Genomic DNA, 95622 nt, shown 5'->3' on the forward strand with positions numbered 1-95622 from the left:
AAGCGGACATGGCTCAGTTGGTAGAGCACAACCTTGCCAAGGTTGGGGTCGCGGGTTCGAGCCCCGTTGTCCGCTCCATTGCATTTCCGGACCGTTTAGGCGGTCCTTTTTCGGCGAAGTGGCCAAGTGGTAAGGCAGAGGCCTGCAAAGCCTTTACCCCCGGTTCGAATCCGGGCTTCGCCTCCAGGCAACATCCGGGCGCTCCGGCGCCCGTTTTGTTTTACATATGCGGACATGGCTCAGTTGGTAGAGCACAACCTTGCCAAGGTTGGGGTCGCGGGTTCGAGCCCCGTTGTCCGCTCCAAACGCAGCAGCCCGACTACTACGGTAGCCGGGCTTTTTCGTACCCATCGCTTGGACTCGAACCCGAGAGGGAGCGAGCGTTAAGCAAACGCGGAGCGTTTGTAGCGAGCTGGCGAGGACGCCGGCAGGCGGCCGAAGCCGGTGCGGATCCGCGAAGCGAATACGCAGACGCCCCGTTGTCCGCTCCAACTATCTTACGCGGTTCTAACGAACCGCGTTTTTTGTTGACGCTGCGCGAGCCCCGGGCACCCCATCTTGCCCCTCAATCGTCGGTCGCGTACATAGAGTACGCTTCCCTCCTCTTTCGCGGCAACCTGGGGCACCCGGAGCCCGCTCGCTGTCGTGGCCGGGGAAGTGGGTTTTCCGTTCTTTTCACTAATCGATTGATTCGCCCCAGGAGGCTCGAGCCCGTGAGGGAGCGAGCGTTTTGGGACGTGGCCGTGGCGTTGTTTGCCGCGAATGTTCGCTTTGGGCGTATCATCGTGGGCATCTCGCAAAACCTCGTTGCAAGGGAGACTCGTCCCATGGCTACAGAAAAGTCTTCTTCGCGCTCATGGATGTCCGACGCCGCGATCTATCAGATCTACCCGCGCTCGTTTAAGGATTCGACTGGTTCGGGTCTGGGCGATATCGCGGGCATTACCCAGCAGATGGACTATCTTGAGCAGCTGGGTATCGAGGCCATCTGGCTGAGCCCGTTTTACCCATCGCCTCTTGTCGATGGTGGCTATGATGTGGCGGACTACTGCGATGTCGACCCACGTCTCGGCTCGCTTGACGACTTCGATGACATGATCGCTGCGGCTCATGCGCGCGGCATCAAGGTCATCGTCGACATCGTGCCTAACCATTCATCCAACCAGCACCCCTGGTTCAAAGCCGCTCTTGCCGCCGGCCCCGGATCGCCCGAGCGCGCCCGTTATATCTTCCGCGATGGTCGCGGCGAGCACGGCGAGCTGCCTCCCACCAATTGGAATGCCAACTTTGGCGGCCCCGCCTGGACGCGTGTTGCGGACGGTCAGTGGTATCTGCACATGTTTACGCCCGAGCAGCCGGACTTTGACTGGTCATGCCCCGAGGTTCACGCGTTCTTTTGCGACGTCCTGGCGTTTTGGAGCGATCGAGGCGTCGATGGCTTTCGCATTGATGTGGCGCACGGTCTCGCCAAGGACCTCGACCGCGATGACCTCGACCGGTGGCATCTCGCCGAGGGCGATGACATGGTTGACGACGGCACCCATCCGCTGTGGGACCGCAACGAGGTCCACGAGATCTATCGCGAGTGGCGCCGCGTGTTCGACCGCTATAATCCGCCGCGCAGCGCCGTTGCCGAGGCGTGGGTGCTGCCCGAGCGCCAGTATCTCTACGCGCGCCCCAGCGAGCTTGGCCAGACATTCAACTTTGAGTTCGCCAAGGCTACTTGGACCTATGATGACATGCACGCTGCAATCGAGGAGGGCTTGAAGGCGGCCATCGAATCCGATTCCGCCTCGACCTGGGTACTCTCCAACCACGACGTGCCGCGCGTGGCGACACGCTATGCCCTGCCGCAAATCAATGCGACGCGCTACCATCAGATTGCGCTCGACTGGCTCTTACGCGACGGGTCGTCTTATGACGAGGACCGTGAACTCGGTGAGCGCCGCGCGCGGGCGGCCCTTTTGCTTGAGTTGGCGCTTCCGGGCTCGGCATACGTGTATCAGGGTGAGGAGCTCGGCCTTTTTGAGGTGGCTGACATCCCATGGGCTGCACTCGAAGATCCCACTGCGACCAATACGCACGGACCGAAGCGCGAGAAGGGGCGCGACGGCTGTCGTGTGCCCCTGCCGTGGGTGGCAGCGGACGATCCCGCGCAAGGCGGATCGTTTGGGTTTTCGCCGGCGGACGCCGATGCGGCGCCCCATCTGCCGCAGCCTGCATGGTTTTCCGATTACGCTGCCGATGGGGAAGAAGCGGACCCGACATCGATGCTTGCGCTCTATCGTGACGCCCTCTGGCTGCGGCGCAAGCTGCGCGGGTGCGCCAACGATCTTGCGTGGCTCGATCTTGACGGGCGCACCGGCCTTGCGGATGGTGCCGAGGGCGCTGAGGGTGGCGTCATCGCCTATCGCCGCGATAACGGCTGGGCGTGTGTGACGAACTTCGGTGCAGCACCCGTGGAGCTGCCGGCGGGCAGGGTCCTGCTCACTTCATCACCGCTTGCAGACGGCAGGCTCGCGCAGGACAGCTCTGCCTGGATCATGCTCGGTGAGATGTAAAGACCTCTTGCGGCGAGTTTGAGTTTGCCTGCACCTTCCGTGGCGGCTGATGTCTTCGCGAGGTTCGCGAGGGCGTCGCAAAACTTTTCAAAAAAAGTTCTTGCATAGGATGCGGGCATCACGTAAGATTAATCCTCGTAAGCGGACATGGCTCAGTTGGTAGAGCACAACCTTGCCAAGGTTGGGGTCGCGGGTTCGAGCCCCGTTGTCCGCTCCATTTGGGCGTTTAGCTCAGGGGGAGAGCGCTTCCCTGACACGGAAGAGGTCAGAAGTTCAAATCTTCTAACGCCCACCAAATGTTCGCAGCTCAGAGGCATCGCCCCTGGGCTGTTTTGTTTTGGTCGCCAAATACGTCACCAAATTTCGAGTTTTTGATCTTCCGGGATGCCTCTCAGTAGTCATCCGAGGAAACTCTCATCTTCTCCGTTTGCATACACATATCTTTCAAGGATTCGTGCCGCGGTTGCATGAGGCTCGGCAAGGCATGACCGCAACATGTTGGTCAAGCATAATCTTTTGGATTCTTTTGGCGTGAGCGGCTTGGTTTTGGTAGGATTTGTTAGCGGCTTGACTAAGGGGGTTTTATAACTGCCATGCAGGTAGCCGTGTTGGTAACGTTTTACCGACTTGTCAAATACCCCTCATTTTTAATGCGTCTGCAAAATGACTAATTGCTTTGACCTGCTGAAACACTATATGTTGTGTTTGATCTAAAAAAAGAATACAGGATATAGATGCCTCTTTGTCGTATGATAGATGGCGGACAGAGAACGAAGACCTTAACTGCCTCTTTTGAACGTATCCTTGAGCCGCTTGATCGGCTCCTGGGAATGTCCGCATGGAGGCTTATGGTTTATCGAGAACACAGATTGCGCGACGGCGCCGCAAGACAGGGGCAAGCCCTGCCGGGCATCGTTTGGCTCTGAAGCGCAATGAGGCTACGATGCGAAAGAGGCAAGAGGATGAAGATCATCAAGCGCAGCGGCACCGAGGTTGTCTTTGACATCGATAAGATCGTCAATGCCATCCGCGCCGCCAACTTGGAGGTCGAGGAGAGCTCTCGTCTAACCGACCGCCAGGTGGTTTACGCGGCACAAAACGTCGCCGAGGCATGTGAGAACGCGGGCCACACCGTTTCGGTCGAGGAGATCCAGGATTTGGTCGAGGACGAGATCATGCGTCTCGACTGCTACGAGGTTGCCCGCCACTACATCATCTATCGCTATGTCCAGAGCCTGAAGCGCCAGAAGAACACGACCGACGACAAGATTCTGTCGCTGATCGAGTGCAATAACGAAGAGGTCAAGCAGGAGAACTCTAACAAGAACCCGACCGTCAATTCCGTCCAGCGCGACTACATGGCCGGCGAGATTTCCAAGGACCTGACTCAGCGTGTGCTGCTGCCCCAGGAGATCGTGGATGCCCACAATGAGGGCCTGATCCACTTCCACGATTCCGACTACTTTGCCCAGCACATGCATAACTGCGACCTGGTGAACCTGGAGGATATGCTCCAGAACGGTACTGTTATCTCGGGTACGCTGATTGAGAAGCCGCACAGCTTCTCGACGGCTTGCAACATCGCGACGCAGATTATCGCCCAAGTTGCTTCCTCCCAGTACGGTGGCCAGTCGATTTCGCTGACCCATCTTGCCCCGTTCGTCGAGGTGAGCCGTCAGAAGATTCGCGGCGAGGTCGCCCGCGAGCTCGAGGAGCTCGGCGTTTCCGCATCTCCCGAAAAGGTCCGCGAGGTTGTTGAGGACCGCCTGCGTGACGAGATCCGTCGCGGCGTCCAGACGATTCAGTATCAGGTCGTGACCCTTATGACCACGAATGGCCAGGCGCCGTTCGTGACGGTCTTTATGTATCTCAATGAGGCCCGTACGCCCCAGGAGAAGCACGACCTTGCCATGATTGTGGAGGAGACGCTTCGTCAGCGCTATGAGGGCGTTAAGAACGAAGCCGGCGTGTGGATCACCCCGGCGTTCCCCAAGCTCATCTACGTGCTCGAGGACGATAACATTCGCGAGGATTCGCCGTACTTCTATCTGACCAAGCTCGCCGCCAAGTGCACCGCCAAGCGCATGGTGCCCGACTACATCTCCGAGAAGAAGATGCGCGAGCTCAAGCTGTCTAAGGGCGAGACTGCCGGCAACGGCGATTGCTACACCTGCATGGGTTGCCGCAGTTTCCTGACGCCCGACCGTTCGGGCAACGGCTTTAACAATGTCGCCAACGCGCTGAACTATGACCCGACCAAGCCTAAGTACTACGGTCGCTTTAACCAGGGTGTTGTGACCATCAACCTGCCCGATGTCGCGCTGAGCTCGCATCAGGACATGGATAAGTTCTGGAAGATCTTCGACGAGCGCCTTGAGCTGTGCCATCGTGCCCTGCTTTGCCGTCATGAGCGCCTGATGGGCACGCTTTCGGATGCCGCGCCGATTCTTTGGCAGTACGGCGCCCTGGCGCGTCTGAAGAAGGGCGAGACGATCGACAAGCTGCTCGTGGGCGGCTATTCCACCATCAGCCTGGGCTATGCCGGCCTGTATGAGTGCGTCAAGTACATGACGGGTCACAGCCACACCGAGAAGGAGGGCACGCCGTTCGCCATGGCCGTCATGCAGCGCATGAACGACAAGTGCGCCGAGTGGAAGGCCGAAAGCGATATTGACTTCTCGCTGTACGGTACCCCGCTTGAGTCGACGACCTACAAGTTCGCCAAGTGCCTGCAGCGTCGTTTTGGCATCATCCCGGGCGTGACGGACAAGGGCTACATCACCAACAGCTACCACGTCCACGTGTCCGAGGAGATCGACGCATTCGACAAGCTCAAGTTCGAGGGCATGTTCCAGCAGCTTTCGCCGGGCGGTGCCATCTCCTACGTCGAGGTTCCCAACATGCAGGACAACCTCAAGGCTGTCATCCGCGTGATGCAGTACATCTACGACAACATCATGTACGCCGAGCTCAACACCAAGAGCGACTACTGCCAGGTGTGCGGCTACGATGGCGAGATCAAGATTGTCGAGGATGACGGCAAGCTGGTGTGGGAGTGCCCCAGCTGCGGCAACCGCGACCAGGAGAAGATGAATGTCGCCCGTCGCACGTGCGGCTACATCGGTACCCAGTTCTGGAACCAGGGTCGAACCGAGGAGATCCGCGACCGCGTGCTGCATCTCTAGTACCGCTTCGGGGCTGAACCGAGGGGGCCGCTTGGGCATTTGCTCGCTATTTCGGACAGTCCTGCGCAAGACGAAGGCCACATTAAGTGGCCTTCTTTGCGTGCGGAACTCATATCGAGCAAAAGCCCAAGCGGCCCCCTCGGTTCAGCCAAGTTGATGTAGCTGAGATGCAGTATGCGGTCTGCTCACTCCTCGAAGTTCTTAGCGGAAATAAGTTGACTTGCAACAACGCTTTGCTTGCGATGGCGGTTGAGCCGCAACCCAGTTTTTATTAGACCTCGAACCCTATACTCGATGTTCGCTTCGTTCATTGAGTTACCCTTTGCATGAGGCCGGGACATATCGTCCCGCCCGCAGTTTCGCAGGCCGAAGGCCGAGAATGTTTGAGGACGGGATGATATGTCCCGGCCTCCCGGGAGAGTTACCTATGAACTACGCGAACATTAAGTATTTCGACATTGCTGATGGAGAAGGCGTCCGCACTTCTCTGTTTGTGAGCGGGTGCCGTCGTGGCTGCAAGAATTGCTTTAACTCCGTCGCGTGGGACTTTGCCGCGGGCGAGCCGTTTGATCGTGCCGTCGAGGACAAGATTATCGAGAGCCTCGATCATCCCTTTATTGACGGCCTGACGATTCTGGGCGGCGAGCCTATGGAGCCCGAGAATCAGGCGGGACTCGTTGATTTTGTCGAGCGTGTTCGCGCGGCCTATCCAGCGGGGTCGGGGAAGACTATTTGGTGCTTCACCGGCGATGTGCTCGAGGAGCTTATGCCGGGAGGCCGCCACCATACCGAGGTCACGGACCGTATCCTTGCCTGCCTCGATATGTTGGTGGATGGCCCGTTTGTTCAGGATCTGTATGATATCTCATTGCGCTTTAGGGGCTCGAGCAACCAGCGCGTGATCGATATGAACGCTACGCGCGCCCGTGCTGAGCGCGAGGGCGTTGCGCTTTGTGATGCGGTTGAACTTTGGCGTGATGATCCGGTCTATTCGACCCATACTATGTAGCTTGTGGTCGATGCCGGAGGGCGTGGTACCATAGCGCGAACGTGAAATCGGAAAAGTGAGGCCCAGATGGTCGATCAGGAAAAAGTCGAGGCCGCCATTAAGCTGTTGCTTGAGGGCATAGGCGAGGACCCAACTCGTGAGGGCCTGTTGGAGACCCCGGCGCGCGTTGCCCGTATGTATGGTGAGATCGCCGGCGGCATGGGCCAGAGTGCCGAGGAGCACCTGTCCAAAACCTTTGCCGTCGCTTCGAACGATTTGGTTATCGAGCGCGACATCACGTTCTATTCGCTGTGTGAACATCATCTGCTACCGTTTTATGGCAAGGCCGCCATTGGTTATATCCCTAACGGTCGGGTGGCTGGGCTTTCCAAGCTCGCCCGCACGGTTGAGGTTTATGCCCGCCGTCTGCAGCTGCAGGAGCAACTGTGTGCACAGGTTGCCGATGCCCTCATGGACTATCTCGCTCCCCAGGGAGCGATTGTGTTGATGGAGGCCGAGCATATGTGCATGACGATGCGTGGCGTGCAAAAGCCCGGCACCAAGACCGTGACGCTCGCTCGCCGCGGCGTCTTTGAGACCGATCCCGCGCTCGAGGAGCGTTTCTTTAGGATGTTGGGCCGCTAACCATGAGAGTCGTCAACGACTTTACATCGAAGACCGATGAGGGGACGTCGCGTCGCGGCTTTATGGCTTCGGGCCTGACCCCCTTTGGTGCCATGCCTCGCATTGATTACATTTGTGCCAACGGGCTGTTCCGGCGGCACCTGGGCAACATTGCACAGTTGGAATCGGGGCGCATCTTCTGCCGCCACGGTATTGACCATCTGCTCGATGTCGCTCGCATTATGTGGATCAAGAATCTCGAGGAACAGCTCGAATTTGACCGCGAGGTCATCTACGCCACGGCACTTCTTCACGATATCGGCAAAGATGAACAGTATGAATCGGGTATATCCCATGATGTTGCAAGCGAACGCGTCGCTGATGCGATTCTCGGCGGCATGCCCGATGACGTGGCGTTTGAGCCGGCCGATGCCGCAGCCATTAAGACGGCCATTCTGGGCCATCGAAAGCTGCGCGTGAACAGCCAACCGCTTGAGCGTCTGCTCTATGCAGCCGACAAAGCGTCGCGCGCCTGCTTTGCATGCCCCGCGCGCAATGCTTGCAACTGGAGCGATGATAAAAAGAACCTGTCGATTCGCGTGTAGTTAGTTTGCGCGGTTGGGGTTCTAAACGAAGGAGACGATCGCGTTGAGTAACAAAAAACTGCCCGAGAATGCAACCAAGACTGAAGGTGCTGAGCTCGCCCGCCGTGGAAGGGGCGAAATATCCACCGCAACGGCGGTGCCTCACGTGAGCTATGATGATCTGCGCCATGCCGATCGTATTGTCATTGACGGCCTTGAGGTTTTTGCCAACCATGGCGTGTATCCCGAGGAGAACGCGCTGGGTCAGAAGTTCATCGTTTCTCTGGTGCTCTATGCCGACCTGCGCGCGGCGGGGGAGCACGATAACCTGGATGCCTCGATTGACTACGGCTCGGTGTGCCACGATGTCGATGGCTATCTGCGCGAGCATACGTTTAAGCTCATCGAGGCGGCAGCCGAGGGGACAGCCCAGATGCTGCTGCGCCGTTATCCCTCGCTGCTTGGTGTGCGCATAAAGCTCGATAAGCCGTGGGCTCCTGTTGGCCTGCCCCTGGCAAGCTGCGGCGTCGAGATCGAGCGCGTGCGCTAACCGGTTCTAATACGACTCTATGGGTGGCTGCTTGAGCCGCTGCGACAGAGCTTTATTGTTGGGACAGTACGTGTCGAGCAGGGCGTGGAATCGCTGATTGTGGCTTGGCTCGAGCAAGTGGACGAGCTCGTGGGCGACAACCATGTCGAGGCATTCGATGGGATAGGCGGCAAGTTCGAGTGCGATGCGAATGGCGCCGGTCTTGGGCGTGCATGATCCCCAGCGCGTTTTCATGCTGCGCACGGAGACGCGGGCCACGGTGACGCCCATTGCGATTTCGTACGCGTGCACCATATCGTACAGCGCCGTGGTGACCTCGGTTGCATAGAGCTGGTCGATACGGGCTTGGAGCTCATCGGACGTTAGGCCGTCGAGGATTGCGTGCCGCTTGGCCTGTGGGCCTTCGTCCGATTCATCGGTACCCATAAAACTTGCGAAGGTGGCCTGTTTGGGTCGCGGTGCGGGTGATGCAAAGTTGTGATCGAGTGCATCCTGTACCGTGATGGGCTTGCCCCAAAGTGCAATGATGGACGAGGGGCTGAGCGGCTCTCGTGCCGTCGCCTGACGTTGCTCGCGCTGGGCAAGTCGGCTGATAATCCAGGCGCTGTTGCACTTCACAAACGCTTCGATACGCTCGCGGCTGGCGCCGATCGGTGCGCTGGCGTGGACCTCGCCGCTCGATGTGACGCGTAGGTTGAAGTTCTTGACGCGCTTTTTGGTAACGACGACGGGGATGGTCGTCCCATCCGGTCGGGATGCGGAAATCGTAAACTGCTGCGTCAAAAGCGGTCCTTCAGATCGGGGACGGGCCGGCATGTCGACCGTTCGGCATGCCGGCCCGCTCAAGGGATGTGAAATTAATAACGCTCGAAGAAGGCAAGCGCGTTGTCGCTGCAGAGCTTTTGCATCACGGTCTTGCCAAAATGCTTGGAAAGCATGTTCTGGAACTCGGGCATCTTGCTGGCATCGGAGAGGAAAGCGGGCACCGTGGCGCCGTCCCAGTCGCCGCCGAGCGCGATGACGTCCTCGCCGCCCAGGTCGAGCCAGTGCTCGATATGCGCCGCCAGCTGGTCGAAGGTGACGTCTGCGGCGGTCTTGTCGGTTGCGTCGTTGGAAAGGAACTCGCTGCAGTAGTTGAGGCCGACGATGCCACCCATGTCGCGAATGGTGCGGAACTGGTCGTCGGTAAGGTTGCGTTTGGCGCCGCAAACCGCACGGGAGTTGGAGTGGCTGGCGACGAAGGGACGCGTGGCGCGGGCGGCGACCTCGTCAAAGCACTCATCGTTGAGGTGGGAGGCGTCGAGCACCATGCCGGCGTGCTCCATCTGCGTAAGCGCCTCGATGCCGGCGGCGGTGAGGCCGGCGTGGGTGTCGTGGCCGCTCGCGAGCGGTCCCTGCGCGTTCCAGCTGAGTGACGACATAAGCACGCCCAGGCTCTTGAGCACCTCGATCAGCGCGGGGTCCTCGGCAAAGAACGTGGCGTTTTCGATGGTGTGGATGCAAGCGACCTTGCCGTCCTTGAGCGCGGGGCGAATGTCTGCGGCGCTGCGCACGTTGACCATACGGTCGTGGTTGAGCATTGCCTGGCCGCTCATATGCGCCATGATCTGCGCCTGGAAGCGCGCGGCGTGGGCGGTGGGAATCTCGTCGGGGACAAACGTGGCGAAGCACTGTGCCCACGGCGTGTTGCCGATCTTTGCGAGCGAGATGGCACAGGCGTTACCCTCGATGAGGTCGAAATCTTGCGGATGCGTTTCGTCGCCGGGGAAATAACCGTCGGTGCCGGCGGTAAAGCGCAGGTCGAGATCGAGCGTGGCCCAGCCGATTCGGTCGGCAGTGTCGCAGTGTAGGTCAAATACGGGATATGCCATGGTTCCTCCGGTTGCAGCGTTTCTTTGCAAACTGTCATTGAATTGTATGACTAGGGTATAGTTAGCGCCATATGTTCACGGCGGCCCGCGTTGTGCGCCGCCCTTATCACGGAGGTTACCATGTCCAACCAGGGCAAGAAGGTCAAGACCCATTATCGCGGCACGCTCGATGACGGCACGCAGTTCGATAGCTCCTACGATCGCGGCGAGCCGCTGGAGTTCACCTGCGGCGCCGGTCAGATGATCAAGGGCTTCGACGCCGCTGTTGTCGACATGCAGGTGGGCGAGAAGAAGACCGTGCACATTCCTGCTGCCGATGCCTACGGCGAGCACAATCCCGAGATGGTTCTGACCTTCCCGGCCGAACAGGTTCCCAACATCGAGCAGATCGAGAAGGGCATGAAGCTTTTCCTGTCCACGCCGAGCGGTATGCCCGTTCCCGCCGTGGTCATCGACGTAACGCCCGAGGCTGTGACGCTCGACGCCAACCACGAGCTGGCCGGCAAGGACCTCAACTTTGATATCGAGCTCGTTGAGGTCGAGGGTTAGAGTATGCCTGAACGCTTGGTTTCGACGACATGCTTGGGAAATCTCAACGATCCGTCCTATGAACTCCTGCTTCGCCGGAAGTTGGGCGGCGTCTTTGAAGTTGACGAGCTACTGTTCGATTGGGACCGGGCTGATGTATGCGCGTTTGCGGGCGTGACGGAGCTGGGGCGCACGATCGATGTTCGGCTGGATGCTGCCGACGGCGGTCGTCTTGCCGATGGCGACGTGCTCGCCATCGACCGTTCGGGCATGGTGCCCGTGGCGGTTGTCGTGCGCCTGCGCAGCGCCGAGGTTTATTTGGTCGAAGTCGACCGCATGGATCCGATTGCGCTCGCGCATGCGTGCTGGGAGATCGGCAATATGCACGCGCCGCTTTTCCGAGGCGATTCGGACGAGCATACCGTGCGCATGTATACGCCGGTGCAGCCTGTTTTGGGCCGCATGCTCCGGGGCGTCGAGGGTGTTCGGCTCTCGGTGGTTACCCGTGAACTCGATGCGGACCGGCGCTTCGCATCGAGTGCGGCGGAGGCCGTCGTGAGCATGGCTCCCGACTTTACCATCGTAAAAAAGACGCGCGACTAAGCGCGCGTATGCGCAAGACGGGCTTTGAGGGGTGACCGATCAAGGTCCGTCTTGCTGTTGATAGGAGGCTTTGGGGAAGCATATGGGTCTTGAGGGAATCAAGCTGATTGCATGCGATTTGGACGGCACGTTGCTGCATCCGGGGGAGCGCGAGCCGCGTTCCGAGGCCTTTGAACTCATCGATGAACTGCATCGTCGCGGTATCGTGTTTATGCCGGCGAGCGGCCGTCAATATGCGAGCTTGCGCTACCTGTTTGCCCCGGTGGCCGATGAGCTCGCCTATGTATGCGAAAACGGAGCCCTGGTGATGAGCGAGGGGCGTGCCGTTGTCAAGCGCTCTATGGAGCGTGACCTGGCGATGGATATCGCGAATGCCGTGGTCGCCTACCCCCATGCCGACGTTACCCTTTCCTGCGAGGGGCACCTCTACACCATAAGCGGCAACGATGCGTTCGTCGACCATTTGCGCTATGAGGTCCACTGCGATGTGGCGGTGGTCGGCCGTCCCGAGGACATCGACGAGGACGTCATTAAGATTGCCTTCCAGATGCCCGAGGTGGATCAGCCGGCGGCCCTGGAGTATTTCGAGCGCCTCTTTAGCGACCGTGTTGACGTGATGACGTCGGGAACCGAATGGACGGACTTTATCGGTTTCGGTTCGGGCAAGGGCTCCGCGCTTGCCGATTACGGTCGTGCCCTGGGTATTTCGCCCGATGAGATGATGGCGTTTGGCGATAACGAAAACGACCGCGACATGCTCAACGTAGTGGGCCATCCTTATCTAATGGAGAGCTGCAATCCCTCTATGCGTGGCATCAACGACCACGTCCGCTACGTGCGCACGGTCGAAGAGGAGCTGCGCCGTCTGCTCGCCGAGTAGGTTTTCGGGACATACCTAGAAATCTATTTTTTGCTGCAAAGTGCGAAAAGGTGGATTTAAGGCATGTTCCAAACATTTACCGGCAGTCGGGGCAGAGACCCTCGAAGATGGTGTAGTGCGACGTGACGTGCCAGCCGATTTGCTCGGATGCCTTGGCGTCGAGCTGGGCATCGAAGGGGAGCGGTACGTCGATGACGCGACTGCACGAGGTGCAGATGATATGCGCATGCGGCTCGATCGTGCGATCGAAGCGGCTGCCGCCCGGCGTCTTGATGGAGAGGATCTCGCCGGCGTCGGCCAAGAGATTGAGATTGCGGTAGACCGTACCGCGGCTGATTTTGTCATCCTGCGCGCGCACGACGTTGTAGATTTCGTCGGCGGTGGGATGGTTATAGCTTTGGCGCACGGCGTCAAGAACCAGCTTTCGCTGCCTGGTATTCCTTCTTTGCACCGCCATGCGCCTCGCCTCTTTTCTATCAACGGTCGTAGGTAAATGATACCGTATTTAGCACACAATACTAATAACGAGGCGTGAAACCGTCTTCATTGGCAAGTGGGGCTCGGGCCTGGGCGTCTACGAGGCGAAAACGCGTTCCCATGCGCTCGTAGGAGGCATGAAGCGCCTCGAGATGAGATAGGACGTTTGCCGGAGCTCCCTGTATCTCCATCTCGACTGAGCCGTCTTCCATATTACGCACCCAGCCGGTGAGGGAGCGTGCCTGCGCGAGGTTGGTGTTGGTAAAGCGAAAACCAACGCCTTGGACTTGCCCCGCCCAGCGCAGGAAATAGCGCAGGGGAGTGTCTTGAGTGGCCTCGTCGCTTGCGAGCACGGTAAGCCTGCGGCGCAGCTCGAGCTCGACGTTTGATGGTTTTTGAGGCTCTCGACTGCCTCCGGTGACGCTGGAGAAGAACGTATCGAAGAAGCCCATCGCTATGCCTGCTTGCCTGCGTCGGACGGGAAGGTTATGCCGGCCTGCTGGCGCACGGCATCCATGATGCGCAGTGAGACGAGCGTGACATCGCGGTAGTGGCCAAGCTCGTGGCGTCCCGCCGGGGTCTCCCAAATCTCTTCCTTAACGTTATCGATGCCGCCGATGGCGGTGATAAAGTCTGTGAGTTCGTATTCCATAGTGTTGCTCGATTTGGGCAGGTCGAGCACGCGGCCGTTGTCGCCCTGCTCGCGCGGTGCCTCGGTCGCCGAGCCGCGTACGACATCGCCGCGATAGTCGATGCGGACGTTGCGGGGCGTGGACAGATGGTCGATCTGGATAGTGCCACGCTCGCCTTCGATCTGCGAGGGCAGCAGGTCATTCGTAATTTTGGAGTGCGCGAGCTCGACGGAGATGCTGCCTCCGCCATAGCTGGCGAGGATGGAACCGCAGCCGTCGATGGGGCCGTGCGTGAGCTGTCGCGTGGTGGGGTCGAGTAGAGTAGTCATGCTCGTAAGGCCGGAGGGCATGCCGAAAATCTCGACCATGGGCTCGACGGCGTAGACGCCAATGTCCATGAGGGAACCCGATGCCATATTGCAGTCGAAGATATTGGTGGCGCGTCCCGCGAGAATCTCGTTGTAGCGCGAGGAATACTTGCCAAAGCGCAATGAGGCGCGGCGGATGGGGGCGATCTCGCCCAGGGCGTCCTCGATGGCGTGGAAGGCGGGATCGTGGAGGGGACGCATGGCCTCGAGGGCCACGACACCTGCTGCCTCGGCAGCGCGGAAGACTTCCAGCGCCTGCGCTTCGGTGGCGCAGAAGGGTTTCTCGACGATGACGTGCTTGCCACCGGCGATGCAGGCAAGAGCCTGCTCGTAGTGAAGTGCGTTAGGGCTGCCGATATAGACGGCGTCGACGTCGGCGGCTGCCGCAAGCTCATCGAGCGACGTAAAGTTTCGCTCGCCACCGCGCTCGGCGGTAAAGGCAGTACCGCGATTGGCGTCGCGTGAAAGCGTGCCCACAAACGCGGCTTGGTCGTTGGCGTTGACGACTTGGATAAAGTCGTCGGTGATCATGGATGTACCGATGGTCGCGATGCGCAGCATACGTCTCCCTTGCGTTGTTTGGTCTACAGGATGAGTGTAGCGCGTGGGGATATAAAGCTGCGCGAAAACGCTATTACAGGTCGCTCTCGTTAAAGCCGGTGTCGATATCGAGGTTGCTGCCGTCGGCCGCCGTGGTGGCGAGCTCATCACAGCGCTCGTTGAGCTCGTGACCGGCGTGACCCTTAACCCAGATGAACTCAACCTTGTGCTTGCTTTTGGCGGTGAGTAGGCGCTCCCACAGGTCGCGGTTCTTGACGGGTTGCTTGTTGGCGGTTTTCCATCCGCGCTTTTTCCAGCCGTCGATCCAGTGCTTGTTAAAGGCGTTGACGACATACTGCGAATCGGAATGGACTTCGACCTCGCAAGGGCGGTTGAGCGCCTCGAGCGCCACGATGACCGCCATGAGTTCCATGCGGTTGTTGGTGGTCTTGGCGTAGCCGCGCGAAAGCTCGGAGGTGAAGGTCTTGCCGGCGGGGTTGGTGTATTTGAGCACGGCGCCGTAGCCGCCGCGTCCCGGATTTGATCGGGCCGAGCCGTCGGTATAGATGATGACCTTCACGGGCTTCCTTTCGTTGGGTACGTTTCGTGTGAGTGACCATTGTAGCGCCATGCCCGCCGGGGGCTAGCAATCTACGATTTCTACCCCGTCTTCCGACAGTTAGTTGGCACGGATGATGCGGTTGAGCTCGTCGAGGTATTGCTGCAAGAGGGGAGAGGGCTTGCGCTCGTCGTGCATGATATAGCCTACGTGCATCGTTGGGGCGTCTGCTAACGGGATCGATGCCATACCCCATTGCATTTCATTGGAGAGGACACCGGTCGACAGGGTGTAACCGTTCGACGTGATAAGTAAGTTAGTAAGTGTTCCGCGGTCCGAGATTCGTATGTTGCGGTCGCAAGGGATATAGCTAAAAGGTTCCTCGGCGTAATAGAAGGAGCTCGAGGTGCCTTGCTCAAAGCTGTAGCGCGTATAGGGTGTAAGGTCGGCAAGGGACAGCTGCGGGCGGCGTGCGAGCGGGTGGCGCTCGCTAACGAAGACGTGGACCGTCGCGTCGAAGAGGGGATGGAAGCTTGCACGGGCATCGGCGAAGGCCTTCTGCAGAACGCGGGCGTTAAAGTCGTCCAGATAGAGGATGCCGATGTCGCTGCGAAACGCGCGGACGTCATCGATGATCTGCGACGTGGTGGTCTCGCGCATGATGAATTCGAACTTGCTGTCCCGGCAGCGCTCGACGACGTTGACGAAGGCCTCGACCGAAAAAGCGTAATGCTGGGCCGAGATGGCAAGGCGCGCCTGGGGCGTGCCGCCGTCCTCGTAGCGGGCCTCGAGCATATCGGCCTGCTCTACGACTTGACGCGCATAGCCCAAAAGCTCGGTGCCGTCGTTGGTGAGCGTGACGCCGCGGCTGGAGCGCGTAAAGATCTCCAGATGGAGCTCCTGTTCCAGGCTTTTGACGGCGTTTGAGATGTTGGACTGAGCGGTATAGAGGCGCTGAGCTGCGGCGTTGATTGAGCCGGACTCTGCCACGGCGATCAGAAAACGAAGCTGCTGGAGGGTCATCGACGCAATCCTTCCGATTGTTATCTATAAAAACGATAACAGGTTAGCGCTTTTAAGTGATTGACCGAGGGAAACAATGCTCGTACTATTCAAAACACACAAAGGCGGTAGGTAATTAAGCCAACCACGGAACCGGGATGCGAAAGGAGGCCCGCATATGAATTGCTTACCAAGACGAATGCCGGGCTCCTGTTTGCGCCCGTCGGCGTGATCAGGAGGCAGCGACTTACTTCTCTCTTTTTATTTACTTTTGTTCGATCAAGGAGATCATCATGAGCCAGTTCATCAACAACCCCGAGCACACCTTTGGTTTCGATACCCTGCAGCTTCACGTTGGCCAGGAGAGCGCCGATCCCGCATCCGACTCCCGCGCCGTGCCTATCTACCAGACCACGAGCTATGTGTTCCGCAACTCCCAGCACGCCGCCGACCGCTTTGGTCTTGCCGATGCTGGTAACATCTACGGTCGTCTGACCAACTCCACCCAGGGCGTCTTCGAGGACCGTATCGCCGCACTCGAGGGTGGCGTGGCGGGTCTCGCCGTCGCCTCCGGTGCTGCTGCCATCACCTATACCCTGCAGGCTCTTGCCCAGGCCGGTGACCACGTGGTGGCTCAGAAGACCATCTACGGTGGCTCCTACAACCTGCTGGAGCATACGCTCTCCCAGTTTGGCGTCGAGACCACCTTCGTCGATGCCCATAACCTGAAAGAGGTCGAGGGGGCCATCAAGGACAACACCACGGTCATCTACCTCGAGACGCTCGGCAACCCCAACTCCGACATCCCCAACATCGACGCCATCTCCGAGATCGCCAAGAAGCACGGTCTGCCGGTTGTCGTCGACAACACCTTCGGCACCCCGTATCTGTTCCGTCCGCTGGAGCATGGTGCCAACATCGTCGTCCACTCCGCAACCAAGTTCATCGGCGGCCACGGCACCTCGCTGGGCGGTGTGATCGTCGACGGCGGTAACTTCGATTGGAAGGCGAGCGGAAAGTACGCCCAGATCGCCGAGCCCAACCCCTCCTACCACGGCGTTTCGTTTGCCGAGGCTGCCGGTCCCGCCGCCTTCGCGACCTATGTCCGCGCCATCTTGCTGCGCGACGAGGGTGCCTGCATCAGCCCGTTCAACGCCTGGGTCCTGCTCCAGGGCACCGAGACCCTGTCGCTGCGCGTCGACCGCCATGTCGAGAACACCAAGAAGGTCGTTGAGTTCCTGGCTGGTGACAGCCATGTCGCCAAGGTGAACCACCCGAGCCTGCCTGAGCACCCCGATCACGAGCTCTATCAGAAGTACTTCCCCAACGGCGGCGCTTCGATCTTCACCTTTGAGATTAAGGGTGGCCAGGAGGCTGCCTGGAAGTTCATCGATCATCTGCAGGTGTTCTCGCTGCTCGCCAACGTGGCCGACGTCAAGTCGCTCGTCGTGCACCCGGCTACCACCACGCACTCCCAGCTCTCTGCCGAGGAGCTCGCCGAGCAGAACATCACGCCCTCCACGATCCGTCTTTCCATCGGTACCGAGAACGCCGAGGACATCATTTGGGATCTGAAGCAGGCCTTCGCCGCGCTGGACGAGTAAGGCGACTTGTGCAAGGACCCCTTGCGACTCGATAGGTATAACTGCATAAAATGCCTGCTCAAGGCGCCTGTGCGAACAATGGTTGCACAGGCGCCTTTTTTGCATAGAGAGGGTGCAAAAACAGGGTTTTTGACATGCTTTATGCATTCGAGTTGTGGAAAACTCCTGTTGAGAGGATGTGAGTTTTACGCAATTGACGTGCGCCTTTTGAGTAAAACCGCAGGTCGCGATTTGCTCGGGGTACTATGCAGCGCGATTGAATCACACGCAGCTCACACGCAGCAAAAACGCACTACGGAGGTTTCCAGCTACATGAGGATCGATTCACGAAAACCGAAAGCCGCCGCCCTTTCCGCCGCTCTGACCGTGGCACTTTTGGCGGGCGCCGGCGCAACTGATGCCCATGCGGCAACACTATCCGATACGGTCGGATCTGCGCCGTCCGAGGCGACGCTGGTGCAGCCCGTCGACTACTGCGGCGACGGTTATGGCTCTATGCAGGAGTGGAACGCCTCGATGGGGGCAAAGCGCGATTCCCTGGAGATGCGCGCTCAGATCATTATGAATATGTATGGCGACTATGCTACCGATGACGAGCGCGCTGTGTTGCAGGGTTGCATCGACGGTGCGGGTAGCCTGTTGACGATGGGGGAAGTCGACGCCAAGTCGACCGAGCTCGACGAGCTTCGCTCCACGCTTGAGGATGCCAAGCGCGAGGCGCTCGAGGCTGCCGCAGCCGAAGCCGAGGCCGCTGAGGCCGTTCAGGCTTCGTATTACAACGCCGGCTTCGGCTCGTCTTATACGTCTGCTGCGTATTACGCGAACGGCTCGGGTCTGACGCGCTCGAGCGGCGTCAATAACTATAACGGCCGCCGCGAGACTTATTACAGCAGCAACGTGTTGTATCACCACCGCACGGGCGAGTGGACGCAGGATTCCGAGGGCTTTTGGCGCGATTCCGATGGTTACTATGTCGTTGCCGCGGGCGATAAGGCCCAAGGCTCCACGTTTACCGGTTCCAAGGGTGAGTGCAAGGTCTATGACTCCGGCTGCGCAGCCGGAACCACCGACTACTATACCGGTTGGTAATCTGCCATAAGCCAATTGGACATGACGGGCGAGCGTCTTTACCGAGCCTTTGGGCAACGTAAAGGCGTCCGTTTTTTGTGCATGCTTGAGTTAACAGAGCGCTTACCGTGGCCGTACGCCGCGCATATGGGCACGGGGCACACTAAGTCACGAGAAACAAAGTCTTTCTCGTGGAGGAAGTGGTCTTGTGAATGCTCGAGATATCGCCGTTGCCGCCGTTGCATTGACGCTTGGTTGCCTTGGTCCTACGGCCGCGCTCATTGCGGGCATGCAGGGGTCATGCGGGGCTGCTCCAATCGTGGTTGGCGCGCTGATTGCGGCCGCGCTGCTGGGAAGTGCGGGTGTAGTCCTTTGTCGCGACGATGAGGGCCAGGCCTCGGAGTCGCAGCTCTGACCGTCGGGACATCGACTACTGGTTATAGATGAAGATGAAAGCCGCCGTAAGGGGAGTGCCCTTGCGGCGGCTTTGCTGTTGAGTCTGTTGACGTGGTGAGTCGGGCGCTACCAGCTTGCCTCGATATCGCGAATGCGCTGATAGAGCCATTCGTTCTGCGGTGCCTGGATATCGTGCTTGGCCGCCAGACGGCAGATGGTGCCGGCGAACTCCTCGACCTCGGTTTTGCGCCGCGCGACGCGGTCTTGCGCCATCGAGGGCATGCCGGCGGGATCGATTCCTTCGATGAGGTGCACCATCTGCGTCAGGTCTGCCTCGGTCAGCTCAACGCCCTCGGCGTTGGCGACCGCAAGCGTTTCGCGCATGGCGGAAACAAGGCAGCGACGCTGCTCGGAGCCCGGCTCCGTGGCGCTTCCGTACGTGCCGCCGTAGGCCATGCAGGTCTGGTTGATGCCGTCGTTGAGCATGAGTTTGGCCCACATGCGGTGCGCAATGTCGCTCTCGACGGTGTGTGCGATGCCGCAGCGCGTGTAGAGCTCGTCGATTGCGGTGATGGCTGCGGGATCCGTACCGGCCGCCGCGCCAAAGCGGATTTCGCCCGTGTTGGTAAAGGTGAGCTCTCCGTTGAGAAACACAGCGTCCATGCCCTGGCAAATACCAAGAACGGTATGCTCCCAGCCAAAGCGCTCGGCAATCTTTTGCTCGCTCGTGATGCCGTTGCACAGCGAGGCGATGAGCGTATTGGGTCCCACGACGCGCTCCATAGTCTTGAGTGCTTGGTCGAGACCGGTGGTCTTGACCGTCAGGATGACCAGATCGGCGGGCGTTGCCTTGCTGGCGCGGACGGACTTGAGCGCACAGGGCTTGCCGTTGACGGTGAGCGCATCGTTTGCGTGACGCTCAAAACGGGCGTCATCCATAACGTATTCGACGGCGTCATTGCCGAGGGCCTTGGCAATCATGCTGCCGTAGAGTAGCCCGACACCGCCCTTGCCGATAAAGGCGACCTTGTTGATCTGCATGCGAATCATCTCCCCATATAAAAGGCACCCGCGTAAGGGGCGCCTGATGGATTGTATGCCGCCGGACCATGCTGCGTGCACCGGATGGCCGTATTTGTTTGTTGCTCCTTTCATCGGGCTTTTTGCTGATGTTAAAGCGGTGTCGTGACGGCTCGATTTCTGCTGCGTTACGATACGTTCTCGATTGCGATTCCACGATGTTTCGGCTGCGTGACCATTGTGTTTCGCCTTGCCGGGGCGCTGATGGCGAAGGGAGGGGCCGTGCAATACCGCGTTGACCCCAAAAGTGGTAACCGAATATCTGCTCTGGGTCTGGGCTGCATGAGGTTTCCCGGTTCGCCGGGACACCCCGATGCGAAGACAGCCGATGCCATCATTTCCCATGCGGTGGAGCAGGGGATTAATTATCTGGATACTGCGTATCTCTATTCCGGTAACGAGGCGTGCGTGGGCGCCTCACTTGAGCGCTTGGGGCTGCGCGACCGGGTGTTGCTGGCGACCAAGTTGCCGCACGCTTCGTGCAAGTGCGCGGAGGATTTCGACCGGTTCTTCGACGAGCAACTGCGTCGCCTGCGGACCGACCATATCGACTATTACCTTATGCACAACATCACTTCGCCCGCCCAGTGGGAGCGCGTGGTGGCGTTGGGCATCGAAGACTGGATTGCGCACCAAAAGGCTGCGGGGCGTATTCGCCAGATAGGTTTTTCGTATCACGGCAGTGCGGCGGACTTCCTCACGATGCTCGACGCGTATGACTGGGATTTTTGCCAGATTCAGTACAACTACGCTGGAGAGCGCTACCAAGCGGGAACGGCGGGACTTATAGCAGCCGCCGAGCGCGGGCTCGCGGTGTTTGTGATGGAACCGCTTTTGGGCGGACGCCTGGCGGGCAAGCTGCCTCCGCGGGCCCGCGCCGTGCTCGATGACGTACGCGATCCGTACCTGAAGACGCCGGCTGCTTGGGGCCTTTCGTGGGTGTGGAACCATCCTCAAGTCACGATGCTGCTTTCGGGTATGACCGATACCGCGCAGGTGGACGAGAACGCGGTGCTGGCCGATCGGGCCCTGCCGGATTCGATGACAGCCGCTCAGCTCGATACCATCGCACGCGTGCTGGCGGAGTTTGAAAAATCGAATCGCGTGCCCTGCACGGGATGCGGCTACTGCATGCCATGTCCCAAGGGTATTAACATTCCCGGCTGCTTTGCCGCTTACAACGCGAGCTATGCGCACAGCTGGTTTACGGGGCTGTCGCAATACTTTACGGCGAGCGCGGTGCGCACGAGCGAGCCCAAGCTCGTGAGCAATTGCGTCAAGTGCGGCAAATGTGCGCGTCACTGCCCGCAACACATCGATATCCCCGAGCGTCTCGACGACGCGCGCCGACGTTTCCAGCCTGGCCCCGTAACGGCCGCGCTTAAAGTCTTCAGCAAAACTCGCTCCTCATGACCCTTTTATATCTTGTGATGGAATAGTTCCTGTTTGCGGCAGAATAGGGCGATAGCAGGAACTATTTCGTCGCAACTGAAGGGGGCTGTCGTGGGCTATCGGGATTCATGTGATGATTTGCGTGAGGTTCGTTGGGGCGTTTTGGGCGCTGGGCACATTTCGCATCGATTTGCATCGTCGCTCAAGAAAGTCGACGGGGCACGGCTGGTGGCTGCGGCCGGCCGCACTCCTGCACATGTCGAGGAATTTTGTCGAGCGTTTTCGATCGATGCTGCGCACAGTTATGTCACGGCTGACGATGGCGGCGATGCGGCTTATGATGCGCTGATTGCCGACCCCGATGTCGACGCAATCTACTTGGCTCTTCCGCATGGTATGCATACGCGTTGGGCCTGTCGCGCGCTGCGCGCCGGAAAGGCCGTGCTGTGCGAAAAGCCGGCCGTTTTGAGTGAGGAAGAGGCTCTCTCGATTGCCTCCGCCTCTCGCGAGTGCGGCGTGCTGTTTATGGAGGCGATGAAGAATCGGTTTTGCCCGATGCGCACTCGCGTGGAGGACTTGCTTGCGTCGGGCGAGCTCGGCTTTATCGTCTCGATCGAAAGCGTGCAAAAACTCGATTATGGTGAGTTTCCTTCGAGTTATCTGCTCGATCCGTTGCAGGGCGGCTGTCTATATGACATGGGCTGCTATGCGGTCGGGTGGTTTGAGGATTTGCTTGCGGGTGCGTGCGATGTTTCGTCTCGTGAAGTTCGCTGGCGTGACGTATCGCGCGGCCGCGTGGATTGGGCCGATGAGATTCATATGAGTGTCGGCGGTATACCCATTCATATGGTGTGCGACGGCAAAGCAGCATATGAAAGCCGCTTAACGATTGCCTGCGAACGGGGTTCGTTGGAAATCGAGCGCCTCCATCGCCCCGAGCTCGCCCATGTGAAGTACTCCGACGGTCGAGTGCTCGAAATCGACGCCCCATTTGAGGTCGATGATTTTTACGGCGAAGCTTCGCATGCGACTCAGCTCATCCGGGCGGGGAAACTCGAGAGTCCCGTCATGCCCCTTGCCGCCACACAGCGCTGCGCGCAGATCATCGATGCGATTTGCTTGGCGCTCTAGGCTGCGGTGCTGCTGCTCAAGGGGGGGCTCGGCGGACCGTGCCCCTGATGCCCCTTTTATATCTTGCGGTGGAATACGGTCTGTTTGCGCCAAAATAAGGCACCAATAGACCGTATTTCACCGCAACTGATGAGGGGGAGTTGGAGATGCTGACGATCGGGTGTCATCTTTCGACGACGAAGGGCTATCGGGCGATGGGGGAGACGGCGTTGTCCATTGGCGCCAATACCTTTGCGTTCTTTACGCGCAACCCGCGCGGTGGCAAGGCAAAAGACTTTGACATGGATGACGTGGCGGCTCTGCGCGAGCTTATGGCACAAAACGACTTTGGACCGCTGGTGGCGCATGCCCCGTATACCTATAACCCCTGCTCGGCCAAAGAGCGGGCGCGCGAGTTTGCCCTGGAGGCCATGGCAGAGGACCTGCGGCGCATGGAAGCGCTGCCCGGCAACTACTACAATTTTCACCCCGGTGCGCATGTGGGACAGGGGGCGGACGCCGGCATTCAGATGATTGTCGACACACTGTGCCAGGTGATGTTTGAGGGGCAGCAGACGACGGTATTGCTCGAGACCATGGCAGGCAAGGGCACCGAGGTGGGCCGTAGCTTTGAAGAGCTGGCGTGCATTATCGAGGGCGTTGCCGCCAAGTGCCCAGAGCTGTCCGATAAGCTGGGCGTTTGTTTGGACACCTGCCATGTGAACGATGCCGGCTACGACATCATCCATGATCTGGACGGCGTACTCGACGAGTTCGATCGCGTGGTGGGTATCGATCGCTTGCATGCTGTACACATCAACGATTCGAAGAACCCTTGTGGCGCCCATAAAGATCGTCACGAGTGCATCGGCAAGGGATACCTTGGCAGCGAGGAATTTGGTGGCGGTATGCAGGTTATGCAGAATATTGTATCGAATGGCCGTTTGCGTTCACTGCCGTTTATTTTGGAGACTCCGAACGAACTTGCAGGTTATGCAGCTGAAATTAGACTATTAAGGTCATTGCAGCAGTAATGACTGTCATAAAGTAGAGTATTCCATTCACGTTATGGGTTTGTTTCAATCAGTTTTCTCATTGCAGATTCGTAATTCCGGGTGCATAATAGCCAACAGTTTTTGCAGACCTCTGAATCAAACGAGGTCACCGGAAGGAGACTGATTATGAAGCTCAAGAAGCTTGGCGCATTTGCCGCCACGGGTGCCATGGCGCTCGCCCTTGCTCTGACGGGCTGCGGCTCGTCCAACGCCACCTCTGGTTCTGATGCCGGTTCCAGCAGCTCTGACGACGCTAAGGTCGAGAAGGTCGACGGCTCCAAGGAGTACGCACTCGTCAAGGACGGCACGCTGACCGTCGGCACCTCTGCCGAGTACGCCCCGTTTGAGTACAAGGACGACAACGGCGATTATCAGGGCTTTGACCTTGAGCTTATCAAGGCTATCGGCGACAAGCTGGGCCTGGATGTCGAGTACGTCAACAATGACTTTGACACGCTGGTTCCGGGCGTCGCTTCGGGTGCCAAGTATGACGTCTCCATCGCGGCTATCACTGACACGCCCGAGCGTGAGAAGGAAGTCACTTTCTCCGATTCCTACTACATGGACGATCAGGCCATCGTGACCAAGGTCGATAACGCCGACATCACGGCCGACAACTACAGCGAGAAGCTCAACAACGCCGACGCTACCATCATCGTCCAGTCTGGCTCGACCGCCGAGGCCTTTGCCCAGGAGAACTTCCCCAAGGCCAAGATCGTCCCCTACAAGGATGCTACCGAGTGCTTCAGCGCCTTGCAGTCCGATAAGGGTGACGCCGTAGTCACCAACCGCTCCGTTGCCAGCCAGCTGACCGCCGAGCAGTTCAACACCTGCCAGACCATCAAGCAGATCAGCACCGGCGAGGAGTACGCCATCGCCATCAACCAGGGCAACACCAAGCTCAAGGACGACATCAACCAGGCCATCAAGGACCTGACCGATGACGGTACCGTTGACGCCCTCATGGCTAAGTACAACATCAAGTAAAATAGCTACTTGATTGTGCGCGGGCCCTTTCCGTTTTGCGGAGAGGGCCTTTGCGCTTCTCTTGACGGAGAGTGTTTCCGTCTCGTTTTGCCGGCAACTTCTACGATAGGAGCCACCTTGTCTCGACTGAACAAAGGGGCCGCGGAGCAGCGTTTTTCACTGCCCGCCTTGCTCCAAAAGCTAGCCTGCGTCATGGCCGTGGCGCTCGCGCTGGTGTGCGCGGGGGCATATGCGCCCACGACCGCCCAGGCGCTTGAGACCGCAAAGATTACCGCCCGACCCAACACCGGTTCGGGCAGCGCTGTGGTCGGCGGCACCGAGACGCGCATTACCTGGGAAGTTCAGGCCGATGCCGACGAGGAGCTGAGCGGTCTTTCTTTGACGTTTGTCGACGGCACGACGTTTGGTACCGATGACACGCGATTGACGATGCTCTCGGGCGAGGACCTCATGGATCGTACGCCCATGAAACCCACGTGCAAGGCTGACGGCCAGACGCTCAAGATCGATTTTGGCGAGACGGCGCCTGCCGGCGGCTTTTTCCGTGTCGAGGTTTACGGCGTGACCTTCCCCGTCGAGGGCGGCGATGAGGCCTTTAGCGGCACCTATACGCTCGCCGACGGGTCGACCAAGAAGATCTCCAAGATTCCGTCGGTGGAGATCAAGGGCGTGACGGCCTTCGATAACTTCTTGGCCGACCTTAAAGAGCAGCCGTGGGTCGAGGCCTGGAACTCCAATATGTTCCTGCGCCTGTTCCTGAGCCCGGTCATTTTGGTCCAGAGCCTGCCGATCGTCTTTAAGGGCTTCCTCATGTCGCTCTCGATCGTGCTCGTGGCGTTTCCGCTGGCAATTCCCTTCGGTTTTGCCCTGTCGCTCATGCGCATCTCCAAGTCGCGCATCCTGCGCTGCCTCGCCGGCATCTACGTGAATATCATTCGCGGTACGCCGGCGTTCCTGCAGATCTACATCGCGTTCTTCGGTCTGCCGTTGGCCGGCGTCAAGGTGGACGACTATGTCTTGGGCGTTATCGTCATGGCCATGAACTCGTCTGCGTACCTGTGCGAGATCTTCCGTGCCGGTATTCAATCAATCCCCAAGGGCCAAAACGAGGCTGCTCGCTCTCTGGGCATGAATGCCTTCCAGACGCTGCTCTACGTTATGATTCCGCAGACGTTCCGCAATGTTTTGCCTACGCTGACCAGCGAGTTTATCTTGCTTTACAAGGATACGTCGCTGCTTGCCGCCGTGGGTGTGGTCGAGATCGTCATGAACGCCCGTACCATCGTGGCCACGACGGGCTCCATTACACCGTACGTGGTTGCCGCTCTGTTCTATCTGGTCATCACCCTGCCGCTCGCTCGCTTGGTGAGCGGTCTTGAGGCAAGGCTTCTGGGCACGGCCGAGACCAAGAAGAAGCGTCCCGCCAAGAGCGCCGGACAGGTTGTCGCGACGCCCGCCGATCACATCGCCGGTCTGTAAGGAGGTCCTATCATGAGCGAAACCAATAACTCGAACGAGGTCGTCGTCAGTATCAAGAACCTCCAGAAGGCCTTTGGCGACAACGTGGTCCTGCGCGATATCGATCTGGATGTGCACAAGGGTGAGGTCGTTGTGGTCTTGGGCCCCTCGGGCTCGGGCAAGTCGACGATGCTTCGCTGCATCAACCGTCTGGAGCATCCCACGAGTGGCTCGATTGTCGTTGAGGGCGTGGACGTGTGCGCCAAGGGTGTCGACCTTAACAAGGTACGTACGCATCTGGGTATGGTGTTCCAGCAGTTCAATTTGTTCCCGCACCTCTCAGTCAAAAAGAACGTCATGCTCGCGCAGCAGAAGGTACTCAAGCGCAGCAAGGAAGAGGCCGAGAAGATTGCCGTCGAGGAGCTGACCAAGGTCGGTCTTGCCGAGCGTATCGACTTTATGCCGAGCCAGCTCTCGGGCGGCCAGCAGCAGCGCGTTGCCATCGCTCGCGCCCTGTCGATGAACCCGCACGTCATGCTCTTTGACGAGGCCACCTCGGCGCTCGACCCCGAGCTCGTGCGCGACGTCCTGGGCGTCATGCGCGACTTGGCGCGCGACGGCATGACCATGATCGTCGTGACGCACGAGATGGGCTTTGCCCGCGATGTCGCCGACCGCGTCGTCTTTATGGACGGCGGCGTCATTGTGGAAGAGGGTACGCCGAGTGAGGTCTTCGACCACCCCAAGAGCGAGCGCACCAAGGCGTTCTTGGGCAATATTTCGTAGCCGGCTGATGTAACTGCCGTTACAAAAGAGCGGGGCTGGACTTGAATCCAGCCCCGCTCTTTTGTAGGGATGGGGATGCGCTTTGATGCAGGCTCTCTTGGAGACCCCGGGCTCGTTACGCGAGCTCGGCTCCGAGGGCCTTGCAAGCGGTCTCGCCCTCGTCGTCGGGCGCGTCGTAGCAGATGGTGGAGTCCACGACGTTGACGCCGGTCTCGTCGGCGTCGGCCTTCCAGTTGTCCATCCACTCGCCTTCGGCCCACGAATAGGAGCCAAAGAGGACGACCTTCTTGTCGCCGAGAGTCTCCTTGACCTCGTCCCACATCGGCTGGAACTCATCGTACTCGAGTTCCTCGGAGCCCATGGCGGGACAGCCGAAGGCGAAGGCATCATATTCGGCGGCCTTGTCGGCAGAGAAGTCGGCGCAGGGGATGACCTCGGTCTCGGCACCCGCGGACGTGGCGCCTTCGGCGACGAGGTTTGCCATGGCCTCGGTGTTGCCCGTGCCGCTCCAGTAGACGACGGCGATCTTGCTCATGTTAAGTCCTTTCAGTTGTGCGGCAGTTGCCGCGGCTTCTATGTTCTATCGGGTTGCCTGGGCAAGTTGCGCCAAGCTGCAGCCCTGCTGATAGACAAAGGTGAGGTATTGAGTGCAGGCACGGTAGGCGTCAAACATCGCAAGCGCTTGCTCGACATTCGTGTAGACCTTCCAAGCTCCAAAGACCTTGTAGTTCTCGCCGCGCTGGACGATAAACTCGTGCACGTCGTCGTAGGGATATCCAAGGAAGTAGCCTATTTCGTGCGGAAACTCGCAGGTGCAGTCGTTGCTGCAGCTAGCTTGCTGGGGTAGTGCGCATCGAGTCTGGCTACAAGCGCATTCCGCGATGTTATTGCTCGCGAGCGTGATGCGTGATGCCAAATGTACAAGGCATGTCGAAAGGTCTCTCGTGTCGTAGCCTTCCGAGGCGAGCGCTGTTTGGGCGCGAGGGTCTGCGAAATAGGTGGCGAGGCTTTTGGCTCGGTACACGTACACGAGTGCTCCGCAGGGCCGCCAGACCAAAACACTCAGGTGGATGCCGAGCGGGTCAAGCTCGCGATTGCACTGGGCGATAACGTTGAGCAGGCGCGCGCGGCGTTCTGCGATGGTTTCGGTTGTGGTCGAGCCGTCCCCGTGGGCGTAGGTGCCTGGATAGGTAAAGAGCGATGCCGGCTTGATGCCCGCGAGCGTGGGAGAGCAGTTGCGCACGACTGCTGCCTGAAACGTTGGGATGTCTATGGTTCGAGTCACGGCGCTCCTTACGGATCTAAACTGTTAGCCTAGGAAAACTTATACACGAAAGTAAGCCATGGTCAACAAAAAAGTTTGAAGAGGGAAACTAATTGACCGAACAGACATGATTTTGGGTTAAGATGGGGACACCCCATGGGGGTATCTAGATAGTGCTACTTGAAAGGGGAGCGCATGAGTGACTTGCTCAACCCTGCGAATCTCATCGTGCTGGCCGTCATTGCCGTCGGCATGTTTTTTGGACTGCGTCGCATTGCCGCTTCGACACACGGGAAGAGTTGTTGCAGCGATGGTGCGAGCGGCAAGAAGGCCAAAAAGGTTGTTGTGGTGGATACCGATGCGTCACACTATCCCTATAGCGATGAGCTGCTCATCGGCGGCATGAGCTGTGACGGCTGCGCTCAGAACGTAGCCAATGCCCTCAATGCGCTGGATGGTGTGTGGGCTACGGTAACGTACGCGGACCACACAGCGCGTGTGCGCTCCAAGCGGCCGATCAATCGCGGTGTCCTTGAGACTGCCGTGAGAGATGCGGGTTACTACGTCATGACGCTGTAAGCGTCGCTCTGGGTGCGCTTCCTTGGCTAGGCTCGTCCGCGCAGCTCGATGTCTTGGATGTCGTCGAAGTCGATGGCGATGTCTCGGAGCTTGAGGAGCTTGAAGGCGGGGAGCGCCTCGTCGAGGATGCCGGTGCGGCTGCGATAGCCGTATGTATCGTAATAGGTGACACGAACCAAGTCGCTACGTTTGAGACCCTCGAGTTTTTTAGAGAGCACGAGGGCTTTTTCTTCCGTGAGCTCACGTCTTGGCTCGACGGTGATTTCCTGCTTGCGCACGAGTTCGTAGTATCCCGTGAGGGCGGCAAAGGGCATAAACTGCGCGGCACGGCCGGCACGGACGGCGCCGTTGGCGGTGAGCTTGGGGTCGGCGGATCGACGTCTTCCCTCGGGGTCCGCTAGACGTTCAAAAGGCGTCGGTGGCCGCATCGGCTGTTGTTGGGACTTAGGCACGATGTCCTCCTACCTGATCGTTGCGTTCGCGCGCGGTGGCGCCGGCGGTAAAGCTTAATCCCTTGACGAGCGCGTTCTTGCCGTACTTGTCTTTCACGGCCAGGACGGCGCGCGCCAGATCGCGCTCGCGCTCATCGGCCTCGATATCGCTGAACAGATCGATGGTGGCAAATTCCTCGGGCATGAGGTTGCCAAATCCCAGGTTGATGCGCTTGACCGGTCGTTTGGGATCGACCGTTTGTGCCCAAAGGTCATCGAAATACCCCATGATTTTCTTAAACGAATTAGTGCGCTCGGGCAGCTTTCGCGAGGCGTTGGAGTGCGCAAAGAGTGCGGCATAGCCACCACGCGGTTTGCCGCCATGCTCTCCCACAAAGATGCCATCGATTGCCTGCGCTTCGCGCACCAGGCGACGCCTTTCGTCATCGCGCTGGACGGGCTTGGGAGCACGGGGCGCGAGCTCGGAGCCGTCGGTCGCTGCGGGTTCGATGCCCGAGGTACTCGAGCGCAGGTGTCCGCAGCCGTCTATATACTGCGCCGTGCCGCTGGCGTTGAGCCGGCGTATGTCGGCGCGCTCGCTTGCATAGCCCACAAAGAGCGAGATGCTGTCGCACACCACGTGCTTGTCGATCAAATCCAGCACGGCGGCATCGACCATTTCGCGCAAGACGGTGTAGGCCTGCTCGTAGGCATAGCCCTTCGAGAGCACCTGCCCCGTGGTGGTCGAGGTCGCTTGCGGGCGATAGGCTTGGATATCGGCGATGGTCGTTGGCTCGCGCCCAAAGGCGTGGTCGATAAGATATTCGGCATTGACGCCGAGCTCATCGTAAAGCAGGTTTTCGTCGAGCGCGGCGACGCCCATCAGATCGTAGACGCCGTACTTTTCGAGGCGGGCTGCCACGCCGGGGCCGATGCCCCAGATATCGGTAATGGGGCGATGGGGCCAGATCTCCTTGCGGAAGGTCTCGTCGTCGAGTATGCCGATGCGGCTGGGTACGTGCTTGGCGGTAATGTCGAGCGCCACCTTGGCCTGAAATAGGTTGGGGCCGATCCCGACCGTTGCCGTGATGCCCGTGCGCGTGAGGACTTCGTCGCGTAACATGCAGGCGAACCCTTCCGCATCGGTGTGATAGAGGTCCAGATAGGGCGTCACGTCGATAAAGCATTCGTCGATGGAGTAGACGTGAATGTCTTGCGGACTCACGTATTCCAGATAGATACCGTAGATTTTCGCCGACACCTCCATGTAATGCTGCATGCGCGGTACGGCCGTGATGTAGTCGATGCCATCGGGAATTTCGAACAGACGGCAGCGATTACGTATCCCGAGGTCCTTCATGGCCTGTGTGATGGCGAGGCAGATGGTCGTGCGCCCGCGCGATTCGTCGGCAACGACCAGGTTGGTGGTGAGCGGATCGAGCCCACGGTCGACGCACTCGACGCTGGCATAAAACGTCTTGAGGTCGATGCAGATATAGGTGTGCTGCTCGTGCGCCATCCGTGTCCTTCCATCAAACACATGTTCTTATCGAATACATGTTCGATAATACCTGCTTGCGCGGACATCGTCAAAACCTGTCCCTCTTTGGCGGGTATGGTCGTGCGGTTGCATCGGGTTTTTTTTAACGCAGCTCTAAAGAGCGCGAAACAGCTCGGAAAACCTCGCTTCGTAGCATGAGTCTAACGATTGATACCGCCTATACGCACGGAAGGGTTGTGGGGATAATGGTCGACTATGGGTTTGGTATGCCGACGCGCTTGGTTGCGGATGGGGATGTGGCTCGCTGGTGCGGGCGATTGGTTGCCCACTATGGCGGCACCAAGGCACTGGTCGTGCTGGGAGGCGACAAGCACACGCGTGATGAGCTCGTTTCGGCGGCGCTGGGCTCGCTCGATCGCGCCCTGCTCGAGCGCGTGCTTTTCCGCTGCGGTTTGGTCGGGGGCGACGGGGGAGACGAGCTGATCGACGAAGCCGTGGCCCTGGCGACCGACGAAGGCGTGGACTTTGTCCTGGCGATCGGCGATGCCGATACGGCCGGCTTTGCGCGCGAGCTCGCCCGTCGTATGGCGGCGCTCGATGCCGGTGAGGACGGCTTTGTGCCTTATGGATGCATCGTCTCCGAGGGAAAAGTGCCCGCCGTTGTGGGTGTCGGCGAGGTTCCCGTTTTCGCCATTATCGCGCCCGAACTGCTGGAGGGCATTGGGTCTCCTCTGCGTGAGTTGCTCGGCAGCGTGTGCGCCGCGGCCTAATATTTACCATAAAGGGATAGGTTCTATTTGATTGGTAAAGCGTTTGACCTGCCAAAACAAACCTGTCCCTTTTTGGCCGGTCGCCGTTTGGGGGCCGATTGGCAACGCTCGCTGATTATGGTCTTGACCTGCGCTAGAATAGTGGCATCTGAATGTCCGGGCGCATGGAGGCGTGCGCCCGTATGCTGAGGAGGACTTTATGGCAACTGTTGCCGCACCCATCGACGCTACGTCGACTGCCGCTTGGAAGGCGCTCGAGGCCCATCAGGAGAAGCTCGAGGCCGAGGGCATCGACCTCAAGGCCTGGTTCGCCGCTGACGCCGACCGCGTGAATAAGTTGAGCTTTGACGCCGGCGACCTTCACTTCGACCTGTCCAAGAACCTGGTGACCGATGAGACCGTCAAGCTGCTGTGCGATCTTGCCCGCGAGGTGAAGCTCGAGGAGCGCCGCGACGCCATGTTCTCCGGCGAGCACATCAACACCACCGAGGACCGCGCCGTCCTGCATACCGCGCTGCGCCGTCCGGCAAGCGAGAAGGGCCAGCTTATCGTCGACGGCCAGGATGTCGTCGCCGACGTGCACGAGGTCCTCGATCGCATGTATGCCTTCGCCGAGCGCGTGCGCTCCGGTGAGTGGAAGGGCGTTACCGGCAAGAAGATCGAGCACCTGGTGTCTATCGGCATCGGCGGCTCCGATCTGGGCCCGGTCATGGCTTACGAGGCCCTGCGTCCCTATGCCGACGCTGGTATCGATTGCCGCTATATCTCCAACATCGACCCCAACGACCAGGCCGAGAAGCTCAAGGGGCTGGATCCCGAGACCACGCTCGTGATCATCGTCTCCAAGACCTTCACCACGCTCGAGACCCTCACCAACGCCCGCGAGGTCAAGACCTGGATGCTCGAGCAGCTCAAGGCTCAGGGCGCCATCGATGGCTCCGATGAGCAGAACGCCGAGGCCGTGGCCAAGCACTTTGTCGCCGTTTCCACCGCACTCGAGAAGGTCGAGGCCTTCGGCATCGACCCCGCTAACGCTTTTGGTTTCTGGAACTGGGTCGGCGGCCGCTACTCTGTCGACTCCGCCGTGGGCCTGTCGCTGATCGTCGTGCTCGGCCCCGAGCGCTTCCAGCAGTTCCTCGAGGGCTTCCACGCCATCGACGAGTACTTCTGCAACACGCCGCTCGAGAACAACGCCGTCGCGCTGATGGGCCTGCTCAACGTCTGGTACGTCAACTTCTTCGGTTCCAAGAGCCACGCCGTGCTGCCGTACTGCCAGTACCTGCACCGTTTCCCGGCCTACCTGCAGCAGCTCACCATGGAGTCCAACGGCAAGCACGTCCGCTGGGACGGCAGCGCTGTGACCTCCGATACCGGTGAGATCTTCTGGGGCGAGCCCGGCACCAACGGTCAGCACGCCTTCTACCAGCTGCTGCACCAGGGCACCGTGGTGGTTCCGGCCGACTTTATCGCTTTCGCCAACACCGCCAACCCCGCAACCGACAGCGGTCAGGACGTGCACGAGCTGTTCCTGGGCAACTTCTTGGCCCAGACCAAGGCGCTCGCCTTTGGTAAGACGGCCGATGAGGTTCGTGCCGAGGGCACGCCCGAGCAGATCGTCCCGGCCCGCTGCTTTGAGGGCAACCGTCCGACGACCTCGATCTTCGGCGACACGCTGACCCCGCTCGCACTCGGCGAGCTCATCGCCCTGTACGAGCACATCACGTTTGTCGAGGGCACGGTCTGGGGCATCGACTCCTACGACCAGTGGGGCGTCGAGCTGGGCAAGCAGCTTGCCAAGCAGATCACCCCGGCCTTCCACGACGACGCCGCCAAGGCCGAGCAGGACGCTTCGACCCAGGCGCTCATCGAGTTCTATCGCGCTCATCGCAAGTAGTTTTTACGGCCGAGTTGGCTTATGGCTGAAAGGGGCCCGTATCCGTTGGGATACGGGCCCCTTGCTATTTGGATAGGATGGAATGTATCGGGAGGCGCCTCGACGGGCATCGCAATCGTCGAAGGCGCGCCGTTCATGTTTGGGACAATATGACATTTTTCCCGTTGCAAACAGCGCCGCCGTGGGTGTTCTGTATGATGGCTCAGACAAGGTTGTTCAATGACAGGGAGGCATATATGGCAATCAAAGCCATCGCAATGGATATCGACGGTACGCTCACCAACGACCAAAAGGTCATCAGCCCGCGTACGTGCGAGAAGCTGCTCGCTGCGCAGGAGTCGGGCATTAAGCTCATCTTGGCTTCGGGTCGTCCTGCATGGGGGCTGCACGCCTTGGCGCAGGAGCTCGACCTTCAAAACCATGATGGTCTGCTAGTTGCCTTTAATGGCGCGCACGTGGTCGACGCTCAGACCGATGAGGTCCTTTTTGACCAGGCCATGCCGGCTGACGAGCTGCACCGTCTGATTGATCATCTGCGCAATTTCGACGTGATCCCTATGATTTCGCTCGGTCGCGATTTGCACGTCGAGGACTCGTACCATTGCATGATCACGCTGCCTGACGGCTTGCAGAAGAATATCGTCAAGTATGAGCGCGATGCGTGCGATCTTAAGATTCGCGAGGTCGAGAGCTTGCATGAGGTCGTGGACACTTATCCCGTGGACAAGCTGCTGACGGCGGGTGATCCGACCTACCTGCAGGCGCATTACGAGGAGATGTATGCGCCCTTTACCCAGACGCTTTCGGGCATGTTTACGGCCGACTGGTACTTTGAGTACACGGCGCCCGGTATCGACAAAGCCCGTGCGCTCGAGGGTGCCCTGCCCAAGCTCGGTATCGATGCCAGCGAGGTCGTCTCGTTTGGCGACGGCCAGAACGACAAGTCCATGATTGAGTGGGCCGGCACCGGTGTTGCCATGGGCAACGCCGTCGATGAGGTTAAGGCAGTTGCCCAGATGGTAACCGCCAATAACAACGAAGACGGTATTGCAGTGGCGCTGGATAAGCTGCTGGGTTAGAATCGCCGATTAATGCATGGTTTGGGCGCCTGCTTGCGGGCGCCCTTTTGTTAGGGAGGGTGCCGTGTCCGCATTTCCGTTCGACGCCGTTATCTTTGACATGGACGGTGTCATTGTCGATACCGAGTATTACTACCTGGGCGAGACTGCCGCGTTTGCCAAGGAGCTTGGGCTTAACCTGACTCAAGAGGAGTTGAATGGGCAAGTCGGTACCTCGCATCAGTTCTTCCTGCATATGCTGGGCGATTGGTTTGAGCGCGCCGGTAAGGGGCATTTCACTGGCGAGGAAGCGTTGGCCCGTTGGGACGAGTGGGCGCATAAGCGTCCGCGCGACTATCAGGCTTTGATTAACCCAGGCGCCGTGGATACGATTCGAGAGCTGCCACGCCGTGGCGTTCGCGTGGCGCTTGCCAGCTCGTCTCCCATGGATAGCATCGAGGAAGTGCTCAACGCGTGCGGGCTGTCGGATGCCTTTGAGTATGTGGTGAGCGGCGAGCAGTTTAAGGAGAGTAAGCCCGAGCCCGACATCTACCTGCATGCGCTGGACCTGCTGGGGCTGCCCGCGAATCGCTGCTGCTGCGTTGAGGATTCGGTGCCTGGCATCACTGCCGGCAAGCGCGCCGGTCTGACAGTCATCGCCAAGCGCGAGGAGCGCTTTGGCTTTAGTCAGGACGCCGCGGATAAGATTATCGATCAGCTGCCGGACCTGCTGGAACTCGCGTAAGAGCGCGTTAGTTGCGCGTTTTTCGGGTCCGATGAGTAAATACCCGACATTTTGGTGCGACACCTAGCATACTTTAAGCTAATGCTTAAGGACTTGTTGAATGCCCTTAAGCCCGTTTTAGACGTAATTGCGCTGGGAGAGGGTATATGCCACCGACTGAAGGGCTAACTGGCGGTAAAGCAGCGATACCGCTGTACCAACAGGTCATTGATATCATTAAAAACGAAATCAACTCCGGTGCCTACAAGGCAGGTGCGCGGATACCCAACGAATTCGAATTGGCTGAGAGCTATAAAGTTGGCCGCGTTACCGTGCGACGCGCTATTGAGGAGCTCGTCCAACAGGGCTATCTAACGAAGCGACAGGGGAAAGGCACGTTTGTCAATGCCCCCAAGCTCAAGCGCAAGATTCGCCAGAAGGATGACGTCCAGAGTTTTTCGGACGCATGCCGCGCTAACGGAATGGAACCGGGGGCGTGTGTCATTTCGAGAAAGATACTGCCGGCGGATTCCACCGAAGCACAGTTCTTTGGTGTTCCCGTTGGAACTGACTTGATTTGCGTTGAGCGCGTGCGTACTGCCGATGGCGTCCCTGTCATGCTTGAGAACAACATATACGTTTACGAGGACAACGCCTATCTATCAACGGCGCCTCTATCTAACCAATCCATTTTTGAGTTCGTGCGCAACCGGACGGGGCGGACGCCTGCGTTTACCGACCCGTGCACGCTCGAGATCGCGTGCGCATCGCCCGAGGTCGCTCGGTTGCTGGCGGTTCCCGTTGGCGAACCCTTGTTTTATATGGAAGCCTTCTTCTTTGATGAGCAGCGGCGGCCGTTTATCATCGGTCGTCAGCGGATCGTTGGGTCTCGCTACGTTTTTGACATCTAGGACATTGCGAATGGAGACGCCCGGTGGATCATCTCACCGGGCGTTTCCATACCGTTCACGGCGCAAACGCAACCGTTCAACCGCGTTGCGGCAATCAGTTTGAAATTATCTTGATGACGAGAAAAGCTGCTGGTAATCTATAGAACGTCATAGAACGTTTGCCTTGTGCAGACGTTGAAGCGAGATGCGATGCAGTCTCGAGTTCTTTGGAGGTATCTATGTCAGATACGAAGGCGAAGAAGACAAACAGACGTTTTAAGTTCAAATTACCGCATGTCTATACGATCATGTTCTTGCTGATCGTTGTCTTTGCGGTCCTGACTTGGATCGTTCCCTCTGGTCAGTATCAGCGCAAGACGATTTCGACAGCGGCGGGCGAGCGTGAAGTCGCCGTTGCTGGAACCTATGAACAGGTCGATAAGAACTACACCGATTCCGAGACCGGCGAGACCATCAATCTGGGTCAGGATATCTTCGCGGTCCTGCAAGCGCCCACTAAGGGCATCCAAGAGGCTGCCGACGTCGTTGCGTTCGTCTTATTGATTGGCGGATCGTTCGCAATCATCACCAAGACCAACGCTTTGAATGCCGGCATGAGCCGTGTGATTAAAAAGCTCAAGAACAAGGACATCCTCATCATTCCCATCACGATGACGTTGCTGTCCATTTGCGGCACTACGTTTGGTATGTCTGAGGAAGCCCTGCCGTTCTATGCCATCTTCATTCCCATCATGATGGGTATCGGTTATGACTCGATGACGGCATTCATCATCTGCTTCCTTGGTCCTAACCTGGGATATTGTGCTTCGACCATCGACCCGTTTAACGTCTTGATCGCACAGGGCATTATCGGCATCGAGGGCAATCCGCAACTGTGGCTGCGCGCCGTTTCTTGGGCCATCTTCACTGCCGTCGGTATCGCATGGGCCATGCGCTACGCCATGCGCGTCAAGAAAAACCCCGAGTCGTCCATTACGTACGAGGACGATAAGCTCAAGCGTATCGAGTTTTCCGTGACCGATGCCTCCATCGAGGAAGAGTTCACTATCCGTCAGAAGCTCGTGCTTATCGATTTTGCTTGCGGTATGGGCATTATCGTCTGGGGTCTTGTTACCCAGGGTTGGTACATGAATGAGATTTCCGCCGTGTTCCTTGGCATGGGCTTGCTTGCCGGTATCCTGGGCGGTCTTGACCAGCAGACGATTGCTGAGGAGTTCGTTAAAGGTCTCGCCGACTTTGCGTACGCCGCCATCGTTATTGGTATCGCTCGCGGTATTCTGGTCATCGCCGAGGGCGGCATGATCATCGACACCATTCTCCAGGCGCTCGCTACTGCGCTCGCCGGTGCACCCGCCGCCGTCTACACCACGTTTATGTATATCGTCCTTGGCCTGCTCTCTTTGCTGGTTCCCTCGAGTTCTGGCCTGGCGGCGCTCACCATGCCTGTTATGGGCCCCCTGACCGAGCTTATGGGCCTCAATCCCGAGGCAGCCGTTACCGCGCTCCAGTTTGCTAATCAGACCATCAACACCATCAGTCCCGTGGCGGGCATGACGGTCGCCGGCCTTGCCGTGGCAAAGATCTCGTTTGGCCAATGGTGGAAGACCATTTGGAAGTTCTTCATTTTCATGGTCGTCTTTGGCCTGATCGTAACGGCAATCTCTGGCATGCTTCCGGTGTAGGTGGTTGTGATGTCTGATCGTTTGACGGTCCTGACGTCTAAGAGCGTCTTTACCGGTACGGGGGACCTGCCGTTTGAAGGTTTCGTAGCGGTCCGTGGCAATCGAATTGAGGCTGTTGGCACCAAGTGTGAGGTAGCTTCGTATTTGACCCAAGCGGACGAGGTAGTTGACCTGGGCGACCGCACCGTCATGCCTGGCCTGATCGATGTGCATACCTTCTATACGGGCTGGGCGCTGCGGACGTTGGGGTCTGATCTGTCCGGCGTCGCCGATGCCAAAGAGGCCGTGTCGCTCTTGCGTGCATGGAAAGAAGATCATCCGGATTGCGCGGCGGCTTTTGGCCACAACCTACCCGAAACGCTGGCATCGGATGCCGAGAACGCAAATACGGCGGCTGTGTTTGACGATTGTTTTGGCGATATCCCTGTCGTCTGCTTTACACCGGGTGCGGAGACCTGCGTTCTCAATGCTGCCGCCAGTGCGCGATACGGCTTTACACCGCAGGCGTGCTATGCCGAGAAGATCTGGCGCATGATGAGCGATTTCCTCGCGCTGCCCGAGGTACGTGCGGGGTATTCGGACTACATGAGCATGCTTAACGAGCGCGGCGTTACCGCCATCAAGGAGATGGCGTTTGATGACTACTACGGCTTTGCCGACGAAATGGCTCGCCGTGAGGAATCTGGTGAGCTGACGGTTCGCGTCTCTATGATGTCGCAGCCGGTGGGCGCTGGTGCAAATCTGGCATATGCCCGCGAGGCACGAGAGCGCTTCCGGGGACCGTTCGTTCGTTTTTCTGGCTTCAACCGTATGACCGATCGCGGCGTATGGGCGGGGCTTGCCGAGATGATTGACCCCTATGAGGACACGGCCGATGCGGGAGCCGCCGGCAAGACGGTCGTCGAGGAGCCCGAGTGGGATCTGATTGAGAACGAGCTACGTGCAATTGATGCTGACGGCTTCCGATATTCCTTGCATTGCCAGGGAGATGGCGCCGTTCGTCGCACCGTGGCGCTCTATGCCTCGCTGCCTCGAGACGAACATGGACGGATGCTTCGCCGCCATGCGATTACCGATCTCGAGAACTCTGACCCGACCGATCTTATCGAGTTTGGCAAGTTAGGTGGAATTTGCGAGGTCTATCCGCAGATTCTGACGCTGGACCGGCGCGAGGATTGCCTATCGATGATGCGTCGACAAATTGGCGAGACGCGACTTTTACACAGCTGGAATCGCCGCGGCATGGAAGATTCCGGATGCACGGTGTGCTGTGGTACGGATTTGCCGCTGCTGATTCCGAGCCTGGGCGAGTCAATCTACAGCGCGTGCGGCGGATACTTCGACGATGGACTGCCCGTGAATGAGGCCAACGTGCTGACGCTTGTCGAGCTCTTGCGCGCTTGGACTGCCGGGGGCGCGTACGATCTGATGCGCGAAGACGAGCTGGGTACGCTTGAGGTTGGCAAGCTTGCCGATATCTGCGTGCTCGATCGGGATGTGTTCGACCTCGATTATCGCGACGCACGCGATCTTGCGGTTGATATGACGATGTCGGACGGACAAATCGTGTTCGATCGAAATAAGGAGGCATAAGGTGTCTGAATCCAAACCGACGCTGCGCCGCGAACAGATTGCGGGCATGAATATCCACTACATCATGTGGTCGCTCGATTACTTCCTTGACGCGCAGCAGCGTTTGGGCTTTGAGTCCATTGAGCTGTGGTGTGCGGAGCCGCATGTGACGCTCGACCACACGGGCTACTTTGAGGCTGAGGTCCTGGCGAAAAAGGCTGCAGACCGTGGGCTTAGGTATCGTACTCTGTGCCCCGAGAATGTTGTCTATCCTTGGCAATACTGCGCACGCAAGCCGCTGCATGAACAGCGCAGCCTGGCGTACTTTAAGCACGGCATTGAGCTTGCCGAGGTACTTGGGTGCGACCGTATGTCCGTCAACTCGGGCTGGGGCGACTGGGACGAGGATCGCGAGGAAGCCTGGAAGCGCAGCCGCGAGCACTTGTCCATTCTAGCGGAGTATGCCGGCGAGCACGGTCTGGTGCTTACGATGGAAAGCCTGCGTCCCGAGGAGAGCAACCTTGTGACGACGGTTTCCGATGCGAAGCGCATGATTGACGAGGTCGCGAGCCCGTACTTACAGCCCATGGTTGATACAACCGCGATGGGCGTTGCAGGCGAGACGCTCGAGGACTGGTTTGCCGCCTTTGGTGATGGGGCAATTCACGAGATGCACTTTATCGACGGTGACCCGTATGGCCATCTGGTGTGGGGCGATGGCAAGCACGATATGGACGCCTTCGTCGCCACGCTCAACGCCCATGGTTTTGACGGCATGCTGGGCCAGGAAATCACGGACGGTCGTTACTACGATGACCCGGCGGCGGCAGATGCCAAGAACATGGCCGCATTCGAGAAATATCTGATTGACTAAAACAACTATCGGCCACGCAGCCAATCTCATTGATTGCGGACCAAACAAGAAAGGAACTGGATATGAACGCACACGATCTGATCAAAGAGGCAATTGCCGAGAAGGGCAAGTTCGACAGCGTCTACTGGATTGCTTGCGGTGGCTCCATGATCGATTTGATCCCGGCTCATGAGCTTCTGCAGCGCGAGGCAACCACCTTCACTTCGTATATCTATACCGCGCGTGAATTCGACATTATGCGTCCGCGTCGTCTGGGCGAGAAGTCCCTGGTCATCGCTTGTAGCCACAGTGGCAACACCCCCGAGGTCGTCGAGGGCTGCGAGATTGCCCTTGCTGCCGGCGCTACGGTGATCGCCCAGACCGACAACGCTGGATCTAAGATCGACTCCGGCAAGTGGACCACGTGGGTCTACCCGTGGGGCGAGGGTGTGCCGCAGGCCGAGGTCCCCGCTGGTATTTCGCTGTCGCTTGCGGCAGAGCTGCTCGATCAGCAGGAGGGCTACGCCGATCTTGCCGATATGTATGCCGGTATCGCCGAGATGGATAAGATTCTTCCCCCGGCACGCGAGAAGGTAAATGCCGAGCTGGGCGATCGCTTTGCCAAGCTTTGCCAGGAGCACGAGTTCTTCTATATTCTGGGCAGCGGTCCCAACTTTAGCCAGACCTACGGTTTCGCTATCTGCTCTCTTATGGAGATGCAGTGGCAGCACTGCAGCTACATCCACTCTGCCGAGTACTTCCATGGCCCCTTCGAGGCTACTCAGGATGGCGTTTTTTACTTCCTGCAGATGGGCTCCAGCGAGTGCCGTGCTATGGACGAGCGCGCCCTGGCGTTCCTTAAGACGCATACCGATACGCTGATGGTGCTCGATGCCAAGGAGTACGGTATGGAAGCCGTGCCGGCGAGCGTCCGTGCCTATCTGGACCCGGTGCTGTTCTATGCCATGAACTGCGAGCTGCGTGCTGCACGCGGCAAGGTGTTTGATCACGATCCCGATTTCCGTCGCTATATGGGTGTTGTCGAGTACTAGAAGGGACAAAGGCCATGGCATTTAACGTTAACGCGCTCGGATTTGGCGACAACGTCGTCGATCGCTACGAGCATATCCATACCATGTATCCTGGCGGCAATGCGGTGAACTTCGCCGTTTATGCCAAGAAATGCGGTGCCGCACGCTCCGCATACATGGGCATTTTTGGCAATGACGCCGCTGCCGAGCATGTCATTGCAAGCCTCGAGGATGAGGGTATCGAGCTTGACAAGTGCGAGCAGATGATTGGCGAGAACGGAGCGGCTCGCGTCACCGTCGTTGACGGTGACCGTGTCTTCCTTGGCTCCAACGAGGGCGGTATCCGTGGCGATGCGCGCTATGTCCTCGATCGCTTTGACCTTTCGTACATGAAGCAGTTCGATGTGGTTCATTCGGGCAACTATTGCTTTACCGAGCGCGAGCTGCCCAAGCTGAAGGCTGCGGGCGTCACGGTCTCTTTTGACTTTTCGGACGACTCCACCGACGAGTACTACGAGCAGATTGCGCCCTACGTCGATTTCGCTTTCTTTAGTGCGGCGGATGCCGCGAGTGAGGACGAGATTCGCGAGCGTCTGGCATGGGTGAAGGGCTTGGGTCCGCGTTTTGTGTCGGCTACGGCGGGCGCCGAGGGCTGCATTGCTTACGACGGCGAGCGTTATTACCGCCAGCTGGCTAAACCGGTAACGGACATGAAGGACACCATGGGGGCGGGCGACTCGTTCCTCACCTCGTTTTTGATGTGCTATCTCGATTCCGCCAAGCGTGGTGAAGATGGCGCCGAGGCCATCGAGCGTGCGCTCGACTTTGCTGCCGGGTTTGCCTCGACCGTGTGCGGCATGGAAGGTTCTTGGGGCCACGGAGCACCAATCGTCGAATAGCTTAAGAAAGCGTACGGCGGTCTGGCTATGAGGCTTTGGACGGCCGATGCAAAACAATAAGCGAAACGCGAAAAGGGGGCTCGCCATGTGGTGGGTCCCCTTTTGAACATTGGAGAAGACCATGGGTATTAAAGCGTGCGCGGCTGGTTTTTGCTGTGCGGACGTCTATCAAAACATCGGCGTGTTCTATCCGACTGGTAATGGCATTGACTGGGGTATCCATCTTGCACGAATGGGAGTTTCGGTATCCGCCGTGTCGGTTGTCGGCAAGGACGAGTACGGAGACAAGATGAGAGAGGCGCTGGCCGCTGAGGGGTTCGATATCTCACATCTGCGGGTGGAGGATGGCGACACCTCGGTGATGCTCATGGCATTGAAAGACGGCGTCGATCGCGTGCATCTCGAGGCAATCGATGGTGTTATGGAGACATATCGACCGAATGAAGATGACCGGGCGTTTATCCTAGAGCATGACATCATTCATACCGACCTGTTTGGCAATTGTTTGGACCTCCTGCCCGAATGGCATGATGCGGGCAAGACGGTGGTTATGGACTTCTCGGTGTTCAGCCAGGATCCCGAATATGCCTGCGAGGCTCATTTTCCTTACGTAGACTATGCGTTTATGTCGTTTGAAGAGGACACTCCGGAGCTGCGTGATTGGGTACGTCACGTACAGAAGTTGGGGCCGCGGGTGGCAGTTGCCACGCTTGGCGAGAAGGGAAGCATTGCCTTTGACGGCGAACGCTTCTATGAGTGCGGGATCGTACCGGCGGAGAAGGTCGTTAACACCGTGGGCGCCGGTGACTCGTATATCGCCGGGTTTACCAAGGGCGTGATTGATGGCCTTGATATTCCGGCGTGTATGAAGGCGGGCGCCGAGCTTTCGTCCCGCGTCATCGGCTCTTTTGAGCCGTACTAGGGTCAAATGCTTGGAAAGGAGTGCGAAATGGTTATCGACATGTTGGTCCAGCCCATGCTCTACGGCGAGATCTATACGCCGGGTGATGAGCCTGATGGATTCGGTTTTTGGTCACGAGAATTTGGTATGGGGCATATGGGCCCCATGGATTGGGATGAGCTTCAAGTCGAGATGGACGTCTGCGATGTGCAGAAGAGCGTGCTCATGCCGCTCGATGTAACCACGGCATGCGGAGGGCATTTTGGCACCAATGACCAGATTGCCATGCTGGTTGCCGCGCATCCCGATCGTCTGTGGGGATTTGCGAGCGTAGATCCGCAGGTGAGCGGTGCCGCAGACGAATTGGGGCGCGCCTTTACCGAGTTGGGGGCAAAGGGGCTTTGCCTGCATCCGGCAAAGCAGGGTTTTGCTCCCGATGATGCCGTGGCCGAGCCGCTTTACGAGCTGTGCGAGCGCTATAACAAGCCGGTGGTTTTCCATGCCGGTATGTCTTGGGAGCCGGGCGCAGAGCTCTCGCGCAGTAATCCGCTTGTATTTGAGCACACAATCGCAACGCATCCAAATGTGCGTTTTAGTTTGACCCACTTTGGCTGGCCCTGGGTGCGCGAGACCGTGGCGATGCTGCTCAAGTATCCCAACTGCTACACGGACACCTCTATCACTTACATCGATTCGCCCGAGGAGATGATGCAGCGTCTTTTCACGGTCGATATGGGGCCGCTGTGGTATGAGCGCGCGCTATCGCATCAAGTGATGTTCGCCAGCAATACGCCGCGCTTCCGTGCGTTCAAACTCAAACGGGCGCTCGATACCGTGTCCATGCGCGATGATGCGCGAGAAAGGCTCTACTGGGGTAATGCCCTGCGTTTTCTTGAAGGGGATGAGTGAACATGGTGGCGCTCGAGACATTGAGCTATCTATCGACTGCTCCGGACCAGTTCATCGATATTACCGAAGACGTGCACGCTGCCATTGAACGCAGCTCGGTGACGAATGGCTTGGCAGCGATTATTTTGTCGCATACGACCTGTGGAATCGTGGTAAACGAGGGGCTGCCCTGCGTGGAGACGGATCTACTGGAGACGCTTGATCGCATCGCCCCGCTAGATGCCCCCTATGCGCATGCACACTTCCTGCCGAGCTATGGAGCCACCGGCAACAACTCCTGTGGGCATATCAAGAGCATGATTTGTGGAAACAGCTGCTTCTTTCCCGTCCAAGATGGCCACATCGTGTGTGGAGGTGCCCAGAACATCTATCTTGCGGAGTTTGACGGTCCGCAGAAGCGAAAAGTGTACGTCGAGGTGCTGGGGGAGTAACGTCCCCGCGATAACCCTATGAAGGAGCACGTCATGTCGTTTCTAACTTCGATGTTCAAGACCGAAAAGCCGGTTATCGGAATGCTGCACCTGCGTCCTCTGCCGGGCGATCCACTGTATTACCCGGGCGGAAGCGTGTCGCAGGTCGTGGAAGCCGCCAAGCGCGATCTCGAAGCGTTGCAACGGGGCGGTGTCGATGGCATTTTGATTACCAATGAGCTCTCGATGCCCTATGAGCAGCACGTTTCTCCCTCAACCCTTGCATCGATGGGCTATGTAATCGGGGCTCTGTCCCATGATTTGTCGACCCCTTGGGGAGCTGAAGCTATTTACGATGGTGATGCCACAATCGAGCTGTGCGCTGCCGTCGATGCGCAGTTCACGCGCTGCAATTTTTGCGGTGTCTGGGCCGGTGATCTCGGGCTGATTAACCGAGATTTCGCTCACACCATGCGTCGCAAGACGGCGCTGCGCCTGGACGACCTCAAGCTTTTTCACTTCATCACGAGCGAGGGGGAGGTTTATCTCAACGACCGCACGACTGCGGACATTGCCGATTCACTTCTCTTTAATTGCCTTCCAGATGCGATGGTCATCGGCGGTTCGGCTGCCGGTCGTGGTGCTTCGGGCGAGCTTGCCGATGAGGTCCGCGAGCGTGTTGGCGAAGTGCCTGTGGTATGTGGCACCGGTTGTCGCGAAAATACCGTGGCTGACGTATTTGCTCACTACGATGGCGCGTTTGTCGGCACCTGCTTAAAGCGCGACGGAAAGCTGGATGCCCCGGTTGATGTTGAGCGGGTAGTTCGTTTTATGGCTGCCGCTCGTACGGCGCGAGGGGAGTAGGCACCTATGGCGTTCTATCTGGGTATTGATATTGGGACAAGCGCCTCTAAAGGCGTTTTAATCGATGATCGATGCAACATCGTTTGCCAGGCCTCTTGTGGACACGAGACGGACAACCCGCGTGATGGATGGTACCAGCATGATGCGGAGGCAGTTTGGTGGGGAGATTTTTGCCGCTTGTCGCGCGAGCTGGTGGTGCGATCGGGGGTTAATGCGGCGCAGATTGGATGCGTGGGCCTTTCCGCATTGGGTTGCGACTGCGTACCGGTCGATACCGAGTGCAACGCGCTGGCGCCCGCGATCTTATATGGAGTCGATGCACGTTCGAAGCCGCAGATTGACGAGCTTCTTTCCGAATATGGGCCAGATCGCGCACGCGAGCTTTTCGGGCACGATCCCTGTTCGTCAGATATTGCTCCAAAGATCTTGTGGTTTAAGGAGAATATGCCCGAGGTGCACGAACGTGCCGCGAAGTTCCTGACGGCGTCATCGTTTCTGTGCGCGAAGTTGACGGGGCGTTTTACGGTGGACCGTTATTTGGCGGAGGATTTTCTTCCCCTATACGATCGCTACACTTGGAAGGTTGATGCTCGGGAATGTGATCGTTTCTGCCGGCCTGACCAGATGGCGGAGGTAATGTCGGCTACCGATATTGCCGGGGTGGTTACGCAGCGTGCGGCTGAGGCGACGGGGCTCGTGGCAGGGACACCTGTCTTGGTGGGAACGGGCGACTCTGGTGCCGAGGCCATTTCGACGGGTGTATTCCGTCCCGGCGATATGATGGTTCAGTTGGGGAGCACGGCGTATTTCATCTACTTAGCTGATCATATGGTCGATGATGCTCGCCTGTGGCCAGGGACGTTTATCATTCCCGGAACTTACGGGATCTGCGCGGGGACCAATACAGCGGGTGCACTCACATCGTGGCTGCGCCAAGAGCTGTATCGCGACGCCGTAGAGGCCGAGGGCCACGGTGGCCCCGATGCATATTCGGTTATGGCGCATGATGCCGCCGATGTGGCGCCGGGTGCCGATGGGCTCCTGTGTCTGCCGTACTTTGCGGGGGAGCGTACTCCGCTCAACGATTCCGAGGCGCGTGGCGTCTTCTTTGGCCTGACCGGAAGGCATACGCGAGCCCATATGGTTCGCGCCGCCTTGGAAGGCGTCGCGTATACCGTTGCATCCCATGTCGACATTATCGAGCGAGAGCATGGACTGCCAATTGGGCGCATTATGCTTGTCGGAGGTGGAACCAAGAATCCAATTTGGATGCAAGCTATCGCCGACGTATGCGGGCGCGAGGTCTCGGTTGCCAAGGTTACGGTGGGCGCATGCTTCGGTGATGCCATTATGGCAGCTCTCGCAGGTGGCGCCTATGCATCATGGGATGAACTCGCCCGAGTCCTTGGCGTTGCGCAAACAATCGTGCCCGATATGACTGCCCACGAGCTATATGCGTCGCGCCGTCATATCTTTGACGAATTGTATACACGCAACCGTGATCTCATGCACGAATTGGTGTAATGCCGCCGAACTGTACCGCCTTCCAATAGGGACTGCGTTGTGCGATTCGCATGTCCCTTGGCATTTTTGCCCACAGGGGTTAGCGAAGGTCAAAAACAGAGCGCGCATTTGCTAAAACTGCCGATTCGATGCGCTTTATGTCACATTTTTTGAGCGAGGCGATGCGTTCTGAGGTCCTTGTGAGCGATCTGATGAGCGATTGCGCGCTTGTTTCTGTGTTTGGCTCGGCCGGCGCATCGGTCTCGAGCAGTAGACGGTCGAGTGGAATCTGTCGTGCGTATTCGCGTCCTCGTTTAGATGCGAGCATCCGCTCGTTCACGGAAAAATAGCAGCCTGCGTTTCGCGCGCGGACGAACTCGTTCGAGGTACCGCTAAACCAGTGGAAGATGATGGCGGGGGAGTCGGGGCTTGGGGCGAGCAATTCATGTGACCCGAGGACGTCCAGCACGGTTCCTGTCGAACGAACGACGTGAATTGATATCACGCGCCCGGCAAGAGGGTGCTGCACGAGTGTATCGCAGAGCCGGTCAAATGCCTGTACTTGTAGCGGCTCGCTTCCGGCAAAACGAGCGGAAAAGTCGAGCCCGACCTCGCCGATCAAGCGTTCTTGTGCAGCGACTTCGCAAAGCAGATTGATTTCAGCGTTGCCACATCGTCCGTCGGCGAGCCACCAGGGATGGAGGCCGATGCCGGCAAAGATATTTGAACGGCCGCAGGCGCGCTTCTTGGCGCGTGCAAAGTCGTGCGGATCGACGCCGCAGTCAAATAGAATCAGGCCCAGCGCCGTTGCCTCATCGGCAACGGCGTCCGGGTGAGCCATTAAATCAAGATGGCAGTGTGCATCAAATAACCGGGGCTCCATCTCGGCGCGCTCCGCTAGTCTAGGCGCTGGCCATCGGAGCGTACGCGTTCGGTGCCGCGCCCACTGATCTGGCGGATAACCTCGCCGGCAATCATCTGACCCATGATGGGCGGCATAAAACTGGCAGTTCCCAGCTCGGTGCGCTCGTGGATGTTGGAAGGGTCGCGGGGCTGTGTCTTAACCGATTCCTCGCAGCTAAACAGTACATGTAGGCTCTTGATTCCGCGCTTCTTACATTCTTTGCGCATAATGCGGCTCATGGGGTCACGTACCGTATCGAAGATGTTGGCAAAGCGCAGGCACTCGGGATGGAGCTTGTTGGCCCCGCCCATGGAACTAACCAAACGAATGCCGTGGTCCTGAGCATATTTGGCAATGGTGAGCTTGGCCGAGATGGTGTCGATGGCGTCGACGACGTAGTCGAGCTTGCCGCCCGTCTGCTCCAAAACGCTCGCGAAGAAATCATCGATGTTGTCGCTCAGCAGGTATTCGGTACGTTTGATAACGGTGGCGGCAGGATTGATATCGTGGATCATGGCTTCCATAACATCGACCTTGCGCTTGCCGATGGTGCTGTGAAAGGCGATGGCCTGGCGATTGATATTGCTGGGCGCGATGATGTCCTTGTCCAGAATTACAAAATGACCAATGCCGCCGCGGGCGAGTGCCTCGCAGCAGTTGGAGCCCACACCTCCGCAGCCGAGTACCAGCACCGTGGCATCGGCGAGCTTGTCGAGTGCCTCGCGGCCCATGATGATCTCGAGCTTGGCATCGCGCGTCTCGTTGGGAGTTGCGGCTGTGGTTTCGGTCATAGACATCCTCCGATGGGGAAGCGAATCGTGTTTTAGCTATCGCCATTATAGGTATTATCGCGATTCCATTTGAGCCCTAGGGGCTTGTTGAAATGAGGCAGTGATTCGCATAAGATGAAGCAGATGGCACCCGTTGCAGCGGGTTGGCCAACTCCCAAACACGTTTGTAGCGTGAGAAGTGGCCGTCTTCGCATTACGCGGGGGCGGCTATTTCATTCGACCTCCAATGTGGATGCCGAGCTCCACAGCCGCGATTACAAGCAACAACAACGTCAGGACATCGTTAATACTCATAGTCCATCTCCTTCTTGGGAAGAGGGAGCTGGCCCATCTGCTTCTGGACCCATTGTATCTAAAAACGAACGAATGTTCTATACATAACATTGCTATTAGATAATTAGACAAACATCTAAATATCGAGTATAGTGTGCACGTCGCGAGAGATAGCGAGAGGAGGTTCTATGCCGGGAGAGGGTTTTAAGGCGCTGGCCGATCCTACGCGGCGGCGCATTTTGGAACTGCTGCGCGAGGGCAATTGCACGGCGGGGGAGCTTGCCAAGCATTTCGATATCAGTAAGCCGTCGCTGAGCCATCACTTGGCGACGCTTAAAAACGCCGGGTTGGTGACCGACGAGCGCCATGGCCAAAACATCGTATACAGCTTAAACACCACCGTCATGCAGGATTTAATTGGCTGGTTTATGGGTATTACAAACAATGAAGGTGATAAGGATGAATAACGAAAACAAGGGCATTCACCCCACAGGGGTATCGTCGCGCGTGTGGATTGCGCTGGTCGCTCTGTGCGTCGCCAATGTCGTAGCGCACCTCATGGTGATGCCGAGCCTGCCTGCGCAGATTCCCACGCACTGGGGCGCGAACGGCGCTGTCGACGGTTGGGGTCCTAGCTGGATGGCCTCCGCGCTCGGCGTGCTGCCTCTGGCGCTTCTCGCAATGTTCTGCGTGGTGCCGCGCATCGATCCCAAAGGTGAGGCATATCGAACCTCGGGTAAGTTCTATCAGGGCTTCGTAATTGCCTTCACCTTGTTCATGTGCGCCATAAGCTGGCTGGGAGAGCTTACGGTCTGGGGCGTGGTGCCGGCGGCCGGTTCGGTCAACGTGCTGATTTCCGGTGCTGCCGGTTTGCTGTTCATTGGTGTGGGTAACTACTTGCCGCGTGTGAAGCAGAACTATACGCTCGGTATCAAGACGCCCTGGGCGCTTGCCGATCCCGAGAACTGGCGCCGTACGCAGCGTTTTGGCGGTGCCTGCTTTATGGTGCTGGGTATTGGCCTGATTGTGATGGGCGTGGCGGGTAGCGTGCTTTCGAGTGAAGTCGTCGCCGCGGTGATTGCGGTGCTGGCGTTTGGTTCAGCTGGCGCTGCCTACGTCTATTCGTATCTGCTGTGGCGCAAATCGCAGCGAGCCGTTCGCTAAGGTTGCGGAAAACTAGCGTACGCAGTTCATAGTGTGTTCCGGGGGACTTTTCCCAGGTAGTATTAGGGGGTGTGGGCAACCATGCCCCTTTTTCGTTAAATTTCAGAGCTGGTTACCTCATTTCGTTTCCACTAAAACGAAAACAAGAATAGGGAAACAGCAGGTAGAAAGGATAAAACAGGCAAATGGCGGAGTTTATCTACCAGATGTATCAGGCTCGTAAGGCCCATGGCGACAAGGTGATTCTTGACGACGTGACCCTGAGCTTCTACCCCGGTGCCAAGATCGGTGTCGTGGGTCCTAACGGCATGGGTAAGTCGACCCTGCTCAAGATCATGGCTGGCATCGAGGAGGTCTCCAACGGCGATGCCAGGCTCACCCCCGGCTACACCGTGGGCATCCTGCAGCAGGAGCCGCCGCTCGACGACGACAAGACCGTCATCGAGAACGTGCGCATGGCATTTGGCGGCATGATCGCCAAGGTCGATCGCTTCAACAAGATCGGCGAGGAGATGTGCGACCCGGACTGTGACATGGACGCCCTCATGGCCGAGATGGGAAAGCTCCAGGACGAGATTGATACCGCCGACGGCTGGGATATCGATTCCAAGCTCGGCCAGGCCATGGACGCCCTGCAGCTGCCCGATTCCGACATGCCGGTCAACGTGCTTTCCGGCGGCGAGCGCCGTCGCGTGGCCCTGTGCAAGCTGCTGCTCGAGGCTCCCGACCTGCTGCTGCTCGACGAGCCCACGAACCACCTGGACGCCGAGTCGATCCTGTGGCTCGAGCACTTCCTGCACAACTACCAGGGCGCGGTGCTTGCCGTCACACACGATCGCTACTTCCTGGATAACGTTGCCGAGTGGATCTGCGAGGTCGACCGCGGTCACCTTTATCCCTACAAGGGCAACTACTCCACGTATCTGGAGACCAAGGCCGCCCGTATCGAGGCGCAGGGCAACCGCGACGCCAAGCTCGCCAAGCGCATGGAGGCCGAGCTCGAGTGGGTACGCAGCTCACCCAAGGCCCGTCAGGCCAAGAACAAGGCCCGCCTGGCTCGCTACGAGGAGATGGAGGCCGAGGCCCGCGCAAGCCAGAAGCTCGACTGGACCGACATCCGTATCCCTGTGGGCCCGCGTCTGGGCAACAAGGTGCTCGAGGCCCATCATCTGCACAAGGAGTTCGATGGCCGCGTGCTCATCGATGACCTTTCGTTCACCCTGCCGCGCAACGGCATCGTGGGCGTTATCGGCCCCAACGGCGTGGGCAAGACTACGCTCTTCAAGACCATCGTGGGCCTGGAGCCGCTGACTTCGGGCGAGCTCGAGGTGGGCGAGACCGTCAAGATTTCTTACGTCGACCAGAACCGTTCTGGCATCGACCCCGACAAGAACCTGTGGGAGGTCGTCTCGGACGGCCTGGACCACATGATGGTCGGCGAGACCGAGGTTCCGAGCCGCGCTTATGTGGCGAGCTTTGGCTTTAAGGGCCAGGACCAGCAGAAGCGCGCTGGCGTACTCTCCGGTGGCGAGCGCAACCGTCTGAACCTGGCGCTCACGCTCAAGCAGGGCGGCAACCTGCTGCTCCTCGACGAGCCCACGAACGATCTCGACGTCGAGACGCTGTCCTCACTCGAGGCGGCGCTGCTCGAGTTCCCGGGCTGCTCGGTGGTTATTAGCCACGACCGTATGTTCCTGGACCGCGTCGCCACGCACATTCTGGCGTGGGAGGGCACCGACGAGAATCCGGGCAACTGGTATTGGTTCGAGGGCAACTTCGAGGCCTATCAGGCCAACCGCATCGAGCGCCTGGGCGAGGACGCAGCCCAGCCGCATCGTATTCACCGCAAGCTGACGCGTGACTAGTTTTGTTACGCGGTTTTTCCAAACCGCGTAACGAGTTGACGCTGCAAACGCCCCTAGGCGGCAATCTGACGTTCAATCGTCGGTCGCGTACCAAAGTACGCTTCCCTCCTCTTTCACGTCACCTTGCTCGCTTAGGGGCGTTTTCGCTGACTTTTGCTCAACCTGAGAGAATAAAAATGCGGTGAACGTTTTTGTGACGTTCGCCGCGTTTTGCTATTCGTTGGATTCTTCAACCTTGTCGATGGTCCAGGTGGCTCCGAGGCCTCCGGTGGTGTTGCGGCGGATGCGCACGGCAACCTCGCGACGCTCGCCGGCCTGCGTGTAGCGCAGGGGGAAGCTTGCGCGGTTTCGCGCGGCCTCGATGGTGCCGCGTTCGCGGGCGATCCAGTAGTACTCGCCGACGATGCCGAGCGTGTCGGCGCCGTAGGGGAGATAGGTCGACAACTGGTGCAGAAGCGGGCCGGGGCAGAAGACCTCGGTTGCGAAATCGACGGGGAAGTCCTCGGGGATGGTCGGTGCTGCGGGTGCGGGGGTTGGGGCCGCTGCGGGTGCCGAAGCCGGTGCGGATGCAGGTATTTGGTCGCAAGCAGCGGCGGGCATGGATTCGATGACGGGTGCGGGCTCCGGCGTTACTTCCGGCTTGATCTCGGAATCTGCGGGCTTCACGGTGACGGGCGCGTCTGCAACTGCGGTTTCAACCTCAACCTGCGTCGCGTTCTCATTCTCGACGCTCGACTTTACCTCGATGGGTGTGGATGCCATGGTGGTGATGCCGGCGTTTGCGTTCTCGGGGTCATAGACGACCGTGAGTGAGATGGCGGGCTGCGGTGTCTCGGGCTCCGGCGCCGACTCGGTAGCGTCTTGATCGGCGGGCTCGTCAGACTGATTGCCCTGGGCCTCGTCGCCAAAGACATCGCTGTTTTGGAACGCAGGCGTCTCGGGTTGGCCGGCGGTTTCTTCGGTTGTCGACTTGGGGGTCTCGTTGAGCTCCGCAGCGGCTTCCTGCTCTGACATGGCTTTGGGATCGGTCGTGGCGGCGATTTCGGTTTCGGCTTCTGCTGTTACCTCAATAGCGACTTCGATCTCTGTCTCGGGCTCGGGTTCCGGAGCGACTTCGGCCACGGGCTCGGGATGCTTAACGTGCTTGGGACGTACGGCCTTGAGGTCCTTCTCGCCGCGCTTTTTCTTTTTGTAGGACTGCTTGGCGCCCTTGGCTGCCTTGGGCTTGTCCTCGCCTTTGGCAAGGGCGGTATCCCAGGCCTCGTTGGCGATGACGGTGGCATACAGGCGACCGCCCTTAAAGACGGTCAGCTTAATGCAGTCGTCGAGTTCCTCGAGCAACTCGCGCGTGGACTCGAAGCCCAGGTCATAAGCGGCCATGTCGCCGGCGGCGAGCGCCTCCTCGACCTGCGTCATAAACGTTTGCTTACCGCACCCAATCGCGTCGCGCAGCAGGCGATACAGATAGATGTGGTTGCCCAGCGATAGCGTGGGCTTAACTATTGTCTTGCTCATGGCAAATCTCCTCTTTACACACCAAAGCATCTTACCATCGCACAGGGCTTGCCATCTCGTCGCCCAAGGCAAACGGGCGCGAACCGCTATCGATTCGCGCCCGTTGTACAGGTTGCCTATCTGGGGATGCAGTGCCTAGTTGCCCGATGTCGTGCCTTGGCTTGAACTGTCAGATGTCATGCCCGATGTGGTGCCACTCGAATTGCTGTTGCTGCTGTTTGCTGTGCCCGTTCCCGACGTGGTGTCGCTCGTCTGGTCGCCCGTGCTCGGTTGAGAGCCGTCAGTCGTTTGGCTTGAGTCGGTCGTGCCGGATTGCGTACCGCTGTTGGCCGTAGAGGAATCGGTGCCCTGCGATTGGTTTTGGGTGTTCGAGGACGAATTGGCAGAGGCAGAACTGTCTTGCGTGTCGTCCGTCTGTGCCTGCTGATCCTGCGACTGGGTGTTGCCATTTGCATCGCTCTCGGTCGTGCGCGACGACAGGATTGGCTCGGGACGCTCGCCCAGACCCTCACCGGCAGTGGTGATAAGGATGGCGCCGGCGCAGGCGATGACCGCGACGATGGCGATGGCGATCGAGAAGACGATGACCTTCTTTTGCGTCTGGCTGCGCTCTGCTGCCGCCTTGGCGCGCAGGCTGTCGGGGGCGACGCGCGCCGTGGTCGCGCGCCCCGCAATTTGGCGCATCTCCTGCGTAGTTGCGGCGCCACCTAGGTGCTCCTCGACATCGGGTTCAACGGGCTCGTAGGCGCCGGCAGGGTAGTCGACAGCGGCATGCGTGCCCTTGATTGCTTCGGCGCTGGCAGAGATAAAGTGGCGGTAGACCTGCGAGGACACAACGGTGATGACCGAGCTCACGGCGGCGCCAATTACTGAACCAGCGATACCAATCTTGGAGGCAAGCGCGACGCTCGTGGCGGCAGCTGCGGCGCCGGCGATGATTTGGGGAATGGAGATATCGTCGAACAGGCCCTTTTTGGGCGCGATAGCCATGGTCTGTCCGATGGAATGGTTCTCGTGCACGCCGTTGTTGAGCGATGCCGGCGTCATGACGCGCGTGCGCGGCGCGTCGGTGTACTTGGTTGTCATACGGGGTCCTCCCGGTTCGTTTAGTGCTGCGACAGGTTGTTCAGCCCTCAGGGTACCCAGTCGGTGTGAACCGGAGATGGATTCGCCCGCAACACCATCAACTCACCAAAGCGCGAAACTTCTTCTCAGGCTGATCGAATGAAGACGGGGCGAATCGTTCGGATGTCGAAAGGAAGGTTGACCGGATTTGAAATCCCGTGGAATAATCGGGCTCGCGGCGCTGTTGCTTGCGCCGGGTAGGGAGCGTCATGAAAATCCTTAAGCGGATCAACAACAATACGGTTATCTGCGTAAACGCCAAGGGCCGTGAACTCGTGGCAATTGGCCGCGGTATCGGGTTTCCCAATGGCCCCGATGAGGTCACACTCGATAAGATCGAGCGAACCTTCTACGGTGTCGACTCGCGCTACCTAGCGCTGCTCGACGAGATCGATCCTCAGGTGATGGAGTTCTCCGCCCAGATTGCCGATATCGCTCGCTCCAACATCTCGCGCGAGCTCTCGGCAAACCTTCCCTTTACCATGGCTGACCATATCGCCTTTGCCATCAAACGCTGCCGCGAGCATATGTTTGTGCAGATGCCGCTCTCCTATGATGTGCAGCAGATGTACCCCATTGAGTACAAGATCGCCAAGTTCGCGATCGAGGGCATCAATCGCGGCTTCAACGTCAAGATGCCGCGGGGGGAGGCGAGCGGTATCGCACTCTGTATCGTCAACAGCGTGGTCGCCTCGTCTTCAAAGGCCAAATCCAATACGGTGCGTAAGGACGAGGTGATGCTCGAGAGCTTCACCAAGATTATCGAATCCGAGCTGGGAGTTTGCGTGGACCGCGACGGCTTTGACTTTTGCCGTTATGCCACGCACGTGCGCTACCTGTTAGAACGCGTGCAGACAGGAGAGCCCCTTAACACGGAGAACGGCGCGCTTTACGGACCGCTCTGCGAGCAGCATCCCGACGTGGCCGTGTGCGTCGACCGCATGGCCGCGCTTATCGAAGAGCGCTTTGACGCCGGGCTCGCCGATGAAGAGAAGGTCTACCTGATGCTCCACGTCAATCGCGTCTGCGCGGGATCTAGGTCCTAATCGACCGCTCGCCGCTGAAGTTTGACCGTTGGCCGGTTTCGACTTTCGTAAAAGCAACTGTTGGATGTAGTTTCATAGTCACATAAGGTGTTATTCGAGAAGAGCCTCGAAGCATGACGTAGACAGTTCCCTGTCCGCTTTGTGCTTTGGGGCTCTTCTGTTTTTGTCTTCTTCTTGCTTTTCTCGATTTGCCTCGTGTCAGGCCTGCCGTAATCGGTTCTTCGCGTGTGCGCAAACGGGAAGACAGAAAAGCAAGGGAGTTCAGCTATGACTGACAATAAGAAAATCGCCGCGGACGTGCTCGAGGCCGTCGGTGGCAAGGAGAACGTGACGTTTGTTGCGCACTGTATGACGCGCCTGCGTTTTAACCTCAAAGATATCGATGCCCCCGATATCAAAGAAGTGAAGAAGATTGGCGGTGTGTTGGGTGCTCAAATCTCCGGAGGGCAGTTCCAGGTAATCGTGGGCCAAAACGTGCCCAAGGTTTATGACGAGCTCTGCAAGATCGGCGGCTTTGCCAAGCAGGACGCCATCGACGAGAACCTTGATGCTCCTAAGCAGAAGCTCACACCTAAGGTTATTGGCAATAACATCCTCAACTACCTGTCAAGCTCCATGGTGCCTATGATCCCCGTCCTAATGTGTGCTGGCCTGTTCAAGACCGTAGCGGTGGTGCTGGGACCTACGATGGCGGGCGTGCTGTCCGACACAAGCGACCTTTATGTTCTGATGAACATGGTTTATGACGCAGCGTTCTATTTTATCCCCATCTACCTTGGCTATAATGCGGCTAAGAACATTGGCGTAACGCCTGTCCTCGGTGCCTTTATGGGCGGCATTCTTATCGACCCGACCATGATTCAGCTTGCGACCGATGGAGCTCAGTTCTCCGTTTATGGCATTCCCTGCGTCGCCGCAAACTACACAAAGACGGTCCTTCCCATTCTTCTGTCCGTGTGGGCGATGAGTTATATCGAGCGCTTCTTCCGCAAATATGTGCCAGATACCCTTTCAACGGTTTTCGCGCCTTTCCTTACCATGGTCGTCGCTGTTCCTGTGTCTCTCTGCGCTCTCGCCCCTGTTGGTTCATGGGCCGGTAATGCCCTCGCCGCCGGTTTTGAGTTCCTTGGTACTTCCGGTGGTATCGCCGCCATCCTCGGAGGAGGTATTCTGGCGGGTCTTTGGTGCCCAATGATTATTACCGGCATGCATGTGGCGGTTGCGATGATTGCCATCGCTAACTATATGACTGTGGGAACCGACAGCTTTGTTTTGGTTGCGACGGGCGTTAGCCTTTGGGCGACCTTCGGCTGCGAGGTGGCGACTTGGCTCAAGCTGTGCGATAAAGACGAGAAGAGCATGGCATTCGGCTATTTGGTTGCAAACATTGTCGGAGGCGTCGGCGAGCCTTTCATCTACGGCATGATGCTGCGCTATCGCCGCGTGTTTGTCTGGAAGATTATCGGATCCTTTGTTGCCGGTGCGCTTGCAATCGCTCTCGGAGCCACGGTTTATACTGCCGGCGCGGCATCTAACTTCTTGGAGTTCCTCGCGTTTGCGGGCGGCGGGACCCAGAATCTCATCAACTTTGGAATCGCTGCTGGTGCAGGCTTCCTTGTGAGCGCCTTGGGCACGTATTTCCTGGGCTTTACGGCGGATGAGCTCGAGAATGGTCCCGTTTCCGAGCGTTAAGTTTTCTACGGCCTGCGTGTGGCAGGACGCATTGGAAGGGCGTCCATGACGCCCTTCTCTTTTTGTATTTCTATTTCCGATGTTTGGGCGGCGTGTGCCGCGAAGAGTTGGAGTTGGAATGAACATAGAGTTTGGAATCTCGAAGATTGACGTAACACCCCAGTCTCCTTGCCGCATGGGCGGCTACAACAGAAAAGGTGCCTGGACGGATGTTCTTGATCCTATTGAGGTCAACGCTAGCGCTGTCTGTGTTGATCTTGTCCCGTTTATTCTTATCGAGCTCGATTCAATAATGGTGTCGAAAGATTTTTCCCTTTCGGTCAAGAACGCCGTATCGTCAAAAACGGGCATCGATTCGAGCAATATCGTCGTCGCATGCATTCATACCCATTCTGCACCATGCTATTTTAAGCTTGCCTACGAGGACACGTTACCTGAAACCGAATTGACGAGTGATTTGATTGGCTTGGCTACCGAGGCGGCGGTATCTGCATGGGCGTCCAGGTCGAAGGCGACCGTATCGATGGAGATGTTAGGCATCGAGGGACTGTACGGGAATCGAAATGTTCAGGGCGGTCCGGCCGATAAACAGGTAAGTATTTTCTCGTTTGAGGACGCTCAAGGCGGTCGCCCAATTGGAAAAATGCTGTTCATGTCCGCTCATCCTACCATCCTTAATGGGAAAAGCGCCGTCCTCTCTGCTGATTTGATTGGGCATGTCAGGCAGCGTTTGGAGAGGAAATATGGCTGTCCTGTACTTTGCGTCAACGGAACGTGCGGGGATGTGTCGACGCGTTTCTATCGGCAAGGGGAGGGAGTTGCCGAACTCGAGCGTACGGCTAACGAACTTTGCGCTCAAATTGAATCCAAGCGTGAGCGCGCGGCACTCAGAGTTGATACTCCGCGTTGGGGCTCTATCAGCATGAAGAGTGTCTACGATGCAAAAACAGATCCGGATTGGATCGAGATGACCAATCGGATAGAGGCTATGGATGCGAGCCCGATGCGAGACTTTCTCCTTAAGCGGCAACAGCTTAAGCTCTCGATGGGGAAAATCGAGCTTGAGCTTCCGAGCCAGTTTGCGGTAATTGGTAACTGCATTTTTATCACGATGCCATGCGATACGTGTAGCACATTAGGCTTGGATTTTAAGAGGGCGTTTAGCCAATACAACGTCTTTGTTATCGGCTATGCGAACACGTACTGCAACTACCTTGTGCCTCAGGAAGACTACGGCAAGTATTTTGAAACCTACAACTCGCGAACGCCGCGCGGGGTTGCCGAGGCGTTCGTTGCGCGAATCATTCAGGCGGTCGGTGCCGCGCTATAGCAGGCGCTATAGACCATCGTGGTAGATGAACCGGTCAGGATTATACGGAGCATGTATTGTGTCAATCATTGAACCTCTCATCCAACAAGTCCTTATCATGTTTTTGCTCATGGGAATGGGCTACGCTCTAAACCGCTTGGGCATATTGAGCGAGCAGGCTGCAATAGAATTCGGAAAGTTGCTCATCAACCTTGTGATTCCCGCAATCATTCTCAAATCATTTTGGATTGAGTATTCGTTTCAGAGGATGTATGAGTTGGGAATGACCTTAATGCTGTCGGCGGCGATGTTGTTGCTCGCTTGCGTTGTTGCCCGCCTGTTGTTCAGGGGCCGTCCCATCGACATTTTTGCTGCGGCATTCTCGAATGCTGGATTTGTGGGAATACCCCTTGTTGAAGCGGCGCTTGGAAAAGATGCCGTGTTTTTCATCACGTGCATGATCGCTCTTCTCAATGCCATGCAATGGACATACGGGCAGTATCTGCTGTCGGGGTCTAAAAAATGTATGAGTCCTAAAGCGATCCTGACAAGTCCAATGGTCATGGCTTTATTGGGCGGTTTCTTGATTTTTATCCTTCGTGTCCCAACGGTCCCTCTGGCACAGTCAGTGCTTTCGTATATCTCGGGGCTCAACACTCCGCTAGCAATGATGACTCTCGGTATCTATCTTGCCCAGTCTGATTTGATGGCGCTCCTGAGGGCGAAAAGCTTGTTTGCCGTCTCATCGGTCAGGCTGCTTGTCATTCCGATTCTTTCGCTCCTGTTCCTATGTCTCTTTCCATGTGATAGGTCAATTAAGATGGCGCTGCTGATTGCGGCTGCGACCCCCACCGGCGCGAATGTAGCTATCTTTGCCCAGCAGCATAATAAGGACTATCGATATGCATGTGGAACAGTCTGTGTTACCACCCTTCTGTCTATGTTCACTATGCCAGCGATAGTGTCCTTGTCTCAGCTAGTGTTCTAGGCGCTATGCCACGCACCTGCGGATGAACGCTTCGTGGCGGTCGATTATGGCCGGGCCCAACAATCCGGACCGCCGTCGATCGTGCTGGCAACAGATGCCATCAACTCATCAAGGGGGCTTGCTATCATTGGTGCACTAGCTTGATGCTAAACTGAATTAATGATTGCGAGGTGGTTTACGTGATGTACCCGTATATGACATTCGAAGATGGTACCGAGGTCATTCATTCTGACCTGATCACAGATGGCGATATCGAAAAGGTCATCGTGCATTTTGAACGACCGACGGCAGAGGGTTTCGACTCCGCTCGTTGCGAGCTGCCTTCTTACAATTGGACCATGTGGGAGGGGCGTTTTACCGACGAGGAGAAGCGAGGTTTTGAGACTTTTCTGAGCAATAACGCCCATCTGCTGTATCGCTACGCCGCAAACGGAGGAGCTAAAGTTGCCTAGCCTTTTTCTTATTGGCGGCTATCGGGTCTTCTTTTGGTCCAATGAAGCGGGCGAGCCAATCCATGTCCATGTTTGCAAGGGGGCGCCTTCAGATAACTCGGCCAAAATCTGGCTGACTCGAAGAGGTGGCTGCATTGTCGCTAATAACAAAGCGAAGATCCCCCGGAGCACGCTTGATGACCTCTGTGAAATCATCGCCGCTCAGCATGAATTGATTTGCTCTAAATGGAAGGCATTTTTCCTTGTGGACGAGATCTCGTTCTACTGCTAAACGTCATCCCGGCTTCTCTTTTCCAATTTTAATCATGAGCTTGTCCCATCTGTGCTGATTGAACTTGACAGTACAATGGAGGCGGACTATATCGCCGCCGCTCGTTGCGGCTAACGGATGTGCTGGAGCTCGCATGAACGATTTTCTAAACGGTCAAGTTGAGAACGACGGTTTTTTGCGCGTGGCAGCGGCCTCGCCCAAGATTCGCGTGGCCGATGTCGAGGGCAATGCCGAGGTTGCGCTGGCGGCTGTTCGCGAGGCTGCCGAGCGCGGCATTCGTGCGCTCGTGCTGCCCGAGCTTAACCTGACTGGTTATACCGCGGCTGATCTATTCCATAACCGCACACTGCTGCATGCCTGCGAGGCGGCGCTTGAGTTTATCCTCGATGAAACCCGCGAGCTGCCGATTGTCTTTACCGTCGGCCTTCCCGTTGCGGTGGCCGAAAACATCTACAACTGCGCGGCCGTGTGCTGTGCGGGCGAGCTTTTGGGCCTTACGGCTAAGAAGTATCTGCCCAACTATGGCGAGTTCTACGAGCGCCGCTGGTTTGCCCCGGCGCCTGCCGATCCCGTGTGGGTTGAATTTGCCGGTCAGGGTCCGGTGCCGCTTGGCTCGGGGCTTGTCTACCGCTGCTGTGATGAGGGCGCCGAGGACCTGGTGCTGGGCGTTGAGGTCTGTGAGGACCTGTGGGTGCCGGCGCCCCCTTCGACCGAGATGGCGCTTGCCGGTGCGACGGTGATTCTCAACCCGTCGGCCTCGGACGAGATTATCGGTAAGGCAGATTACCGCCGCAGCCTTATCTCTAACCAAAGCGCGCGCCTGTACTGTGCCTATGCCTACGCGGATGCGAGTGAGGGCGAGTCCACGACCGACATGGTCTTTGCGGGCGAGAACCTTATCTACGAAAACGGCTCCAAGCTTGCCGCGACCAGGCTTCTCACCTGTGACATGGCCATCGCCGACGTCGATCTTGACCGTCTGGTTGCCGAGCGCCGTCGCTCGACGACGTGGACACGCGCCGACGATGCGCCGGAGGCCACGACTGTTGAGTTTTCGTTTGAGGGCGTGTTGGCCGAAGAACCCGTCCTGCGCGATGCCTGCGATATCGACCGCGTTTTCCCGCGTGCACCTTTTGTGCCGGCCGACCATGGCGACCTGGCCGAGCGTTGTGAGACCATCCTTGACCTGCAGACTGCCGGCCTCAAGACCCGCCTTGCCCATACGGGTACCAAGGCGGCTGTCATCGGTCTTTCGGGCGGCCTGGACTCCACGTTGGCACTGCTTGTGACCGTGCGTGCCTTCGATGCACTGGGGCTGCCACGCACCGGTATCACGGCCGTGTCCATGCCCGGCTTTGGCACGACGCATCGCACCAAGTCGAATGCCGAGTCGCTCGCTCGCGACCTTGGCGTGAGCTTCCGCGAGGTTTCGATCCACGCGGCCGTGGAGCAGCACTTCAAGGACATTGAGCACGATCCGGCCGTGCAGGACGTGACCTACGAGAACAGCCAGGCCCGCGAGCGCACGCAGATTCTGATGGATCTGGCCAATCAGGCTGGCGGCTTTGTCATCGGCACGGGCGACCTGTCGGAGCTGGCACTCGGCTGGGCTACCTATAACGGTGACCACATGAGCATGTATGCCGTCAACGCGAGCGTGCCCAAGACGCTTGTGCGCCATCTGGTGCGCTATGCGGCTGATGTCTTTGGCGGGCGTATTGCCGAGACGCTGCTCGACATCCTCGATACGCCGGTGTCCCCCGAGCTTCTGCCGCCCACGGGCGACGGCGAGATTGCGCAGAAGACCGAGGATTTGGTGGGTCCGTACGAGCTGCACGACTACTTCCTCTATTACCTGCTGCGTTTTGGCTTTGAGCCAGGCAAGATTTACCGCATGGCGCTCAAGAGCTTCGAGGGCGTCTACGACGCCAAGACCATCCACACGTGGTTGCGTACGTTCTATCGTCGCTTCTTTGCCCAGCAGTTTAAGCGCAGCTGCCTGCCCGATGGTCCCAAGGTTGGTTCGGTGACGCTCAGTCCGCGCGGCGATTGGCGCATGCCGAGCGACGCCAGCTCGCGTTTGTGGCTCGCACAGATCGATGCGCTCAATCCGATGGACTAAGGTTGCCAAATTGAACCAAAACAGCGGGTGCAAGCGTTACACTTTTGCAATCTGATGGCCCGTATCGCGCGACGCTCTTGTCGGAGCGCCGCGTTTTTCATATCGAAAGGTGGCACCATGCAGGCATCGCAGCGTCTCGACCGCTTTGGCGCGGAGGTCTTCGCCTCGCTCAACAACAAACTGCTTGCGCTGAAGGCTCAGGGTAAGACCATTTACAACATGAGCGTGGGCACGCCCGACTTTAAGCCGTACGACCATGTGATCGAGGCGCTCACGCAAGCGGCGCAAGATCCCGAGATGTGGAAGTATGCCCTGCGCGACCTGCCCGAACTCAAGCAGGCCGTGTGCGATTACTATGAGCGTCGCTTTGGCGTTTTGGGCATTACGCCGTCTATGGTGCAGTCGTGCAACGGCACGCAGGAGGGCGTGGGCCATTTGGGCCTGGCCCTGCTCGATCCGGGTGACTCCATCCTGGTTCCCGATCCGTGCTACCCGGTCTTTGAGGCGGGCGCCAAGATCGCCGATGCCAAGCTCGAGTACTATCCGCTGGTTGCCGAGCATAATTACCTGCCCTATGTGGCGGGTATCGATCCCGAGGTGGCCGATCGCGCCAAGTATATGATCGTGTCGCTGCCCGCGAACCCGGTGGGCTCGGTGGGCACGCCCGAGGTCTATGAGGAGATTATCGCTTTCGCCCGCGAGCACGACCTGCTCATCGTCCACGACAATGCGTACTCCGATATCGTGTTCGACGGCGAGCCGGGCGGAAGCTTTTTGCAGTATCCCGGCGCGCTCGAGGTGGGCGTGGAGTTCTTCTCGCTTTCCAAGTCGTTTAACGTTACCGGTGCGCGTATCGGCTTTTTGGTCGGCCGCGAGGACGTGGTCTCTGCCTTTGCCAAGCTGCGCGGTCAGATCGACTTTGGTATGTTCTTCCCGATCCAGAAGGCTGCTATCGCCTGCCTGAACGGTCCGCGCGATGAGGTCGAGGCGCAGCGTCTGAAGTACCAGGAGCGCCGCGACGCCCTGTGCGACGGTCTTGAGGGCCTGGGCTGGGAGCGTCCCAACGCGCATGGCTCTATGTTTGTGTGGGCCAAGCTTCCCGGTGGTCGCACCGATTCCATGGCGTTTTGCGAGGAGCTCATGGAGAAGGCCGGCGTTGTGGTGACGCCTGGCGCGAGCTTTGGTCCTTCGGGCGAGGGACACGTGCGCATGGCGCTGGTCCTGCCGCCCGATCAGATTGCTTTGGCTGTCGAGGCCATTCGCGAGGCGGGCCTGTATTAGAAAGCTATTTCGCCCCGTCAATAGCTCGAAACCGATTTCGTGCAGTTATTTTACGAATTCTGCAAACAATTTCGGTAAACGGTCGATTTTTGGCTGCGAATAGGAGCATAATCAAAGTCCCGATTGGATGTATTGGGATTACGGCAAGCCGCTCGGGTCGTTCCCGGGCGGCTTGCTTGTGGAGAGAGAGATGGGAGTTTCTAATGGTTAACGAGAAGAAGGTCGCTATTGTCGGCTGCGGTTTCGTCGGTTCGTCTTCGGCGTTTGCGCTGATGCAGAGTGGTCTGTTCTCCGAGATGGTCCTCATCGACGTGGACAAGAACCGCGCCGAGGGTGAGGCTCTGGATATCGCGCACGGCATGACGTTTGCCGAGCCGATGAAGATCTACGCCGGCGATTATTCCGATGTCGCCGACGCCGCCATGATCGTCGTCACCGCTGGCGCTGCCCAGAAGCCCGGTGAGACCCGCTTGGACCTGGTTAACAAGAACGTCAACATCTTTAAGTCCATTATCCCCGAGATTAAGAAGTCTGGCTTCGACGGCATTCTGCTCATCGTCTCCAACCCGGTCGATGTTCTGACCTACGCCGCCATCAAGTTGTCCGGCCTGCCCGAGGGTCACGTCATCGGTTCCGGCACCGTGCTCGACACCGGCCGCCTGCAGCAGATGCTCGGCGCCCACGTCGAGGTCGACCCGCGCGATGTCCAGGCCTACGTCATGGGCGAGCACGGTGACTCCGAGTTTGTCGCTTGGTCCAGCGCTCAGGTTGCCGGCGTTCCGCTGAACACCTTCTGCGAGCTTCACGGTCATCTGGAGCATGAGGCTGCCGAGAAGCGCATCGCCGAGGACGTCAAGAACTCCGCTTACACCATCATCGAGAAGAAGCACGCCACCTACTATGGCGTCGCCATGGCCGTCAAGCGTATCTGCACCGCCGTCATGCGCGATGAGCAGACCGTTCTGCCTGTCTCCTCGCTTATGGTGGGCGAGTACGGCCTGTCCGATCTTGCCATCTCCATGCCGACCGTCGTTGGCCGCGACGGCGTTGTCTGCCGCGTCCCCGTGCCGCTGAACGATGACGAGCAGCATGAGCTCACCGCCTCCGCCAAGGCCCTCAAGGACATTATCGACAGCGTCGACTTCTCCTGCTAAATCAAGCTCTTTTGGGCAACAGGCTACAATGAAAGGCGTCCGGGCCACACGGTCCGGGCGCCTTTTTGGTGCAAAGTAACCCTACCCCAATGCGCCATAGTTGATGGGAGAGTCATGTCGGATTCACCTAACTTTTTGACCTATGTCCAGACGGCGTTTGATCCGTTTGAGGAACGGTCGTTCTGCGCGGTGGATAGCCTGGTCTTTGCGTGGCTGTCCTATTTGCGTTTGCCGGGTGATATGGCGGAGCTGACGAACTGGCAGGGCCTTGACGTACGCGAGCTGCTTCGTGCCGAGTGCTACCGGGACATGATTGGCGACCTGTGGGATCCAGAGGGGAGCAGGGCCTTGTTGGAGGCCGTGGCAGCAAGCCCTCGCTATCGCGGCGTGCACGTTTGCGGCTATCGTACCGTGAGTGATGCCGAGACGACGGAGCAGTTTGCGGCTATGACGTTCCGATTTCCGGCGGGGTTTAGCTATCTTTCCTTCCGGGGGACCGACAGTACGATTGTGGGCTGGAAAGAGGACTTTAACATGGCGTTCCGGTGTCCTGTGCCGGCCCAGGAATCCGCGGCGCGTTATGTGGACGAGGCGGCGGATGCGATTGACGGGCCGCTTTTGTGCGGAGGTCATTCCAAGGGTGGAAACCTTGCGGTGTACGGTGCGGCGATGTGCTCCGATGTTGCCCGTGAGCGAATCGAACGGGTGTATTCCCATGATGGTCCGGGCTTCGTCGAGGAGTTTCTGAACGGCAACGCCTTTGCCGATCTTTCCGGTCAAATCGACAAGACGCTACCTCGGTCGTCGATCTTTGGCATGATGTTCGAGACGCAGGAGGACTATGCCATCGTTGAGAGCACCGAGTTCAGCCTGCTGCAGCATAATCCCTTTAGCTGGGTGGTTGATGGTCGCGACTTCGCGTACTGTGAGCGCCTGTCCGCCGGTGCTCGATACGTTGACGACTCCATTCGCGAGATGCTGCTTGCAGTGTCACCTAGCGAGCGCGAGCGTTTTGTAGATGCGTTGTTCTCCGTGTTTGAGGCTACGGGTGCTGAGCGGTTTGCGGATATCGCTGGGAATCTGCGCGAGAGCCTGCCCGTGATGCTCCAGGCTGCGCAAGGCTTTGACGAGGATACGCGACGCTTTGTCTCGCAGACCATCGTGGCAATTCTTAAATGCGCACTGCTGCCCAAACGACCCCAGATCGACATGCCCGCTGCCGGCAAGAGTTTGGCAGAACAGCTCGAGGCTTGGCAGTCCGAGCTCCTGCGCTAACCATTGGTGCAAAGCAGCCTGTCCCCGATGCACCAAGCTTCGATGCGCCTGGGGCGGGCTCGACCGCTATACTGGTTCGTGCCGAAATCGATCTAGAACGGAATGCCGTATATGAAAATCAATCACGCGATTCTGCATATCTTGGACTTTGACTCTGCCGTCAATGTCATGAGCCAGCGCGAGCTCGATATCGAGAGCCGTACCGTGCGCAACTTTGTGACCACGCATCTGCGCCGCGCACGAACCTCGACCGACAATAAGCGCGCCACATTTGCCGAGAACTCTGCGTTTGGCGGCGAGCTCAAGGGCTATTTCTTTGGCGAGCGCGAGTTCGTAGACCTGTCGCAGCAGATTGCGGAGTTTATCTCCTCCGAGCTCACCAAAGCCGAGAAAGCCGAGTCCACCGATGTGCTCGTGGCCGACTTTGACGACGACGAGGATGCCCGCTGGTTTGCCGTGATGCTGCTGGGCTCCAAACAGGCCTTTATGCACGAGGTGGGCCGCGAGGAGGGCGAGGTACGCAACGACATCGCGCGCCACTATGCTATCTTGCCGAATCCTTCCCAAAAGGTGCCAAGCTATGCCATCGTGCGCGCGAGCACCATGGAGATCGGCTATGTGGACAAGAAGCGCAAGATTGCCGGCGAAGACCGTATGCTCATTCCCGACGGTCTGCTGCAGTGCGATACGGGCGTGTCGGGCAAGGAGGTCATCGACACCGTGACGCGCGTGGTCGAGGAAGTCGCCGAGGAGCACGGTGCCAATACAGCCGTAGCGCTCGCTAAGGTTAAGGCTGCCGTTGCCGAGAAGGTTGAGGACGATGAGGAGCTGCCGCCCTGGGATATCGTCGATGAGGTCTTTGAGGACGAGCCGGTCATCAAGGAGAGTGTACGTGCGGCGCTGACCGAAGAGAAGGTGCCCGAGCGTGTGCCCGTGGAGCGCAAGCAGGTCGAGCGTGCGGCCGTGCGCAACCACAAGATTCGTACCGATACGGGCATCGAGATCAGCTTTCCGGCCGAGATGGGCTCGAACTCCGAGTACATCGAGTTCGTCAACGAGCCCAACGGCCTCATTTCCATCGAACTCAAAAACATCGGCAGCATCGAGAATCGATAAACTGCGCTTGGACGCTGCAGAAAAACAAAGGCCGGAGCCCATTGGGACTTCGGCCTTTTTGCTTGGAGCTGAATTGAGTTGCAGACTGAGCATACGTCAGCGAAAACGCCCCTAGGCGAGCAAGGTGACGTGAAAGAGGAGGGAAGCGTACTTCGGTACGCGACCGACGATTGAACGTCAGATTGCCGCCTAGGGGCGTTTGCAGCGTCGACTAGTTACGCGGTTTGGTAAAACCGCGTAACCCTACAGTTGACGTAAGCCCTCTTCGAGACCGGTCTTGCTGTCGGTCTTCTCGTCGCGCATCTTGATGACGCGGGCGGGGACACCGGCCACGACGGCGCCGGCGGGGACGTCCTCGACGCACACGGCGCCGGCGGCAACGACAGCGCCCTTGCCCACGCACACGCCTTCCAGGACCACGGCGTTGGCGCCGATCATGACATCGTCCTCGATGATGACGGGCGTGGCGCTGGCGGGCTCCACGACGCCTGCCAGCACGGTACCAGCGCCGATGTGGCAGTTCTTACCCACGGTGGCGCGGCCGCCCAGCACGGCGCCCATATCGATCATGGAGCCTTCGCCAATGACGGAGCCGATGTTGATGATGGCACCCATCATGATGACGGCGCGATCGCCGATCTCGACGCGGTCACGGATGATCGCGCCCGGCTCGATGCGGGCGTTGATGCCCTTAAGGTCGAGCATGGGCACGGCGGAGTTGCGGCAATCGTTCTCCACATCGTAGTAATCGATGGAATCGGCATTGGCATCAAGGATGGTTTTGAGCTCATCCCAGTCACCAAAGACGGTCTTGCCACGACGACCGCCGTAGACGTGCGCATTGCTCCACTGGACCTTCATGCCCGGCTTCTCGCGCACGTACAGCTTGACGGGCGTTTTCTTGGGCGCGGTGGCGATGTAGTTGATAATCTCCTGTGCATCCATCTCGGCTGCATTGCTCATTTGCTGTCTCTCCTTTGGGTGGATCCGGTTGATACCTGGTTAGGCAAACATGACCTGGTCGAACGTATAGAAGCCGTGCTCGCGGGTGACGAGCTTCTGCGCGGCTGCCAGGGCGCCGTTGACGAAGATCTGACGGCTTGTGGCGCGATGCGTGAGCGTGACTTCCTCGTCCTGGCCAAAGAAGCTCACCTCGTGCACGCCGGCGACGGTGCCGCCGCGCAGCGAGTGCATGCCGATCTCCTTGGGGTCGCGCGCTCCGCACATGCCCTCGCGGCCATAGACGGGGTGGTAGCCTGCCTCGGGCTCGGTTTCGACGACGGCATCGAGCAGCAATTTGGCAGTGCCGCTGGGGGCATCGACCTTTTGGTTATGGTGCGTCTCGACGATTTCGCAGTCAAAGCCGGGCAGCTCGCGTGTGGCCTGTGCTACCAGATGACGCAGGGCTGCGATACCGATGGAGTAATTGCCGGAGTGCATGACGCGGGCGTTCTGACCCAGCTCGCGCAGGCGATCCATCTGCTCGGGTGTGTAGCCTGTAGTGCCCGAGACCAACGCCGCGCCCGTGCACTCGACATAGGCGACGACGGCATCGAAGGTCACGACGTTCGAGAAGTCGATGATGACGTCGGCGGCCGGGGCGCTCTCGAGCTCGGACAGATCAAAACCGATCTGGGCCACGATATCAAAAACGGGCTGCCCGGCGGCGTCGATAATGCCTTCGGCGGTGGTGCGGATGAGCGAGCCCATGCGGCCCGTTCCCATAATGACGGTCTTAATCAAGCAGACCAGCTCCCTTCAGAGCATCGGTAAGTGCGGCACGTGTGTCGTTGGCCATGGGGCACAGCGGCATACGGTAGTTTGCCTCGATCATGCCCATCTGAGCGAGCGCTTCCTTAACGGGGATGGGGTTGACCTCGCTAAAGAGGGCATTGATGAGCGGCTGGCCGGCAATCTGGATATCGCGGGCGCGCGCTACGTCGCCGTCCAGATAGGCGCGGCACATGTCATGCACGAGTTGCGGCTGAACATCGGCCCACACGCTGATGGTGCCCGAGGCGCCCAGGCTCATGAGCGGAACGGTGAGTGCGTCCTCGCCCGAGTACATGCGGAAGTCATCGGACAGCAGGTGGGCGATCTTGGCTGCGTAGGCGACGTTGCCCGAGGCCTCCTTGATGCCCATGATGTTGGGGTGCGCGGCCAAGCGCTCCACGTTGTGCACGCTGATGCCGCAGCCGCAGCGGCCGGGGATGTTGTACAGGATGCAGGGGATGTCCACGGCGTCGGCCACGGTCTTAAAGTGCCGGTAGATGCCCTCTTCGTTGGACTTGTTGTAGTAGGGGGTAATGAGCAGCAGGCCGTCGGCGCCCAGTCCCTGATAGGTGAGCGACTTGGTGAGCATGGTCTGCGTGGAGTTGGAGCCCGAGCCGGCGATGACGGGGACGCGGCCTGCAACCTGCTTGACCACCGCGGCGACAACGGAGTTGTCCTCGTCGTCGGTCATCGTGGCGCTCTCGCCGGTGGTGCCCAGGGTGAGGATGGCGTCGGTGCCATTTTGCAGGTGGAAATCGATAAGGCGCTCGAGCGCGTCAAAGTCGACACTGCCGTCCTTTTTAAACGGCGTGACAAGGGCGACGATTGAACCCTCGAGATTGCGGATGTCCATGTTCTTCTCCTTCGCTTCCGCGATCTGGATGCGTTTGTTCCACTGAGCGGCGACGGCCAGGCGCTCGTCCTGAGCGCGACGACGAGCACTTTCGGCGCGCGACTTTGCCAGCAGCTCGCGGCCGCACGGCAGCACGTCGAGCGTGGCAAAGTAGTCGCCCGGGCGCTCGGCGCGACGAATGAGATCTGCCGAGCCGTCGGGGCGCAGCAGGACCTCGGCGGAGCGCAGACGGCCGTTGTAGTTGTAGCCCATGGAGTAGCCATGCGCGCCGGTATCGTGGACCACGAGTACATCACCCATGTCGATCTGCGGCAGCTCACGGTCGATGGCGAACTTATCGTTGTTCTCGCACAGATTGCCCGTGATGTCGTAGGTGTCCGTAACGGGCGCTGCAGTCTTGTCGGCGCCACCTGGCTGACCCACCACCGTAATGTGGTGGTAGGCGCCATACATGGCAGGGCGAATCAGATCGACGGCGCTTGCATCGACACCGATATAGTTCTTGTAGATCTGCTTCTCATGGATGGCCTTGGTCACCAGGCAGCCGTAGGGGCCCATCATAAAGCGGCCCATCTCGGTGCAGATGGCCACATCGCCCATGCCGGCAGGAACCAGGATCTCGTCGTATGCCGCGTGCACCCCCTCGCCGATGGCGTGAATGTCGTTGGCCTGCTGCTCGGGCAGATAGGGGATGCCGATGCCGCCGGACAGATTGATGAAGGCGACGTGTGCGCCGGTCTCGCGCTCCAGGCGCACGGCAAGCTCAAAGAGGATGCGCGCAAGCTTGGGGTAGTAGTCGTTGGTGACGGTGTTGCTGGCAAGGAATGCGTGGATACCAAAGTCCTCGGCACCCTTGGCCTTGAGCGTGCGGAAGGCCTCGAAGAGCTGCTCGGTGGTCATGCCGTACTTGGAGTCGCCGGGGTTATCCATGATGCCATTGGAGAGCTGGAACAGGCCACCCGGATTAAAGCGGCAGCTGACCGTCTTGGGGATGGGCCCCGCAACGTGCTCAAAGAACTCGATGTGGCTGATGTCGTCAAAGTTGACGATGGCCCCCAGCTTGTCGGCGAGCTCAAAGTCGGCAGCCGGCGTGTCGTTGGACGAGAACATGATGTCGTGTCCCGTGATGCCCAGTGAGCGGGCGATCATGAGCTCGGTATAGCTCGAGCAATCGCAGCCGCAGCCGTATTCGTTGAGAATGGAGATGAGCGCCGGGTTGGGGTTGGCCTTGACGGCAAAGTATTCCTTAAAGCCCGGGTTCCATGCAAAGGCGTCGCGCACTTCTTGCATGTTGCGGCGGATGCCCGCCTCGTCGTATAGATGAAACGGCGTGGGGAACTGCTCGACGATATGCTCGAGCGTCTCCTTGTCCACAAACGGCTGCTTGGCCTCATATGCCTCGTTGGGAGTCAATGACATATCCCGTAAACCTCGCTATCCAGACGGCGCTACCTGCGCATCGAATCCACATAGCGTGGACCCAATGTCCGGATAGCGCTCCCGCATTGCTGCAGACAGTCCTGCGGGTGTTTCCCGCAGGCCCACCAGGCTGTTCGTGCCCGAAAAACCCAGTTCGGCGGGTTTCGCCTCCCCGCGGGGTCAAAGCCTGCCGGCTCGCCCGCGGCTCTTCGTGCCCGCGCCTCTATCAAGTGGTAACGACCCTACCACGTTGCACTTTACCAAACAAGAGTATTCGTATATAACGTTTAAAAAATGCAGGGATATGCTGGAAATAAGGGTGTAGCAATCTTGCGGCACAATAGATAGCAGCCGACGCGCACCTACGAAAGGAACCAATATGGCCGAGCTCCAAGAACTCCGTCGCTACCGCCGCGACTTGCACAGGATCCCGGAGCTCGACTTCGATCTTCCGCAGACGATCGCCTATATCGAGGGCGTGTTGGCACCGCTCACCTGCGATGTGACCCATCCGTGCCCCGGCTGCGTCTGCGCTTTCTTCGACGCTGGCGTTGGCGCCGCGCATGCCACGGCGATTCGCGCCGATATGGATGCGCTGCCCATTGCCGAGGCAACGGGGGCAGCGTTCGCTTCGACCCATCCCGGCAAGATGCATGCTTGCGGGCACGATGGACACATGGCCATGGCGCTTTCGGCGGCAACCTTTGTCGACCGTACGATCCGTGAGCAGCCGGGCGCCATTAAGCGCAATGTGCTCTTTGTGTTTCAGCCGGCCGAGGAGACGACTGGTGGTGCCAAGACGGTGTGCGAGAGCGGCGTGTTCGAGCGCTACGGGGTGGATCGCATCTTCGGCTTCCACGTGTGGCCCGATCTGCCCGCCGGCACGTTGGCGAGCTGCTCCGGTCCGTTGCTGGCGCGTTCGAGTGAGACACACATTCATATCCATGGCACGAGCATCCATATCGCTAAGACCTATGGCGTTCCGGTCGAGGAGTCGCACGATGCGGCGCTGGCGGCTGCCAAGTTCTTGGTTTCCGAGCGCGAGCTCATGGACGAGTTGGGTGTCGACGAGCCCTGCATTGGTAAGTTCGGCCTGCTGCAGGCCGGCACCGTCTGCAATGCGGTGGCGGGGGAGGCCCATGTTGCCGGCAGCCTACGTGTGTTTACGGACGACATGTTCGACCGCGCGCGCGAGGGCGTGCGCCGCGTGCTGGACGATGCCTGCGTCGCAACGGGCTGCACATATGACCTCGATTTTGCCGAGGGCTATCCGCCGGTCGATAACGATCCCGAGCTGTTCGCCCACATTGCGCCTGTCTTGTCCGAGCTGCAACTCGTGGATGAGCCTTTGCTGATTGCCGAGGACTTCGCTTTCTATCAGCGCCATCTGCCAGGCGTGTTCTTCCTCCTGGGTACGGGCGTGCCGGAGGGACAAGATAATCCGATCGATTCGGATGGCTGTCCCGCCTATGCCACGAGCGCCCTTCACACTGATACCATGCTCTTTGACGAGGAAATCCTACTCAAAGGCCTCGATGTCTACAAACGATTGCTTGGCTTGGAGTGACGATGGAACGACGCCGACAGTCTGCCGTATATAGTCCGGGTGGATGCGGATGCGGTTTGCTGCTGCTTCCGGTCATCGCTGTGAGCATTGGCGTGATGTTTGTGTTTGCTGGGCTGGCTGCGGCGGCACTCGTACTGTTTATCACCGCCATCGGCGTGACGGTCTGGCTGTGCCGTTCTCGCGAGCGGCGCCGCGCCGACGGTAAGACCAATGTCGGCTGGGTCGTCTTCCTGATCATTGCGTACCTATTGAGCATCAGCTACCTGGTGTTCTTTGTCCTAATGATGATCAGTGCCTTTACCGGGAAATCCGTCACGGTGGGTTGATGCGCTGCCAGCAGACGGTCACGCAAAGTGCGTTTGCTCGGCGTCTGGATAGCTGCATTGGCCGTTTACCGCAACCTTAGCCCTCAGCTAATGAATTCAAGTTCAATCCTTTCTACGATGTGCTGTGTGCCGGCACGGTAGCCGGATCGTAGGAAGGATGAATAATGGCAAAAGAGGGAAAGAAGCCGATCGGCAAGATTGTCCTAGGCGTCATCGTGGTGCTGGTTATCGTCGGTGCCGTGGGTTCTATGGGTGGCAATTCAACCGATTCGTCTGCGAGCGATTCGGCAAAACCTGTCGAGGCGACACAGCAGGCTGAGGAGCAAAAAGAACCGCAAGAACCGTATACCATTGCTGATGAGGCTGAAGACACCTCCAATCAGTTTGCCTATAAGATCACGGGCACGCTGACCAATAACACGGACAAGGAAAAGAGCTGCATTCAGATTGAGTATGTTCTGTATGATGCCGATGGCAACCAGGTTGGAACGGCTCTTGCAAACACCAATCATCTGAAGGCGGGCGGCTCCTGGAAGTTCGAGGCGCTGGGTACGGTGTCTCCCGACCAGGTTGCTAGCTGGGAGCGTTCGGACGTAAGCGGTTTCTAGCATGTTGCATGCACTGGGGGAGGTGAAGTCGTATGCCCGATAAAAAGCTGACTGAGGAGTTGCTCAATGAGCTTCTCGATGCGCCGAACATCGATGGCTATATCAGGGAGCACGACTTTGCCGCCCCGTCGCTTTCGGACTACCTGAAGCAGCTGCTGCAGGAAAAGGGCTTGGAGCGCTCGCGCGTGGTTCGTATGGCCGATCTCAATGAGACCTTTGGCTATCAGATCTTTACCGGTGCGCGTCACCCGAGTCGCAATAAGGTGCTGCAGATTGCCTTTGCGATGGCGCTGACGCTCAAGGAGACCAACCGTGCGCTGACGGCTGCCGGGGTAAGCGTCCTTAACTGCAAGGATCGCCGTGATGCGATTATCATCTTTTGCATCGATCGCGGGTGTAGCCTCCAAAAGGTTAACGAGGAGCTGTATCGCTTTGGTGAGGAGACGGTGAGTTAGCGGCTGATATCTGAGCCGGCGGGGCTGCCGAACAACGATGCAAGCGAACGGGGCGCGGATGCCATGGGGTGTCTGCGCCCTGCGCTATGATGGAGGCTATGGATACTCAGACCACAACATATTCCGATGACGAGCTGACCGCAGCGCTTGCCGAGCACCTGGCGTCGCTCGGTCGCGACGACAGCTATCGCGTGGAGCGTGTACTTAAGCGCTCGTCCGTTGAAACAACCGAGCTCGTGTACTTTGAAGGAACCGGCGGTGGTTCGCTCGGCCCCTTTGTCCGTAAACGCATCGATGCTTCGGCTCAAATCGGCGGGGCATACGAGCGTCTGTTTGCCTCTCAGCGGGCAGGCAGGCGTTTTGAGCACCTGCCCAGAATCGTCGATTGTCGTCGTGTGGGCGACGAGCTCAACGTGGTTATGGAATACATCGAAGGGGAGACGCTCGGGGCGCTGGTGGACCGTCTGGGAGCCACCCCCGATTATGCACGTGAATTGTATCCTGCCCTATGCGATGCCGTGGGCGAGCTCCACGCCGGTTTTGCAATGGCGGGGGAGACGTCGGCGCCGGTGATCCATCGCGACCTCAAGCCGTCGAATATCATCGTGACGGGTGCCAACTATACGTCTGATGACGGCCTGACGTTTTCGTCGCTGGTGATTATCGACTTGGGGATTGCGCGCGTATGGCGCGATGGTGCCGATGCCGACACCGTCAAGTTTGGCACGCGGCCCTATGCGCCGCCCGAGCAGTATGGGTTTGGGCAGACGAGCGTGCGCAGCGACGTCTACGCACTTGGCGCCCTGTTGTTCTTCTGCTTGACGGGAGTCGACCCTAAACCAGGGCTCGACATGCGCGAGCAATGCGAGGCGCGTGGCATTCCCACTCCACTTGCCGATGCCGTCTGCATGTCGATGGCGCTCGACCCGGCCAAGCGTTTTGCGAGTGCGGAGGCATTGGGACGGGCGACGCGCGCGGCATACGATCTGAGCCGCCCCGTGCGGCCTCCTGCGCCTGCGCCTGTCCGTACTCCGGCCTCGGAGACGGTGTTGATGCTCCAAGGGCTCCAGAACCCCGCAGGGCTTCCTAGGCCTGCCGCCTCCGCTGCATGCGGTCTGCTCTCTCGCGTTCCGGAGTCTCTGGGGCGCATTTGGAATACGCTTGTCTGCTTCTCCCTACTTGTGTTCTTTGCCGGAAGTCACTTTGCCGTCTTTCACCCCACGGGAGCAAACCAAAGCTACCCGACGTGGTTTCTCATAATCGAGTATTTTTTCTTTGTTGATGGCCTTATGGTGCTTATGCATTTTGTGCTGCTCGATAAGCGCCGTCTTCGTCGGCGATTCGCACTGCTCGACAGCTATCGCGGCAAGAAACTCGCGAAACTCTGGCTCAAGGCATTGGGTGTGCTGCTCCTATGCATGATCGTCATAGTCGCGGTTGCCAATGCGACCGGCGTCGTCGATACCTCCGCTACCTAAAAGAAAAGGGCCCCATTGGGGCCCTTTGCAGTTGCGCTTAGATGCGGTTCATCTGAGCGGCGACTTTGTTGTACCAGTCCTGCCACGTGGGCGGGCAGTACTTTTTGGCCGCTGCCGGGGTAAGGGTGGAGCCGTAGTTGGCGCCCAGATAGGCAACGTGAGCGGAGATGCCCTCGCTCCAGCTGCCAAAGCTGCGCCAACCGCCGCCACGGGCACTCCAGCCCCAGGCGTTGTAAGAATTGGCGCAATAAGCACCCTTGGTGCTCTCGATGCAGGCGATGGCGGGGGACCAACGGGGGTCGACACCGGTATTCCAAGCGGCGACGGCAAAGTTATAGCCCTGGCCTGCCATGGGGGAGCCGGCGAGATAATTGTCGATGCGGCTCGTCCACTCATTGATGAACGAATCGTAATCGGAGCTACCGGTATTGGCGTTGTTCACCGTGGTGTCGATGGTGGTGTTGGTGTTGGTGGCCTGGCTGCTGGAATTGCTGCCGCTTACGCCCTCGCCCGAGAGCTTCTCGGCGGCGGCGGCCTTATCGGCCTCAAGCTTGGCAAGCTCGGCGGCATTTTCCTGCTCGGCTTTTGCCTGCGCCTCGCTGCGGAGCTGCTGGGCCTGAGCCAACGCATCCTCGGCGTTTTTCTGCTCTGCCTCAAGCTGAGACTTGGCCTGCTGGAGCTCAGCCTTGTTCTGCTCGAGTTCGGTTTGCATGTTATTGAGCTGTTCGATCTCGTCGACGCTCGAGCTCGTGATCTGGTTGGTGTATTTGCAGGTCGTGATGAACTCACCCAGGCTCTGCGCATTGACCAGGAAGCTCACGATGGGATTGGTGCCTTTCTGATACTTGTACAGATCGCGCATGGCGGAGCTTGCCTTGGCCTGCTGCTCGGGAAGCTTAGCCTCGATTTCCTCGATGCTTGCCTCATTGGAGTCAATCTGCTTTTGCAGGTCATCGAGTTTGGTGCGGGCGTCGTTGTAGGCGCTCGTGGCGGCTTCGATCTTCTGCTGCGCTGCGGAAAGCTGGTCCTGCGTTGCCTGCGAGGCGGCATACGCCGCAACGGGGGAGAGCATCGGCGTGGCCGTCAGCGCAACGGCGAGCGCGGCGCTCGTGATGATACGAGCCGGCTTCGACGCAATGAGCGCTGCGGCGCGATGATTCGAATGCTGCATCCAGTCCCTCTGCAATCAATCGTAGGTTATGGTTCGAACGGTATTCTACTACTGCTTTCGACCTCAACTTGAACCTTAAAGGTTCCAAAGGGTCAAGTTGAACTTGAGGCTTTGGCTTTGACCTGCAGTTATGATGAATTGTTGAGAAACCATAGAGTTCAACTTTAACGTTACGGGGGCCTGTCCGAGAGGGTTTTTGTTTATCAAAAGTCGCCTCACGTGGGGAAAGATGCAATCGTGGGCAAGAAATGAGACTTGACGACGTGGATGCCCGGCATGGGCGGCGGAGGAGCAGGCAAACTGCTTCGCCTTGTTTGCCATAGATACGGTGGAGCTTTGGGCGCCGGCGGCTTGGCACGCTAGAATAAATCAGTTGCGCAAAGACCGCCCGTTGTGTGGGCAGTTCATGATAGGAAGTTTCCATGGCATTGCAGTTTACAGAGCGCGAGTTCATTCCCGTGCTGCTCGGTGGCGACATCAACGCCTATTCGGTGGCGCGCGCCTTCTACGAGGAGTACCAGGTCAAGAGCCTGGTCTTTGGCAAGTACCAGACGGGTCCCGCGTACCGCAGCCAGATTATCGACTACACGCCCAACGTGGATATCGATACCATGCCCGTGATGCTCAGGACCGTCAACGGCATTGCCCAAGCGCATGCCGATAAGACGATTGTCCTTGTGGGCTGTGGCGATAACTATGTTGCCCTCGTGGCTCAGGCCAAGGATGCCCATGAGTTGGCGGATAACATCGTCGCGCCTTACGCTCCCTATAGCATGCTTGAGCAGTGTCAGAAGAAGGAGATCTTCTACGAGCTGTGCGAGAAGCATGGCGTGCCCTATCCGCATACCTTTACCTTCACCATGGCGATGCTGAACGCCCAAGGCGAGGCGCCTGCCGAAGTGCTCGACCAGATCGATTTTCCCTACCCGATGATTCTGAAGCCTTCTGACGGCATCATGTGGTGGCAGCACGAGTTCGAGGGCCAGAAAAAGGCCTATGAGATTGCCGACCGTGCCGAGTTGGAACAGGTCATTCGCGACTCGTATGCCAGCGGCTACACCGACGACCTGATCTTGCAGGATCGCGTGCCCGGCAATGACGAGTACATGCGCGTGCTCACCAGTTATTCCGACCGCAACGGCAAGGTGCGCATGATGTGCCTGGGTCACGTGCTGCTCGAGGAGCATCAGCCTCACGGTGTCGGCAACCACGCCTGTATCATCACCGAGCCCAATGACGAGCTCATGGGCGGCGTGCGCAAGTTGCTCGAGGACCTTCACTTTGTGGGCTATTCCAACTTTGACGTTAAGTACGACGAGCGCGACGGCTCGTTTAAGTTCTTCGATTTCAACACGCGCCAAGGTCGCAGCAACTACTACGTCACTAACAGCGGCTTTAACGTTGCCAAGTATGTGGTGGACGAGTATGTGTTCAACCGCCCGTTTGAGCCGGAGTTTGTGACGGCGCAGGACGAGGCGCTGTGGATGGTCGTCCCCATGGGCGTCGTCGACAAGTACGTCAAGGATCCCGAGCTGCGCGCTAAGGTGCATCGCCTGGACAAGGAAGGCAAGGGCGCCGACCCTTCGTTTATGAAGGGCGACTTTGTCTTTAACCGCTGGCTGCGCATGTGGCACACCAAGCTGCGCCACTTTAAGCTGTTCAAGACGTATTACAAGTAGATGAGTGCGGCGCCCGTCCGGTTTACATCGGGCGGGCGCGGGTATGATACGCGCAATTGCGCAAGCGTCACCAAGGAGGCGGCGATGGAAAAGCTGGGAGTTATCGGCGGCATGGGCGCCGAGGCCACGTCGTATTACTACGACCAGGTAGTGCGTCATACGGCTGCTGCCTGCGATCAGGATCATATCGACATGGTGGTGCTCTCCAAGTCGACCATGCCCGACCGCACGCTGGCCATTAAGACTGGCGAGCACGCCAAGCTGCTGGCGACCATGAAAGAGTGTGCCCAGGCACTCGAGTCGCTGGGCTGTGCGCACATTGCCATTCCCTGCAACACGTCACACTACTTCTACGACCAGATCCAGTCGTTTACGAAGGTGCCGATTATCCACATGCCGCGTGAGTCGGTGCGCTATGCCCTTGCGGGTGCGGTGATGGGGGAGTGCGAGTTCGACCCCAACCTGAGTATGCCGGCCGAGCCGGTGCGCAAGATTGGCATCATGGGCACCGACGGAACCGTGGGCGCGGGCGTCTACGGCCGCGAATGCGAGGCTGCGGGTGTGGAGGTCGTCTATCCCGGCGAGAAACGTCAGAACGATGTGATGTCGCTTATCTACGATGATGTGAAAGCCGGACGTGAGCCCGATATGGATAAGTTCGACCGTGTGATGTGGGAGTTCGCCCGTAGCGGCTGCGACCGTGTCATTCTGGCCTGCACCGAGCTATCGGTGCTGCAGAAGTATCGAGAGATGCCCGAGATCACCCTCGATGCTATGGATGTCCTGGTGCGCGAATCCATCATCCGCAGCGGCGCCCCCTACCGCCTCTAGCTTCCGACCTGTCAAAAAAGGACAGGTTAATTTTGGTAGGTTTTATCTGGTGAAACAGTAAAGGCCTCGGCTCGTTTGGTGCGAGCCGAGGCCTTTTGCGTTGGGCGGTTGCTGCCGGTGGCGAACTAGAACAGGAAGCCGATGGCGATGAGGGCGATGCTGACGATGAGCACGGCGATGTCCAGGCCCTTGATGGGGTAGCGCTTGTACGAGCTGGCGCGTGTACGCAGATAGAAGCCGCGCTGTTCTGCCGCCAAGGCTGTGGCATCGGTCTTGCCCACGCTCGAGATGAGCAGTGGCACGCACAGTGGCAGCATGAGCTTAAGCTTCTTGATGGGGTTCTTGGTGTCGTACTCGACGCCGCGTGCGGTCTGCGCTTCCATGATGGCGTTCATCTCCTGACCAAACACCGGCACAAAGCGTAGCGCCGTGGTAAAGGTGAAGGCATAGCGATACGGCACGTGCAGCACCTCGACGCAGGCGTTGGCAAGGTCGTTGAGCTTGGTCACCATGAGCATGAGGATGAGTGGTAACGCCACGCCCAGCAGGCGCAGGCAGGCCTTCGATCCCGTGATGAGGCCCGTGTCGGTGATAAAGCCCCACACCACGTTGCCATCGCGCATAAAGGCTAGCTGGAGCACCAGCATGATAAGCGCGAGCGGAATCAGCAACTTGAGCAACGAGAACAGACGGTCGACGACGCCGGCATAGGCACCCAGCGCAAGGGTGAGTGCCAAAAAGCCCAGCAGCGCCACGTAGGTGTCGGACAAGAAGATGCCGACGATGATGGCGGCGGCGAGGCCCAGTTTGACGACGGGGTTCAAACGATGCAGTAGCGTATCGCCCGGCATGTAGTCGATGACGTTAACCACGGTGGACCATCTCCTTGGTAATTCGAACGACATCGGTGACCTCGCTCACCTGCGCAAAAGCGGGCGAGACGGAAGGTGCCAGACGGCGCGAGAGTTCAATAACCTGGGGAGGCTCCACGTAGGCACGCCGCATGAGATCGATGTTCGAGAATAGCTCGTGCGTGCGGCCGCGGTCGAGGATGCGACCGTCGGCCATTACCACAATGCGCTCGGCAAAGTCGGAAACGACTTCCATGTCGTGACAGACCATAATCACGGCGCAGCCGCGCTCGGCCATGGTGCGCACCGTTTCCATGACGGTCATGCACTCGCGGTAATCAAGGCCGCTCGTGGGCTCGTCGAGCACGACGATCTTGGGCTCAACAACTACGACGGAGGCAAGCGCCACCATTTGTCGCTGGCCGCGCGAAAGCGAGAAAGGTGCCTCATCGGCAGGCAGGCCAAAGCGGTCGATAACGAGTCGAGCGCGACGCAGAGCCTCGGCACGGTCGATGCCGGCAAGCTCCAGGCCAAAAGCGACCTCGTCGAGTACGGTATCCTTGCAGATCTGGCGGTCGGGGTTTTGGAAGAGGGTTGCGACTTCGCGGGCGATGCGGCTCGTGGGAACGGCTGCGGTGTCCAGCCCCGTAACGCGCACGCTGCCCGAGGCGGGCTTAAGCAGGCCTGTGAGCAGCTTGGTGAGCGTGGTCTTGCCGGCACCGTTCTGGCCGACGATGCCCACGAGCTCGCCGGGATAGAGGGTCAGGTTGAGGTCGTGTACGGCGGCGCCGCCATTGGGATAGGCAAACTCAACGTGATCGAAGGTGAGCACGGGCTCGGCGTCCTTGGCGTGCGGGCGCAACGACGGTGCATGCGGGGAGCCGGCGGGCGCCTGGGCTTCGCTGGCCGCGTGTGCGGGGTCGACAATGCCCGAAATCAGGCGCTCGGCCTCATCGACATCCAAGCAAGGGGTACCGCTTACCAGGCCATCGGCCTCGAGGCTATTGAAGATACGCGTGACGCGAGGGCAGTCGACGCCGATGGCACGGAGCTCGTCGGTATGCCCGAAAACCTCGTGTGGCTCGCCCTGCAGCGCGATTTCGCCATGGTTGAGCACGAGCACGCGGTTGCAGTACTCCGAGAGCAGGGCGACCTTTTGCTCAACGACGACGATGGTGATTCCAAGTGTGCGGTTTGCCTCACGCAGCGTCTCGAAGACCAACGTGGAGCTGGCGGGGTCGAGTGCCGCGGTGGGCTCGTCGAGAACCAAGACGCGCGGACGCATGGCGAGGATGGCGGCGATGGCTACCTTTTGCTTCTGTCCGCCCGAAAGGGTGGCGATCTCGCGGTCGCGCAGGTCGCTGATGCCGACGGTCTCGAGCGTTTCGCTCACGCGCTGCTCGATCTGGTCGTGGGGAACGCCAAAGTTCTCGAGGCCAAAGAGCATCTCGTCCTCGACGACCGAGGCGACCATCTGCGTGTCGATATCCTGCAGCACGCTGCCGACGATTTGCGACACGTCGGTGAGCGAGGCTTCGCAGGTGTCGTGGCCGTCCACGGTGACGGAGCCAAAAAAGGTGCCGGTGTAGTGGTGAGGCACGGCGCCCGAGAGGCAGGCGGCAAGTGTGGACTTGCCGGCGCCCGAAGGACCGATAATGCCGATGAAATCGCCCTGATGCACATTAAACGACACGTGGGCGAGCGCGGGCTCGGGTGCGCTGCCATATGAGAACGAGACGTCATCGACGCTGATGATCGTTTCCATGAATACCTTTCATAGTCGTTGGGGACGTTCTTACATGACTAGTCGTTAAAGAACGTCCCCAAGAGCTAGTTGTTTGGGACAGTCTTTGCTGGTGGAGCGTCGGGATGGCTCGTAAAGCCGAGCAGGTTAGTTGAGCTTCAGGGCCTTCTGAATGGGCAGATAGAGGGCGCCGACCAGGATGGCGTTAAAGACGGCGGTCATGGCGACGACGGGCAGCATGGCTGCGGCGAGCTCGCCCACCACGCCGAGCATGGCCATTTTGATAACCATGAAGATGACGCCCGAGACGAAGGTGGTCACGAACGTTGCGACAACGGCGACGGCGGGCTTGACCTGACCGCCCTTAGCAGCGGCGTTGACAATGGCGGCCATGAGCATGGCGGCGATACCCTCGGCGGCAAAATCGACAAACGGCGAGGTGGTGGTGATCTGGATCACGGCGGCCGAGATGAGGCCGATGACGAGCGCCTGGCCAATGTTGGGGCGAATGACCAGGATGGTGAGGCAGAAGGCCGAGATGATGAACTCGGGGCTGATCATGCCGCCCGAGATGCCCGAGATGGCCTTGCCGACGGTGAAGTTGAGGATGAAGCCGGCGGCAAGCAGGATGGCGAGCAGGACAAGGGCACGGATATCGAGCTTACCGCGGTCGGCGGTCTGGACGGTACGGGGCTGGGCGGCGGTGGTGTTCTGAGACATGGTGAAAGTCCTTTCAAAAAGGGGAGTGCAAGAAAAAACGGAGGCGCGTGATGCGAATGCGATCGGGCTCGAGATAGAAAAAGGCCCCCGGTCGAAACCGGAGGCCTTCCAATCACCTAGAGCGCAAAAACAGGCGTGAGGGACTCACCGTCGACCGATCGTATTCGCATCACGCCACCACCAGTTGTTGAGAGACGTCATCGCGTTCTTCATGTCGGTGGCTCCTTTCGTGATGCCATGGCGCGGTAGCACCTGATTGCTGTTGCGCTGCACTATAGCACAGTGCAATATGCGCGGGGAAATCTTTTTTGAAAAGATTTCAGGCGGGTTTCCCGCCGGTGTTTCCCGCCGGTCAAATGACGGACAAGGAGGGCAAGACTGCTCGCGCTGTCTTGCCCTCCTTTAGAACGTGAGAGTCTTAGGCCTTCTTGCGACGATAGATCACGTAGGCGCAGACACAGATGATGACGACGGCGCCAACGGCCATGGCGGCCATGTTGTTGCCCTCGGACTTCTCCTCGGTGACCTCTTTCTCTTCGGCCTCGGGCTCGGCCACGTCCTCATCGGAAAGGGCCTCGTCGGCGTAGGTGATGGACTCGACCAGGCAGTCGTTGTCAGCATCGTAGTCACTCGGGACGAACTCCTCGGAGAAATCGCCCTCCTGGAGGTAGTCGCGCATCTCCTCGAGCATGGCCTTGCACTTAACATAGGTGTTCTTGGTTGCAGCCTTGCCGGCCTTGTTGGCCAGGGCGGTGCGGGCTTCGGTGCCTTCTTCGGCCTGCATGGCCTCGTCGACGGTCAGGTTCTGCTCGATGAGTTCCTTCTGCAGGGCGTCGAGATAGGCGCGGACGCCGGCGGCGCAGTGGTCGCGGTTCTCATAGGCGAGCGTGTTGATGTCCATGAGGACGTAGTTGATGGAGTTCTTGGGCTCCTCGTTGTTCACGACGTCTTCCTCTTCGCAGTGATCGAAGGAGACATCCTGATCGCTGAAGTAGGGGCTGACCTCGGTGAGCAGTGCGGAATAGAGGGGGATGGCGACGGAGAACTCGGCGTTGGATAGCATCTCCCACTGGATGGTCGCGATCTCGGGGTCCATGCCGTGACGGATCTGGAAGGTGTGGATTTCGGTGTTGCGGTTGGAGCCGATGGCATAGGCGCCGTCGGTGTTGGCGTTGAGGCCGGCGACATTCTCGCCGCGAGCGGCGAAGGAACGAATCATCTCAAAGGTGTTCCAGTCGGACTTGCCGGGCGTAAAGAACAGCGGCTGCATTTCGTGGACCAGGGCGCCGGTCGTCGCGCGAGCGTCTTCGCGCTCGTCCTTGACGATCTCGTAGTCGGTGCCCTCAGCAAGCGGAGCCATGAAGTAATCGCGGCCCTGGATATAGCGCGACCACTGGTGCATGCCGGCCTCGCCAATCTCCTCGCCGTAGGTCTTGGCGACGTCGAACTTGCCGTCGGTGTACTCGGCAAAGCCCTTCTCCTTAGGCATAGACTCGATGCCCTCGGAGTGGAGGCAGTTCTCGGTGTCGTCGAGGTCGACGTCATAGGTGAGGTTGCCGATGTTGGGGTTGAGCGAGGCGATATCGTCAGTGAGCCTCATGGCGATCCACTGATGGCCGGAAAGCGCTGCAAACAACCAGGTCTCGTTGTTGTCGGCAATGATGATCTGGTCGTTGGAGCAGACGCCCTGCTCGTCAATCAGGCTGCCGAGGAGCTCGACACCCTCGCGGGCCGTGGCACTCTCGCCCAGAATGACGCTGGCGTAGTTGTATTCGCCAATGCCAGTCTCCTCGGTGATGGGGTCGGCCTCTTCGGCCTTCTCGTTATAGGAGGTGCTCAACGTGGCAGAGCAGGAGACGCCCTTCTCGTTGATGCCTGCCTCGGAATATGCGTCGTAGCGATCTTCCCACTGCGAGGGGTTGTCGCGAACGAAGGTGTAGCGGTAGGTTGCGCCCTTGGACTTGTACTCAAAACCGGACTCGACCGAGGTGTACTCGTTGCCGTCCTTGTGTGCGGGCTCAATGCCAAAGTGCTTGATGTAGCGCGGACCGAAGTCCTCGGAACGGCCGTAGTACGTGTTGCCGTCTGCCGTGAGCTTGCTGCCCATGTAGATCTGGGTGCAGGCGAGTGCCGAAGTCGGCATGGCCATGATAGCCGCTGCTCCAAACGCAAGGCCGCAGCCGAGCTTCTTGAGCGTGTTGACAGGATGAGTAAACCTCATAATCCCTCCCAACTGTTGAAACCCCGCGAAACCGTACGGAGTTTCAGCTAATAAATACATCTACTAGCCTAAAGGAAGTGTAAAGAGTATTCACTCGACAACAGCCTTTGCTCGATGAGCGTGAAGAAATATACGATGAACGGATAATAATACTCATTTTATGGCTTTAGTTAAATAAAGGCACCCTGCATTTACTGTAGCTGAATAAAGCATTAGACGGCGGTCAAAAAGAAAACTCTCCCGCTGTTTAGGATTTGCATAAACAGCGGGAGAGTCGATAACTGGATGAATATCATACCAATGTGGATTTACTTCTTTCGGCGGTGAATCACGTTGATGGCGTAACCGACGAGCATGGCCAAGACGATGACAATAAAGCCGATCAGGGGATTGTCGTTCATAGGGTCCTCCTATTTTCCGAGCGGGGAGAATTCGTCGACGATGAGGTCGAGGCATTGCGGAAGCGCGCGGGCTCCAAAGACGCCCGAATTGCTGGAGATAATCTCGCCATCGAACTGCATGCCCAGTGACGGGGTGCAGGTGATCTTGGCTTCCTTGGTCTGGATGATCTTGAACTGTGGGCGCCCGAGTACCTTACCGGCGGGGTCAAGCGCAGCGGTGATCACAGTAGGCAGCAGCTGAACGGTGCGCACGGGTTCGATGACCGCAATATCGACCATGCCATCGTTCATGCGGCAGTCGGGGAACAGGTTGATGTCGTTTTGAATGACCGAGGTATTGCCCGCCATGCAGCAGATGCCGTCGAGCTCCTCGACAATGCCGTCGTGCTCAATGGTAAAGTGCGCCACCGTGGGGTTGGGCGTGGCGAGAGCGGAGAGGAAGTAGGCGATCTCGCCGATGTCGTTTTTGGTGGGAGCGGCCTTCATCATGATCTCGGCGTCGAAGCCCGAGCCGGCGATGATGATAAAGCCGTGGCGCTTCTCTCTGCCGTTCTCGTCGAGCCAAAAGAGCTCGCCCATGTCCACTTTGACCGTGCGACCGGCGCGGCAAGCCTTGGCAAGCGCCGCCGCCTCAGGGGCATTGCCGATGTTGTTGAAGAACAGGCAGGCCGTGCCGGAGGGGAAGACGAGCGTGGGGACGCCGCATCCGCGCATCTGGTCGAGCACGTTGGAGACGGTGCCGTCGCCGCCCGAAATCACCACGCGATCAAACTCGCGCACGTCTGCCACGGCGTCCTCGGGTTCCATGCCATCGCCGATAAAACGCATCACGACCTCGTCGCCGCCCTGCGCGAGGGCGTGCGTGAATGCGTAGATTTCATCTGAGCTGGGGCCCGATGCCGGGTTGTGGATGATAAGGCAGCGCATACTTACGTTCCCGTTCTGTGACTAACCGAGTATAGTTGTAAGACAATGCCGTTATCCTACCCGTGTTTTTCGGGCCTAACCTTATTCGATGGGTTGATATGTACATTTCCACACATCAGGCTCTACTCGACTTTTGCCAGCGCGCCCGTGAGTTTGACGCGATTGCCGTCGATACCGAGTTTTTGCGCGAGCGCACGTTCCATCCGCGCCTGTGTTTGGTTCAGATTGCCACCCCTGCCGAGAGCGTCGCGGTCGACCCTCTGGTGATCGACGACCTGTCGCCGCTGGCCGAGCTTATGGCCGACGAGAGCGTGACCAAAGTCTTCCACGCCTGCTCGCAGGATATGGAGGTTATGCTCCATACCGTGGGCGTGCTGCCGCGTCCGATTTTTGACACGCAGGTGGCCGCCGCCTTTTTGGGCGAACGCCAGCAGATTTCCTACGGCGCGCTCGTGCAGACGTTTTGCGGCGTCTCGCTGCCCAAGACCGAGTCGCTGACCGACTGGTCGCGTCGCCCGCTGACCGACAAACAGATCGAGTACGCGATCGATGACGTCAAGTACCTGATCGTCGCCTATACCGAGATGATGAGCCGCCTGCGCGAGCTGGGCCGCGTGGACTGGGTGCTCGACGAGCTGCGCCCGCTGGCTGACGAGTCGCACTATCGCGCCGATCGCCACGAGGCGTTCCGTAAGGTCAAACGCATCAATTCGTGCAGCCGTCACCAGTTGGGCATCGCGCGCGAGCTCGCCGCCTGGCGCGAGGACCGCGCCGAGCGCCGTAACATCCCGCGCAAGTGGGTCATGTCCGACGACACGCTGCTTGCGCTCGTTAAGCGCAATCCCGTGCGCGTTGAGGAGTTCCGTAGCATTCGCGGTACCGACCAGTTGGGGGAGCGCGATGTGGACGGCGCGCTCATGGCCATCAAGCGCGGCGCGAGCTGCCCGCACGATCGCCTGCCGCTCATGGTGCGCGGGCACCGTCAGATCTCGCCGGAGCTGGAGAGCGTGACGGACCTGATGTATGCGCTCATCCGCCTGGTTGCCGAACGCTCGGGAGTGGCGACCTCGGTTATTGCCTCGCGCGATGACCTGGCCGACTACATTGAGCATCCCGAGCAGAGCCCCCTGCGTGAAGGCTGGCGTTTTGAGCTTGTGGGTTCGCGCCTGGACGATCTGCTTTCCGGCAATATGGGGCTCACCGTGAAGGACGGAAAGATTGAGTTGTTATAGGTATATAGTTACGCGGTTTTACCAAACCGCGTAACAGCTCGACGCTGCAAACGGCCGAGAGCGAGCAATCTGACGTTCAATCGTCGCTCGCGTACCAAAGTACGCGTCGCTTCTCTTTCACGTCACCTTGCTCGCTCTCGGCCGTTTTCGCTGACATTGCCAAAACATCGATGTTGATTTGCCTGCTGGGCGAGTGGGTAGAATGCCTCCAACGTGTAACTCGATTCGGAGGAATTCGCATGCCCTATTACTATGGATACGGCTTTGGTATCGACCCGCTGTACCTGCTGGTTGTTCTTGTCTGCACGGTGCTTGGCCTTGCCGCGCAGAGCTATATCAATTCGACGTACAAGACGTGGTCCAAGGTTCGCTCGGACGGCGACACGGGCGCCACGGTCGCTCGCCGCATGCTCGACGCCAACGGCTGCAATGCCGTGGGTATCAAGGGCGTCGCTGGTGAGCTTACCGACCACTACAACCCGCAGGACAACAATCTGTATCTGTCGGATTCCAACCGTTCGGGCGGCTCGGTCGCAAGCGTTGCTGTCGCTTGTCACGAGGCAGGCCATGCCGCGCAGCGTCAAAGCGGCTATGCCATGATGAAGGTACGCACCGCCCTCGTGCCGGTCGTCAACTTTACCCAGAACACTTGGACCATCGTGCTGCTCATGGGCCTGTTTATGAACATCGCGGGACTCACGACCCTCGCACTGATCTTCTTCTCGTTTAGCGTGCTGTTCCAACTGGTTACGCTACCGGTCGAGATTGATGCTAGCCGGCGCGCCGTGGCGTATATTGAGCAGTCGGGTATGAGCTCCAAGCAGGTCAACGGTGCCAAGAAGGTGCTGACGGCCGCCGCGCTTACCTATGTGGCTGCGGCGTTCACCTCGATTATTCAGCTGCTCTATCTTATGGCTCGCTACAACAGAAACTCCAACCGATAACAAATTGGGTCGCTGGGCGCCGCGGGAATTTGTGTCCCCGCGGCGCTGTACTATGTGTTGGACTTGAATTTGCGCAGGGCCAGAGCCTTTGTGCACGATGACGAAAGGAGGCTGCGTGGCAGGCTGGAATCTAACCGGCAATAGCGTTTCCGCCGAGTTCGACGGTTCGGACGAGCAAGAGCGTAAAGAGCTCAGCGTGAGCCAGGCGGTAGAGATCGCCGCCGGTGCGCTCGATGCTATTCCGCAACTGACCGTCCTGGGCGAGGTCACGGGTTTCCGTGGTCCCAATGCCCGAAGCGGCCACTGCTACTTCCAGATTAAAGACGACTCGGCCGCCGTCGACTGCATCATCTGGAAGGGCGCCTATCTCAAGCGTACCTTCGATCTGCGTGACGGCATGCAGGTGAGCTTTAAGGGCAGCTTCAATCTCTATAAGGCCACGGGCCGCATGAGCTTTGTCGCTCGCTCGTTTTCGCTGGCGGGGGAGGGTCTGCTGCGTCAACAGGTGGCGCAGTTGGCCGAAAAGCTACGCCGCGAGGGACTGATGGACGAGTCCCGCAAACGCCGCATCCCGGTGTTTTGCTCACGCGTGGCGGTCGTCACCTCGCTTTCCGGTGCGGTAATCGACGACGTCAAGCGTACGCTGCGCCGTCGCAACCCGCTCGTCGAGCTTGTCTGCGTGGGCGCCAAGGTTCAAGGCGAGGGTGCGCCGGCCGAGCTCATTGATGGCTTGCGCCGCGCCGCTTCCATTACGCCGGCGCCCGACTGTATTTTGCTGGTGCGCGGCGGCGGCTCCTTTGAGGACCTCATGACCTTTAATGACGAGGAGCTTGCCCGCGCGGTGGCGGCTTGTCCTGTGCCCGTGGTGACCGGCATTGGCCATGAGCCCGATACCTCGATTTGCGACATGGTGAGCGACCGACGCGCCTCCACGCCCACGGCGGCGGCAGAATCGGTGGCGCCGGCTATGACGGAGTTGGCCGATGTGCTCGAGGCGCGCCATCAGCGTCTGGGTGCCGCGATGGCATCGATGATTGGGTCGGCCCAGGTCGACCTGGAGATGCTCGATCAGCGCGGTCGCCGTGCCTGGGATACCTATACGGCTCGCTTGGGTGATGCGCTCGATGCCGCTGCGTGTCGCCCGTGCCTCAACGACCCCACATTTATGGTCGAGCGTCGCGAATCGGAGCTTGCGCTGACTGCCGATCGCCTGTCGGGCGCCATAGTACGCTCGGTCGGGACATTCCGCTCCAACTTTGAGCGCTTGCCCGAGCGTCTGATTACAAGCACCTCGGGGCTCGATGGTAAGCGCCATGCGCTCACGCTTGCGAGTTCCCGCCTAGAGCATCAAGGGCGCACGATGCTCAGCAAGCCAGCGTCCGACCTGAGCCGTGCGGCAGCGTCGCTCGATGCCCTGTCGCCGCTCAAAGTGCTTGCTCGCGGCTATTCCATCGCGTACAGCGATGATGGTGTGGCTACGAGTGCCAAGACCTTTAAGCCTGGCGACGCCATTCGCGTGCGCATGGCAGACGGCAACGTGGCAGCAACGGTCGATACGGTCGAGTAGACCGCGTTTCGCAGTGATAGACCCTTAGGAAAGGAAACAGATATGGCAGAGAAGACCCCGGTCGAGCAGCTTACGTACAAGCAGGCCTCGCAGGAGCTGGAGCTCATCATCCGCAGCCTGGAGTCGGGCGATATGGAGCTTGAGGAGTCGCTCGAGAGCTACACCCGCGGCGTCGAGCTCCTCAAAAGCCTGCGCACCCGCCTGTCCGATGCCGAGCAGAAGGTCTCGGTGCTCCTTAAGGACGTCGACGGCAACGATGTGCTCGCCGACGGCGAGGCCGCCAACACCGATGATAACCTTTCGTTCTAAGCATCTCGACCAAATATAATTACCTTGGTCTGTAAGAAAGGAACCAGCTATGTGCGATTGCATCTTCTGTAAAATTGCCAACCACGAGATCCCCTCGACCGTTGTCTATGAGGACGACCAGGTCATCGCCTTCGACGACCTCAACCCGCAGGCGCCGGTCCACACGCTCGTGATCCCTAAGAAGCACTACAGCGACATCGCCGACAACGTACCCGCCGAGACCATGGGCGCCATAGCTCACGCCATCCAGGAGGTCGCCAAGGCCAAGGGTCTGGAGGACGGTTTCCGCGTCATCTCCAACAAGGGCGTCAACGCCGGCCAGACCGTCATGCACTTCCACATGCACGTCCTCGGCGGCAAAAACCTGGGCGAGAACCTCATCTGAGGGCGCTTGGCCCGTCGACTTGGCTGCCTTTGGAGTAATCTATGCAGCTTTCTCAACTCGAATACCTTCAAGCGGTAGCGAACTATGGCGGCGTGCGCAAAGCAGCCCGCGCCGTTCATGTGAGTCCGCAGGCCGTTTCGTCGGCAATCAAAAAGCTGGAATCTGAGTATCAGATTGTTTTGCTCGACCGATCGGCGGGGGAGGCTGTTTTGTCTCCGGCGGGCAGAGAATTTGCGCGTCGTGCGCGCGTGATCCTGGCACAAGTCGACGATCTCAAAAAGTACGCTCAATCGAGGGGCGACGGCGTTTCGCCCGATGGCCACTTTCGTCTTTACGCCCCCTGCCTTCATGGGCGGGGGCGCCTTTTTGCCGAAAGCTGGTATGACTCGTTTGAACGCTCGCACCCTCAGATTCACCTTGATGTGTGGCATCAGCCAACGGCTACATGCTTTGAATCACTTGTGCTTGGCATTTCGGATGCGGCTATCTCATTCGAGGAACCACGGGACAGCGTCCTTTCTTCAAAATATTTGGGTGAAAAGGAGCTCAAGGTTCTTTCATGCCCAGCGGGTCATCAATCTGTGGGCGCCATGACCATTCGCGAGTTACTGGGCGGCAGGCTCGCTGTTCCCATTAATTTGTCGCCCTGTCTCAATGCAATCAATCAATGTCCCGAAGCCCAGCTCGTCAATTTTCGCTTCCGTGATGTTGAATACGGAAACAGGGCGCAGACTGAGTTTCTTCAAGCCGGGGGATTGATATTGAGTTTTTCTGGCTCTTCTCTCGCATCAGATGTATTGGAAGTGAGCGAGTGCTCCATTGAAGGTTCGCGTGACGTAGCCTTGCCCATCTACTTTTGCTATCGACAAAATGCCTGGACTGATCGACACCAGACGGTTTTTCTGCACCTATTGCGTCATCTTGCTTCGTGAGATTAATTGGCTTCGAGGCATCAAGTGATTATTGACGCCTTGTAACACATAGCTGACAGCTTTGCCCTCATGCTTTTCCAAGATTCCGATTTAGATTGCTGACTCTTGGAGGGTGGAGCATGAAAAACCGTACGGTTTTGCTTTATATGACGTTCGTTTTTCTGTCGAACTTCAGCACCATTTTGTATTTTCTGACGGTTTACCTTGAATTTGTCGGATTCTCGATGGTGGCGATTTCTAGCATGATGATTGCATACCAAGTGAGCAAGTTCATCCTTGAAGTTCCCACTGGCTATATTGCTGATAGGTTTGGACGAAAGACAAGTGGTCTCGTTGGCGTCGTGGGAATGCTTGGATACTATGTCGCCCTGCTTCTCGTCCGTTCTCCTCTGCTTTTAATCGGTGCGTTCGCTCTCAAGGGTTTTGCCGTTGCATGTGTGAGCGGATCTATAGAAGCGATTTACATTGACAGCGTCTCTCAGGACCAGCTCGTAAGACTTAATGTCGTTGAGCGATTTGTTTTCTATGCCTCTTATGCCATCTCCGCTTGCGTGGGCGGTTTCATTTCGTCCGTCGGTGCATATCTCATTGGTCTTTCGGCAGATATCATCGCAATGGTGTTGACGTTGGTTGTCGTTGTCTGCATTCCTGAAATGCGAAGAGGGGGCACTGCGACGACACCTGAACATGGGATTAGCCCGAAGATGATCGGTGCCGCTATTGCGGGTAATGGCATTCTTCGTTCAGCGTTCATCATGGACTGTTCTCAGGCATTTGCTTTTGTCGCCCTGGAAGACTTTTTCTCACTGCTGCTTGCGGGTCGCGGAATGAATGCCGTCGCTTCGGGTGTGACCATTGCGGTCCAGCTCCTTGCCTCGGCCTCCATGGGACTTATTGTGCCCTGTGCGATTGCTCATGTCGACAAGGGCCGCTTTGCGCGTATTTGCGGCATCGTGCGCCTTTTCCTGACAGCTTTGTTTTTGATTCCCCTTACTCCGGCTAATTTGCTGCCCGTGTTCTATGTGCTGCAGACGGTTGCGTACTCGTTATTTGCTCCAATTAAATACTCAATTTTTCAAAAGGCAGCCGATTCTTCGATGCGCTGTTCACTGATTTCGGTTCAAAGCCAGATGGTGGCGGTGGGTGCCGTTCTTTTCTATCTGCTCAACGCTGTGTTGAGTAGCGTTGCGGGCATTCGAGTCGTATTGCTTGTCGCGCTCGGGATTTCTTCCCTTGTGTATATCCCCGCGCTATTTCGTCTTACACGCCAAAGGTCATGAGTATTTGGGCACCGATAACTTATATATCAACGCAATAAACCCGAGCGCGAGGGCGTTTGGGTTTATTATTGAAGCGTATGTAACCTGGCGGCGCCACACCGCCTGTTAGTAGGGAGACACATGAACGTTCTGGTCGTCAACGCAGGATCTTCGACCCTTAAGTATCAGGTCATCGATACCAAGTCCCACAAGGTGTCCGCAAAGGGCTCCTGCGAGCGCGTCTGTTTTACCGGCGGCACCTTCACCCACGCTGCCAACGGCTCCAAGAAGGTGACCGAGAACATCGAGTTCCCCGACCACAAGGTCGCCATCGAGGTCGTCCTGAAGGACCTCGAGGCCAACGGCGTCAAGATCGAGGGTATCGGCCACCGTATCGTTCAGGGCGGTTGGTACTTCGGTGATTCCTCCCTCGTCGACGAGGACGTCCTCGCCAAGATCCGCGAGGTTGCTCCGCTCGCCCCGCTGCACAATAACCCCGAGGCCAACGTTATCGAGTACTGCCTGGAGCAGTATCCCGACCTGCCCAACGTCACGGTCTATGACACCGCTTTCCACTTCAACATGCCCGAGGTCGCCAAGACTTACGCTCTGCCCAAGGATGTTTGCGACAAGCTGCACATTCGTAAGTACGGCGCCCACGGCACCAGCTACCGCTACATCTCCAAGAAGGTCGCCGAGATGACCAACGGCGGGGCCCGCAAGGTCGTCGTGTGCCACATCGGTTCCGGTGCCTCCCTGTGCGCCATCGAGGACGGCAAGTGCATGGACACCACCATGGGTCTCACCCCGCTTGACGGCGTCATGATGGGCACCCGCTGTGGCTCCATCGACCCGGCTACCGTGTGCTACCTGCAGCGCGAGGGCGGCTACACCTTCGACGAGGTTGACGAGATGATGAACAAGAAGTCCGGCCTTTTGGCTGTGACCGGTGGCAAGACCAACGACTGCCGCAATGTCGAGGAGCTCGCTGCCGCTGGCGACCCCGAGGCTCAGCTCGCCTTCGATATGTTCGTCTACAAGATTGCCGCCAAGGCTGCCGAGATGGCCACTTCTATGTGCGGTATGGACACCCTGGTCTTTACCGCCGGCATCGGCGAGCACGCTCCGGCCGTCCGCGCCGGCGTTGCCGACCGCCTGGCCTTTATGGGCGTCAAGATGGATCATGCCCGCAACGCCCTGCGTGGTGACGGCGCTTGGTGCCTGTCTGCCAAGGATTCCAAGGTCAAGATTTTCGTCATCCCCACGGACGAGGAGTTCATGATCGCTTCCGACGTCGAGCGCATCGTCAACGGCAAGTAATTGCAAGAGGGGAGGGGCTGGACGACCGAGCGCCGTTCAGCCCCTCTTTCGTCTCGTTGAGCGATATGCCTGATAGCTATTTATCAAGTTGTGATAACTTCTTATTAACATGCGGCCGCCTTAAGGGGTCTGCGCCGACCGTATCGCACTGCAAAGGAGTCTCATGAACGTACTTGTTGTCAACGCCGGCAGCTCGAGCCTTAAATATCAGCTTTTGGATACCGATACCCGCGAGGTTTTCGCCAAGGGCAACTGCGAGCGTATCGGCTCGGACATGGGCATCTTTGGCCACTCCGAGAACGGTGGTGCCAAGCAGACCGAGGAGATTCCTTTTCCCGATCATCGCTGCGCCATTGCGCGCGTGCTCGAGGAGCTCGAGAAGACCGACTTTACGATCGATGGCATTGGGCATCGTATCGTTCAGGGTGGCTGGTACTTTGATGATTCCGCGGTCGTCGACGACGAGGTCATGGCTAAGATTCTCGAGGTGGCACCGCTTGCCCCGCTGCACAACTACGGCGAGGCAGCGGCAATCGAGTATTGTCGCGAGAAGTATCCGGAGCTGCCCAACGTGGCTGTCTTCGATACTTCGTTTCACATGACTATGCCCGAGGTTGCGTACACCTACGCCCTGCCCAAGGACGTGTGCGACAAGTATCACGTGCGCAAGTACGGCGCCCACGGCACAAGCCACCGCTATGAGTGGATGATGGCCAAGGAGATCCTGGGCTCGCGCTGCCACCGCCTGCTCTCGTGCCATTTGGGCAACGGCGCCTCGCTTGCCGCCATCGAGGACGGTGTATGCCGCGATACCACGATGGGCCTCACGCCGCTCGACGGCCTGATGATGGGCACCCGTTGTGGTTCCATTGACCCGGCTACCGTGTGCTACCTGCAGCGCGAGGGCGGCTACAGCTATCAGGAAGTCGATGACATGATGAACAAGCAGTCTGGTCTGCTTGCCATCTCGGGCATCTCCAACGACGCCCGTGACATCCGTACGCGCGCCTCCGAGGGCGACGAGCGCTGCCTGCTCGCCTTCGATATGTTCGCCTACAAGGCCATGCAGCAGGCCGGCTCCATGATCGCTTCAATGGCGGGCGTGGACACTATTACCTTTACCGCCGGCATCGGCGAGAATGACTGGTCGATCCGCAAGGCTTTCTGCGACTGCTTCGAGTGGCTGGGCGTGCGCATCGACAACAACAAGAACCGCGAGGCCGTGGGCAACGGTCCGCAGGTCATCAGCGCCGCCGGCTCTTCCGTCACGGTCATGGTCATCCCCACCGACGAGGAATACATGATCGCCCACGACGTCGAGCGCCTGACCGCGAACAACTAGCGCTCATTTGCAATTAAACGAAAGGCCTCCAGAGCAAACGGCTTCGGAGGCCTTTTTGTTGTCAGGGGGACGGCGGCCGCACTCCGCCTTTCGGATCCAAAGTGATCGATCCCAAACGCATGTGCTCTCAGCAACAGGACCCATTCATTCAGATCCTCAGCCCCAGCTCGTAGCCAAGCCGCCGTCCACTCCAGATGCTCTGAATGCTTCGTAGCAGTAGAAGGCCGTACGGGCTAACCCCTGAAAACATTCCGCACTGATATTGTCTGTATTGAAGACGTCGATGATGCGCCCGTATACCATTGACGTCGACACCATCAG

The 95622-nt window shown here is 58.6% G+C and carries 89 protein-coding genes, 5 tRNA genes and 1 riboswitch; of the genes, 69 read left to right on the forward strand and 25 right to left on the reverse strand.

Annotated elements, in window-relative coordinates; genetic code table 11:
• The first annotated feature begins 2 nt into the window (after nucleotides 1–2).
• The 11 genes from PMX72_RS01610 (at nucleotide 3) to folB (ending at nucleotide 8492) form a co-directional block, all read left to right on the forward strand.
• Nucleotides 3–78, forward strand: a tRNA-Gly gene (locus PMX72_RS01610).
• Between the two features lie 34 nt (nucleotides 79–112).
• Nucleotides 113–186 (forward strand) — tRNA-Cys (locus tag PMX72_RS01615).
• Between the two features lie 42 nt (nucleotides 187–228).
• Nucleotides 229–304: transfer RNA gene (locus PMX72_RS01620), tRNA-Gly, on the forward strand.
• A gap of 523 nt (nucleotides 305–827) precedes the next feature.
• The gene (locus PMX72_RS01625; RefSeq protein WP_271729878.1) at nucleotides 828–2561 is read left to right on the forward strand and encodes a glycoside hydrolase family 13 protein; all 1734 of its coding nucleotides are present in this window, start codon (nucleotides 828–830) and stop codon (nucleotides 2559–2561) included.
• Between the two features lie 141 nt (nucleotides 2562–2702).
• Nucleotides 2703–2778, forward strand: a tRNA-Gly gene (locus PMX72_RS01630).
• A gap of 3 nt (nucleotides 2779–2781) precedes the next feature.
• Nucleotides 2782–2856, forward strand: a tRNA-Val gene (locus PMX72_RS01635).
• Between the two features lie 667 nt (nucleotides 2857–3523).
• On the forward strand, nucleotides 3524–5746 hold the full coding sequence (nrdD, locus tag PMX72_RS01640) for an anaerobic ribonucleoside-triphosphate reductase (RefSeq protein ID WP_117757387.1): 2223 nt from the start codon (nucleotides 3524–3526) through the stop codon (nucleotides 5744–5746).
• A 427-nt stretch (nucleotides 5747–6173) separates the two neighbouring features.
• The gene (nrdG, locus tag PMX72_RS01645; protein WP_117735798.1) at nucleotides 6174–6755 is read left to right on the forward strand and encodes an anaerobic ribonucleoside-triphosphate reductase activating protein; all 582 of its coding nucleotides are present in this window, start codon (nucleotides 6174–6176) and stop codon (nucleotides 6753–6755) included.
• A gap of 66 nt (nucleotides 6756–6821) precedes the next feature.
• Complete coding sequence (folE, locus tag PMX72_RS01650) at nucleotides 6822–7379, forward strand: GTP cyclohydrolase I FolE (RefSeq protein ID WP_117735797.1); 558 nt, start codon at nucleotides 6822–6824, stop codon at nucleotides 7377–7379.
• 2 nt (nucleotides 7380–7381) lie between these two features.
• Nucleotides 7382–7963 (forward strand): HD domain-containing protein, encoded by a 582-nt coding sequence (locus PMX72_RS01655; protein ID WP_199583454.1) that lies wholly within the window; start codon nucleotides 7382–7384, stop codon nucleotides 7961–7963.
• Between the two features lie 43 nt (nucleotides 7964–8006).
• Nucleotides 8007–8492, forward strand: coding sequence for a dihydroneopterin aldolase (folB, locus tag PMX72_RS01660; RefSeq protein WP_055251396.1), 486 nt, complete (start codon nucleotides 8007–8009; stop codon nucleotides 8490–8492).
• Between the two features lie 6 nt (nucleotides 8493–8498).
• On the opposite strand, the gene PMX72_RS01665 is transcribed toward folB, so the two are convergent.
• Together PMX72_RS01665 and PMX72_RS01670 are read right to left on the reverse strand one after the other, a co-directional pair.
• Complete coding sequence (locus PMX72_RS01665) at nucleotides 8499–9275, reverse strand: M48 family metallopeptidase (protein ID WP_271729711.1); 777 nt, start codon at nucleotides 9273–9275, stop codon at nucleotides 8499–8501.
• A gap of 74 nt (nucleotides 9276–9349) precedes the next feature.
• Nucleotides 9350–10363: a dipeptidase gene (locus PMX72_RS01670; RefSeq protein WP_271729710.1), complete on the reverse strand. Its 1014-nt coding sequence runs from the start codon at nucleotides 10361–10363 to the stop codon at nucleotides 9350–9352.
• Nucleotides 10364–10483: 120 nt separating this feature from the next.
• Between PMX72_RS01670 and PMX72_RS01675 the strand changes: the two genes are divergently transcribed.
• From PMX72_RS01675 to PMX72_RS01685, 3 genes are all read left to right on the forward strand, one after another.
• The gene (locus PMX72_RS01675; RefSeq protein ID WP_035138874.1) at nucleotides 10484–10912 is read left to right on the forward strand and encodes an FKBP-type peptidyl-prolyl cis-trans isomerase; all 429 of its coding nucleotides are present in this window, start codon (nucleotides 10484–10486) and stop codon (nucleotides 10910–10912) included.
• Between the two features lie 3 nt (nucleotides 10913–10915).
• Entirely contained in the window at nucleotides 10916–11494 is a 579-nt protein-coding gene (locus PMX72_RS01680; protein ID WP_271729709.1) for an urease accessory protein UreE, read from the forward strand.
• 82 nt (nucleotides 11495–11576) lie between these two features.
• On the forward strand, nucleotides 11577–12374 hold the full coding sequence (locus PMX72_RS01685) for an HAD-IIB family hydrolase (RefSeq protein WP_117757384.1): 798 nt from the start codon (nucleotides 11577–11579) through the stop codon (nucleotides 12372–12374).
• Between the two features lie 76 nt (nucleotides 12375–12450).
• Here PMX72_RS01685 and PMX72_RS01690 read toward each other — a convergent pair whose 3' ends face one another.
• The 5 genes from PMX72_RS01690 to PMX72_RS01710 form a co-directional block, all read right to left on the reverse strand.
• Complete coding sequence (locus PMX72_RS01690) at nucleotides 12451–12831, reverse strand: Fur family transcriptional regulator (protein WP_172677978.1); 381 nt, start codon at nucleotides 12829–12831, stop codon at nucleotides 12451–12453.
• A 61-nt stretch (nucleotides 12832–12892) separates the two neighbouring features.
• Entirely contained in the window at nucleotides 12893–13303 is a 411-nt protein-coding gene (locus tag PMX72_RS01695; RefSeq protein ID WP_271729708.1) for an acylphosphatase, read from the reverse strand.
• Nucleotides 13304–13305: 2 nt separating this feature from the next.
• On the reverse strand, nucleotides 13306–14412 hold the full coding sequence (locus PMX72_RS01700; protein ID WP_271729707.1) for a Gfo/Idh/MocA family protein: 1107 nt from the start codon (nucleotides 14410–14412) through the stop codon (nucleotides 13306–13308).
• A gap of 73 nt (nucleotides 14413–14485) precedes the next feature.
• On the reverse strand, nucleotides 14486–15022 hold the full coding sequence (rnhA, locus tag PMX72_RS01705) for a ribonuclease HI (protein WP_117637459.1): 537 nt from the start codon (nucleotides 15020–15022) through the stop codon (nucleotides 14486–14488).
• A 48-nt stretch (nucleotides 15023–15070) separates the two neighbouring features.
• The gene (locus tag PMX72_RS01710) at nucleotides 15071–15973 is read right to left on the reverse strand and encodes a LysR family transcriptional regulator (RefSeq protein WP_117842850.1); all 903 of its coding nucleotides are present in this window, start codon (nucleotides 15971–15973) and stop codon (nucleotides 15071–15073) included.
• 272 nt (nucleotides 15974–16245) lie between these two features.
• Here PMX72_RS01710 and PMX72_RS01715 point away from each other — a divergent pair, with 272 nt between their 5' ends.
• The 3 genes from PMX72_RS01715 to PMX72_RS01725 all read left to right on the forward strand — a co-directional run bounded on the left by PMX72_RS01715 (nucleotide 16246) and on the right by PMX72_RS01725 (nucleotide 19039).
• Nucleotides 16246–17556, forward strand: a complete 1311-nt coding sequence (locus PMX72_RS01715; RefSeq protein WP_271729706.1) for an O-acetylhomoserine aminocarboxypropyltransferase/cysteine synthase family protein — start codon at nucleotides 16246–16248, stop codon at nucleotides 17554–17556.
• A gap of 312 nt (nucleotides 17557–17868) precedes the next feature.
• Nucleotides 17869–18645 carry a hypothetical protein gene (locus PMX72_RS01720; RefSeq protein WP_271729705.1) on the forward strand — a complete coding sequence of 259 codons (777 nt, stop codon included), beginning with the start codon at nucleotides 17869–17871 and terminating at the stop codon, nucleotides 18643–18645.
• A 187-nt stretch (nucleotides 18646–18832) separates the two neighbouring features.
• The gene (locus PMX72_RS01725; RefSeq protein ID WP_118259078.1) at nucleotides 18833–19039 is read left to right on the forward strand and encodes a hypothetical protein; all 207 of its coding nucleotides are present in this window, start codon (nucleotides 18833–18835) and stop codon (nucleotides 19037–19039) included.
• A gap of 107 nt (nucleotides 19040–19146) precedes the next feature.
• Here the strand turns inward: PMX72_RS01725 and PMX72_RS01730 are convergent, their stop codons facing one another.
• Nucleotides 19147–20061: a ketopantoate reductase family protein gene (locus PMX72_RS01730; RefSeq protein WP_271729704.1), complete on the reverse strand. Its 915-nt coding sequence runs from the start codon at nucleotides 20059–20061 to the stop codon at nucleotides 19147–19149.
• A gap of 261 nt (nucleotides 20062–20322) precedes the next feature.
• Between PMX72_RS01730 and PMX72_RS01735 the strand changes: the two genes are divergently transcribed.
• The 6 genes from PMX72_RS01735 (at nucleotide 20323) to PMX72_RS01760 (ending at nucleotide 26888) form a co-directional block, all read left to right on the forward strand.
• Nucleotides 20323–21513: an aldo/keto reductase gene (locus PMX72_RS01735; RefSeq protein WP_271729703.1), complete on the forward strand. Its 1191-nt coding sequence runs from the start codon at nucleotides 20323–20325 to the stop codon at nucleotides 21511–21513.
• Between the two features lie 90 nt (nucleotides 21514–21603).
• Complete coding sequence (locus PMX72_RS01740) at nucleotides 21604–22623, forward strand: Gfo/Idh/MocA family protein (protein ID WP_271729702.1); 1020 nt, start codon at nucleotides 21604–21606, stop codon at nucleotides 22621–22623.
• A gap of 146 nt (nucleotides 22624–22769) precedes the next feature.
• Nucleotides 22770–23636, forward strand: coding sequence for a deoxyribonuclease IV (locus PMX72_RS01745; RefSeq protein WP_089573000.1), 867 nt, complete (start codon nucleotides 22770–22772; stop codon nucleotides 23634–23636).
• A gap of 147 nt (nucleotides 23637–23783) precedes the next feature.
• Nucleotides 23784–24644, forward strand: coding sequence for an ABC transporter substrate-binding protein (locus tag PMX72_RS01750; RefSeq protein ID WP_117773776.1), 861 nt, complete (start codon nucleotides 23784–23786; stop codon nucleotides 24642–24644).
• A gap of 117 nt (nucleotides 24645–24761) precedes the next feature.
• The gene (locus PMX72_RS01755; RefSeq protein WP_271729701.1) at nucleotides 24762–26123 is read left to right on the forward strand and encodes an ABC transporter permease subunit; all 1362 of its coding nucleotides are present in this window, start codon (nucleotides 24762–24764) and stop codon (nucleotides 26121–26123) included.
• Nucleotides 26124–26135: 12 nt separating this feature from the next.
• On the forward strand, nucleotides 26136–26888 hold the full coding sequence (locus PMX72_RS01760) for an amino acid ABC transporter ATP-binding protein (RefSeq protein WP_055251428.1): 753 nt from the start codon (nucleotides 26136–26138) through the stop codon (nucleotides 26886–26888).
• A 115-nt stretch (nucleotides 26889–27003) separates the two neighbouring features.
• On the opposite strand, the gene PMX72_RS01765 is transcribed toward PMX72_RS01760, so the two are convergent.
• Both PMX72_RS01765 and PMX72_RS01770 read right to left on the reverse strand, forming a co-directional pair.
• Nucleotides 27004–27423: a flavodoxin gene (locus tag PMX72_RS01765; protein WP_117806476.1), complete on the reverse strand. Its 420-nt coding sequence runs from the start codon at nucleotides 27421–27423 to the stop codon at nucleotides 27004–27006.
• A 45-nt stretch (nucleotides 27424–27468) separates the two neighbouring features.
• Entirely contained in the window at nucleotides 27469–28173 is a 705-nt protein-coding gene (locus PMX72_RS01770) for a DUF3793 family protein (protein ID WP_117640804.1), read from the reverse strand.
• Between the two features lie 174 nt (nucleotides 28174–28347).
• On the opposite strand from PMX72_RS01770, the gene PMX72_RS01775 reads away from it, so the two are divergent.
• Nucleotides 28348–28731 carry a heavy-metal-associated domain-containing protein gene (locus PMX72_RS01775; RefSeq protein ID WP_117758553.1) on the forward strand — a complete coding sequence of 128 codons (384 nt, stop codon included), beginning with the start codon at nucleotides 28348–28350 and terminating at the stop codon, nucleotides 28729–28731.
• Nucleotides 28732–28757: 26 nt separating this feature from the next.
• On the opposite strand, the gene PMX72_RS01780 is transcribed toward PMX72_RS01775, so the two are convergent.
• Nucleotides 28758–29183: a hypothetical protein gene (locus PMX72_RS01780; RefSeq protein WP_271729700.1), complete on the reverse strand. Its 426-nt coding sequence runs from the start codon at nucleotides 29181–29183 to the stop codon at nucleotides 28758–28760.
• The gene (locus tag PMX72_RS01785; RefSeq protein WP_271729699.1) at nucleotides 29176–30681 is read right to left on the reverse strand and encodes a Y-family DNA polymerase; all 1506 of its coding nucleotides are present in this window, start codon (nucleotides 30679–30681) and stop codon (nucleotides 29176–29178) included. Before PMX72_RS01785 ends, PMX72_RS01780 begins: the two co-directional genes overlap by 8 nt.
• Nucleotides 30682–30908: 227 nt before the next feature.
• Here PMX72_RS01785 and PMX72_RS01790 point away from each other — a divergent pair, with 227 nt between their 5' ends.
• The 15 genes from PMX72_RS01790 to PMX72_RS01860 all read left to right on the forward strand — a co-directional run bounded on the left by PMX72_RS01790 (nucleotide 30909) and on the right by PMX72_RS01860 (nucleotide 46665).
• Nucleotides 30909–31433 carry an iron-containing alcohol dehydrogenase gene (locus PMX72_RS01790; RefSeq protein ID WP_271746122.1) on the forward strand — a complete coding sequence of 175 codons (525 nt, stop codon included), beginning with the start codon at nucleotides 30909–30911 and terminating at the stop codon, nucleotides 31431–31433.
• A gap of 199 nt (nucleotides 31434–31632) precedes the next feature.
• Entirely contained in the window at nucleotides 31633–33327 is a 1695-nt protein-coding gene (pgi, locus tag PMX72_RS01795) for a glucose-6-phosphate isomerase (protein WP_271729697.1), read from the forward strand.
• Between the two features lie 236 nt (nucleotides 33328–33563).
• Complete coding sequence (locus PMX72_RS01800) at nucleotides 33564–34406, forward strand: Cof-type HAD-IIB family hydrolase (protein WP_271729366.1); 843 nt, start codon at nucleotides 33564–33566, stop codon at nucleotides 34404–34406.
• 64 nt (nucleotides 34407–34470) lie between these two features.
• Complete coding sequence (locus tag PMX72_RS01805) at nucleotides 34471–35130, forward strand: HAD family hydrolase (protein WP_334203747.1); 660 nt, start codon at nucleotides 34471–34473, stop codon at nucleotides 35128–35130.
• 146 nt (nucleotides 35131–35276) lie between these two features.
• A complete protein-coding gene (locus tag PMX72_RS01810) occupies nucleotides 35277–36020 on the forward strand; it encodes a GntR family transcriptional regulator (protein WP_271729364.1) in 744 nt (247 codons plus the stop codon).
• Between the two features lie 218 nt (nucleotides 36021–36238).
• Nucleotides 36239–37702 carry a YfcC family protein gene (locus PMX72_RS01815; protein ID WP_271729363.1) on the forward strand — a complete coding sequence of 488 codons (1464 nt, stop codon included), beginning with the start codon at nucleotides 36239–36241 and terminating at the stop codon, nucleotides 37700–37702.
• Between the two features lie 9 nt (nucleotides 37703–37711).
• Nucleotides 37712–39295 carry an amidohydrolase gene (locus PMX72_RS01820; protein WP_195535835.1) on the forward strand — a complete coding sequence of 528 codons (1584 nt, stop codon included), beginning with the start codon at nucleotides 37712–37714 and terminating at the stop codon, nucleotides 39293–39295.
• A gap of 1 nt (nucleotide 39296) precedes the next feature.
• Nucleotides 39297–40148: a sugar phosphate isomerase/epimerase family protein gene (locus PMX72_RS01825; RefSeq protein WP_195535836.1), complete on the forward strand. Its 852-nt coding sequence runs from the start codon at nucleotides 39297–39299 to the stop codon at nucleotides 40146–40148.
• A 62-nt stretch (nucleotides 40149–40210) separates the two neighbouring features.
• Complete coding sequence (locus tag PMX72_RS01830) at nucleotides 40211–41179, forward strand: SIS domain-containing protein (protein ID WP_022094440.1); 969 nt, start codon at nucleotides 40211–40213, stop codon at nucleotides 41177–41179.
• A gap of 14 nt (nucleotides 41180–41193) precedes the next feature.
• Nucleotides 41194–42057 (forward strand): PfkB family carbohydrate kinase, encoded by an 864-nt coding sequence (locus tag PMX72_RS01835; RefSeq protein WP_035138847.1) that lies wholly within the window; start codon nucleotides 41194–41196, stop codon nucleotides 42055–42057.
• 121 nt (nucleotides 42058–42178) lie between these two features.
• Nucleotides 42179–42979 (forward strand): fructoselysine 6-kinase, encoded by an 801-nt coding sequence (gene frlD / locus PMX72_RS01840; protein ID WP_195535837.1) that lies wholly within the window; start codon nucleotides 42179–42181, stop codon nucleotides 42977–42979.
• Nucleotides 42980–43006: 27 nt separating this feature from the next.
• A complete protein-coding gene (locus tag PMX72_RS01845) occupies nucleotides 43007–43867 on the forward strand; it encodes an amidohydrolase family protein (RefSeq protein WP_233539055.1) in 861 nt (286 codons plus the stop codon).
• Nucleotides 43868–43869: 2 nt separating this feature from the next.
• Nucleotides 43870–44298, forward strand: a complete 429-nt coding sequence (locus PMX72_RS01850; protein WP_271729367.1) for a secondary thiamine-phosphate synthase enzyme YjbQ — start codon at nucleotides 43870–43872, stop codon at nucleotides 44296–44298.
• 33 nt (nucleotides 44299–44331) lie between these two features.
• On the forward strand, nucleotides 44332–45141 hold the full coding sequence (locus PMX72_RS01855; RefSeq protein ID WP_229071733.1) for a BtpA/SgcQ family protein: 810 nt from the start codon (nucleotides 44332–44334) through the stop codon (nucleotides 45139–45141).
• Nucleotides 45142–45147: 6 nt separating this feature from the next.
• The gene (locus tag PMX72_RS01860) at nucleotides 45148–46665 is read left to right on the forward strand and encodes an FGGY-family carbohydrate kinase (protein WP_271729362.1); all 1518 of its coding nucleotides are present in this window, start codon (nucleotides 45148–45150) and stop codon (nucleotides 46663–46665) included.
• Between the two features lie 79 nt (nucleotides 46666–46744).
• On the opposite strand, the gene PMX72_RS01865 is transcribed toward PMX72_RS01860, so the two are convergent.
• On the reverse strand, nucleotides 46745–47527 hold the full coding sequence (locus PMX72_RS01865; RefSeq protein ID WP_271729361.1) for a TatD family hydrolase: 783 nt from the start codon (nucleotides 47525–47527) through the stop codon (nucleotides 46745–46747).
• 14 nt (nucleotides 47528–47541) lie between these two features.
• Nucleotides 47542–48339: a tRNA threonylcarbamoyladenosine dehydratase gene (locus tag PMX72_RS01870; protein WP_271729360.1), complete on the reverse strand. Its 798-nt coding sequence runs from the start codon at nucleotides 48337–48339 to the stop codon at nucleotides 47542–47544.
• Between the two features lie 461 nt (nucleotides 48340–48800).
• On the opposite strand from PMX72_RS01870, the gene PMX72_RS01875 reads away from it, so the two are divergent.
• The 3 genes from PMX72_RS01875 (at nucleotide 48801) to ettA (ending at nucleotide 51641) form a co-directional block, all read left to right on the forward strand.
• Nucleotides 48801–49079, forward strand: coding sequence for an autorepressor SdpR family transcription factor (locus PMX72_RS01875; protein ID WP_271729359.1), 279 nt, complete (start codon nucleotides 48801–48803; stop codon nucleotides 49077–49079).
• Nucleotides 49072–49776, forward strand: a complete 705-nt coding sequence (locus PMX72_RS01880; RefSeq protein WP_271729358.1) for an SdpI family protein — start codon at nucleotides 49072–49074, stop codon at nucleotides 49774–49776. The genes PMX72_RS01875 and PMX72_RS01880 overlap by 8 nt, the downstream gene beginning before the upstream one ends.
• A 185-nt stretch (nucleotides 49777–49961) precedes the next feature.
• Nucleotides 49962–51641 (forward strand): energy-dependent translational throttle protein EttA, encoded by a 1680-nt coding sequence (gene ettA / locus PMX72_RS01885; RefSeq protein WP_271729357.1) that lies wholly within the window; start codon nucleotides 49962–49964, stop codon nucleotides 51639–51641.
• Between the two features lie 213 nt (nucleotides 51642–51854).
• Here ettA and PMX72_RS01890 read toward each other — a convergent pair whose 3' ends face one another.
• Both PMX72_RS01890 and PMX72_RS01895 read right to left on the reverse strand, forming a co-directional pair.
• Nucleotides 51855–53156: a hypothetical protein gene (locus PMX72_RS01890; protein WP_271729356.1), complete on the reverse strand. Its 1302-nt coding sequence runs from the start codon at nucleotides 53154–53156 to the stop codon at nucleotides 51855–51857.
• Nucleotides 53157–53291: 135 nt separating this feature from the next.
• A complete protein-coding gene (locus PMX72_RS01895; protein ID WP_271729355.1) occupies nucleotides 53292–54242 on the reverse strand; it encodes a hypothetical protein in 951 nt (316 codons plus the stop codon).
• A gap of 248 nt (nucleotides 54243–54490) precedes the next feature.
• Here PMX72_RS01895 and PMX72_RS01900 point away from each other — a divergent pair, with 248 nt between their 5' ends.
• From PMX72_RS01900 to PMX72_RS01950, 11 genes are all read left to right on the forward strand, one after another.
• Complete coding sequence (locus tag PMX72_RS01900; RefSeq protein WP_117655301.1) at nucleotides 54491–55327, forward strand: PRD domain-containing protein; 837 nt, start codon at nucleotides 54491–54493, stop codon at nucleotides 55325–55327.
• Nucleotides 55328–55594: 267 nt separating this feature from the next.
• Nucleotides 55595–57019 carry a PTS transporter subunit EIIC gene (locus tag PMX72_RS01905; protein WP_117635424.1) on the forward strand — a complete coding sequence of 475 codons (1425 nt, stop codon included), beginning with the start codon at nucleotides 55595–55597 and terminating at the stop codon, nucleotides 57017–57019.
• Nucleotides 57020–57137: 118 nt separating this feature from the next.
• On the forward strand, nucleotides 57138–58349 hold the full coding sequence (locus PMX72_RS01910; RefSeq protein ID WP_271729354.1) for a hypothetical protein: 1212 nt from the start codon (nucleotides 57138–57140) through the stop codon (nucleotides 58347–58349).
• 58 nt (nucleotides 58350–58407) lie between these two features.
• The gene (locus PMX72_RS01915; RefSeq protein ID WP_158550973.1) at nucleotides 58408–59316 is read left to right on the forward strand and encodes an AEC family transporter; all 909 of its coding nucleotides are present in this window, start codon (nucleotides 58408–58410) and stop codon (nucleotides 59314–59316) included.
• Nucleotides 59317–59498: 182 nt separating this feature from the next.
• Entirely contained in the window at nucleotides 59499–59768 is a 270-nt protein-coding gene (locus PMX72_RS01920; RefSeq protein ID WP_117635421.1) for a hypothetical protein, read from the forward strand.
• Entirely contained in the window at nucleotides 59761–60039 is a 279-nt protein-coding gene (locus PMX72_RS01925; protein ID WP_117635420.1) for a DUF4160 domain-containing protein, read from the forward strand. Before PMX72_RS01920 ends, PMX72_RS01925 begins: the two co-directional genes overlap by 8 nt.
• A gap of 133 nt (nucleotides 60040–60172) precedes the next feature.
• Nucleotides 60173–62161: an NAD(+) synthase gene (locus tag PMX72_RS01930; protein WP_271729352.1), complete on the forward strand. Its 1989-nt coding sequence runs from the start codon at nucleotides 60173–60175 to the stop codon at nucleotides 62159–62161.
• Nucleotides 62162–62278: 117 nt separating this feature from the next.
• Nucleotides 62279–63442 (forward strand): pyridoxal phosphate-dependent aminotransferase, encoded by a 1164-nt coding sequence (locus tag PMX72_RS01935; protein ID WP_271729351.1) that lies wholly within the window; start codon nucleotides 62279–62281, stop codon nucleotides 63440–63442.
• 203 nt (nucleotides 63443–63645) lie between these two features.
• Nucleotides 63646–64596, forward strand: coding sequence for an L-lactate dehydrogenase (locus PMX72_RS01940; RefSeq protein ID WP_271729350.1), 951 nt, complete (start codon nucleotides 63646–63648; stop codon nucleotides 64594–64596).
• 114 nt (nucleotides 64597–64710) lie between these two features.
• Nucleotides 64711–65871: a DUF2974 domain-containing protein gene (locus PMX72_RS01945; RefSeq protein WP_271729349.1), complete on the forward strand. Its 1161-nt coding sequence runs from the start codon at nucleotides 64711–64713 to the stop codon at nucleotides 65869–65871.
• Nucleotides 65872–65982: 111 nt separating this feature from the next.
• Nucleotides 65983–66987: a nucleoid-associated protein gene (locus PMX72_RS01950; RefSeq protein WP_271729348.1), complete on the forward strand. Its 1005-nt coding sequence runs from the start codon at nucleotides 65983–65985 to the stop codon at nucleotides 66985–66987.
• Between the two features lie 243 nt (nucleotides 66988–67230).
• Here the strand turns inward: PMX72_RS01950 and dapD are convergent, their stop codons facing one another.
• Genes dapD through dapA form a run of 3 tightly spaced genes read right to left on the reverse strand, consistent with a single transcriptional unit; the run spans nucleotide 67231 to nucleotide 71032 of the window.
• A complete protein-coding gene (gene dapD / locus PMX72_RS01955; RefSeq protein ID WP_271729347.1) occupies nucleotides 67231–67950 on the reverse strand; it encodes a 2,3,4,5-tetrahydropyridine-2,6-dicarboxylate N-acetyltransferase in 720 nt (239 codons plus the stop codon).
• A gap of 39 nt (nucleotides 67951–67989) precedes the next feature.
• Nucleotides 67990–68730, reverse strand: a complete 741-nt coding sequence (dapB, locus tag PMX72_RS01960) for a 4-hydroxy-tetrahydrodipicolinate reductase (RefSeq protein WP_271729346.1) — start codon at nucleotides 68728–68730, stop codon at nucleotides 67990–67992.
• Nucleotides 68723–71032: a 4-hydroxy-tetrahydrodipicolinate synthase gene (gene dapA / locus PMX72_RS01965; RefSeq protein ID WP_271729345.1), complete on the reverse strand. Its 2310-nt coding sequence runs from the start codon at nucleotides 71030–71032 to the stop codon at nucleotides 68723–68725. The genes dapB and dapA overlap by 8 nt, the downstream gene beginning before the upstream one ends.
• Nucleotides 71033–71097: 65 nt before the next feature.
• Nucleotides 71098–71266: riboswitch (Lysine riboswitch) on the reverse strand.
• A gap of 145 nt (nucleotides 71267–71411) precedes the next feature.
• On the opposite strand from dapA, the gene PMX72_RS01970 reads away from it, so the two are divergent.
• The 5 genes from PMX72_RS01970 (at nucleotide 71412) to PMX72_RS01990 (ending at nucleotide 75466) form a co-directional block, all read left to right on the forward strand.
• Nucleotides 71412–72599 (forward strand): N-acetyldiaminopimelate deacetylase, encoded by a 1188-nt coding sequence (locus PMX72_RS01970; RefSeq protein ID WP_271729344.1) that lies wholly within the window; start codon nucleotides 71412–71414, stop codon nucleotides 72597–72599.
• A 2-nt stretch (nucleotides 72600–72601) separates the two neighbouring features.
• The gene (locus PMX72_RS01975) at nucleotides 72602–72925 is read left to right on the forward strand and encodes a hypothetical protein (protein WP_147357138.1); all 324 of its coding nucleotides are present in this window, start codon (nucleotides 72602–72604) and stop codon (nucleotides 72923–72925) included.
• Between the two features lie 164 nt (nucleotides 72926–73089).
• A complete protein-coding gene (locus PMX72_RS01980) occupies nucleotides 73090–73533 on the forward strand; it encodes an FxLYD domain-containing protein (protein WP_271729343.1) in 444 nt (147 codons plus the stop codon).
• 32 nt (nucleotides 73534–73565) lie between these two features.
• The gene (locus PMX72_RS01985) at nucleotides 73566–73988 is read left to right on the forward strand and encodes an XRE family transcriptional regulator (protein WP_117635411.1); all 423 of its coding nucleotides are present in this window, start codon (nucleotides 73566–73568) and stop codon (nucleotides 73986–73988) included.
• A gap of 98 nt (nucleotides 73989–74086) precedes the next feature.
• Entirely contained in the window at nucleotides 74087–75466 is a 1380-nt protein-coding gene (locus PMX72_RS01990) for a serine/threonine protein kinase (protein WP_158567817.1), read from the forward strand.
• Between the two features lie 37 nt (nucleotides 75467–75503).
• Here PMX72_RS01990 and PMX72_RS01995 read toward each other — a convergent pair whose 3' ends face one another.
• Nucleotides 75504–76637, reverse strand: a complete 1134-nt coding sequence (locus tag PMX72_RS01995) for a coiled-coil domain-containing protein (protein WP_099431497.1) — start codon at nucleotides 76635–76637, stop codon at nucleotides 75504–75506.
• A gap of 422 nt (nucleotides 76638–77059) precedes the next feature.
• On the opposite strand from PMX72_RS01995, the gene PMX72_RS02000 reads away from it, so the two are divergent.
• Both PMX72_RS02000 and PMX72_RS02005 read left to right on the forward strand, forming a co-directional pair.
• Nucleotides 77060–78316 carry a carboxylate--amine ligase gene (locus PMX72_RS02000; protein WP_099431498.1) on the forward strand — a complete coding sequence of 419 codons (1257 nt, stop codon included), beginning with the start codon at nucleotides 77060–77062 and terminating at the stop codon, nucleotides 78314–78316.
• An 84-nt stretch (nucleotides 78317–78400) separates the two neighbouring features.
• On the forward strand, nucleotides 78401–79147 hold the full coding sequence (locus tag PMX72_RS02005; protein WP_271729342.1) for an aspartate/glutamate racemase family protein: 747 nt from the start codon (nucleotides 78401–78403) through the stop codon (nucleotides 79145–79147).
• A 125-nt stretch (nucleotides 79148–79272) separates the two neighbouring features.
• On the opposite strand, the gene PMX72_RS02010 is transcribed toward PMX72_RS02005, so the two are convergent.
• The 5 genes from PMX72_RS02010 to PMX72_RS02030 form a co-directional block, all read right to left on the reverse strand.
• A complete protein-coding gene (locus PMX72_RS02010; RefSeq protein WP_022094111.1) occupies nucleotides 79273–80019 on the reverse strand; it encodes an energy-coupling factor transporter transmembrane component T family protein in 747 nt (248 codons plus the stop codon).
• Complete coding sequence (locus PMX72_RS02015; RefSeq protein WP_271729341.1) at nucleotides 80012–81763, reverse strand: ABC transporter ATP-binding protein; 1752 nt, start codon at nucleotides 81761–81763, stop codon at nucleotides 80012–80014. Before PMX72_RS02015 ends, PMX72_RS02010 begins: the two co-directional genes overlap by 8 nt.
• A 126-nt stretch (nucleotides 81764–81889) precedes the next feature.
• Nucleotides 81890–82462: a hypothetical protein gene (locus PMX72_RS02020; protein WP_271729340.1), complete on the reverse strand. Its 573-nt coding sequence runs from the start codon at nucleotides 82460–82462 to the stop codon at nucleotides 81890–81892.
• Between the two features lie 418 nt (nucleotides 82463–82880).
• Nucleotides 82881–84683 (reverse strand): C69 family dipeptidase, encoded by a 1803-nt coding sequence (locus PMX72_RS02025; protein WP_271729339.1) that lies wholly within the window; start codon nucleotides 84681–84683, stop codon nucleotides 82881–82883.
• 410 nt (nucleotides 84684–85093) lie between these two features.
• Nucleotides 85094–86011, reverse strand: a complete 918-nt coding sequence (locus tag PMX72_RS02030; protein ID WP_117773928.1) for a diacylglycerol/lipid kinase family protein — start codon at nucleotides 86009–86011, stop codon at nucleotides 85094–85096.
• A 98-nt stretch (nucleotides 86012–86109) separates the two neighbouring features.
• Between PMX72_RS02030 and rnd the strand changes: the two genes are divergently transcribed.
• From rnd to PMX72_RS02075, 9 genes are all read left to right on the forward strand, one after another.
• Nucleotides 86110–87243, forward strand: coding sequence for a ribonuclease D (rnd, locus tag PMX72_RS02035; protein ID WP_006234315.1), 1134 nt, complete (start codon nucleotides 86110–86112; stop codon nucleotides 87241–87243).
• Between the two features lie 239 nt (nucleotides 87244–87482).
• Nucleotides 87483–88187, forward strand: coding sequence for a zinc metallopeptidase (locus PMX72_RS02040; RefSeq protein WP_271746123.1), 705 nt, complete (start codon nucleotides 87483–87485; stop codon nucleotides 88185–88187).
• Between the two features lie 115 nt (nucleotides 88188–88302).
• Nucleotides 88303–89754, forward strand: coding sequence for an exodeoxyribonuclease VII large subunit (gene xseA, locus PMX72_RS02045; RefSeq protein WP_334203746.1), 1452 nt, complete (start codon nucleotides 88303–88305; stop codon nucleotides 89752–89754).
• 42 nt (nucleotides 89755–89796) lie between these two features.
• Nucleotides 89797–90063: an exodeoxyribonuclease VII small subunit gene (gene xseB, locus PMX72_RS02050; RefSeq protein WP_006234311.1), complete on the forward strand. Its 267-nt coding sequence runs from the start codon at nucleotides 89797–89799 to the stop codon at nucleotides 90061–90063.
• A 49-nt stretch (nucleotides 90064–90112) separates the two neighbouring features.
• Nucleotides 90113–90448 (forward strand): histidine triad nucleotide-binding protein, encoded by a 336-nt coding sequence (locus PMX72_RS02055; protein WP_117564389.1) that lies wholly within the window; start codon nucleotides 90113–90115, stop codon nucleotides 90446–90448.
• A gap of 41 nt (nucleotides 90449–90489) precedes the next feature.
• Nucleotides 90490–91380 carry a LysR family transcriptional regulator gene (locus PMX72_RS02060; RefSeq protein WP_117735757.1) on the forward strand — a complete coding sequence of 297 codons (891 nt, stop codon included), beginning with the start codon at nucleotides 90490–90492 and terminating at the stop codon, nucleotides 91378–91380.
• Nucleotides 91381–91499: 119 nt separating this feature from the next.
• Nucleotides 91500–92660 (forward strand): MFS transporter, encoded by a 1161-nt coding sequence (locus PMX72_RS02065; protein ID WP_271729338.1) that lies wholly within the window; start codon nucleotides 91500–91502, stop codon nucleotides 92658–92660.
• Nucleotides 92661–92780: 120 nt separating this feature from the next.
• Complete coding sequence (locus tag PMX72_RS02070) at nucleotides 92781–93959, forward strand: acetate/propionate family kinase (RefSeq protein ID WP_117583927.1); 1179 nt, start codon at nucleotides 92781–92783, stop codon at nucleotides 93957–93959.
• A gap of 163 nt (nucleotides 93960–94122) precedes the next feature.
• Nucleotides 94123–95301, forward strand: a complete 1179-nt coding sequence (locus tag PMX72_RS02075) for an acetate/propionate family kinase (protein ID WP_271729337.1) — start codon at nucleotides 94123–94125, stop codon at nucleotides 95299–95301.
• The last annotated feature ends 321 nt before the right edge of the window (nucleotides 95302–95622 follow it).

This window comes from Collinsella aerofaciens (assembly GCF_028207065.1).
GTDB classification, from domain to species: Bacteria; Actinomycetota; Coriobacteriia; order Coriobacteriales; family Coriobacteriaceae; genus Collinsella; species Collinsella aerofaciens_AR.

Excerpts from the sequence above, each read along its gene's own strand:
- PMX72_RS01905 (WP_117635424.1), top strand. The coding sequence starts at position 55,595 with ATGACTGACAATAAGAAAATCGCCGCGGACGTGCTCGAGGCCGTCGGT.
- PMX72_RS01625 (WP_271729878.1), top strand. The coding sequence starts at position 828 with ATGGCTACAGAAAAGTCTTCTTCGCGCTCATGGATGTCCGACGCCGCG.
- PMX72_RS01800 (WP_271729366.1), top strand. The coding sequence starts at position 33,564 with ATGGCAATCAAAGCCATCGCAATGGATATCGACGGTACGCTCACCAAC.
- PMX72_RS01835 (WP_035138847.1), top strand. The coding sequence starts at position 41,194 with ATGGCATTTAACGTTAACGCGCTCGGATTTGGCGACAACGTCGTCGAT.
- PMX72_RS01900 (WP_117655301.1), top strand. The coding sequence starts at position 54,491 with ATGAAAATCCTTAAGCGGATCAACAACAATACGGTTATCTGCGTAAAC.
- PMX72_RS01845 (WP_233539055.1), top strand. The coding sequence starts at position 43,007 with ATGGTTATCGACATGTTGGTCCAGCCCATGCTCTACGGCGAGATCTAT.
- PMX72_RS01975 (WP_147357138.1), top strand. The coding sequence starts at position 72,602 with ATGGAACGACGCCGACAGTCTGCCGTATATAGTCCGGGTGGATGCGGA.
- PMX72_RS01935 (WP_271729351.1), top strand. The coding sequence starts at position 62,279 with ATGCAGGCATCGCAGCGTCTCGACCGCTTTGGCGCGGAGGTCTTCGCC.
- PMX72_RS01945 (WP_271729349.1), top strand. The coding sequence starts at position 64,711 with ATGTCGGATTCACCTAACTTTTTGACCTATGTCCAGACGGCGTTTGAT.
- PMX72_RS01880 (WP_271729358.1), top strand. The coding sequence starts at position 49,072 with ATGAATAACGAAAACAAGGGCATTCACCCCACAGGGGTATCGTCGCGC.
- PMX72_RS01980 (WP_271729343.1), top strand. The coding sequence starts at position 73,090 with ATGGCAAAAGAGGGAAAGAAGCCGATCGGCAAGATTGTCCTAGGCGTC.
- folE (WP_117735797.1), top strand. The coding sequence starts at position 6,822 with ATGGTCGATCAGGAAAAAGTCGAGGCCGCCATTAAGCTGTTGCTTGAG.
- PMX72_RS01860 (WP_271729362.1), top strand. The coding sequence starts at position 45,148 with ATGGCGTTCTATCTGGGTATTGATATTGGGACAAGCGCCTCTAAAGGC.
- PMX72_RS02000 (WP_099431498.1), top strand. The coding sequence starts at position 77,060 with ATGGCATTGCAGTTTACAGAGCGCGAGTTCATTCCCGTGCTGCTCGGT.
- PMX72_RS02055 (WP_117564389.1), top strand. The coding sequence starts at position 90,113 with ATGTGCGATTGCATCTTCTGTAAAATTGCCAACCACGAGATCCCCTCG.
- PMX72_RS01930 (WP_271729352.1), top strand. The coding sequence starts at position 60,173 with ATGAACGATTTTCTAAACGGTCAAGTTGAGAACGACGGTTTTTTGCGC.
- PMX72_RS01710 (WP_117842850.1), bottom strand. The coding sequence starts at position 15,973 with ATGACCCTCCAGCAGCTTCGTTTTCTGATCGCCGTGGCAGAGTCCGGC.
- PMX72_RS01855 (WP_229071733.1), top strand. The coding sequence starts at position 44,332 with ATGTCGTTTCTAACTTCGATGTTCAAGACCGAAAAGCCGGTTATCGGA.
- PMX72_RS01730 (WP_271729704.1), bottom strand. The coding sequence starts at position 20,061 with ATGCAGATCAACAAGGTCGCCTTTATCGGCAAGGGCGGTGTCGGGCTA.
- PMX72_RS01700 (WP_271729707.1), bottom strand. The coding sequence starts at position 14,412 with ATGCTGCGCATCGCGACCATCGGTACATCCATGATCACCGACGACTTT.
- ettA (WP_271729357.1), top strand. The coding sequence starts at position 49,962 with ATGGCGGAGTTTATCTACCAGATGTATCAGGCTCGTAAGGCCCATGGC.
- PMX72_RS01670 (WP_271729710.1), bottom strand. The coding sequence starts at position 10,363 with ATGGCATATCCCGTATTTGACCTACACTGCGACACTGCCGACCGAATC.
- PMX72_RS01940 (WP_271729350.1), top strand. The coding sequence starts at position 63,646 with ATGGTTAACGAGAAGAAGGTCGCTATTGTCGGCTGCGGTTTCGTCGGT.
- PMX72_RS01970 (WP_271729344.1), top strand. The coding sequence starts at position 71,412 with ATGGCCGAGCTCCAAGAACTCCGTCGCTACCGCCGCGACTTGCACAGG.
- PMX72_RS01865 (WP_271729361.1), bottom strand. The coding sequence starts at position 47,527 with ATGGAGCCCCGGTTATTTGATGCACACTGCCATCTTGATTTAATGGCT.
- PMX72_RS01820 (WP_195535835.1), top strand. The coding sequence starts at position 37,712 with ATGTCTGATCGTTTGACGGTCCTGACGTCTAAGAGCGTCTTTACCGGT.
- frlD (WP_195535837.1), top strand. The coding sequence starts at position 42,179 with ATGGGTATTAAAGCGTGCGCGGCTGGTTTTTGCTGTGCGGACGTCTAT.
- PMX72_RS01920 (WP_117635421.1), top strand. The coding sequence starts at position 59,499 with ATGTACCCGTATATGACATTCGAAGATGGTACCGAGGTCATTCATTCT.
- PMX72_RS01870 (WP_271729360.1), bottom strand. The coding sequence starts at position 48,339 with ATGACCGAAACCACAGCCGCAACTCCCAACGAGACGCGCGATGCCAAG.
- PMX72_RS02005 (WP_271729342.1), top strand. The coding sequence starts at position 78,401 with ATGGAAAAGCTGGGAGTTATCGGCGGCATGGGCGCCGAGGCCACGTCG.
- dapA (WP_271729345.1), bottom strand. The coding sequence starts at position 71,032 with ATGTCATTGACTCCCAACGAGGCATATGAGGCCAAGCAGCCGTTTGTG.
- PMX72_RS01815 (WP_271729363.1), top strand. The coding sequence starts at position 36,239 with ATGTCAGATACGAAGGCGAAGAAGACAAACAGACGTTTTAAGTTCAAA.
- xseB (WP_006234311.1), top strand. The coding sequence starts at position 89,797 with ATGGCAGAGAAGACCCCGGTCGAGCAGCTTACGTACAAGCAGGCCTCG.
- PMX72_RS01675 (WP_035138874.1), top strand. The coding sequence starts at position 10,484 with ATGTCCAACCAGGGCAAGAAGGTCAAGACCCATTATCGCGGCACGCTC.
- PMX72_RS01715 (WP_271729706.1), top strand. The coding sequence starts at position 16,246 with ATGAGCCAGTTCATCAACAACCCCGAGCACACCTTTGGTTTCGATACC.
- PMX72_RS01785 (WP_271729699.1), bottom strand. The coding sequence starts at position 30,681 with ATGGCGCACGAGCAGCACACCTATATCTGCATCGACCTCAAGACGTTT.
- PMX72_RS02015 (WP_271729341.1), bottom strand. The coding sequence starts at position 81,763 with ATGGAAACGATCATCAGCGTCGATGACGTCTCGTTCTCATATGGCAGC.
- nrdD (WP_117757387.1), top strand. The coding sequence starts at position 3,524 with ATGAAGATCATCAAGCGCAGCGGCACCGAGGTTGTCTTTGACATCGAT.
- PMX72_RS01890 (WP_271729356.1), bottom strand. The coding sequence starts at position 53,156 with ATGAGCAAGACAATAGTTAAGCCCACGCTATCGCTGGGCAACCACATC.
- PMX72_RS01910 (WP_271729354.1), top strand. The coding sequence starts at position 57,138 with ATGAACATAGAGTTTGGAATCTCGAAGATTGACGTAACACCCCAGTCT.
- PMX72_RS01790 (WP_271746122.1), top strand. The coding sequence starts at position 30,909 with ATGGTCGACTATGGGTTTGGTATGCCGACGCGCTTGGTTGCGGATGGG.
- PMX72_RS01850 (WP_271729367.1), top strand. The coding sequence starts at position 43,870 with ATGGTGGCGCTCGAGACATTGAGCTATCTATCGACTGCTCCGGACCAG.
- PMX72_RS01685 (WP_117757384.1), top strand. The coding sequence starts at position 11,577 with ATGGGTCTTGAGGGAATCAAGCTGATTGCATGCGATTTGGACGGCACG.
- PMX72_RS01750 (WP_117773776.1), top strand. The coding sequence starts at position 23,784 with ATGAAGCTCAAGAAGCTTGGCGCATTTGCCGCCACGGGTGCCATGGCG.
- PMX72_RS02075 (WP_271729337.1), top strand. The coding sequence starts at position 94,123 with ATGAACGTACTTGTTGTCAACGCCGGCAGCTCGAGCCTTAAATATCAG.
- PMX72_RS02025 (WP_271729339.1), bottom strand. The coding sequence starts at position 84,683 with ATGAGGTTTACTCATCCTGTCAACACGCTCAAGAAGCTCGGCTGCGGC.
- PMX72_RS01745 (WP_089573000.1), top strand. The coding sequence starts at position 22,770 with ATGCTGACGATCGGGTGTCATCTTTCGACGACGAAGGGCTATCGGGCG.
- PMX72_RS02060 (WP_117735757.1), top strand. The coding sequence starts at position 90,490 with ATGCAGCTTTCTCAACTCGAATACCTTCAAGCGGTAGCGAACTATGGC.
- PMX72_RS01765 (WP_117806476.1), bottom strand. The coding sequence starts at position 27,423 with ATGAGCAAGATCGCCGTCGTCTACTGGAGCGGCACGGGCAACACCGAG.
- dapD (WP_271729347.1), bottom strand. The coding sequence starts at position 67,950 with ATGAGCAATGCAGCCGAGATGGATGCACAGGAGATTATCAACTACATC.
- PMX72_RS01985 (WP_117635411.1), top strand. The coding sequence starts at position 73,566 with ATGCCCGATAAAAAGCTGACTGAGGAGTTGCTCAATGAGCTTCTCGAT.
- pgi (WP_271729697.1), top strand. The coding sequence starts at position 31,633 with ATGGCAACTGTTGCCGCACCCATCGACGCTACGTCGACTGCCGCTTGG.
- PMX72_RS01690 (WP_172677978.1), bottom strand. The coding sequence starts at position 12,831 with ATGGCGGTGCAAAGAAGGAATACCAGGCAGCGAAAGCTGGTTCTTGAC.
- PMX72_RS01950 (WP_271729348.1), top strand. The coding sequence starts at position 65,983 with ATGAAAATCAATCACGCGATTCTGCATATCTTGGACTTTGACTCTGCC.
- PMX72_RS02070 (WP_117583927.1), top strand. The coding sequence starts at position 92,781 with ATGAACGTTCTGGTCGTCAACGCAGGATCTTCGACCCTTAAGTATCAG.
- PMX72_RS01990 (WP_158567817.1), top strand. The coding sequence starts at position 74,087 with ATGGATACTCAGACCACAACATATTCCGATGACGAGCTGACCGCAGCG.
- PMX72_RS01695 (WP_271729708.1), bottom strand. The coding sequence starts at position 13,303 with ATGGGCTTCTTCGATACGTTCTTCTCCAGCGTCACCGGAGGCAGTCGA.
- PMX72_RS02030 (WP_117773928.1), bottom strand. The coding sequence starts at position 86,011 with ATGCGCTGCCTTATCATCCACAACCCGGCATCGGGCCCCAGCTCAGAT.
- PMX72_RS02040 (WP_271746123.1), top strand. The coding sequence starts at position 87,483 with ATGCCCTATTACTATGGATACGGCTTTGGTATCGACCCGCTGTACCTG.
- PMX72_RS01775 (WP_117758553.1), top strand. The coding sequence starts at position 28,348 with ATGAGTGACTTGCTCAACCCTGCGAATCTCATCGTGCTGGCCGTCATT.
- nrdG (WP_117735798.1), top strand. The coding sequence starts at position 6,174 with ATGAACTACGCGAACATTAAGTATTTCGACATTGCTGATGGAGAAGGC.
- PMX72_RS01680 (WP_271729709.1), top strand. The coding sequence starts at position 10,916 with ATGCCTGAACGCTTGGTTTCGACGACATGCTTGGGAAATCTCAACGAT.
- PMX72_RS01760 (WP_055251428.1), top strand. The coding sequence starts at position 26,136 with ATGAGCGAAACCAATAACTCGAACGAGGTCGTCGTCAGTATCAAGAAC.
- PMX72_RS02065 (WP_271729338.1), top strand. The coding sequence starts at position 91,500 with ATGAAAAACCGTACGGTTTTGCTTTATATGACGTTCGTTTTTCTGTCG.
- rnd (WP_006234315.1), top strand. The coding sequence starts at position 86,110 with ATGTACATTTCCACACATCAGGCTCTACTCGACTTTTGCCAGCGCGCC.
- PMX72_RS01810 (WP_271729364.1), top strand. The coding sequence starts at position 35,277 with ATGCCACCGACTGAAGGGCTAACTGGCGGTAAAGCAGCGATACCGCTG.
- PMX72_RS01720 (WP_271729705.1), top strand. The coding sequence starts at position 17,869 with ATGAGGATCGATTCACGAAAACCGAAAGCCGCCGCCCTTTCCGCCGCT.
- rnhA (WP_117637459.1), bottom strand. The coding sequence starts at position 15,022 with ATGGCGCTACAATGGTCACTCACACGAAACGTACCCAACGAAAGGAAG.
- PMX72_RS01875 (WP_271729359.1), top strand. The coding sequence starts at position 48,801 with ATGCCGGGAGAGGGTTTTAAGGCGCTGGCCGATCCTACGCGGCGGCGC.
- PMX72_RS01895 (WP_271729355.1), bottom strand. The coding sequence starts at position 54,242 with ATGACAACCAAGTACACCGACGCGCCGCGCACGCGCGTCATGACGCCG.
- PMX72_RS01995 (WP_099431497.1), bottom strand. The coding sequence starts at position 76,637 with ATGCAGCATTCGAATCATCGCGCCGCAGCGCTCATTGCGTCGAAGCCG.
- PMX72_RS01655 (WP_199583454.1), top strand. The coding sequence starts at position 7,382 with ATGAGAGTCGTCAACGACTTTACATCGAAGACCGATGAGGGGACGTCG.
- PMX72_RS02020 (WP_271729340.1), bottom strand. The coding sequence starts at position 82,462 with ATGTCTCAGAACACCACCGCCGCCCAGCCCCGTACCGTCCAGACCGCC.
- PMX72_RS01830 (WP_022094440.1), top strand. The coding sequence starts at position 40,211 with ATGAACGCACACGATCTGATCAAAGAGGCAATTGCCGAGAAGGGCAAG.